The sequence below is a fragment of the Nonomuraea spiralis genome, assembly GCF_014648435.1.
GTDB classification, from domain to species: Bacteria; Actinomycetota; Actinomycetes; order Streptosporangiales; family Streptosporangiaceae; genus Nonomuraea; species Nonomuraea spiralis.
In genome coordinates this window covers 61059-172984 of sequence record NZ_BMRC01000020.1, presented here as the reverse complement: position 1 = coordinate 172984, position 111926 = coordinate 61059, and the positions used below count along the sequence as shown (strand labels likewise).

At 70.4% G+C, this 111926-nt stretch carries 106 protein-coding genes (2 of these 106 cut by a window edge); 63 read left to right on the top strand and 43 right to left on the bottom strand.

All coding sequences use genetic code 11. From position 1 onward, the window contains the following. A protein-coding gene (locus IEZ27_RS37545; RefSeq protein ID WP_189651615.1) for a cytochrome c oxidase assembly protein crosses the window boundary here: on the bottom strand, nucleotides 1-1437 show its 5' portion. It extends 534 nt beyond the left edge of the window; 1437 of the gene's 1971 nt are visible here — the first part of the coding sequence; the start codon lies at nucleotides 1435-1437; its stop codon lies beyond the left edge, outside the window. Nucleotides 1438-1631: 194 nt separating this feature from the next. Beyond that, nucleotides 1632-2510: a coiled-coil domain-containing protein gene (locus IEZ27_RS37540; protein WP_189651614.1), complete on the bottom strand. Its 879-nt coding sequence runs from the start codon at nucleotides 2508-2510 to the stop codon at nucleotides 1632-1634. A 265-nt stretch (nucleotides 2511-2775) separates the two neighbouring features. Between IEZ27_RS37540 and IEZ27_RS37535 the strand changes: the two genes are divergently transcribed. Next, a complete protein-coding gene (locus IEZ27_RS37535) occupies nucleotides 2776-4356 on the top strand; it encodes an AMP-binding protein (protein ID WP_189651613.1) in 1581 nt (526 codons plus the stop codon). Nucleotides 4357-4388: 32 nt separating this feature from the next. Next, nucleotides 4389-5579 carry an ABC transporter substrate-binding protein gene (locus tag IEZ27_RS37530; protein WP_229824705.1) on the top strand — a complete coding sequence of 397 codons (1191 nt, stop codon included), beginning with the start codon at nucleotides 4389-4391 and terminating at the stop codon, nucleotides 5577-5579. Here the strand turns inward: IEZ27_RS37530 and IEZ27_RS37525 are convergent. The 3 genes from IEZ27_RS37525 to IEZ27_RS37515 all read right to left on the bottom strand — a co-directional run bounded on the left by IEZ27_RS37525 (nucleotide 5576) and on the right by IEZ27_RS37515 (nucleotide 9915). Then, nucleotides 5576-7312 carry a CocE/NonD family hydrolase gene (locus IEZ27_RS37525; protein WP_189651612.1) on the bottom strand — a complete coding sequence of 579 codons (1737 nt, stop codon included), beginning with the start codon at nucleotides 7310-7312 and terminating at the stop codon, nucleotides 5576-5578. The two genes, IEZ27_RS37530 and IEZ27_RS37525, sit on opposite strands and share 4 nt — an antisense overlap. A 202-nt stretch (nucleotides 7313-7514) precedes the next feature. Further along, on the bottom strand, nucleotides 7515-8945 hold the full coding sequence (locus tag IEZ27_RS37520; protein WP_189651611.1) for a DUF7507 domain-containing protein: 1431 nt from the start codon (nucleotides 8943-8945) through the stop codon (nucleotides 7515-7517). A gap of 385 nt (nucleotides 8946-9330) precedes the next feature. After that, on the bottom strand, nucleotides 9331-9915 hold the full coding sequence (locus tag IEZ27_RS37515) for a hypothetical protein (RefSeq protein WP_189651610.1): 585 nt from the start codon (nucleotides 9913-9915) through the stop codon (nucleotides 9331-9333). 290 nt (nucleotides 9916-10205) lie between these two features. On the opposite strand from IEZ27_RS37515, the gene IEZ27_RS37510 reads away from it, so the two are divergent. Both IEZ27_RS37510 and IEZ27_RS37505 read left to right on the top strand, forming a co-directional pair. Beyond that, nucleotides 10206-10856 (top strand): hypothetical protein, encoded by a 651-nt coding sequence (locus tag IEZ27_RS37510; protein ID WP_229824704.1) that lies wholly within the window; start codon nucleotides 10206-10208, stop codon nucleotides 10854-10856. Nucleotides 10857-10971: 115 nt separating this feature from the next. Next, the gene (locus IEZ27_RS37505; RefSeq protein WP_189651608.1) at nucleotides 10972-11418 is read left to right on the top strand and encodes a hypothetical protein; all 447 of its coding nucleotides are present in this window, start codon (nucleotides 10972-10974) and stop codon (nucleotides 11416-11418) included. Between the two features lie 54 nt (nucleotides 11419-11472). Here IEZ27_RS37505 and IEZ27_RS37500 read toward each other — a convergent pair whose 3' ends face one another. From IEZ27_RS37500 to IEZ27_RS37470, 7 genes are all read right to left on the bottom strand, one after another. After that, nucleotides 11473-13065, bottom strand: a complete 1593-nt coding sequence (locus tag IEZ27_RS37500; protein WP_189651607.1) for a tetratricopeptide repeat protein — start codon at nucleotides 13063-13065, stop codon at nucleotides 11473-11475. Between the two features lie 68 nt (nucleotides 13066-13133). Continuing rightward, nucleotides 13134-13994, bottom strand: coding sequence for a polysaccharide deacetylase family protein (locus IEZ27_RS37495; protein WP_189651606.1), 861 nt, complete (start codon nucleotides 13992-13994; stop codon nucleotides 13134-13136). An 80-nt stretch (nucleotides 13995-14074) separates the two neighbouring features. Next, nucleotides 14075-15439 carry an MFS transporter gene (locus tag IEZ27_RS37490; RefSeq protein ID WP_229824703.1) on the bottom strand — a complete coding sequence of 455 codons (1365 nt, stop codon included), beginning with the start codon at nucleotides 15437-15439 and terminating at the stop codon, nucleotides 14075-14077. Between the two features lie 49 nt (nucleotides 15440-15488). Beyond that, nucleotides 15489-16505: a helix-turn-helix domain-containing protein gene (locus IEZ27_RS37485; protein WP_189651605.1), complete on the bottom strand. Its 1017-nt coding sequence runs from the start codon at nucleotides 16503-16505 to the stop codon at nucleotides 15489-15491. A 647-nt stretch (nucleotides 16506-17152) separates the two neighbouring features. After that, nucleotides 17153-17290 carry a hypothetical protein gene (locus IEZ27_RS37480; RefSeq protein WP_189651604.1) on the bottom strand — a complete coding sequence of 46 codons (138 nt, stop codon included), beginning with the start codon at nucleotides 17288-17290 and terminating at the stop codon, nucleotides 17153-17155. Between the two features lie 88 nt (nucleotides 17291-17378). Continuing rightward, nucleotides 17379-17735, bottom strand: coding sequence for a DUF4440 domain-containing protein (locus tag IEZ27_RS37475; RefSeq protein WP_189651603.1), 357 nt, complete (start codon nucleotides 17733-17735; stop codon nucleotides 17379-17381). Further along, the gene (locus IEZ27_RS37470) at nucleotides 17732-18577 is read right to left on the bottom strand and encodes an SDR family oxidoreductase (RefSeq protein WP_189651602.1); all 846 of its coding nucleotides are present in this window, start codon (nucleotides 18575-18577) and stop codon (nucleotides 17732-17734) included. The genes IEZ27_RS37475 and IEZ27_RS37470 overlap by 4 nt, the downstream gene beginning before the upstream one ends. A gap of 71 nt (nucleotides 18578-18648) precedes the next feature. Here IEZ27_RS37470 and IEZ27_RS37465 point away from each other — a divergent pair, with 71 nt between their 5' ends. Together IEZ27_RS37465 and IEZ27_RS37460 are read left to right on the top strand one after the other, a co-directional pair. Then, a complete protein-coding gene (locus IEZ27_RS37465) occupies nucleotides 18649-19638 on the top strand; it encodes an AraC family transcriptional regulator (RefSeq protein ID WP_189651601.1) in 990 nt (329 codons plus the stop codon). A 197-nt stretch (nucleotides 19639-19835) separates the two neighbouring features. After that, complete coding sequence (locus IEZ27_RS37460) at nucleotides 19836-20861, top strand: hypothetical protein (RefSeq protein WP_189651600.1); 1026 nt, start codon at nucleotides 19836-19838, stop codon at nucleotides 20859-20861. Here IEZ27_RS37460 and IEZ27_RS37455 read toward each other — a convergent pair. Continuing rightward, nucleotides 20828-21388 carry a hypothetical protein gene (locus IEZ27_RS37455; protein WP_189651599.1) on the bottom strand — a complete coding sequence of 187 codons (561 nt, stop codon included), beginning with the start codon at nucleotides 21386-21388 and terminating at the stop codon, nucleotides 20828-20830. The two genes, IEZ27_RS37460 and IEZ27_RS37455, sit on opposite strands and share 34 nt — an antisense overlap. 418 nt (nucleotides 21389-21806) lie before the next feature. On the opposite strand from IEZ27_RS37455, the gene IEZ27_RS37450 reads away from it, so the two are divergent. The 7 genes from IEZ27_RS37450 (at nucleotide 21807) to IEZ27_RS37420 (ending at nucleotide 28151) form a co-directional block, all read left to right on the top strand. Next, nucleotides 21807-22148: an ArsR/SmtB family transcription factor gene (locus tag IEZ27_RS37450; RefSeq protein WP_229824702.1), complete on the top strand. Its 342-nt coding sequence runs from the start codon at nucleotides 21807-21809 to the stop codon at nucleotides 22146-22148. Between the two features lie 11 nt (nucleotides 22149-22159). Next, entirely contained in the window at nucleotides 22160-23236 is a 1077-nt protein-coding gene (gene arsB, locus IEZ27_RS37445) for an ACR3 family arsenite efflux transporter (protein WP_189651598.1), read from the top strand. Continuing rightward, nucleotides 23229-23645, top strand: a complete 417-nt coding sequence (locus IEZ27_RS37440; protein ID WP_189651597.1) for an arsenate reductase ArsC — start codon at nucleotides 23229-23231, stop codon at nucleotides 23643-23645. Before arsB ends, IEZ27_RS37440 begins: the two co-directional genes overlap by 8 nt. Before the next feature lie 335 nt (nucleotides 23646-23980). Beyond that, entirely contained in the window at nucleotides 23981-24391 is a 411-nt protein-coding gene (locus tag IEZ27_RS37435) for a sulfocyanin-like copper-binding protein (RefSeq protein WP_229824701.1), read from the top strand. Between the two features lie 194 nt (nucleotides 24392-24585). Beyond that, nucleotides 24586-24957, top strand: coding sequence for a hypothetical protein (locus IEZ27_RS37430; protein WP_189651595.1), 372 nt, complete (start codon nucleotides 24586-24588; stop codon nucleotides 24955-24957). A gap of 89 nt (nucleotides 24958-25046) precedes the next feature. Continuing rightward, nucleotides 25047-26606: a multicopper oxidase family protein gene (locus tag IEZ27_RS37425; RefSeq protein WP_189651594.1), complete on the top strand. Its 1560-nt coding sequence runs from the start codon at nucleotides 25047-25049 to the stop codon at nucleotides 26604-26606. A gap of 243 nt (nucleotides 26607-26849) precedes the next feature. Further along, nucleotides 26850-28151: an MFS transporter gene (locus IEZ27_RS37420; protein ID WP_189651593.1), complete on the top strand. Its 1302-nt coding sequence runs from the start codon at nucleotides 26850-26852 to the stop codon at nucleotides 28149-28151. A gap of 358 nt (nucleotides 28152-28509) precedes the next feature. Here the strand turns inward: IEZ27_RS37420 and IEZ27_RS37415 are convergent, their stop codons facing one another. Next, complete coding sequence (locus IEZ27_RS37415) at nucleotides 28510-29979, bottom strand: SDR family oxidoreductase (RefSeq protein ID WP_189651592.1); 1470 nt, start codon at nucleotides 29977-29979, stop codon at nucleotides 28510-28512. A 217-nt stretch (nucleotides 29980-30196) separates the two neighbouring features. Between IEZ27_RS37415 and IEZ27_RS37410 the strand changes: the two genes are divergently transcribed. Beyond that, nucleotides 30197-30541: a YbgA family protein gene (locus IEZ27_RS37410; protein WP_189651591.1), complete on the top strand. Its 345-nt coding sequence runs from the start codon at nucleotides 30197-30199 to the stop codon at nucleotides 30539-30541. An 11-nt stretch (nucleotides 30542-30552) separates the two neighbouring features. Then, nucleotides 30553-31803, top strand: a complete 1251-nt coding sequence (locus tag IEZ27_RS37405; RefSeq protein ID WP_189651590.1) for a cryptochrome/photolyase family protein — start codon at nucleotides 30553-30555, stop codon at nucleotides 31801-31803. A 5-nt stretch (nucleotides 31804-31808) separates the two neighbouring features. Here the strand turns inward: IEZ27_RS37405 and IEZ27_RS37400 are convergent, their stop codons facing one another. Next, nucleotides 31809-32075: a DUF3303 domain-containing protein gene (locus IEZ27_RS37400; protein ID WP_189651589.1), complete on the bottom strand. Its 267-nt coding sequence runs from the start codon at nucleotides 32073-32075 to the stop codon at nucleotides 31809-31811. Between the two features lie 364 nt (nucleotides 32076-32439). On the opposite strand from IEZ27_RS37400, the gene IEZ27_RS37395 reads away from it, so the two are divergent. The 3 genes from IEZ27_RS37395 (at nucleotide 32440) to IEZ27_RS37385 (ending at nucleotide 35688) form a co-directional block, all read left to right on the top strand. Further along, nucleotides 32440-32700: a hypothetical protein gene (locus IEZ27_RS37395; RefSeq protein ID WP_189651588.1), complete on the top strand. Its 261-nt coding sequence runs from the start codon at nucleotides 32440-32442 to the stop codon at nucleotides 32698-32700. A gap of 74 nt (nucleotides 32701-32774) precedes the next feature. Continuing rightward, nucleotides 32775-34064, top strand: a complete 1290-nt coding sequence (locus IEZ27_RS37390) for a DUF11 domain-containing protein (protein ID WP_189651587.1) — start codon at nucleotides 32775-32777, stop codon at nucleotides 34062-34064. 202 nt (nucleotides 34065-34266) lie between these two features. Next, nucleotides 34267-35688: a valine--pyruvate transaminase gene (locus IEZ27_RS37385; protein ID WP_308427333.1), complete on the top strand. Its 1422-nt coding sequence runs from the start codon at nucleotides 34267-34269 to the stop codon at nucleotides 35686-35688. A 167-nt stretch (nucleotides 35689-35855) separates the two neighbouring features. On the opposite strand, the gene IEZ27_RS37380 is transcribed toward IEZ27_RS37385, so the two are convergent. Beyond that, the gene (locus IEZ27_RS37380; protein ID WP_189651585.1) at nucleotides 35856-36203 is read right to left on the bottom strand and encodes a winged helix-turn-helix transcriptional regulator; all 348 of its coding nucleotides are present in this window, start codon (nucleotides 36201-36203) and stop codon (nucleotides 35856-35858) included. A gap of 91 nt (nucleotides 36204-36294) precedes the next feature. On the opposite strand from IEZ27_RS37380, the gene IEZ27_RS37375 reads away from it, so the two are divergent. Then, on the top strand, nucleotides 36295-37803 hold the full coding sequence (locus IEZ27_RS37375; RefSeq protein WP_189651584.1) for an MFS transporter: 1509 nt from the start codon (nucleotides 36295-36297) through the stop codon (nucleotides 37801-37803). Between the two features lie 34 nt (nucleotides 37804-37837). On the opposite strand, the gene IEZ27_RS37370 is transcribed toward IEZ27_RS37375, so the two are convergent. Then, entirely contained in the window at nucleotides 37838-38773 is a 936-nt protein-coding gene (locus tag IEZ27_RS37370) for an MBL fold metallo-hydrolase (protein ID WP_229824699.1), read from the bottom strand. A gap of 53 nt (nucleotides 38774-38826) precedes the next feature. Between IEZ27_RS37370 and IEZ27_RS37365 the strand changes: the two genes are divergently transcribed. After that, nucleotides 38827-39252 carry a MarR family winged helix-turn-helix transcriptional regulator gene (locus IEZ27_RS37365; protein ID WP_189651583.1) on the top strand — a complete coding sequence of 142 codons (426 nt, stop codon included), beginning with the start codon at nucleotides 38827-38829 and terminating at the stop codon, nucleotides 39250-39252. A gap of 262 nt (nucleotides 39253-39514) precedes the next feature. Here IEZ27_RS37365 and IEZ27_RS37360 read toward each other — a convergent pair whose 3' ends face one another. After that, a complete protein-coding gene (locus tag IEZ27_RS37360) occupies nucleotides 39515-39844 on the bottom strand; it encodes a hypothetical protein (protein WP_189651582.1) in 330 nt (109 codons plus the stop codon). 488 nt (nucleotides 39845-40332) lie between these two features. After that, nucleotides 40333-41076 carry an SDR family NAD(P)-dependent oxidoreductase gene (locus IEZ27_RS37355; RefSeq protein WP_189651581.1) on the bottom strand — a complete coding sequence of 248 codons (744 nt, stop codon included), beginning with the start codon at nucleotides 41074-41076 and terminating at the stop codon, nucleotides 40333-40335. Between IEZ27_RS37355 and IEZ27_RS37350 the strand changes: the two genes are divergently transcribed. Next, nucleotides 41020-41436: a MarR family winged helix-turn-helix transcriptional regulator gene (locus IEZ27_RS37350; protein WP_189651580.1), complete on the top strand. Its 417-nt coding sequence runs from the start codon at nucleotides 41020-41022 to the stop codon at nucleotides 41434-41436. The genes IEZ27_RS37355 and IEZ27_RS37350 overlap by 57 nt on opposite strands. Before the next feature lie 93 nt (nucleotides 41437-41529). Here IEZ27_RS37350 and IEZ27_RS37345 read toward each other — a convergent pair whose 3' ends face one another. From IEZ27_RS37345 to IEZ27_RS37335, 3 genes are all read right to left on the bottom strand, one after another. Continuing rightward, nucleotides 41530-42159, bottom strand: a complete 630-nt coding sequence (locus IEZ27_RS37345; RefSeq protein WP_189651579.1) for a hypothetical protein — start codon at nucleotides 42157-42159, stop codon at nucleotides 41530-41532. A 345-nt stretch (nucleotides 42160-42504) separates the two neighbouring features. Then, nucleotides 42505-42819: a hypothetical protein gene (locus tag IEZ27_RS37340; RefSeq protein ID WP_189651578.1), complete on the bottom strand. Its 315-nt coding sequence runs from the start codon at nucleotides 42817-42819 to the stop codon at nucleotides 42505-42507. Beyond that, nucleotides 42816-43250, bottom strand: coding sequence for a hypothetical protein (locus IEZ27_RS37335; RefSeq protein WP_189651577.1), 435 nt, complete (start codon nucleotides 43248-43250; stop codon nucleotides 42816-42818). The genes IEZ27_RS37340 and IEZ27_RS37335 overlap by 4 nt, the downstream gene beginning before the upstream one ends. 158 nt (nucleotides 43251-43408) lie before the next feature. On the opposite strand from IEZ27_RS37335, the gene IEZ27_RS37330 reads away from it, so the two are divergent. The 3 genes from IEZ27_RS37330 to IEZ27_RS37320 are packed head-to-tail and all read left to right on the top strand — an operon-like array spanning nucleotide 43409 to nucleotide 45762. Continuing rightward, a complete protein-coding gene (locus IEZ27_RS37330; protein ID WP_189651576.1) occupies nucleotides 43409-44047 on the top strand; it encodes a DUF998 domain-containing protein in 639 nt (212 codons plus the stop codon). Between the two features lie 42 nt (nucleotides 44048-44089). Further along, nucleotides 44090-44461 (top strand): YciI family protein, encoded by a 372-nt coding sequence (locus IEZ27_RS37325; protein ID WP_189651575.1) that lies wholly within the window; start codon nucleotides 44090-44092, stop codon nucleotides 44459-44461. Then, nucleotides 44461-45762, top strand: coding sequence for an RNA polymerase sigma factor (locus IEZ27_RS37320; protein ID WP_229824709.1), 1302 nt, complete (start codon nucleotides 44461-44463; stop codon nucleotides 45760-45762). Before IEZ27_RS37325 ends, IEZ27_RS37320 begins: the two co-directional genes overlap by 1 nt. A gap of 475 nt (nucleotides 45763-46237) precedes the next feature. On the opposite strand, the gene IEZ27_RS37315 is transcribed toward IEZ27_RS37320, so the two are convergent. Further along, a complete protein-coding gene (locus tag IEZ27_RS37315) occupies nucleotides 46238-47245 on the bottom strand; it encodes a nitrilase family protein (RefSeq protein ID WP_229824698.1) in 1008 nt (335 codons plus the stop codon). Between the two features lie 96 nt (nucleotides 47246-47341). Between IEZ27_RS37315 and IEZ27_RS37310 the strand changes: the two genes are divergently transcribed. After that, nucleotides 47342-48313 carry a LysR family transcriptional regulator gene (locus tag IEZ27_RS37310; protein WP_189651574.1) on the top strand — a complete coding sequence of 324 codons (972 nt, stop codon included), beginning with the start codon at nucleotides 47342-47344 and terminating at the stop codon, nucleotides 48311-48313. Here the strand turns inward: IEZ27_RS37310 and IEZ27_RS37305 are convergent. Beyond that, nucleotides 48276-49496 (bottom strand): MFS transporter, encoded by a 1221-nt coding sequence (locus IEZ27_RS37305; RefSeq protein ID WP_229824697.1) that lies wholly within the window; start codon nucleotides 49494-49496, stop codon nucleotides 48276-48278. The genes IEZ27_RS37310 and IEZ27_RS37305 overlap by 38 nt on opposite strands. A 66-nt stretch (nucleotides 49497-49562) precedes the next feature. Further along, nucleotides 49563-50369 (bottom strand): alpha/beta fold hydrolase, encoded by an 807-nt coding sequence (locus IEZ27_RS37300; protein ID WP_189651572.1) that lies wholly within the window; start codon nucleotides 50367-50369, stop codon nucleotides 49563-49565. A gap of 155 nt (nucleotides 50370-50524) precedes the next feature. Between IEZ27_RS37300 and IEZ27_RS37295 the strand changes: the two genes are divergently transcribed. The 4 genes from IEZ27_RS37295 to IEZ27_RS37280 all read left to right on the top strand — a co-directional run bounded on the left by IEZ27_RS37295 (nucleotide 50525) and on the right by IEZ27_RS37280 (nucleotide 53099). After that, nucleotides 50525-50731 (top strand): 2TM domain-containing protein, encoded by a 207-nt coding sequence (locus IEZ27_RS37295; protein ID WP_189651571.1) that lies wholly within the window; start codon nucleotides 50525-50527, stop codon nucleotides 50729-50731. 3 nt (nucleotides 50732-50734) lie between these two features. Next, nucleotides 50735-51334, top strand: coding sequence for a class I SAM-dependent methyltransferase (locus tag IEZ27_RS37290; protein WP_229824696.1), 600 nt, complete (start codon nucleotides 50735-50737; stop codon nucleotides 51332-51334). Between the two features lie 55 nt (nucleotides 51335-51389). Continuing rightward, nucleotides 51390-52103 (top strand): alpha/beta fold hydrolase, encoded by a 714-nt coding sequence (locus IEZ27_RS37285; RefSeq protein WP_189651570.1) that lies wholly within the window; start codon nucleotides 51390-51392, stop codon nucleotides 52101-52103. An 81-nt stretch (nucleotides 52104-52184) separates the two neighbouring features. Next, nucleotides 52185-53099 (top strand): bile acid:sodium symporter family protein, encoded by a 915-nt coding sequence (locus IEZ27_RS37280; protein ID WP_189651569.1) that lies wholly within the window; start codon nucleotides 52185-52187, stop codon nucleotides 53097-53099. On the opposite strand, the gene IEZ27_RS37275 is transcribed toward IEZ27_RS37280, so the two are convergent. From IEZ27_RS37275 to IEZ27_RS55145, 4 genes are all read right to left on the bottom strand, one after another. Beyond that, nucleotides 53100-56216: a BTAD domain-containing putative transcriptional regulator gene (locus IEZ27_RS37275; protein WP_229824695.1), complete on the bottom strand. Its 3117-nt coding sequence runs from the start codon at nucleotides 56214-56216 to the stop codon at nucleotides 53100-53102. Between the two features lie 225 nt (nucleotides 56217-56441). Next, complete coding sequence (locus IEZ27_RS37270; RefSeq protein WP_189651567.1) at nucleotides 56442-56948, bottom strand: monooxygenase family protein; 507 nt, start codon at nucleotides 56946-56948, stop codon at nucleotides 56442-56444. A 308-nt stretch (nucleotides 56949-57256) separates the two neighbouring features. Then, the gene (locus IEZ27_RS37265) at nucleotides 57257-58441 is read right to left on the bottom strand and encodes an alpha/beta hydrolase family protein (protein WP_189651624.1); all 1185 of its coding nucleotides are present in this window, start codon (nucleotides 58439-58441) and stop codon (nucleotides 57257-57259) included. Nucleotides 58442-58821: 380 nt separating this feature from the next. Further along, nucleotides 58822-59547, bottom strand: a complete 726-nt coding sequence (locus IEZ27_RS55145; protein ID WP_189651566.1) for a GbsR/MarR family transcriptional regulator — start codon at nucleotides 59545-59547, stop codon at nucleotides 58822-58824. 202 nt (nucleotides 59548-59749) lie between these two features. On the opposite strand from IEZ27_RS55145, the gene IEZ27_RS37255 reads away from it, so the two are divergent. The 5 genes from IEZ27_RS37255 (at nucleotide 59750) to IEZ27_RS37235 (ending at nucleotide 65479) form a co-directional block, all read left to right on the top strand. Continuing rightward, nucleotides 59750-60571, top strand: a complete 822-nt coding sequence (locus IEZ27_RS37255; RefSeq protein WP_189651565.1) for a class I SAM-dependent methyltransferase — start codon at nucleotides 59750-59752, stop codon at nucleotides 60569-60571. 163 nt (nucleotides 60572-60734) lie between these two features. Beyond that, a complete protein-coding gene (locus tag IEZ27_RS37250) occupies nucleotides 60735-62195 on the top strand; it encodes a flavin-containing monooxygenase (RefSeq protein WP_189651564.1) in 1461 nt (486 codons plus the stop codon). Then, on the top strand, nucleotides 62188-63372 hold the full coding sequence (locus tag IEZ27_RS37245) for a saccharopine dehydrogenase family protein (RefSeq protein ID WP_189651563.1): 1185 nt from the start codon (nucleotides 62188-62190) through the stop codon (nucleotides 63370-63372). Before IEZ27_RS37250 ends, IEZ27_RS37245 begins: the two co-directional genes overlap by 8 nt. Beyond that, complete coding sequence (locus IEZ27_RS37240) at nucleotides 63369-64580, top strand: serine hydrolase domain-containing protein (protein WP_189651562.1); 1212 nt, start codon at nucleotides 63369-63371, stop codon at nucleotides 64578-64580. Before IEZ27_RS37245 ends, IEZ27_RS37240 begins: the two co-directional genes overlap by 4 nt. Nucleotides 64581-64606: 26 nt before the next feature. Next, on the top strand, nucleotides 64607-65479 hold the full coding sequence (locus IEZ27_RS37235) for a PaaX family transcriptional regulator C-terminal domain-containing protein (RefSeq protein ID WP_189651561.1): 873 nt from the start codon (nucleotides 64607-64609) through the stop codon (nucleotides 65477-65479). A 7-nt stretch (nucleotides 65480-65486) separates the two neighbouring features. Here the strand turns inward: IEZ27_RS37235 and IEZ27_RS37230 are convergent, their stop codons facing one another. Continuing rightward, the gene (locus tag IEZ27_RS37230) at nucleotides 65487-66665 is read right to left on the bottom strand and encodes a saccharopine dehydrogenase family protein (RefSeq protein WP_189651560.1); all 1179 of its coding nucleotides are present in this window, start codon (nucleotides 66663-66665) and stop codon (nucleotides 65487-65489) included. 53 nt (nucleotides 66666-66718) lie between these two features. Here IEZ27_RS37230 and IEZ27_RS37225 point away from each other — a divergent pair, with 53 nt between their 5' ends. Continuing rightward, complete coding sequence (locus IEZ27_RS37225) at nucleotides 66719-67156, top strand: hypothetical protein (protein WP_189651559.1); 438 nt, start codon at nucleotides 66719-66721, stop codon at nucleotides 67154-67156. Between the two features lie 81 nt (nucleotides 67157-67237). Here IEZ27_RS37225 and IEZ27_RS37220 read toward each other — a convergent pair whose 3' ends face one another. Then, complete coding sequence (locus IEZ27_RS37220) at nucleotides 67238-68212, bottom strand: DUF5937 family protein (protein WP_189651558.1); 975 nt, start codon at nucleotides 68210-68212, stop codon at nucleotides 67238-67240. Nucleotides 68213-68280: 68 nt separating this feature from the next. On the opposite strand from IEZ27_RS37220, the gene IEZ27_RS37215 reads away from it, so the two are divergent. Together IEZ27_RS37215 and IEZ27_RS37210 are read left to right on the top strand one after the other, a co-directional pair. Further along, nucleotides 68281-69195, top strand: a complete 915-nt coding sequence (locus IEZ27_RS37215; RefSeq protein ID WP_189651557.1) for an alpha/beta fold hydrolase — start codon at nucleotides 68281-68283, stop codon at nucleotides 69193-69195. Nucleotides 69196-69242: 47 nt separating this feature from the next. Further along, entirely contained in the window at nucleotides 69243-69434 is a 192-nt protein-coding gene (locus tag IEZ27_RS37210) for a DUF1918 domain-containing protein (RefSeq protein WP_189651556.1), read from the top strand. Between the two features lie 59 nt (nucleotides 69435-69493). On the opposite strand, the gene IEZ27_RS37205 is transcribed toward IEZ27_RS37210, so the two are convergent. Beyond that, nucleotides 69494-70477, bottom strand: coding sequence for a CapA family protein (locus tag IEZ27_RS37205; RefSeq protein WP_189651555.1), 984 nt, complete (start codon nucleotides 70475-70477; stop codon nucleotides 69494-69496). Nucleotides 70478-70739: 262 nt separating this feature from the next. Between IEZ27_RS37205 and IEZ27_RS37200 the strand changes: the two genes are divergently transcribed. Then, entirely contained in the window at nucleotides 70740-71642 is a 903-nt protein-coding gene (locus tag IEZ27_RS37200) for a hypothetical protein (protein ID WP_189651554.1), read from the top strand. A gap of 218 nt (nucleotides 71643-71860) precedes the next feature. On the opposite strand, the gene IEZ27_RS37195 is transcribed toward IEZ27_RS37200, so the two are convergent. After that, nucleotides 71861-73765: a hypothetical protein gene (locus IEZ27_RS37195; protein WP_189651553.1), complete on the bottom strand. Its 1905-nt coding sequence runs from the start codon at nucleotides 73763-73765 to the stop codon at nucleotides 71861-71863. Then, nucleotides 73762-74658, bottom strand: coding sequence for a leucine-rich repeat domain-containing protein (locus IEZ27_RS37190; protein WP_189651552.1), 897 nt, complete (start codon nucleotides 74656-74658; stop codon nucleotides 73762-73764). Before IEZ27_RS37190 ends, IEZ27_RS37195 begins: the two co-directional genes overlap by 4 nt. A 137-nt stretch (nucleotides 74659-74795) precedes the next feature. Between IEZ27_RS37190 and IEZ27_RS37185 the strand changes: the two genes are divergently transcribed. Both IEZ27_RS37185 and IEZ27_RS37180 read left to right on the top strand, forming a co-directional pair. Further along, the gene (locus tag IEZ27_RS37185) at nucleotides 74796-75884 is read left to right on the top strand and encodes a DUF6745 domain-containing protein (RefSeq protein ID WP_189651551.1); all 1089 of its coding nucleotides are present in this window, start codon (nucleotides 74796-74798) and stop codon (nucleotides 75882-75884) included. Between the two features lie 21 nt (nucleotides 75885-75905). Further along, nucleotides 75906-76310, top strand: coding sequence for a hypothetical protein (locus IEZ27_RS37180; RefSeq protein ID WP_189651550.1), 405 nt, complete (start codon nucleotides 75906-75908; stop codon nucleotides 76308-76310). 93 nt (nucleotides 76311-76403) lie between these two features. Here the strand turns inward: IEZ27_RS37180 and IEZ27_RS37175 are convergent, their stop codons facing one another. Together IEZ27_RS37175 and IEZ27_RS37170 are read right to left on the bottom strand one after the other, a co-directional pair. Then, complete coding sequence (locus tag IEZ27_RS37175; RefSeq protein WP_189651549.1) at nucleotides 76404-77300, bottom strand: CPBP family intramembrane glutamic endopeptidase; 897 nt, start codon at nucleotides 77298-77300, stop codon at nucleotides 76404-76406. 256 nt (nucleotides 77301-77556) lie between these two features. Beyond that, on the bottom strand, nucleotides 77557-78009 hold the full coding sequence (locus tag IEZ27_RS37170; protein WP_229824694.1) for an ester cyclase: 453 nt from the start codon (nucleotides 78007-78009) through the stop codon (nucleotides 77557-77559). Nucleotides 78010-78127: 118 nt separating this feature from the next. Between IEZ27_RS37170 and IEZ27_RS37165 the strand changes: the two genes are divergently transcribed. Beyond that, complete coding sequence (locus IEZ27_RS37165) at nucleotides 78128-79108, top strand: LysR family transcriptional regulator (protein ID WP_189651547.1); 981 nt, start codon at nucleotides 78128-78130, stop codon at nucleotides 79106-79108. On the opposite strand, the gene IEZ27_RS54360 is transcribed toward IEZ27_RS37165, so the two are convergent. Then, the gene (locus tag IEZ27_RS54360) at nucleotides 78990-79238 is read right to left on the bottom strand and encodes a winged helix-turn-helix transcriptional regulator (RefSeq protein ID WP_229824693.1); all 249 of its coding nucleotides are present in this window, start codon (nucleotides 79236-79238) and stop codon (nucleotides 78990-78992) included. The two genes, IEZ27_RS37165 and IEZ27_RS54360, sit on opposite strands and share 119 nt — an antisense overlap. 202 nt (nucleotides 79239-79440) lie before the next feature. Here IEZ27_RS54360 and IEZ27_RS37155 point away from each other — a divergent pair, with 202 nt between their 5' ends. Next, on the top strand, nucleotides 79441-79782 hold the full coding sequence (locus IEZ27_RS37155; RefSeq protein ID WP_229824692.1) for a PadR family transcriptional regulator: 342 nt from the start codon (nucleotides 79441-79443) through the stop codon (nucleotides 79780-79782). Next, entirely contained in the window at nucleotides 79779-80747 is a 969-nt protein-coding gene (locus IEZ27_RS37150; protein WP_189651545.1) for a hypothetical protein, read from the top strand. The genes IEZ27_RS37155 and IEZ27_RS37150 overlap by 4 nt, the downstream gene beginning before the upstream one ends. 531 nt (nucleotides 80748-81278) lie before the next feature. Here the strand turns inward: IEZ27_RS37150 and IEZ27_RS37145 are convergent. Further along, the gene (locus IEZ27_RS37145; protein WP_189651544.1) at nucleotides 81279-81920 is read right to left on the bottom strand and encodes a TetR/AcrR family transcriptional regulator; all 642 of its coding nucleotides are present in this window, start codon (nucleotides 81918-81920) and stop codon (nucleotides 81279-81281) included. 120 nt (nucleotides 81921-82040) lie between these two features. On the opposite strand from IEZ27_RS37145, the gene IEZ27_RS37140 reads away from it, so the two are divergent. Both IEZ27_RS37140 and IEZ27_RS37135 read left to right on the top strand, forming a co-directional pair. Then, on the top strand, nucleotides 82041-83390 hold the full coding sequence (locus tag IEZ27_RS37140; protein ID WP_229824691.1) for a DHA2 family efflux MFS transporter permease subunit: 1350 nt from the start codon (nucleotides 82041-82043) through the stop codon (nucleotides 83388-83390). After that, the gene (locus tag IEZ27_RS37135) at nucleotides 83387-84100 is read left to right on the top strand and encodes an SDR family NAD(P)-dependent oxidoreductase (protein ID WP_189651542.1); all 714 of its coding nucleotides are present in this window, start codon (nucleotides 83387-83389) and stop codon (nucleotides 84098-84100) included. The genes IEZ27_RS37140 and IEZ27_RS37135 overlap by 4 nt, the downstream gene beginning before the upstream one ends. Here IEZ27_RS37135 and IEZ27_RS37130 read toward each other — a convergent pair. After that, nucleotides 84083-85243: a PucR family transcriptional regulator gene (locus tag IEZ27_RS37130; protein ID WP_189651541.1), complete on the bottom strand. Its 1161-nt coding sequence runs from the start codon at nucleotides 85241-85243 to the stop codon at nucleotides 84083-84085. The genes IEZ27_RS37135 and IEZ27_RS37130 overlap by 18 nt on opposite strands. A 237-nt stretch (nucleotides 85244-85480) precedes the next feature. Between IEZ27_RS37130 and IEZ27_RS37125 the strand changes: the two genes are divergently transcribed. The 6 genes from IEZ27_RS37125 to IEZ27_RS37100 are packed head-to-tail and all read left to right on the top strand — an operon-like array spanning nucleotide 85481 to nucleotide 94267. Beyond that, complete coding sequence (locus IEZ27_RS37125; RefSeq protein WP_229824690.1) at nucleotides 85481-86314, top strand: alpha/beta fold hydrolase; 834 nt, start codon at nucleotides 85481-85483, stop codon at nucleotides 86312-86314. Between the two features lie 26 nt (nucleotides 86315-86340). Beyond that, nucleotides 86341-87201: a VOC family protein gene (locus IEZ27_RS37120; RefSeq protein WP_189651539.1), complete on the top strand. Its 861-nt coding sequence runs from the start codon at nucleotides 86341-86343 to the stop codon at nucleotides 87199-87201. 25 nt (nucleotides 87202-87226) lie between these two features. Further along, the gene (locus tag IEZ27_RS37115; protein ID WP_189651538.1) at nucleotides 87227-88996 is read left to right on the top strand and encodes an FAD-dependent oxidoreductase; all 1770 of its coding nucleotides are present in this window, start codon (nucleotides 87227-87229) and stop codon (nucleotides 88994-88996) included. Between the two features lie 6 nt (nucleotides 88997-89002). Then, nucleotides 89003-90559: an FAD-dependent monooxygenase gene (locus IEZ27_RS37110; protein WP_189651537.1), complete on the top strand. Its 1557-nt coding sequence runs from the start codon at nucleotides 89003-89005 to the stop codon at nucleotides 90557-90559. Further along, entirely contained in the window at nucleotides 90556-92595 is a 2040-nt protein-coding gene (locus IEZ27_RS37105) for an acetate--CoA ligase family protein (protein ID WP_189651536.1), read from the top strand. The genes IEZ27_RS37110 and IEZ27_RS37105 overlap by 4 nt, the downstream gene beginning before the upstream one ends. Next, complete coding sequence (locus tag IEZ27_RS37100; protein ID WP_189651535.1) at nucleotides 92576-94267, top strand: (2,3-dihydroxybenzoyl)adenylate synthase; 1692 nt, start codon at nucleotides 92576-92578, stop codon at nucleotides 94265-94267. The genes IEZ27_RS37105 and IEZ27_RS37100 overlap by 20 nt, the downstream gene beginning before the upstream one ends. 291 nt (nucleotides 94268-94558) lie before the next feature. Here IEZ27_RS37100 and IEZ27_RS37095 read toward each other — a convergent pair whose 3' ends face one another. Further along, nucleotides 94559-95575, bottom strand: a complete 1017-nt coding sequence (locus IEZ27_RS37095; RefSeq protein ID WP_189651534.1) for a helix-turn-helix transcriptional regulator — start codon at nucleotides 95573-95575, stop codon at nucleotides 94559-94561. A 64-nt stretch (nucleotides 95576-95639) separates the two neighbouring features. On the opposite strand from IEZ27_RS37095, the gene IEZ27_RS37090 reads away from it, so the two are divergent. Together IEZ27_RS37090 and IEZ27_RS37085 are read left to right on the top strand one after the other, a co-directional pair. Then, the gene (locus tag IEZ27_RS37090; protein WP_189651533.1) at nucleotides 95640-96017 is read left to right on the top strand and encodes a hypothetical protein; all 378 of its coding nucleotides are present in this window, start codon (nucleotides 95640-95642) and stop codon (nucleotides 96015-96017) included. Nucleotides 96018-96243: 226 nt separating this feature from the next. Then, nucleotides 96244-97287, top strand: coding sequence for a bile acid:sodium symporter family protein (locus IEZ27_RS37085; protein WP_189651532.1), 1044 nt, complete (start codon nucleotides 96244-96246; stop codon nucleotides 97285-97287). Between the two features lie 103 nt (nucleotides 97288-97390). Here IEZ27_RS37085 and IEZ27_RS37080 read toward each other — a convergent pair whose 3' ends face one another. Next, nucleotides 97391-98110, bottom strand: a complete 720-nt coding sequence (locus IEZ27_RS37080) for a TetR/AcrR family transcriptional regulator (RefSeq protein WP_189651531.1) — start codon at nucleotides 98108-98110, stop codon at nucleotides 97391-97393. Nucleotides 98111-98155: 45 nt separating this feature from the next. Beyond that, nucleotides 98156-99379 carry an FAD-dependent monooxygenase gene (locus IEZ27_RS37075; RefSeq protein ID WP_189651530.1) on the bottom strand — a complete coding sequence of 408 codons (1224 nt, stop codon included), beginning with the start codon at nucleotides 99377-99379 and terminating at the stop codon, nucleotides 98156-98158. Between the two features lie 206 nt (nucleotides 99380-99585). Here IEZ27_RS37075 and IEZ27_RS37070 point away from each other — a divergent pair, with 206 nt between their 5' ends. The 3 genes from IEZ27_RS37070 to IEZ27_RS37060 all read left to right on the top strand — a co-directional run bounded on the left by IEZ27_RS37070 (nucleotide 99586) and on the right by IEZ27_RS37060 (nucleotide 104430). Beyond that, nucleotides 99586-101118 carry an alpha/beta hydrolase gene (locus IEZ27_RS37070; protein ID WP_189651529.1) on the top strand — a complete coding sequence of 511 codons (1533 nt, stop codon included), beginning with the start codon at nucleotides 99586-99588 and terminating at the stop codon, nucleotides 101116-101118. A gap of 670 nt (nucleotides 101119-101788) precedes the next feature. After that, entirely contained in the window at nucleotides 101789-103267 is a 1479-nt protein-coding gene (locus IEZ27_RS37065) for a purine-cytosine permease family protein (protein ID WP_189651528.1), read from the top strand. Beyond that, the gene (locus IEZ27_RS37060; protein ID WP_189651527.1) at nucleotides 103264-104430 is read left to right on the top strand and encodes an agmatine deiminase family protein; all 1167 of its coding nucleotides are present in this window, start codon (nucleotides 103264-103266) and stop codon (nucleotides 104428-104430) included. The genes IEZ27_RS37065 and IEZ27_RS37060 overlap by 4 nt, the downstream gene beginning before the upstream one ends. A 10-nt stretch (nucleotides 104431-104440) precedes the next feature. Here IEZ27_RS37060 and IEZ27_RS37055 read toward each other — a convergent pair whose 3' ends face one another. Next, entirely contained in the window at nucleotides 104441-105016 is a 576-nt protein-coding gene (locus IEZ27_RS37055; RefSeq protein WP_189651526.1) for a TetR/AcrR family transcriptional regulator, read from the bottom strand. Between the two features lie 96 nt (nucleotides 105017-105112). Between IEZ27_RS37055 and IEZ27_RS37050 the strand changes: the two genes are divergently transcribed. The 7 genes in view from IEZ27_RS37050 to IEZ27_RS37020 are tightly spaced (at most 14 nt apart) and all read left to right on the top strand, a layout consistent with a single transcriptional unit that may run on beyond the window. Next, nucleotides 105113-106123: an agmatine deiminase family protein gene (locus tag IEZ27_RS37050; RefSeq protein ID WP_229824707.1), complete on the top strand. Its 1011-nt coding sequence runs from the start codon at nucleotides 105113-105115 to the stop codon at nucleotides 106121-106123. Further along, nucleotides 106120-107055 carry a nitrilase-related carbon-nitrogen hydrolase gene (locus tag IEZ27_RS37045; protein ID WP_189651525.1) on the top strand — a complete coding sequence of 312 codons (936 nt, stop codon included), beginning with the start codon at nucleotides 106120-106122 and terminating at the stop codon, nucleotides 107053-107055. The genes IEZ27_RS37050 and IEZ27_RS37045 overlap by 4 nt, the downstream gene beginning before the upstream one ends. A gap of 14 nt (nucleotides 107056-107069) precedes the next feature. Then, on the top strand, nucleotides 107070-108638 hold the full coding sequence (locus tag IEZ27_RS37040) for an ABC transporter substrate-binding protein (protein ID WP_189651524.1): 1569 nt from the start codon (nucleotides 107070-107072) through the stop codon (nucleotides 108636-108638). Further along, the gene (locus IEZ27_RS37035) at nucleotides 108635-109591 is read left to right on the top strand and encodes an ABC transporter permease (protein WP_229824689.1); all 957 of its coding nucleotides are present in this window, start codon (nucleotides 108635-108637) and stop codon (nucleotides 109589-109591) included. Before IEZ27_RS37040 ends, IEZ27_RS37035 begins: the two co-directional genes overlap by 4 nt. Next, nucleotides 109588-110448 (top strand): ABC transporter permease, encoded by an 861-nt coding sequence (locus tag IEZ27_RS37030; RefSeq protein ID WP_189651523.1) that lies wholly within the window; start codon nucleotides 109588-109590, stop codon nucleotides 110446-110448. Before IEZ27_RS37035 ends, IEZ27_RS37030 begins: the two co-directional genes overlap by 4 nt. Further along, nucleotides 110445-111392: an ABC transporter ATP-binding protein gene (locus IEZ27_RS37025; RefSeq protein ID WP_189651522.1), complete on the top strand. Its 948-nt coding sequence runs from the start codon at nucleotides 110445-110447 to the stop codon at nucleotides 111390-111392. The genes IEZ27_RS37030 and IEZ27_RS37025 overlap by 4 nt, the downstream gene beginning before the upstream one ends. Continuing rightward, nucleotides 111385-111926 carry the 5' portion of an ABC transporter ATP-binding protein gene (locus IEZ27_RS37020; protein ID WP_189651521.1) on the top strand. Its footprint extends 208 nt past the window's final position, so 542 of the gene's 750 nt are visible here — the first part of the coding sequence; the start codon lies at nucleotides 111385-111387; its stop codon lies beyond the right edge, outside the window. Before IEZ27_RS37025 ends, IEZ27_RS37020 begins: the two co-directional genes overlap by 8 nt.

Below are 111926 nucleotides of genomic sequence, written 5' to 3'. Positions count from 1 at the left end.
GACGATCCGGGTGAAACGGCTGTGCAGTACGGCGACGAGCCATTCGCGCGGCCCGCGGTCCCCACGCCGCGCGGCCGGCTTCAGCGCCCGCAGCGCCAAGGTCACCGGGGCGCCGAGCACCAGGAAGATCGGAGCCAGCATGGCCAGCCCCATGTGCTGGATCATGTGCGCGCTGAACAACACGGGCGCGTACGTGGCGAGCCCGCTCTGAGTGAAGATCACGACAAGCGCGACCCCCACGGCCCAGGCGATCGTCCGGCCCAGCGGCCAGCCGTCGCCCCGGCGGCGCAGCCGGACGACACCGGCCGCGTACAGGCCCGCGGCGACGAGCGCCAGGAGGGCGAAGAAGAGGTCCAGCCGCCACAACGTGGCCAGCCGGGCGGCGGTGAGCTCGGGCGGCATCGCGTAACCCAGCAGATCACGTACGGGATCGATGGGCAGCACGACCAGCGGAGGGGCGGTACGTGACAGCGCCACGGCCAGGCCGATCACGGCCCCCATGACCATCAGCTCACCCGTGGCCAGCCGCGCGAACGCGCCCGGCCGCCCCGCGCGCAGGGCCACCAGCGTCCTGCGCCGATGCAGCCGGCCGAAGCCACCCAGCAACACCAGCGCCGCGGTCTTGGCCAGGATGAGCCACCCGTACGAGGATGACACCAGTTGCCCGACGTCGGTCAGCCGGGCCGCGGCGCTGGCCACCCCGCTGACCGCCACCCCCACCAGGCACCACAGCGCCAGCCGGGAGAACCGCTCGGCGGCGAGCGTCAGATCGGCCCGGCCGCGCATCGCGTGCACGGTGACCGCGGCCAGGCCGCCGACCCACAGGGCCAGAGCCACCAGATGCAGGCCGAGCCCGGTGATCGCCATCGCGTGGTTCGGCGAGCTGGCCGAGTGCCCGATCAGCACCGGCGGCAGCAGCGCCACGAGGGCCAGGGCGAGCAGCGCGGCGGCGCCGTACACGGCCACCAGCTCCCCGGAGAACCCGGCGATGCAGCAGGCCAGAACCAGCACGAGCAACAACATCGTGCCCTGCGGGATGGTCGTGACGAAGCTGATCAGCGCCGCGCCGGTCAACTGCGTGACGGGGACCGCCATGATGTCCGACAGCGTGAACAACAAGGTCAGCAGGGTCGCCGCGGCCCAGGACACCGCCGCCCAGGTCGCCAGGCGGGTGTAGCGTCCTGCCTCCCGCGACAACACGCCCTTGTCGGAAGGCAGCAGCGTGGCCGCCATCAGCAGCGCGCCGACCGTCATGACGGCCGACAGGTCCGCGGCGAGCTTGGCGACCGGCAGCCCCCAGCGGGTCACGGCTCCGGCGTCGGCCAGACCCGCGATCGTGACGGTCAGGGCCGCGCCTCCGGCCAGCAGGCCGATCACCAGGGCGGCCACGGCGGCGCCGCCTGTGGCCAGGAGTAGTCGCATCAGGCGTGTGGTCATCCCGGGGCTCCCTGTTCAGCCGGTGGGGGCGAGGTTTCGGCGGCACCGCGACCGGGCTCGCCGCCGCGGCGAGCCGAGCTCCTTCGCCGCGCCGCGCGGCTCGTCCATCCGGCCACCTCTCCCATCAACTTCTACGACAGGTAGAACTTCTACAGTATGTCGAATATGAGCGCCATAAGAGGTGGCGGGCGAGATCAGTGCATGGAGATGTGCACGTGGTCCTGATGGTTGGCGGTGATGCCTCCCCGGTCCGACATGGACTTCCAGGCCGCGCCCTGCCAGATGCGCTGGTTGAAGATCACGTACTTGATGCCCAGGCGGGAGGCGTTCTTGATGGCCCATGCGGCCAGCGCGCCGCCCTGAGCCTTCTGCGCGGGAGAGGGCCACGTGCCCCCCGTAGTGATCATGAAGTCGCAGGCGCGACCCTGCGGATGTTCCCCGCCATCCTGGAGCGTTCGGTAGCAGCCGATGCCGGACAGCGTGAACCGCCGCTTGACCTGGTCGCGTACCATCCGCGTGCGCGGGGTGATGTTGTCGGCGCCCGACGGCAGCTCCGGCGCCCAGCTGCCGTCGGACCTGCGCACGCCCGGCGCGACGAGAAGGCGGTCGATCCGGTCGGTGATCGTGGCGATGAGCTTCTCGGCCTTGCGCCGGTCGGCGCGGGTGTCGCGCTCGCGCAGATCGCGCGCCTTCGCCGCGGCGTCGTCCTGGGCTCGGCCACGAGCATCGCGGGTGGTGGCGTACCGGCCGATGATCGCCTGCTGGTTCCGCGCCTGCAGCTGCAGGATCGCGGCCGCCCGCAGCCGGGCGCCGGGCTCTCCCGCGCCCATCGCAAGCCCGAAAGGCGGCCGGGGGCTCCGGTAGACCAGGGCCGCCAGATCGGAGATCTGCCGCCGGGCGTCGTCGTACTCGCGCCGAGCAACCTTCAGGCGGGCCACGGCCGAGCGTTCCGCCCGTTCCGCCGCCGCGAGCGCCACCCGGTTGGCGTTGTAGCCGGCGACGATGGTGTCGAAGTCCTTCTGCAGCCGGCCCAGTTGCCGGCGGAGCTGCCCGGCCGTCGAGCCGCCACCCATGCCCCTCTCCATCATCTTCTACGACACGTAGAAACTAGAGGGAGTGTACGGGGTCGACTCGCGCCCGTGCGGCGTCGTCGCCTCCACGAATGACAACAGGGCCATCTCGGGCATGCGCCTGCTGATGCCGCAGAACACACAACGATGGTTACGTTCCGTAGCGGACGTGGGTATGGCGGCAAGAGTGGACCGTGGGTCCTCCGGCCAGGGCTCTGGACGGGAGACCACGTCACCGCGCACATGGAGGGGGCCCACTATGAGCGGCATGACCACAGTCTCACCACCGCTGCCTGCAAAGACCGCCGCCTATTACGCCGAAGGCTGGTGGCGCCGGGAGACCTTCCTGGACGATCTGCACCGCCAGGCACGCGTCCGGCCCGGCGAGCCCGCGTACATCACAGTCCGTGACGGCGATCACTGTGTCACCGTCACCTATGCTCAGCTGGCCGAACAGGTGGAACTGCTGGCCGCGGCGCTGTGGGAGACGGGCGTACGACCGGGCGATCTTGTCGCTTTCCACCTGCCCGAGATCTGGGAGACCGCGGCACTGTGGCTGGCCTGCGGGCGTGTCGGTGCGATCACGCTGGTCCTCGATCACTGCATCGGCGGCCGCGAGAGGGATCTCGTCCTGAAGGGCACACCTGCCGATCTGCTGATCACCGCCGCCGATGACGACAGCGCCGGTGTCGCGGCCACGGTCGGGATCAGTGACCTGCTGGCGCGGGCGGCCACTCTCGCACCCCTTGAGCAGGGCGAACGTCCACAGATCAGCGCGGACGACCTGTGCCAGATGTTGCTCACCTCAGGCACCGGCGGCCGGGTCAAGGGCGTCCTGCACACCTTCAACAGCCGGTACGCCACGGTACGGCTGATCGCCGGCCTGCTCGGGCGTTCGGAGATCTCGGGCACCAGCAGTGCGATCGGCCACAGCCTCGGCCTCAGCATCAACGTCCTCGCCCCGCTTCTGACCGGCCGCCCGTCGGTGTTCTCCACCTCCAAGGATCCTGGCCACTGGCTGGATCTGATCGAACGGCACCGTATCGCCTGCTGCGTGAAACCGCCCCTGTTCTGGGGGCAGCTGGTCGCGGCGCAACGGCGTCGTCCCCGAGACCTGTCCTCGCTGAGCCGGGTCGTCAGCCTGGCGGCCGCCCTGCCCGCCTCCACCGCCGCGGACATCCGCGACGTGCTCTCCCCGCACCTGATCAACGCCTACGGGATGAGCGAATGCGGCCTCATCTCCCTCAGTTCGCCTGGCGACCCGGCAGAAGACAGCATCGGCCGGTCGGTGGACGGCGTCGAGGTCGAGCTCCGGCAGGACGAGGGGGCACTGCACGTACGATCACCCGGACTGTGCCACGCGATGGTCGACATGCGCACCGGCCGATGCACATGGACGCCCGACACCGATGAGGGCTGGTACGACACCGGCGACCTGATGCGCATGGGCCAGGACGGCCGGCTCCACTATCAGTCACGCGCCGTGGACCGGATCGGCTGCACGCTGCTCATCCCCGTCGCCGAGGTCGAGAGCGAACTGCACGGCCATCCGGCGGTCGCCGAGGTCGCCATCGTCGGCATCCCCGACGCCGACGGGCACGAGGAGACGTGCGCCGTCGTCGTCCCCACGGGCACGCCGCCGTCGCTGGAGGATCTGCGCGTCTTCCTGCGCGGGCGCCGGATGACCGAGCAGTACCTGCCCGCCCGCCTGGTCATCTCCGACTCGCTGCCCCGTACCTCACTGGGCAAGGTCCGCAAGACCGAGGTCCGTGACCTGATCGCCTCCGGCGCTCTCACCGGGCACGGCTCCCCCCTTCGGCACACACAACCGCAAGGGGGAATCGCGTGATGGTTCGGCAGACAGAAGCGAGAGTCGGCGTGGTGGTCCCGCGGACGGGCCGGCTGGCCGAGTTGGGCATGCCTCTCGCGTTCGCGGGAGAACTGCTGGAGCCCACGCTCGCCGACCCCGGCCGGGGCAGCGGGCGACGTCCCATCCGCCTGCTGTGGCGGGACAGCAGATCAGATCCCGACCATGCCCGGCTCGTCACCACCGAGCTCGTCCGCGAGCAGGGTGTCCACCTGATCCTCACGATGGCCGGGTCCCATGTCCTCCCGGCGGTGGCCGCCACCTGCGAGGAGCTGGAGACGCCCTGCCTGTCGACGACGTTCCCCTGGCAGGCGTACTACGCCGCGAGAGGGGTCCCGCCCGGTCACACGTTCCGCTGGACGTACCACTTCGGGTGGGGGCTGGACGACATCGCCGACGTGTTCGCGGACATGTGGGAACGACTGGGAACCGGGATGACCGTCGGATGCCTGTGGAACACCCACTTCCAGGGGACGACGCTGCGCAACGGGGTGTTCGAGGCGGTGGCGGCGCGGCGGGGGCACAGACTGATCGATCCCGGCGGGTACACCGAGGCGAACGGGGACTTCGAAGCATGTGCCGCGCACTTCCTGCGCAACGGAGTGGAGATCGTCACCAGCGCCGCCACCACGGACGACCTGGCCGCGTTCCGGCGGCACGCCGATCGGCAGGGGCTGCGGCCTCGGTTGATCACCTCTTCCCGGTGGCTGACCTACCCGTTCACCCCGCCGGAGCCGCCGGGCCCCGACGGAATCGCCACCATCGTCTATTGGTCTCCCCGGCATCCCTGTCGTTCGTCGCTGGGCGACATGACGGCGGCAGATCTCGCGGCCCTGTACGAGCGACGTACGGGCAGGCAGTGGCTGCAGCCACTGGGTGTCGCCCATGCCCTGTTCGAGGTGGCCGCCCACGTACTGTCCTCGGCCGAGGATCGCGGCGACATCGCCGCCACCCTCGCCACCACCAGGGTGGACACCGTCGCGGGCCCGCTGGACTGGGCCAAGGGGCCCGCTCCGAACATCGCCGCCATCCCTCTCATCGGCGGTCAGTGGCGCGCAGGCACCCGTCATCCCCATGAACTCGCCCTGGTCACGAACACCCGGCTGCCTGAACTCGTCCTCAGCGAGGATCTTCGCAGCGGTGCTCCTGCGGGCGTTCCACCACTGGCTCCGCGCGGTGCGCGCGCGGCAGCGGTCCGAGGCTAGTTCGCCAACGGAAGCACCACGTTGCTCAAGCCGAGGTCGACGGTCACGGACCTGGCGGCGGGGTCGACGATGACGTAGTCCTTGTCGTTTCCGACGATCACGACCGCGATGCGATGGCCCGCCGGGAAGACATAGTCCGTGGCGTGCAGGCGCCAACTGACCGTGTACGCCTGGCCGGGACGTACAGGGCTTGGACGAGTGACCGAGTCCCGGTTCCTGACGTCGACGGAACCGCGGGTGACGATCGGCGTCTTGGCCGGCTTGCCTCTCGGGGCAGAGGCGAACAAGTCAGCGTTTTCCGGCTGAGGTGTCGTCGTACCCGGAGCCGCCGGCCCGTAGTCGACCAGGAGGGCCGTCAGCGGAGTGCTGGTCGACGTGCTCGTCATCCGTACGCTCACCTCCGGCGTACCGGACAGACGCGTGGGCCGGGTCAGAGGCGGAGTGAGGTAGGCGAGCCTGTAAGGTGCGCCGGCCGACGGGTTGGCGATCATTTCCGCTTCGTTCCGCGCGGGGTCGTCGGTGAAGGTCTGGGTCGCGCCGGCGGCGGGCGTGTCTCCGAGGGTGCCCACGGCTGACGAGTCGGCCGGACCGAACCACATGCGAACCGGCCGGGAGTCGGGATGCGGCCAGTTGGCGGAGGTCTGCCAGGAGTTGTCCGCCTGCTGGACGGTCACCCGCGGCTCTCGCATGATCCCGTTGTCGAGGTCGTAGAGCCAGTAGTCCATCCAGCGGTGCAGGGTCTCCTGCCAGGCGCCGGCGCCGGTGACAAGCGGGTCCTCGTGTCCGCCGTTGTGCAGCCAGAGCTTGCGCGGCACGTCGGCGTCCTCCAGCCCCTGCCACCATTCGGCGAACTGGCGACCGCGAACCTTCGTGTCGTTCAGACCTTGTGCCAGCAGGACGGAGGCCCGTACCCGGGAGACCTGCCGCCGGTAGTTCCGTTCGGCCCAGAAGGGGGTGTAGTCGGCGCTGTCATCGGCCGCGCGGTCCCCCAGCTTCGTCAGGACGTCCCCGCACTTGGCCAGGGCGTTCTCGCTGATGACCCGGCTTGCCTGGTACTCCGGATAGCGGTTGCCCAGCGAACCGGCATAGGCGATCCCTTGATCGCGCGCGTAGTCGTACCAGCTGGAGATCGCCCCTTCCGGAACAATGGTCTTCAGCCCCTCCACCCTTTGAGCGGCGGCCGCTTCCGCGAGCGTGCCGTCGTAGGAGAGACCGATCATACCGACGGCGCCGGTGCTCCAGTCGGCGACCGCCGCGCTCCCGTCCGCATGGGTGGCACGGGCCCGGCCGTTGAGCCAGTCGATGGCCGCGGTCGCGCTGCGAACGTCCTCACGGCCACCGGTCGTCGGGCATCCTTCCGAGGCGCCCGTCCCCTGCACCTCGACCTCCACCGCGGCGTAACCCCGGGGCACGAAGTACTCGTCGTACCAGTCGGAGAACACCCCCGGGTCGGGCACCGTCGATTGCGTCACCCGGCCCGTATAGGGCGTCGCCTTCATGATCGTGGCGACCCTCATCCCGTTCCGGGTTTCCGCGGGCCGCATCACGGCCACGGCGATCCGGTCACGACGGCCGTCATGATCGCTGTCCATCGGCGTCTCGACGTACACAGTCTCACGCACCGCCTCTTCGTACGAAAAGGCGGGCTCAGTCCGTCCGTCGCGCACAAGGAGGGCCGGCGCGGCCGACGCCGTCGCCGCGGGCAGAACGAAGCCTAAGCCGAGCACGGCCATGCCAATAATTGCAAGTCTCTTTCTGATCACGAAATGATCTTCGCACATGCGGCGAGACCGATGATCTCGACACAGGCGCCCAGCCACGGCGTCCCGGGACAGGGGCGCTCACGCCTACGAGCGCCAGGCTCGCGCCCTGACAGGGCGCGAGCCTGGCCTTGCTCAAGATCCGGGCCGGGAATCCGGCCCGGCGTTCAACGGCTCAGCAGCCGCCGCAGCCTCCCCCGCGACCGCACCCGCCGCCCTGAGGCGGGCAGGGGGCCTGCGGGTGGGCGCAGACGACGACTTCGTCGGTGACCGGGCCGTCGGCTTCGCCGGCGGTGGCGGTGGCGGTGGCGGTGTTGGTCAGCGGGCCGGGCTTGGTGACCTTGGCCAGCAGGGTGAGGGTGCGGGTGGTGCCGACAGCCATCGCGCCGACGTCCCACAGGCCGGTGGCCGGGTCGTAGGTGCCGGCGGTGGCGGTGGCGGAGATGAAGGTCAGCCCTTCGGGCAGCCGGTCGGTGACCGTGACGCCCGCGGAGTCGTTGGGCCCCTTGTTGGTGACGGCCACGTGGAAGGTGACCGCCTCGCCGACGGCGGCCTTAATACGGTCGGCGGCCTTGACGACGGCGAGCTCGACGAGGCGCTTGACGGGCGTGCTGGTGGCGTTGGAGGTGGAGGTGAGGTGCTCGGGCGCCTTGCCGAGGGTGTTGTCGTAGGTGGCGCGGGCCTGGTTCTCGATCTCGCGGCCGGCGCCGGCGCGTTCGACGCGGACACGGAACTCCACCGTGGTTCCGTTGGGCGCGTCCGCGGTCGAGGCCAGACGGCCGCCCTGCTGGGCGGTGGCGCCCTGGCCCAGGCGGAAGACGACGTGGCCGGCGTCGGCGTACGCCTGGTCGTCGCCGGCCGCGTCGCTCTTGCCGCCGCTGTTGGGGCCGTCGATGACACGCAGGGAGCCGGGGACGTAACTGGTGCCGGCCGGGATGTCGTCGGTCAGGACGAGGTTGTCGGCCGGGGAGCCGCCCTCGTTCTTGGCGTTCACCCGGTAGGTGATGACGTCGCCGACCTTGACCTCGCCCTCGGGGATGGCGGCCTTGGTGAGTACGACGCAGGGAGCGGTACCGAAGACGATGCCGTCCAGGAAGTTGCCGATCGCCGGGTTGCCGCCGGCGGCGGAGATGGACTTGAAGGCGAACCGGGTGGTGGTCTGGCCGGCTGGGACGACGTATTCGCCGGTGTAGTGGCCCCAGGCGGTGTTGCCGTCGGTCATCTGTGCCTGTTCCACCGGCGCGTTCGGGGGGCCGATCTGCAGTGCCATGGTGTCGGCGCCCTGGCGGCCGCGGTGCGAGAGCCGCCAGTACAGCTTGGTGCCGGGTGTGGTGGGCAGGTCCTGGTACAGGGTGGAGACCATGTTGGCGTTGAGCTCGGCGAACTGCTGGCCGTCGTCGGAGGGCACGTTCTGGAAGCCGGTGTGCCAGAGTTCGATCTGGCCGTCGGAGGCGGTGGTGCGCCAGCCGGGCACCGCGCGGGGGTCGTTGTGGGAGGCGTCGGGCCGTATCTCGAAGTTGGTGACGACGGGTGCTTCGAAGCTGCCGTTGACCAGGGCGATGCGTTGTCCGCAACCGCCGGGTGAGGGGTTCTGGGGTACGGCCACGAGGTGTCCCTTCGTCGAGCTGGTGGGGAACTGTCTGCGCGCATGATCGAATGGCCTCGCGTGGTGCGCGGGCGGAGTCGAAGACGGGAACGGCGCAGCTGAGGGTGTGGTTGTCGGGTCGTGAGCGTGGTGGCGGCGGCGTCCCGCAGATCTGCGGTTGGCGGCTGCGGCTGCGGTTGCAGTGCTGGTCACGGCAGAGGTGAGGCGGTGGACGCCTTGGAGGGCGGTCGTTGCCCTCCAAGACCAAATGCCTTGTGTAGTCGACTACCCACTTAAAGTAGTTGAACCTGCTCAGGGCGATGCACTAGCCGCAGAGTAAGAGCCGCATGGCCGAAGGGGGGTGCCGATGAGCGTTCACATCACGTTCAGGCTCGACGGATGCGGGTCACCGTGTGCTGCCGAAGCGGCGTAGGACGTAGTTGCCGCTGCCCCAGAGCGTATGCGGCCGGCGGTCGAGCGGGCAGACGTTGTTGGTGTACAGAGTGTTGTTGACGGCGTCCCACAGCCCGTTGCACTTGATGCAGAAGCGGAAGCCGGAGGCGCCGCCGGGCCGGTCTCTGTTGGTGATGTCCTCCAGGATGTAGACCGTCGAGGGCCCTCCTGACGGTCCGGCCGGCCAGTGGCCGTTCGGGTGGGACGGGCATGCCCCCGAGGTGCCGTTGCCCGTGAACCAGAGCGCCTGACAGTAGCCACACCACTGCCAGCCGGATTGCCCGGCTCCGCCGTCGTCGACGGTCTTGAGCATCCAGTCGATCCCGAGGAAGTGGTGTCCGCCGTCGAGGATGTCGCCCGCCGGGCAGCCGCCTCTGGTGCCGTTCCCGGTGAACCAGAGGATGCGGCACCGCGTACAGGTCCCCCACAGATGTTGCAGAGCCTGCGCGGGTTGCGCGGTCACGGCGAGCCCGCCGACGGCGGCAAGCGATGCCCCTGCGACGAGCCGCAGGGCGGTACGGCGTCCGATGTTCGGCATTCGGATTCCCCTCTACACTCCTCCGCGTTGTAACAGTCGGACGTCCTCCCCTCACGGAAAGTTGGCATCGCTCGCTGTCCGGATGCGGACACGACACGAGCAGCGTGCCTGCTGGACCTGTCACCTCGACGGCGAACGACACCGCAGACGTCCGGTGCCCGATCTAGGGTGCGGGCATGTCCTACGTGCTCCACGGTGTTGTCGGTGATTTCGACCGTCTCCGCTCCCTGTCGGACGATGTGCCACGGGCCGTGGTGGCACCCCTCCGGCAACGCCTGGGGCTGCTCCCGGTGACTGACGAGATCTTCACCGAGCTGGCCGACGGGCGGCGGGAGAGCGGGCCGTTCATGCTCATGTCCCCGGGGTTCGCCGAGAGACTGAAGGACTGGTCACGCGGCGGCCATATCGCCTACGTGGAAGCGGACTTCTGGGGTGGTGACGGCACCCAGGCCGCCGCCCTGTGGGAGAACGGCCGTCAGAGCTGGGGCCCCGAGTACGCATCGATCCAGGTCGGACCGCCACGCGAGGACTGGCCGATCAACGCCGCGCTCGCGCGCCTCGGAGTGGTCAGAGCTGGCGCGTCGGACCTCTTCGACACGGTCGGCCTCGGGCAGGAACGCGACATGGAGGGATGGCGCCGGGCGGGCCGGCATGCCCTGGACGCCGCCACCTACGACGTGTGGGAGGCCGCGTGCCGTGCCGAGAGCGAGGCCGAGGCCCGCGCCGCCGCCGAACGTGACCGGTACGCCAGGCGTGACGATGTCCCCGTCGTACTCGACAGCGGAACGGTGATGCGGATGCTCGACATTCCGCCCTCCCCGATGGTGGGGGCCGCGATCCGGCATCTCCAGGAGGTTCACCTGGAACGCGGCTCCCTCACCCGCGACGAGGCCGCCACCGAACTACGCCGTTGGGCCCAGAACTTCCGAAGCACTCGATGAGCCGCGATCCGCCGGGACGATTCCAATATGCAACTCCCGGTCGGTCCGCTGAAAGCATGCTGCAGGCGGCCTGCCGGTCAATGGTGCTCAAGTCCCCATACGAGAGGAGCTCCCGATGAACCGCAGCTTGCGCACCCTGTTCGGCCTGACCGCCACCGCCGCGGCCATCGCCCTGGCCGTCCCGGCCATGAGCAGCGCCGCGAACGCGTCACCGGCCTCGCCTTCCGACCTCAGCGACACCAGCCACGCCCGCGACCTCGCGCAGGCGCGCTCCTTCCTATTCACCTACACCTTCAACGGCCATCTCAAGGTCGCCGGCGGCAATTTCACCGTCGACCGCCGCGTCTTCCTGACCGTCAAGTTCAACAACGGCGTCACGAAGTTCTCCAGGTGGGCGATCGCCCGTACCCACCCCGTCACGCCCGGCGGCGCCATCTACGTGGAGACGACCATCGCCGCCCCCTGCAACGGAAGCAAGAACGGCTACGCGCAGGCCTACGACGAGGCCACCCGTACCTGGTCGCCGCGTCTGCCGGTGACGATCTGCCAGCGCATCGACTGACGGCACGCCTGAAACCCCGCGTCGCCGGGGCAGGGTGGCCGTCAGTGATCGGCTTCAGGCGGGAGGGGGTTTCGGTGGGTTTTCCAGCATGTCCGACAGTATCCATGCGCCGTCGGGAAGCGCCGTCCGCACCAGGTCGGCGCCACCGGTCATGGCCAGCACGCAGATCACCTCGATGATGGGCGGCAGCCCGAGTCCCGTCAGCCGGTCCGCCCCGCCTGGACCGCCGGGGTCCATCGTGCGTCGCAGTGTTGTGGCCCATTCGGCGGCAGGGTCGGCACGTACGATCGCGTCGAGGTCGGCCAGGGCGGTGTCGCGGCGGCCCGCGGACCGGTCCAGCACCGCCCGTAACGCCAGTGCGAAGGCGTCGCCCGGGTCGCGGGCCAGGCGTGTCTCCACGACGGCGGCGTCGTCGGTGTCCCCCACGCGCAGGAACGCCTCCATCTCGGCGAATTCGGCCGCGTTCACCGTCTGTGCCTCCGCGTCGGCCACGAGATCTCGCGCGGCGACGGTGAGCGTCTCGGCCGCGGTCGTCTTGAGGCTCTCCTCCATCGCGTGGCCCAGGTCTGAATCGTCCTCCCTGACCTCGGCGGCCCAGCCGAGGAGGACGTCAGGCGCCACGACACTGACTCGTTTCAGATCCCGGGCCGCCTCGGGATACCGGCCGAGTTTCTCGTTGGCGGCCCCGCGCAACAGCAGCGCGTCGACATGATCCGGTTCGCGTTCCAGCGCCGCCTCGGCGTCGGCCAGCGCGTCCTCCAGCATGTGGCGATCCAGGGCCGCCTGTCCACGGCTGACCCAGGTGCCGGCGTCGTCCAACCCGAGCTCGATGGCCCTGCTGAAGTCGGCGTACGCGGCGTCGGGCCGCCGGAGCACCATGAGGGCCCCGCCGCGCACCATGATGGCCAGCAGCGCTCCGGGGTTGAGTTCGATCGCCCGGTCCAGGTCGGCCACCGCCTCGACGGTCCGGCCCGCGAGCCGATGCAGGGTGCCACGCAGTTCGAGGCCGTCGCTGTCGTCGGGGCGCGCGGCCAGGGCCACGTTCACATCGGCCAGCGCCTCCTCGCTCTGCTCGAGCTCATGCCTCACCCACGCGCGCTCGAGGTAGAAGTCGCTGCTGTCCGGGTCGAGGTCGATCGCCAGGGTCAGGTCCGCCAGCGCCTCCTCGTACCTCTTCAGCCTTCGCTTGACCTCGCCGCGCTCCCCGAAGACGTACGGCAGGTGACTCTCCAGTTCGGCGGCGCTGTCCAGGTCGGCGAGCGCATCCTCCAGGCGGCCTGCGAACCGGTGAAGGAGGGCTCGATCGAGGAAGGCCGGGGCGTGGCCGGGCTCCAGCTCGACCGCCTGGTCGTAGTCGGCCAGCGCCTCCTGGTCGCGGCCGACCTTGGTCAGGAGACGCCCTCGTTCGAGGTGGACCCAGCCGAGGCGGGGATCCAGCTCGATGGCCCGATCGAAGTCGGCGAGCGCGGCGTCGAGGTCGCCCATGGCCCAGAGCGCCTGGCCGCGCGAGCCGAGGGCGAAGGGGTAGCCGGGGACGATGGTGATGGCCCTGGTGAACGCCTTGACGGCCGCTTCGTTGCGCCCCGCCAGCCGATGCGCCTCTCCTCGCTCGGCTGCCTTCTCCGCCCTTGTGTTGGCGTCTTCCATCATTTCCTCCAAACGACAGAATTGAGCAGTCTAGCCAGTGATCAGTTAAGCGGGGCCGCTCATGCCGCTCAGGTCATCGTGTTCGCGTAGTGGGCGGCGATGTCGTCGCTGGTGGTCAGCCACACGCCGGGGTGCCCGGCGATGTAGGCCAGGGCCTGGTCGAGGTACTTGGCGCGGAAGGCCTGGCCGATCACGAACGGGTGCAGGGCCAGAGCCATGACCCGCCCGCTCGTGGCCGAGTCCGCATAAAGCTGGTCGAACTGATCCTTCACCAGCTGCAGGAAGTCCGGCCCCGCCATGCCGTACGTCGTGAACAGGCCGAGGTCGTTGACCTCCACCGTGTACGGAACGCTCAGCATCCCGGGCACGTTCAGCCGGAACGGCTGGTCGTCACAGGTCCAGTCGAGCACGTAGCTCAGGCCGAGCTCGGCCAGCAGAGCCGGGGTCCGCGGGGTCTCGTTGAGCGCCGGGCCCATCCAGCCCTGCGGCCGGCGGCCGGTCGCCTTTTCGATCGTGGCGACCATCGCGGCCAGTTCGGCGCGTTCCTCGTCCTCGGACATGCCGGACGGCAGGACCGAGTTGGTCCGCCCGTGTGCCACCCAGGCCCAGTCGCGTGCCGTACCGGCCTGGATGATCTGCGGATAGTGGTCGCAGACGGACGAGTTCAGCAGGACGCTGGCCCGGACGCCGTGGCGGTCCAGGCACTCCATCACCCGCCAGAAACCCACCCGGGTGCCGTAGTCGCGCCAGCCGTGGTTCAGCGGGTCGGGCACCAGGGCCGAGGTGGCCCCGTTCAGGCTCGTCGACGGCCGGCCGAACAGGAAGTGCTCGACGTTCAGCCCGACGTAGAAGGCCACCCGGGCGTCCCCGGGCCAGTGGATGGGCTTCCGGTCGATGATCGGGTCGTAGGTGTACAGGGCGTTTTCCATGGTTCCTCCTTGTTCAGACCGCGGTGAGGCGGACGGGGTTTTTGCGGTGTCGGCGCGATGTCGCGGGGTTTGAGGGCTGGTCATGAGGCGGCCAGGTCGGGCTCTCTCGCCTGGTCCGGGGGGCCGTCGCGCGCACGTGCCGCAGCGTGACCAGTACGACCGCGATCACCAGTACGGCCAGGGCCGCGCTCACGGCGGCGGCCGCGGCGAAGCCGGACAGGAAGGCGTCGGGCCGCGTCGGGCGCCCTGGGAGGGAGGGTGGCCGCGATCTCGTCGCGGTGGACGGCGACCGCGAGGCTGCCGGTGATGGCGATGCCCATGGCCAGGCCCAGGTCGTAGGCGGTCTGCCCGGCGGCTGCGGCGGAGCCGGCCTTCTCCGGCGGCGCCGCGCGGACCGCCAGGTCGGTGCCCAGCACGCTGATCGGCCCGACCCCGAGCATGATCACGGTGGCGGCGACCGCGGCGGCCAGTGGGCCGGTCGCCGCCAGGGCCGGCAGGTAGCCGGCCAGCGAGACCAGAGTGCCCAGGGTGACGACATACGCCGGGCGCAGCCGCCGTACCAGCACCGGCGTGAGCTGCGAGCCGAGCAGGAAGGCCGCGGCCGAGGGCAGCAACCACAGGCCGGCCGCCACCGGGTCGAGCCCGCCGAACAGCTGCAGGAACTGCGGGATCAGGTACTCCACGCTGTTGAGCGCCATCATGGCCAGGAACAACATGCTCAGCGCTCCGGTGAAGGAACGGTCGGCGAACAGCCGCAGGTCGAGCAGCGGGGACCGGAGCCGGTTCTGGCGCCGGACGAACAGGGCGACGAACACCACCCCGGCCAGGCCGGCCAGCACGACCGGAAGGCGCCAGCCGTACTCGGCGACGCGCTTGACCGCATAGACGAGCGGCAGGATGCTGAGCAGGAACATGGCCACGCTGCTCAGGTCCATCCGGCCGGCTGCCCGGTCGCGGTACTCGGGCAGCAGCACCGGTCCGCAGGCCACGACCAGCAGCATGACGGGGGCGCCGAGCAGGAACACCAGCCCCCACCACAGATTGGCCGGCAGCAACCCGCCGAACACCGGGCCGAGTCCGACCCCCAGCGCCAGTGCCGTCGCCCAGAGGGAGATGGCTCGCGTCCGCCGGCGTGGATGGGTGAACATCGTGCTGATCAGCGACAGGGTGGACGGCAGGATCGCGGCCCCGGCGAGCAGCAGCCGGCGGCGGCCGATCCGATCGCCCAGGGTGCCCATCACCACCAGGAAACCGGCGGTCATGAAGCCGTAGATGTCGATGATCCAGAGGAACTCGGCGCTCGACGGCCGCAGATCGGCGGTCACGTAGGGGGTGGCCGGCCACAGAACGCCCAGGTCCGCGGTGAGCAGCATGGTCGGCGGCAACAGGACGGCCAGCCCGAGCCACTGCCGGCGCCCGGCGTCCTGTTCGGCGTGAACCTTCATGCCGGTGACCGTACGGATCAAGCCGGGCCCACCAGGAGGACCGAAAGCGTCAGGAAGGGGACATATCCCGCCTAAGTGCTGCGGGGCCGTAGCCGTACCAGCGATGGATCGCCCGGCGCAGCGCCCGCTGGTCGGCGTAGCCGGTGCGGGCGGCGATCGACTCCACCGTCATGCGGGTGTCCTGCAGCAGGTGCTCAACCCATTGGCGCCTCGCCCGCTCGATCTCCTCGCGCCAGCTCGTGCCCTCCTCGCGCAGACGGCGCTGCAAGGTACGCGGCGCCATGCGCAGCCGATGGGCGACGGCGAGGAGATCTCCGTCGGGCAGGCTCAGCTCGACCTCGACGCGGAACCGGTCCAGCCAACCCAGCACCGGCCGGGCGCTCGCCAGCGTGGTACGCGCGTGGTCGCGCAGGATCGCGGCGAGGGCCGGGTCCGCCCGCGGGAGCGGAGTCCGCGCGTCGGTCGCGGAGAAGGTGACCGAAGGCAGCTCGGCGCCGAATTCCAGGTGCGCTGTGCCGTACGCCTCGATCAGATGGTCGTGGCGGCGCGGCGGCGCGCCGGGCAGGGTCACGCGTACTGGGGTCAACGGCCGTCCGGCGGCCGAGCGCGCCGATGTCAGGATCAGCCCGGTGGCGAATTCGGAAATGATCGGAAACACTGGGTGACCGGCGAAGACGCCGCGGAAACCGACCGTCAGCCGCCCGGCTCCGTCGACGGTGACGACGAACGACTCCGCCGGGTCGGTGATCGCGGCGGCGTGCCGGTCGCCCACGCCGAACGCGTCGACGAGGGTGTCGGCGGTGGAGAAGAGGTAGTCCCACACTCCCAGCGTGCCGGGCCGCCACAACTTCCACGGCAGCGTGCCTCCGCCGCACTCGCGCAGCGCCGTCTCCCATTCCTGCCAGACCCGTACGAGCGAGGCGGACGGCAGGCGGATGTCGTCCTCACCCACCACGGCCAGCCCGGGGACGCGCGCCAGCCGGCTCCGGTCGAGCCCGGCGGCCTCGCCCGCGAGCAGGAGCAGCCTCGTGATCTGCGGGGGGCAGGTGTGCTCCATCCCCGTCATGCGTCCTCCTGATGATCCGCGAACGATCACGGTATCTCTCAGACATGGACAACTAGCCCGTCAGGGGCCATTCGGGGCGGTGCGTTGCGACATGACCGGCGATCCTCTACACAGGTCTGCTCGCCTGGAGCAACGACCTCATGTAGCTGTTGCTCATCGGCGCCGGTGTGGCTCTGGTGGCCGGTGGCGGGCTGCTGCGCCTACCGGATCATTGAGCGGGTGCCGCGCGCGGTTCCCATCCCTCCGGTAGACGGGTGCACAGGCGTTCGTACGGCGGTCCGTGCACAGGTCAGCGCGGCACGAGCGGACTTCGTGGACAGGACGCTGTCCGCGCCGCCAGGGGCCGACCTGGTGTCGCTGCCTCACTGAAGAGGGCCGGCGCAACGTCAGCCGGCCACGGCGAAAGCGTGAACCCTCAGCCCGACGCCTTTACAACGTAGATCACATCCGGTATCGACTGCGGGGCCGGATCCGTCGGGAAAGCCGGAAAGCTGGGCACAGAGAAGCCCCGGCCCGCTTCGCGGTTCAAGGAAGGCCGGGGTCTCTCGGCGGTGCTGGTGGGGCTGGATGCCAGGCGCCCGTGCCGCGTCAGCAGCCGGCCGCGCGGTGTTCGCCGTCGGCGCGCCCGATGGCGATGGTGCGTGAATTCAGCTGGTCAGGGGAATGCACAGCGCGTAGACGTGCAGCGTTCCCGCGTTGAAGCTGCTGTTACGCGCCACCGCCGACCAGCCGTTCCCGCCAGGAATACTGGTGACGATCTCGGCTCCCGGCGGGAAGGGGTCCAAAGACGCACCCCCGCCAGTGACCTCTGCGCGTCGCCCGGACAGCGCTCCGAGAAGTGGCGGCTCGCCGGGCTCTAGGCGTTCGGGGCCGTCACGGGAGCCAGGTTTCGTGCAGGTGCAACCACTTGGTGTCCTGGAGGACCGCCGTGGACTGCCGGGTCCGATCCGGCTGGACCTCCTGGTAGGTGGCCACGAGGAGGTCGCCGCCGGAGGCGACGATCCGCACGTGGCGGATCTCGACGGTCAGCCCCGGCGCTCTGCCGTAGAGTGCCTCGACCTCGGTGAGGACCTGGTCGCGGGAGAGCGTCCGGCCGTCGGGGGTGACGAGCGTGAAGCCGGGCGCGTGGGCGTCGGCGAAGTGGGCGAACTCCTCCCGCGCGGCGACGCCGGTCAGCCAGCGTTCGATGACCTCGTGGTGGCGGACGATCGCCGCCTCGACGCCGTTCACCGGGTCGCCCAGGGCTGGGCGGCGATCCAGGTGCGTAGCGGCGTCAGCCGCAGGCCCAGCAGATCGGCCACCGCGGGGTCGGCCGCGAACAGGTCGCGGTCGGCGGCGACCCAGCGGTAGGTGTCCGCCACCGCGGCGGCCGTCGGCGCGCCCAGCGCCTTCGCCAGGCCCGACTCGAACTCGGCCGGATCCTGCGCGGCGTAGCGGGCGCCGAAGGCGGCCGCCAGGTCGTCGCCGGTCACCACGTCGGGCCCGCCGAGCTTCAGCACGGCGTCCTCCAGACCGTCACGCACGAGCGCGGCGTACGTGGCGGCGCCCAGGTCGTCGTGCGAGAGCCAGGGCACCGGCAGGTCGGCGGGCAGCGGGTAGCGCAGCATGCCCTCGGCCGCCAGCGGACCCGCCACCCACGGCGCGGCCAGGTTGTCCAGGTAGACCGGTGGGCACAGCACCACGAGCGGCAGACCGGCCGACTGCAGCGTCCGCACCGCCCACCGGCGCGTCTCGAAGGCCGCCACCTGCGTGGTGGCCTCGGGCAGCCGGTTGGCGGTGTTGAACACCAGCCGCCGCACCCCGGCCGCCAGCGCGGCGTCGCGCACATGGTGGACGTGAGCGGCCACCGTGTCCGGCTCGTAGACCATGGGCAGCGTCACCGAGGCGTGCGTCACCCCGGCGAAGGCCGCCTTCACCGCCTCGGCGTCGCCGAGGTCGCCGGCGACCGGCTCCACTCCGTGCGGCACTCGGCCGCTCCTGGTCAGGCCGCGTACCGTGTGGCCCTCGGCGACGAGCCGCCGCGCGACCGCGCCGCCCTGGGCGCCTGCCGCGCCGATCACAAGAAAGGTCATGCCGGACAGTCTCCGCCAAGTCCGCGATACGCTCGATAAAGGGAAATATCGGGTTATTTAAGGATCGTCCCGTGGATGGTGACCTGCTGAGCGCTCTGCTGGCCCCGCTGCGGCTGGAGGGCGTGTTCCACAGCCGCTGGCAGGCCGGGTCGCCCTGGGGCATCGCGGGCGAAGCCGAGGACTGCGCGCTGCTGCACTACGTGCACGAGGGCACCTGTGCCGTCGAGCTGCCCGGCGCCGAGCCTGTCCTGCTGCGCGCCGGGGACCTGGCCGTCTTCCCGCACGGCAGCGCCCACCGGCTGGGCGACCGGCCGGGACGCCCCGCCGTACCGCTCGCCGCCGTGCTGCCCGAGCGGCCGCCGGGCGGCGTGAGCACCCTCGAGCTCGGCGGACCCGGCGAACGGACCGTCCTGCTCTGCGGCGGGCTCCACTACGACCGGGCCGCCATCTCGCCGATCTACCGGGCGCTGCCGCCCGTCCTGGTGCTCGACAAGGCCACGCTGGAAGGTCACGGGCTGCTCGGCGGCACTCTCGGGCGGCTGGCGGGCGAGTGGGACCTCGCCGAACCCGGCGCGACGCTGGTCGCCCTGCGCGCGTTCGAGCTGGTCTTCGTACTGGCGCTGCGGGCCGCGGTGAGCGAGCTGGCCGAGGGCTCGCCGGTCCTGCGGGCGTTGCGTCACCCGGCGATCGGGACGGCGCTGCACGCCGTACAGACGAGATTCGCCGAGCCCTGGACGGTGGAGTCACTGGCGGCCCAGGCCGGGATGTCGCGCTCGGCGTTCGCGGCGACCTTCCGCGAGCTGGTCGGCGAGGCACCGATCCGGCACCTGACCGCCCGCCGCATGCAGGAGGCCGCACGCCTGCTGAGCGAGACCACGCTCGCCCACGGCCGGATCAGCGAGCGCGTCGGCTACCACTCGACGGTCGGCTTCCACCTGGCCTTCCGCCAATGGTACGGGACCACGCCCGGCGACTACCGCCGCCGCTGGGCCCAGAACGCCGCACTCCCCGCTACGACCCCCGGCAGGGCCTTCACGAACCGGCGCCACCTCACCCGGTGAATACAGCGGAGCGAATCGTGACGTGACAGCGCATCGGTAACCGTAGTCACTCATTGTTCTGACTGGAGTTAATCGTTACCTTGACGACGTCTCGGCAGACAGTCACCGTCAAGGTCGTGAACGCCACGCCAGGAAGAGTCCGTACTGCGAACACGATACTTACAGATCGCCTCCTGCTTCAGATCCCGGCTGCCCAGATGTCCGACGTGCTGGACATCATCCCGTCATCCGCCGGCGGCATCGTGCTCACAGGCGAGAAGGCCACCACCCTTCACCCTTCCTTGCGAGAGCGCCTCTGCGGACCCCTGCTCATCGACCGGCGCTGCTACGCGGGCGGCAAATCCCGCCGGAAGGCCGGCGCGGAGCCGATCAGCCGCGCCTGGCTCGACGCCCAGCGCGCGCTGGGCGTCGCAAGCGTCCTGACCGACTCCGGATACGTGGGCAAGGAGGACATGGCCGCACTACGGAAAGTGCTCAGCCAGGCCAAGGGGGCAGGCGCCGACGTCACCGCCGTACTGCCCCTGCACAGCAGCTGGCTGCTGGCACCTTGGACGGACCATCTCGTCGACGAGATCTGCTTGTACGAGACGCCGGTGGCTCTCGTACTGGAGCACCGGAGCGACCCCCTGGGCCACATCCGAGCGGTCGCGGGCCTCAAATGCCTGCTGGAACGTGCCACTGTCCCGGTGAGCCTGCTGAGCACGGACATCTCCGGGCTGGGAGCGATCGCCCACGGCGCCCTCTGGGCGGCCGTGGGCGCCACTTCTTCGCTGCGCCATCTCTATCCGGCCGACGCCTCGCCGCCCCCTCCCCCGGACAACGGGACGCGCCGACGGCACACGCTCGTCCTGCCGCTCCTGGCACTGATGACCGTGGAGAAGATCCTCGAAGGCGTGCAGGCCACCCTCGAAGATCCGAACCTGATGCACGATGTATGGACCTGCGACTGCCGCGTGTGCGGCAACCGCACCATGGAGTGGCTGGCCACCGCCTCGCCCACCGAGCTCGCCGCGCACACGTTCGAGCCGTTGCTGCACCTCCATGAGGGCATCACCACTCTGTTCCCGCAGCAGCGGCCGGACTCCTGGCTGGCCAAGTGCAAGAACGCCATTCACCGGCACCACGAGTTGAACGCCCAGCGCCGGCTGTCGTGGGGGGTGCCCGGGTACCTCCAGGCGTGGGTGAAGTCCTACCCGACCCTCAGCGCGACGGGAAGAGGCTGACCGGTCTGACGAAGCACGGCGTCATAGACCACTTCCTCAACCAGTCGCTTCATCCACGTACGTTCCGTGGCGGCAACGGGCTCAGGTGGATGAACCAACCGATCGGGCTCCTCCAGCGCCACCACGCCGAAACCGTAGTAGACGGCGTCCACCGCGACGGGCAGACCTCGCGCCACCGCGGCCGGCACAAGGGCCACCCGCGCACCGAACGACACGAACCCACCGAGGTTGTTCCTCGCGGCCGCCCAGGTCCTACGCGGCGCGATCGCACCTTCGATACGCACCGGTGCCGGGCGCGAAAGGAAGTCCGGGTAGCGATGAGCGACGCAACGCAGCAAGATGGCGTCAGCCGCCGGCGGCAGCCCCTCACGCAACCGGGTCTCGTGCTCGGCCTCGTCCAGTTCACAGGCGACCCATCGCCAGTTGCTCAAAGCCCTGGCCTGGACCACGCGCCGGCCCTGCCAGCCCAGAACCTCCAGCACCTGCGGCAGCACAGCCACCGCATCGGCGGGCATCCGCATCGTCATGCCGCACAACCCTGGCCGTGATCGGCTCGCGACACGCCGTACACCGAGCAGCCGGCCCTCGCTTCGGCGCATCTCCGATGATCGAGCGCCGCAGCCCTCGACCGGAACCTGGGTCGCCGCTCGGGACGGCGGCCGGGAACACGGGTGGCCCCCCGATGGTTATGTCCGTCGTGGCCGGTGTGCCCAGTGTCCCCGGGCCTCACCTATCGCCTTCGCGGACTACCGTTCGGCTGGAGCCGCGTTGTGCCCTTCGCCGAGAGGCGACACGCACACCGGTACGCACACGTGGCTGAAGGCCCTCGCCGAGTCGGCGGGGGCCTTCGCTGTCACAGGGTCTCCCACCGTCGGCTCCTCCCGAGTTTGATGTGTGTCAATATAGGGAGACGTCGATTTCGATGACTGTCTATACGGAGAAGATGTGGAACCTCTGGAGCTCTTGGAGTGCAGCCCGCCGCTGATGCGCGAGCCGCTGGACGCCGAGCAGGCGGCCGGGGTGGCGCGGGTGTTCAAGGCGCTGGGCGACCCGGTACGGCTGCGCATCCTGTCCATCGTGGCCAGCCGCGCCGGCGGCGAGGTGTGCGTGTGCGACATCACCGGCGCGTTCGAGCTGTCCCAGCCGACCATCAGCCACCACCTGAAGGTGCTCAAGGAGGTCGGGCTGCTGACCTCGGAGCGGCGCGCCTCCTGGGTGTACTACCGGCTGGTGCCCGAGACGCTGGGTGAGCTGTCGGCCCTGCTCGACGTGCCCGCGACCGTCTGAGAAGCACCGTGATGTCCTCTTCCACCGCGCCTGCGCGGGGCGTCGTCGCCGGCCTGTCCACGCTCGACCGGTTCCTGCCGGTGTGGATCATCGCGGCGATGGCCGCCGGGCTGCTGCTCGGACGGCTCGTTCCGACTCTGAACACCGGGCTGGAAGCGGTGAAGGTCGGCGAGATCTCGCTGCCGATCGCGCTCGGACTGTTGCTGATGATGTATCCGGTGCTGGCCAAGGTCCGATACGACCGCCTGGGCGCCGTCACCGGTGACCGCCGCCTGCTGTTCTCCTCGCTGGTGCTCAATTGGGTGCTCGGCCCGGCCGTCATGTTCGCGCTGGCCTGGATCTTCCTGCCCGACCTGCCCGAGTACCGCACCGGCCTGATCATCGTCGGGCTCGCCCGGTGCATCGCCATGGTCCTCATCTGGAACGACCTGGCCTGTGGTGACCGCGAGGCCGCCGCCGTCCTGGTGGCGCTCAACTCGGTCTTCCAAGTGGTCGCGTTCGGCGCGCTGGGCTGGCTCTATCTGTACGTGCTGCCCGGATGGCTCGGGCTCGCGCAGGCCGCACTGGAGGTCTCGGCCTGGGACATCGCCCAGTACGTGCTCATCTTCCTCGGCATCCCGCTGGCCGCCGGCTACCTGTCCCGCCGGCTCGGCGAACGCGCCCGCGGCCGAGACTGGTACGAAAGCCGTTTCCTGCCCAAGACCGGCCCGCTGGCCCTGTACGGGCTACTGTTCACCATCGTCATCCTGTTCGCCCTGCAAGGCGGCACGATCACCTCCCGGCCCGGCGACGTCGCCCGCATCGCGCTGCCGCTGCTGGCCTACTTCGCGCTCATGTGGGGCGGGTCGTTCCTGTCCGGCAAGCTCATCGGCCTGGGTTACGAGCGCTCCACCACGCTGGCCTTCACCGCCGCCGGCAACAACTTCGAGCTGGCCATCGCCGTGGCGGTCGGCGTCTTCGGCGTCACCTCCGGCCAGGCCCTGGCCGGAGTGGTCGGCCCGCTCATCGAGGTTCCCGTCCTGGTCGCCCTGGTCTACGTCAGCCTGGCCGGCCGCCGCCTGTTCGCCAAGGAGCCCGTACATGCCTGACCGTGCCCCCGACAAGCCCAGCGTCCTGTTCGTCTGCGTGCACAACGCCGGACGTTCCCAGATGGCCGCCGGCTGGCTCACCCACCTGGCAGGCGACCGCGTCGAGGTCCGCTCGGCCGGTTCCGCACCGGCCGAGCAGGTCAATCCGGTCGCCGTCGAGGCCATGGCCGAGGTCGGCATCGACATCACCGCCGCCCGGCCCAAGGTCCTGTCCGTCGACGCGGTCGAGGCCAGCGACGTGGTCATCACGATGGGCTGCGGCGACGCCTGCCCGATCTTCCCCGGCAAGCGGTACGAGGACTGGCAGCTCGACGACCCGGCCGGGCAGGACATCGATGCCGTCCGCCTCATCCGTGACGACATTCGTTCCCGAGTGGAGAAGCTGCTCGGCGAGTCGCTGCCCGGCTGACCCGCCCGCACCGTTCGGGTGCCGGGCTGATTCAGGTCCGAGACCACCGTGTGGCAGACAGCCGCGCCACAGGGTGGGTGTGGCCGTGGGCATGTCGTAACTCCGTTCGGGCAGGTGACCTGGGAGAGGTGTCCTCACCCACGGCCTCAGGACGGCCGGCCTCGAGCGGAGGCGGAGCGACGGAGGTGCCGAGCATGTGGCTGCACAAGATGAGTTACACAGCGATGAGCGCCGTCATGTACGCGGGCCTCGGCCTGGGAGGAGTGGCGACGGGTGCGACGATCACGCCACGCCGGCAGCCTGCGTGCACAGCGCCACCGCTTCAAGGGCGTGTGGTGGACGTGTCCCTCTCGGAGATGGGGTCGGGCATGATGAGCCCTGGCCCCAATCCCGGCTCCCACGGCACGCGGATGAGACTGACGGTCACGCCTTCAAGCGTTCCAGCCGGCAAGGTTTCGCTGCGTGCGTACAACGCGGGGGTCCTCGCCCACGAAGTCGTCGTGCTGCCGCTCCCGGCGGGGCAGACGCCGGGGCGGCGGGTGACCGGCTCGGACGGGCGCGTCAGCGAGACGGGCAGCCTCGGCGAGGCGTCTCGTACGTGCGGGGCGGGCGCCGGGAACGGCATAGCTCCCGGGTCCACGAGCTGGACCACGTTGACACTGCGACCAGGCCGGTACGAGCTGCTGTGCAACTTCCCGGGCCACTACGCGGCCGGCATGTACGCCGAACTCGACGTCACCGGCTAGGCCACGGGCCTGATCAGACCGAGGTCCGGTCGGCCATCAGTCTAACGGCGGCGCCCAGCGGGCAGCCGTACGCCGGGATCGTCGCCGACGCCGTCGCCCTGGAGGGTTCCGCATGCCCGCCGCACCGTCCTACGACGACTCATACTAGGGAGGGGTATTCTGCAGGCGTGACTTCGAGGCGGAAGGGTCGGCCGGTGGGCTTGCTGCCACCGTTGCTGCTGGCCGTGCTCGTCGCCTTGGGCCTGGCCGCCATGCACACCCTTGGCCACGTCGGCGGCCAGAACCAGCCCTTGCCCGTCTCCGCCGGTGTCGTCCATGCCCACGACGGCCAGTCTTCGATGCCCGGCCACGGCGGAGCGCCGGACGGCGGTCACGACACCGCCCCCGTCTGTCTGGCCGTCGCGGCCGGCCTCATCGCCCTCGCCCTGCCGCTGCTGGTCCATGTGGCGGGCCTGTTCACCTCGTCGTCCAGCGCTCTTGCGCGCATGGGGTGGCGCGTCGCCAGATGGCTTCGCGGGCCGCCTGACGCTCTCGTACTGAGACGAACCGTCGTCCTGCGGACCTGAGTCGCGGATGCGGATCGCCGTGGCGTTCGCGCCCCGGCCGGATCCGGCTGCGTCCATCCGTGAGCACGACTTCTCAGCGAGGCATCAACATGCAGATCGATCGACGTACCATGCTGCGGGCCACCGGGCTCGGCATTCTGGGCAGCGCTCTCACCGCGTGCGCCGGTGAGCCCACCACGACCGGGCCGGCGTTCCTCACGCCGACCAGCGAGCAGGTCCGGCGGGCGGAGCGGGCGCGCCGCACGGGCCCGGTCCGCGACTTCCGCCTGACGGCCGCCGAGAGCCAGGTGGACCTCGGCGGCGTCACCGTACGCACCTGGGCGTACGACGGGAAGGTCCCGGGGGCGCCCATCCGGGTCAAGGCCGGCGAGGTGGTCCGCGCCCGCCTGGCGAACCGGCTCCCCCATGACACCAGCATCCACTGGCACGGCCTGGCGCTGACCAACGAGGCCGACGGCGTGCCCGGCGTCACCCAGCAGCCCGTCGCCGCCGGAGCCGAGCACGTCTACGAGTTCGCCGCTCCCGACCCCGGCACCTACTGGTTCCACCCGCACTCCGGAACCCAGCTGGACCGAGGGCTGTACTCCTCGCTGATCGTGGAGGACCCCGACGAGCCGCTCGGCTACGACGCCGAATGGGTCGTGGTCCTCGACGACTGGCTGGACGGCGTCACCGGCACGCCCGAGGAGGTCCTGGCCGAGTTGTCCCGAGGCATGAGCATGGGCATGAACCACGGCGCCGCCACCCCCACCGGCGGCATGGGCGACATGCCGGGGATGGACCACGGCGCCACCCCCGCCCCCTCGTCGGGCCCGGCCAAGCACATGCTCATGGGCGCGACGAGCCCGCTGCTCGGCGGGGACGCCGGCGACGTACGCTACCCGTACTTCCTGCTCAACGGCCGCGTCCCCGGTGCCGCCGAGACCTTCCGCGCCAAGCCGGGAGCACGGCTGCGCATCCGCGTCATCAACGCCGGAGGCGACACCGCCTTCCGGGTGGCACTGGCCGGACACCGGCTGACCGTCACCCACACCGACGGCTTCCCCGTCCAGCACACCGAGACCGACGCGCTGCTGATCGGCATGGGCGAGCGCTACGACGTGCTGGTCACCCTCAAGGACGGCGTCTTCCCGCTGGTCGCCCTGGCCGAAGGCAAGAACGCCGTGGCCCGCGGCCTGATCCGGACCAGCCCCGGCGCCTCCGCCCCCAGGCCCGGCCTACGCCCCCGCGAACTGGACGGCGACGTCGTGCGCTATGCCGAGCTCCGGCCGGCCGAAGGGGTGCGGCTGGCGGCCAAGAACCCCGACCGCACCGTCAAGCTGGAGCTGACCGGCACCATGATGGCCTACGACTGGGCGATCAACGGCAAGAAGTACGACCCGAAGATCATCTCGCCGGTACGGCCGGGCGAACGCGTGCGGCTGTCGTTCGTGAACCGGACCACCATGTGGCACCCCATGCACCTGCACGGCCACACCTTCGCCCTGGCGGACGGCGGCGTTCGCAAGGACACCGTGATCGTCCTGCCCGGCAGCACACTGAACGTCGACTTCGACGCCGACAACCCGGGGCTCTGGATGATCCACTGCCACAACATCTACCACGCCGAGTCAGGCATGATGACCCTCCTCGGCTACCAGCAGACCTGATCGCCGCGGTCACGGACTGACCGCCGCCTCCACCGGACCGAACGGCCCGAGGGAGGCGGCGGCCTCGTACTGACGACCGTTCGGCGAACCTGGCGCCGCCGGGCGCACGCTCTACTTCGCCACTTCGCCGCAGAATCTTCCACCGTTCAGGAATACCCCCGGTGGGTATATCGCTTACAGCGGCGCAAGGCCCGCCGAGGGCACGAACCCCCGGCAGGCGGCCCTCCACGCAGGGAGCGCGCTATGAGAAAGCTGCCATTGGCGATCTGGGCGATGGTCGTCGGAGCGTTCGCGATGGGCGCCGACGAGTTCATCGTCGCCGGTGTCGTCCGTGAGATCGCCCAGTCATTGAACGTCACGATCGGCGCCGTCGGCGCGCTGGAGAGTGTCTACGCGCTCGGGGTCGCGATCGGCGCGCCGGTGTTCACGGCTTTGGGCACCAGGTTCGGCCGGCGGTCGATGCTCCTGACCACCACGGGAGTGTTCCTCCTGGGCAACCTGGTCTCCGCCCTCGGCCCCGCCTACGCCACCATCATGGCCGGGCGGATCATCTCCGCCATGGCCCACGGCGCCTTCCTGGGCATCGCCGCCGTGTACGCCGCCGAACTGGTCGACCCGTCGCGCAAGGGACGGGCGGTGGCCATCGTCTTCTCCGGTCTGACGGCCTCCACAGTGCTCGGCGCGCCGATCGGGGCGGCGATCGGGCAGGCGTTCGGCTGGCGGTTCACGTTCTGGACCCTGGTGGTCTTCGGCGGGATCGCGCTGCTCGGCCTGATCGGCTCGCTGAGCCGCCGCGGCACGGCGGACGTCCAGCACGAACACCACCACGACTCCCGGCCCGGCGCCGAGTTCGAAGGGCTCGACGCGCACGCGCTGGCTCACCTGGGCGGCGCCGGCCAGGGGCCGACCATGCGCGAGCAACTCGCGGCCCTGCGCCGTCCGGCCGTGTGGGGCGCGCTGCTCACCACGATGCTCGGCTATGGAGGCGTCTTCACCAGCTACGTCTACCTCGCGCCACAGATCACCGAGGTGACCGGGTTCGCGGCCGGCTGGGTGACGCCGCTGCTCCTGCTGTTCGGGATCGGGCTCTTCCTCGGCAACCACCTCGGCGGCAAGCTCGCGGACAGGGCGGTCATGCCCACGGTGATCGCGACCCTCGGCGCACTGGCCGTCGCGTTGTTCGCGATGACGTTCGCCATCGAGAGCAGGCCGGCGACGGTCGTGATGATGCTGGTCTTCGGGACCGCGGCCTTCGCCGTGGTCGCCCCCCTGCAGTTGCGGGTCATGATGGCCGCGGGCCAGGCGCCCGACGTGGCGTCCGCCGCCAACATCTCCGCCTTCACGCTGGGCAGCGCCATCGGCATCTACCTGGGCGGGGCGGCCATCGACGGCGGCCTCGGCCTGAGCTCGGTCAACTGGGTCGGCGGCCTGCTCACCACCGCCGGACTGCTGACCGCCCTGGCCACCTGGAGGCTGGTGGACCAGCGGCCGGCCGTACCGGCGGACCACCATCACCACGCGCCGCCCGCCCCCCACCACCACTGAGGCAGCACCCCGAAGACCTCCCCCGCTCGGCGAGCACGGGGAGGTCTTCCTGTTCAGAGTCTCGGGCACCCACATGGCCTGCCGGCCGTCACGGATTTGACGGCGAGGGCGGTGGCGCTCGCCGGGGTGCCCGTCAACCGGCGCCGCAAGAGCACCGCCAACACCCAGCACCCCGACGCCCTCGCCGGTGCGGCGTGAGCCTTCGGCTCGTCTGGCCGGTACGGATCACTGACCCCTGTTCGGCGTCCAGCGAAGCGTCATGTCGGTGCAGGAAACCCCGCGTCCACCAGGTGTCCCTGCTGATGGAATAACCCATTTGCGGTCGCTGGACTTTCAGGGCGTTACGAGGTGCGGCGCCTCAGGACGACATTCGCTCTCTGCGCCGGGCGGCGGCGGCCACGTTGACCGGCATCCGGCCGAAGATCAGACCGTGGAAGGGCGAGATCGCCCACCAGTACAGGTGGCCGAGCAGTCCGTGCGGATGGAAGATCGCACGCTGCGTGTAGATCGTCCGACCGTCGGAGCGGGTGACGCCGAGCTCCAGCCAGGCCAGTCCGGGCAGCCGCATCTCGGCGCGCAGCCGCAGCAGCCGTCCGGGAAGCACTTCCTCCACCCGCCAGAAGTCGATCGAGTCGCCCACCCGCAGCCGGGCCGGATCGCGCCGGCCGCGCCGCAGCCCCACCCCGCCCACCAGCCGGTCGGCCAGGCCCCGCAGTTGCCACGCCATCGGCAGCGAGTACCAGCCGTTACGGCCGCCGATGCTCTCGATCACCTGCCACAACGCCTCCGGGCTCGCCTGTACGGCCAGGCTGCGATCGTCCACGAACAGGCTGCCGCCCGCCCAGTCGGGATCGGTGGGCAGCGGATCGCTCGGCGCGCCCGGCGTGGACGCCGAGGACCAGCGTGTGGCGACATCGGCCTCCTTGATCTTCATCAGCGCCAGGGACACCGCCTGCCGGAAGCCGATCAGCCCGCCCACGGGGTCAGGTACGTACCGGACGATGTCGTGCTCGCCGCACACGGCCTCGTTGCGCAGCGACTCCACCAGCGGGCGGGCGATGCTCACGGGGACCGGCGTGACCAGCCCCACCCACAGGCTCGACAACCGGGGGGTGAGCAGCGGCACCGGAATGATCAACCTCGGCGGCAGCCCGGCCACCGCGGCATAACCATGCATCATGTCGGCATACGTGAGGACATCAGGCCCGCCGATGTCGAACCCCCGGTTGACCGTCCCCGGCACCTCCGCCCACGCGACCAGATAGCGCAGCACGTCCCGCACCGCGATCGGCTGCGTACGGCTGCGCACCCAGCGCGGCGTCGTCATCACCGGCAGCCGCTCGGTCAGGTACCGAAGCATCTCGAACGAGGCCGACCCCGACCCGATGATCACCGCGGCACGCAGCACCACCGCCGGCACCGCGCCGAGCAGGAAGATCTCCCCCACCTCGGCCCGCGACGCCAGGTGCGGCGAAAGCCGCCCATCCGCTGTCAACCCGCCCAGATAGACGATCCGCCGCACGCCCGCCCCGGCCGCCGCGGCCGCGAACGTACGCGCCGCCAGCCGGTCCCGCTCAGCGAACCGGCCACTCGTCCCCATCGCGTGGATCAGGTAGTACGCGACCTCCACCCCGTCCAGCGCCCGGCGCGTCCGCTCGGCGTCGGTGGCGTCGGCCTCGACGACCTCCACCCGTTCCGTCCACGGCAGATCACGCAGGCGTCCGGCCGAGCGCACCATGCATCGCACGTCATGACCGGAGGCCAGCAACTCAGGCGCCAGCCGCCCGCCGATGTACCCCGTTGCCCCGGTGACCAGGCACAATGCCATGCCCACGAACCTTCCCCGTCCCCCACACCTCATGCTCCGGACCGCGCGCGGCCACGCTCTCGCGGGGTGATCGGTCTTTGGAGGGCGCGGCGGTCCGGCCGCGGGCCCGCGATCAGCGGGTGTCGCGACGGAGCCGCCTGAGGACGAACCCGAGGCGTTGTCAGTGCCGATCACGCTCCGCAGGCGTGCGGGCGCGGCCCGTGGGCATCTGTGAGACATGGTTGAGGTGCACGGTTGTGGCAGGCCGCCGGTGGCGGTGTCGAGCCGCCTGCTCGACGAGCCGGTACGGCCCAACGGCACCCACAGCCGCACCCGCGGCCTGTTCGCCGACGCCGTGGATGAGGGCCATCCGCCGCTGCCCGTCGAGGACGAAGGGCGGCTCAATGACGCGGTCCTGCCGTTCGCCGGGCGGATCTTCGCCCAGGCGCGGCCGCGCGAGTTGCTGTGCCCCGCTCCGCCACCTACATACGAGAACAATCCATTTGCCCCCACATCCGGACGAGCTCGGCCTGTGCAACCACGTCAGGTGACACGACCAGCGACGCAGCCCGTCTCGTCGTGAAGGAGCCGTCGATGGATACGGTGATCGTCCTGCTCAACCGGGACCTGCGGGTGCACGACCACCCGGCCCTGACGGCCGCCTGCGAGGGCGCCCGCGCCGTGATCCCCCTGTTCGTGCTGGACGAGGCCGTCCCCGCCGGCCACCGCCGCGGCTTCCTGCTGGAGTGCCTGGCCGACCTGCGGGCGTCCTTCCAGGCACGCGGCGGGGACCTGATCGTACGGCACGGCGACGTCGTGACCGAGACCATGAAGCTCGTACGCGGAACCGGAGCCGAGGCGGTCTTCGCCAGTGCCGACGTCAGCCTGCTGGCCAGGAACAGGCAGGACCGGCTGGCCCGCGAACGCATCTCGTACCAGCTCTTCCCCGGGGTCACGGTGGTGCCGCCCGGCACGCTCAAGCCGTCCGGGGGCGGGGATCACTACCGGGTCTTCACGCCGTACTGGCGCTCCTGGAGCCGGCACCGGCATCGTCCCGTGCTCGCGGCGCCTCACCGCGTGCCGACGCCCCAAGACCTCGACGCCGGGCGGCTGCCGGGCCCGGCCCGGCAGCAACCCGTGCCCGGCGGCGAGACCGCCGCCCGCGACCGCGCCCGGCGGTGGATCCGTCGCGACCTGCCGGGATACGCCGACGGCCACGACGATCTGGCCGGTGACCGCACCTCCCACCTGAGCCCGTACCTGAGGTTCGGCTGCCTGTCCCCGCTGGAACTGGCCCACCTGGCCGCGGGCGGCGAGGCGTTCCTCCGCCAGCTGTGCTGGCGCGACTTCCACCACCAGGTCACCTACGCCTTCCCGCGAATCAACCGGGAAGACTACCGACCCCGCGGCCACCGCTGGCGCGACGACGAGGACGCGCTGCAGGCCTGGCGGGAGGGCATGACCGGACTCCCCATCGTGGACGCCGGCATGCGCCAGCTCCTCACCGAGGGCTGGATGCACAACCGGGCCCGCCTCATCGTGGCCTCCTACCTGGTCAAGGTTCTCGGGATCGACTGGCGCGCCGGCGCCCGGCACTTCTTCGAGCACCTCCTCGACGGCGACGTGGCCAACAACTCGGGCAACTGGCAGTGGGTCGCCGGCACCGGCAACGACACGCGTCCCAACCGCGGCTTCAACCCGCTGCGCCAGGCACAGCGATTCGACCCGGCGGGTGAGTACGTACGCCGCTACGTCCCCGAGCTCACCGACGTGCCCGCCGCCCACATGCATCAGCCGTGGCGGCTGAGCACTCCCCCGAGCGGCTACCCCCGCCCGATGCTCTGACCGAATCAGCCATCGAGCACGGCAGCAGTCGCGGCTCCGGACACCACCGGGACGATTTCGAACTCGGCGAGGTCCGACCACTCGGCAACCCAGCGTTGCAGGAGTGCGATGTCGTCACATTCCATGAGCTGGAAGCAACGGCCCAGATCGGCCGTCACCCAACTGGAGACGAACACAAGGCCCTCGTCGGTCATGCGTCCCTTCTCGCGGAATCGCCGATAGACGGCCTTCGCGTCCTGACGACGGAATCGTTCGATCACCATGAACAACATGTGCCCTCCGGTGGGTGACGGTTTTGTCGTTCGCCACCGTACGACCGATCGGCGTCGGTGACTGACTGGCTGATCTCTCTCGGCTTCCCGCCGCCCAGCGGCAAGGCGTTATGAGGACGCTTCTGGCATACCGCCGCCACACCGCCGATTTCTAGGCTGATGCTCGTGTTTCATCCCAGCGATGGCCGGCTGGGCGGCGTACGTGTTCCCGCGGGTACATCCGGCCGGGCAACACCTGGACCGGTACGCCGACCGGCTCGGTGGGGAACGCCACACCGCGTGCATGAGCGGCACCACTCGACGCCGTTGTCCCCTCTGCCGACCACGCCCATGCGGTGGTGTCGATCGGTGCGGCCCGGCTGCCATGCTCTTCGAGATCGACCACCTCGAATCAGGTCCCGCCGTGTTGCAGTGGCTGAGCTCCGAGGCAGAGGGCGATCTCATCTTGACGATCGAAGCGTCCTTCCCCTGGCGGCAGGATGCGATCGGCGTCGAGGTGGCCGGCGAAGAGACCTTCGCATCCGCGTTGTCACAGGTCGCCGAGGCGCCAAAGGATCTGCAACGTCAGGGCACGTTACGGGGACGACCTTGGGCAGTCCATTGGCTTGGGCCGAATAGATCGTGACCGACCTCAGCTTACGGTTACTAATCGTGATATTCTCTAACCCTAAGTGGCTTCCCCGTGCGGTAGGAGCCACCATGACCGCAGCGCTGGCACTCGTGCCGACCGTCGCGCAGGCGGCGCAAGGCGGCCAGACATTCGGCTACACCGGAGTTCCGCAGACATTCACAGTCCCAGGAGGAGTGTGCGAGCTGATCGTGGACGCCTTCGGCGCCGCGGGCGGCACCGCCGTCTACGGATCTCCCGGCGGGCGAGGCGGTGAGGTCAGCGGCACCGTACGGGTCAATCCGGGAGACGAGCTGACGATCAACGTCGGCGGCGCGGGCACAGGCGGGAACCTCGACACCGGCGAACCCGCGGCAGCAGGCTACGGCGGAGGCGGCCGGCCCGGCGGGTTCCAGGAGGACCTCACACCCGGCAACGGCACCAACGGCGGTGGCGGAGGCGGCGCGACGACGATCACCCTCGGCACGCAGCCGCTCATCATCGCCGGCGGCGGTGGCGGCGGCGCCGGCAGCTTCGCCGGTGGAACGGACGGCCAAGGCGGCGACGGCGGCCAGAACGGCACCAACGGCGACACTCCGAACCAGCCCGGCGCCGGCGTCGGCGGCTCCTCGGGCGGCAACGGCGGCGCCGGCGGCCCAGGCGGGCAGCCCGTGGCCGACTTCGATCTTCCCGGCCTTCCCGGCGGGAACGCTCAAGGACGCACCGGCGGGAACGGCGCCGTCAACCTCGCCGACCCGCACATGGGATCGGGCGGCGGCGGTGGCGGTGGCGCACAAGGCGGCGGCGCCGGCGGCTCCTCCTCCGCCAGCACCATGTACGGCGGCGGCGGTGGCGGAGGGTCGAGCCTCGGTCCCGCCGGAGTCACGTACAACACCGGCGTCCGCGAGGGCAACGGCGAGGTCACCCTCTCCTATGACACCGAGTCGTGCGGCGTCCCGCCCACGCCGGAGCCGTGTCCCAAGGAGAAACTGAAGGTGGACAAGACCGCCGACCGGACCAAGGTCTCCGTCGGCGACCAGGTGCACTATCGCATCCGTGTCACCAACACCTGCGACAGGACCTTCCTCAACGCCACCGTCACCGACGACCTGACCGACGTGCTCGACAACGGCTCACTCACGGGACCGATCCAGGCCACGACGGGAACCGTCCAGCGCTCCGGCGACACCCTGGTCTGGACCGGCGATCTGAGCCCAGGGCAGACGGCCACGATCACCTACACGGTGATCGCCCGCACGCCCGGCTTCCTGCGCAACATGGTCTCCTGGCACTGCAAATCGTCCGAGGCCCTCATGAACTGCACCGACAGCACCATCGTGAAGGTCTTCCACAAATCACGGCACAAACCACGACCCTGGTAACCGAGCCATGCCCCAAGGGGCCTCAGGCGTGACCTGAGGCCCCTTGCCGTGTTCCACCGTGAAGGGCACAGAAGTCGAGTGAATCGCCCCGGGTTCAGAGCTACTGAGCCTCGTACCTGCGCTGTCGCCATGCGGACACTCCACCATCCTTCGAACGACCCTTTCCGGGACGCCCCTCAGGCACAGCTCAGGCGGGGGTTCCATGAATCCGACGGCCCGGTACAAGGGCCACGAACCCGCCGGCGCACGTCGCCACCGCCCCTTGTGCGGCGATGGCGGATGCGATGGACTCACCTGGCCACCAGAATCCGGGGCCATACGCCGGTTTCTGGCCGGATCCGAGAAGGGACACGCAGGAATGAAGTTATCGAAGAGCGGCGAGAAGATGTCTGATATGTCAGGCTTGCGCAGCATCATGGAGGACGTCGCGACCTCCACCGCCGCAGGCGCCGCCGATTGGCTGAACCTGAGCATCGGCAACCCCGCCCAGATCAAGGAGGTCGTGGACACCTGGCGGGACCTGACCGCAACGGTCGTGGCGGAGGATTTCTCCTTGACGAGCAGCCGGTACGGGCCTTCGCGCGGCATGCCCGCCCTGGTCGACGAGATCGTCGCCTACTTCAACACCCGCTACGGCTGGGGCATCACGGCGGACAACGTCGCCGTGGGACCGGGCAGCCAGATGCTCTTCTTCATCGCCACCGCGCTGTTCGCCGGCGAGGTCACCGACGGCTCGTTCCAGCGTGTGGTCCTGCCCATGACACCGGACTATCCCGGCTACCTGGGGTTGTCCATGGACCCCGACGGCGTGACCGGCATCGCCCCCAAGATCGAGCTGACCGGCGACAGGTCCTTTCAGTACGCCTTCGACTTCGAGGCGCTGGAACGATGCCCCGAGATCGGCATGCTTCTCCTGTCCAGCCCGAGCAATCCGACCGGCCGTAGCATCGACGGCGACGAGCTCGCCCGGCTGATCGACGTGGCACGGCGCCGTGACGTACCGCTGATCGTCGACCACGCCTATGGCACCCCGTTCCCCCGCGTCGCCGCCTCCAGAGTGGCGCCGCAGTGGGACGAGAACCTGATCAACTGCTTCACCTTGTCCAAGGCGGGCCTGCCTGCCGAACGCATCGGATTCGCGATCGGGCCGTCCCGGTACATCCGTGCGATGGTGTCGTTCATGGCCAACTCCGTCCTGCATGCTCCGCAGCTCATGCAACTGGTGGCGGCCAGGGCGCTGTCCTCAGGGCTGCTGGACCGGCTCGCCTCCTCGGTGATCAGCCCGTTCTACCGGGCCCGCCGCCTCTACGCGGAACGCCTGTTGGCCGATCTCCTGCCGGACTCCATCGACTGGCGGCTGCACGCGGGAGAGGGCGGGATGTTCTGCTGGCTGTGGATCGACCACGACTGGTTCGATGACATGGCCCTGTACCGGCTGATGAAAACCAAGAAGGTCTTCGTCGTACCCGGTCGCCACTTCTTCGGGAAGCCGATGTCGACGACCTCAGAGGCGCCCCACGCCAAGCGGTGTTTCCGGATCAGCCTCACCGCGGACGAACACGTGATCGCCGAAGGTGTGGCGAGGATCGCAGAAGGCCTCCTGGAACTGCGCCACTCCGCCTAAAGGTCCTTGAACCCGCGGTACGCCTGATTTCATTCGACTACCTGATCCGCCGACGGGCCAGATCAAGCGCCGCCAAGTCCCGGTCGGGCCGACCGACGGGACGCCGAAAGTTCAGCGCCTCGCGGCAACGAGGGTGGCGGTTTCGTGGCGTCGCCGGCGGTGGTGGCCTACTCCTTACGCGGGTTCGTGGCGCGATCGAGGTACCGCCTGCCCCACACGTCCAGCAGGTACACGATCTCCTCCAGGCTTTTGCCCGTCTCCGTGAGCGAGTACTCGACCCGCGGCGGCACCTCCCGGTACACCATCCGCTCGACGATCGCGTCCTCCTCCAGTTCGCGGAGCTGCCGCGTGAGCATACGCGGGGTGATGCCGTGCATCTCCCGTCTGAGTTCGCCGAACCGATGCGTGCCCTGGAGCAGTTTGTAGACGATCGCCAGCTTCCAGCGACCCCCGAGGATCTCCATGGCAACCTCGACCATGCAGTTGTCCGGCTTATCCGTCAGATCCGTTCGCATCTCCGCCACCTCTATTGGTATACAAATCGGCACTATGTCACAAGAAAGACAGTACTTGTCGATTCCGTAGTACCTTCCCCAGGCTGGGATCATGCGTTCGAACGACACACCTCGCCGGTGGGCGGTTCTCGCGGTGATGTGCGCGAGTCTGTTCCTGGTCGGCATCGACCTGACCGTGCTGAACGTCGCCCTGCCGAGCCTGACCGAAGAGCTGATGCCCGGCGCGACCGAGGTGTTGTGGATCGTCGACGTCTACTCGCTCACGGTGGCAGCGCTCCTGGTGACATGCGGAACACTGGGCGACCGGCTCGGCAGGAAACGGATGGTACTGGCTGGGTTCGCCGTGTTCGGCGTCGCCTCCGCCGCCGCGGCGGCCTCCGGCACGACCGCGCAGCTCATCGGCGCGCGGGTGCTGCTGGGCGTCGGCGCCGCGATGATCATGGCCTCCACGGTGGCGATCATCAGGACGACCTTCTCCGACGGCCGCGAGCGGGCGATCGCTCTCGGGGTGTGGACCGCGGCGCACAGCGCGGGCGCCACCGTCGGGCCGGTCCTCGGCGGCGCGCTGGTGGAGCGCTGGTGGTGGGGAGCGGTCTTCCTGGTCAACGTACCCCTCGTGGCCCTCGCGCTGATCGCCGGCGCCTGGCTGATCCCCGAGTCCAAGGACCCCGCGCCGCGCCGGTGGAATCCGGCGGACGCGGCACTCTCCATTGCCGGCCTCGGGCTGACGGTCTACGCGGGGAAGCAGGTGAGCGACCACCCGTCCGCCGCGACGGCCCTGACCGGGGCCGCGGGCGTGGCGCTGCTCGTGATCTTCGTGGTACGGCAGCGGCGTGCCGCTCATCCGCTGCTGGATCTCTCGCTGTTCGCCGACCGCCGGTTCACCGCCGCCACCATCTGCGTCCTGTCCTGCTTCGGGTGTTATACGTCGCTGCTGTTCTTCCTCACCCAGCGATTCCAACTCGTGGACGGCTTCACTCCCCTCCAAGCGGGCCTGGCGCTTGCTCCGCTGGCCGCGGCGAACGCCGTGGGTGCGGCCGGGGCGCCGTGGCTGGCAGGGCGTTGGGGGCGGCGGTCCGCCGTGGCGGCGTCGCTCGTCATCTTCGGCGGCGCGCTGGCCGTGCTCGCGGCGGCGCCGGGTGGGCCCGCCGTCTTCGCCGCGTTGGTCGTCGCGGGCGCGGCGGCCGGGGTGGTGATGACGCTCGGCGCGGATCTGGTGATGTCGGCGGCCCGCCAGGAGCGTGCGGGAGAGGCCGCCGCCATCCAGGAGACCTCGTTCGAGCTGGGCGCGGGGCTCGGGGTCGCCGTACTGGGGACGGTTCTCACCGTGGTGTACCGCGCGGCGCTGCCCGCCGCGCCCGCCGGGGCGCGGGAATCACTCGGGGCCGCGGCCGAGGTGGCGGCCACCCTCGCCCCCACCCAGGCGTACGAGCTGCTCCAGGCGGCGCACGAGGCATTTCGCTCCGGGCTCAGCGCGACGCTGGCCGGCGCCGCGGCGTTGGTCTGGCTGACCGCCATCGTCTCGGTGGTCCTGTTGCGCGACCCGCGCGAACCCTCCGGGGCGGTGGCGGCAAGAAGCGGCTCGACGTCGGCGAAATGAGTTCACCGAACTCGGCCATGTCCGCACGAGGCGGTCAGGCGACGGGGGTCCAGGTGAACCGGCCGTCGGGGCGGGGTTTGGCGCGTCCGAAGGTCACGTCTGCGAAGTGGCCGCCATAGCCGATCGTGTCAGGACGGCTCAGTTCTTCGACCAGGCGGCGGCGGTGCTCGGCGGATTCGGCGGGGTCGTGGTCGATTCCGCAGGACCATTCGGGGTGGGTGACCTGTACCGGCGCGTGCAGGGCATCGCCGAACACGATGAGCCGCTGGTCGCCGCCCGTGATGGTGTAGGTGGTGTGCCCGATGGTGTGCCCGGGCGCGAACGAGGCGTGGACGCCGGGGAAGATGCTTTCGCCGTCCTCGATCGTACGGACGCGGGGTTCCATGACGGCGAGTCGCGGCTCGTCGGCGAGGTCGCGCCGCTCCCACTCAGGCGCCGCGACGAGATGCGCGGCGTGGGCGAAGGGTGGTGCGTCCTCGCCGGGCGCCGTGCTCCAGGTCCAGCCGAGGTGGTCGGAATGCAGGTGGGTGATGGCGACGGCCTCGATCCGCTCCGGCGTACGGCCCAGCTGCCGCAGGTTGTCCAGCAGTTGGCCGCCGTACAACTTCCCCAGCAGCGGGTTGGCCGGGTCGTCGGGGTGGGACTCGGGGCCGAACCCGGTGTCGATGAGCAGCGCGCGGTCGCCCCGCTCGACCAGCAGGCCGCCGATCCCGGCCACCAGGTAGCCGTCGTCGTCGAGGTGGTCGCGGTAGGCGGCCCAGTCGGCGGCGGTGGCGGCGGGCAGCCAGCCGCGCGGCTTGAGCCGTACGACTCCGTCCGGGACGTAGGTGATCGTGAGGTCGCCCAGCTGGAGAGAGCGGACGCGGGGCGCACGACTCAGGCGCGTGCGGTCGAAGGCGGTCGTCGTGGCCATGATGCCTGCCCAGTGCTCGAAGGAGGCGCCGCCGGGGCGGCGGCGCCTCTCGAACATTACAACTCGAACCATTCCAATTGCAATCATTCGAGTTGTACTAGACTTGAGCCGTGACCGACCAGCACGAAACCCAGGCCCAGGCCGACCGCGAGCTCTGTGGGCTGATCAACGGCCTGGCCAAACAGATCGAGGCGCACGTCCGCACCCGCGCGGCCACCCTCGGCCTGACCGCCTCCCAAGGCGTCGCGATGCGCGAGCTGACCGGCCCCATGACCTTGCGCGAGCTCGCCGAACGGATGAGCTGCGAGCCCTCCAACGCCACCTTCGTCGCCGACCGCCTTGAGGAACAGGGCTACCTCGAACGCCATCCACACCCCGGCAACCGCCGTGCCAAGCATCTCGTCCTGACGCCCGCGGGCACCGAACTGCGCGAGCGCCTCCTGGAGCTGCTCTCCACCGATTCCCCGCTGGCCCCGCTCACCTCCGAGGAGCAGGACGCCCTGCAGCGCCTCCTCGTCCGTGCCGTCGTCCGCTGACCCGCGGCCCGGAGGCTCAGTACGTCGCGCGCCATGCGACCGGCCCGGTGGCTGCGCGAGTTGAGCCCGGCCGGCACCGCCCGGCTGTCCACGACGCCGGCTGGATCCGCGAGCGCCGCCTGCGCCAGTGCCGGCGCGATCCGGCCGACCCTCGGATGGACACCTGCCCGATCAGTGCGATCGCGATCTCGCCGACGCCAGGGGTCGTTCCGTTGTCGCCCCGGCATCCTCCGCCGAGGATCACAGCGGTCAGGTCGTTCCGCTACCCTGTCACGACGCAGTACGGGACGCCGAAGTCCGCATGGACGGTGCACTTCGCCGCCTGCCAACTGTTGATCTTCGTCCAGACGCCCTTGGTCCTCCAGGACTGTGTGCCCTTGAAGTTCAGCATGTAGTCGTCGTTGTTGAACGTGAAGGCGTCCGCGTCCTTGCTGTAGTCGCTCGTGCTGTGCGCCGGGAGTGACACCTGCTTGCACGGGGCGTAGACCCAGTCAGGCGTGGTTCCTCCGCTGTAGTTCCAGACGTCGCAGCGGTCAGCGCCCTGCCCGAGGCTGTAGGTGATGTGCATGCCCCAGGAGGAGCTGTTGATCACTTGGCCAACGAGCATTGCATTGGCCGATGCGGGGCTGCTCGCAGCCATGAGCAGCCCCGTCAGGCCTAGCGCCATGATGCTGATCCTGCCTGCTCGGATCCGATGCCGCATGGTTACATCCTTTCGTCGCCGGGATCTCCCCGTTGTGTCAGAGCCAGTTCATCGCGCCGGGCCCAGGCTCGTCCCCCAGTTCCGGCCTGAGCAGGAACACGAAGCTCAGCGCCCCTGCCTGTCGTCCACTTGTTCTCGGCTGCTTCTTCATCCACGCAATGGAGGCGCCACGTCCGATCTTGTGCAGATATGGCACGCCGAACCGGCCGACACCCACCCCACCCTGACCGACTCCGGCGCCGACACGGCTCCGCGCATGGACGGAGCCGAGCCGATCTGGCGGTCCACCAGGTCCAGCCCTTCGCCGAGCTTGTCCGATCAGTCGCTGTGTCGCCGGCGTGGCGAGGCGCGCCCCTGCGGACCCGTTCTTCTGGCCTTCAGCGGGTGAGGTGGCGTCCGCCTGCGACGGAGAGGACCTCTCCGTTGACGTGCCCGTTCGCCGCCGAGCCGAGATAGGCGACGGCGGAGGCGACGTCCTGGGGGGTGCAGATGCGGCGGGTCGGGGTCATGGCCGCTTCGGCGTCAACGACCTCCTGCCCGAATCCTGGATAGGTCAGTGCCCGTTCGGTCAGGGTGAAGCCCGACCTGACCACGTTGGTGAGGATGCCGTACTTGGCCTCCCGGGAAGCCAGGACCCTCGCGGCCGTCTCCAGCGCGCCCTTCGCGGCAGGGTAGGCCGCGCCTGCGGGCATGGGCTGGCTGACCACGTCCGATGAGATCATGACCACGCGTCCCCATCCTGCTGCCCTCATACCGGGCAGAGCGGCGTCGATCACGGACAGTGTCCCGGTCACGTTCGCGGCGAAGTCGTCGGTCAGGGTCTCCCATGTCTCGGGTGTCCGGGTCGGCCATGACACGGCGTTGGCGATCAGGATCGCGATGTCGCCGAGTTCGCGCTCCACCTGGTGGACGGCCGTCCGGATCGACTCCTGGTCACGCTGGTCGATCCGGACCGCGGTCGCCCTTCCGCCCGTACGCGTGATCGAGTCGACGAGGCTGCGGGCTCGCCCTTCGCTACGGTGCCAGGCGGCGGCGACCAGGGCTCCCTCTTGTACCTGAACAAGATGAGCAAGCTCTACCGCGCCGCCAAGGCACGCAAACTCGCGGCGCTCGGACTGCATCCCTGCCAGGACGTACTGCTGTGGGTGTTGGCGCAGGAACGCGACGGCATGACGGTTTCCCAGCTGGCCGCCCGGCTCGGTATCGAGCAGCCGACCGCCACCCGCAGCCTCGCCCGCCTGGAGAGCGGCGGCTGGTTCCGGCGCGAGCCGGTCGCCACCGACCGCCGTCAGGTGCGCGTCGTGGTCACCGACGCCGGTCACAAGCTGGTGCCGGAAATCGAACGGGCATGGGCGGAGCTCGCCGAGGAGGCGCTGGGCGAGGTGAGCATGGAGCAGCGTGAGATCGTGCTGAACGCCCTGGAACAGGCCAACGACACGCTACGCGCATCGGTCGGGGAAGCCGTCCTGGCCGAGGAATAGCCCTTTTCCGATCGATTCCATGGTGCCCCTGCCAGGGCTCAGCGTCGTGGTCGCGGCATGGTTGCGATACCGGCCCCGCTCAGCCTCGCGCGCCTATTCGTCCGCCTTCGGATAGTTCGACTTGCGCGCCAGCCACCACCAGCCGTCACCCAGCCGGCTGCACCACCAGTAATCGTCGAACGTGGTCGCGGTGAGATCACAGGGACTTACCCGCGCGGCGTCAGGCCGGTCATAGATGTAGAGGAACATGTTCTCCGACACTTCCTCGTTCGACAGGCCCATCATGAGAACACGTCCGGGGTGAAGCTCGATCGGCACATCCTGCGTACTGAGATGATCAAAGTGCAGGACATCGAACTCATCAGGCAGATGCACCCAGCCACCCGAAGGCATGTCCGCCGACAGCTTCCTGTCCTTGGCCAGCTGGGCCAGCGCGGTGAACTTGCCGTGATGGACCGCGAACCACGTACGTCCGAAGATCCCGTTCCAGGGCAGCACCACAACGGCGGCGCACAGGACGACCGCCGCACCGGCCGCGACGTAACTGCGGATGTCACCACGGCGGCGTACGAGTCTCTGCGCCCACCACGACGTGGAAAGCAGGGCCACGACGAACGCGATCCCAAGGATCAGCTGCTCGATGATCCGATCGTAGTACTCCAGCCACAGCAGATACCGTCCGGTCACGACCACGAGCCAGCTCGCCGCCATGGTCGCGGTCAACGCATACGATCGTTTGAAGACAGCCTCCCGCCAACCTGTGAATTCAACCCGCGCCCTCCACGACGTAGCGGACCTCGAACGCGCTGTCGGTGAGGTGCAACGGACATCAAGCCCCAGCAGTCACTCAACCTTCGGTGAGACACCGTAGTGGTCATCAACGTTCGATGACAATGCTCAGTTTTCGCTGCGACAGGACAGGAAACACGGAATCCTGCCCCATCACGATGACCGTCCGTCCTCGACTCTCGCGGCCGGCGGTGGAGTCATCCGGCCAGAGGGCGAAGGACTCCCCCTGCGATTGATCCCGAACCGGGACGGGCTGGACCGGCGACGGTCAGCGGCCGCTCAGCCGCCGCCGTAGTCGCCGCCCGCGCCGGACGCCCCCGGAGAGTCGTCGAGGAGGGCCCCGCCGATGCTCGCACGCAACCCCGACCATGCCGGCCACCCGGACATCAGGCGCTGCGGCACCCGGACCGGCACGGTCGGCGGCGTGGTCGACGGGACGGCCACGGAGTCCGGGCCGGGGGGCGGCGTGGTCGACGAGGCTTCGTCACAGTGGAAGCCGCTGTACGGCGGCAGCGCCGCGGTGACGTCGGGGCCGTTCCATGGGGTTGCGCCCGTTCCGTGGGTGAGCCTCGTCGATGCGAGCCCCGATGTCACATCCGGGTCATGGTGGATTCGTATCCGCCTCCGCCGGGGTAGACCCATGCGCCGGTGACGGTGGTGCCGTCAGCACTGAACGTGCCTTCGTAGTAGGCAGGGCCGCCCTTCACGCCGCCCCAGATAGTCAGTTTGTCGCCGGACAGCTCGTACACGTAGTCGAGCGTGTTGCCGGTCGAGTCGTAGAAGCGGGACACCACGTCCGCCCCGGCCGGCTCGCCGAACGGGCGCAGATTGCCGATCACTTCCAGGCCGGTGACGGGCCGGCCGAACTGGGTGAGGTCGACGTGCTGGAGCAGGAAGAAGCCGCCGGGCATCCACTCGTACCGGACGGTTCCCTCGGCGCCGCCGGTGATCGTCCAGCTGCCGACCAGGCGGTCCAGGGCCTTCAGGGCAGCGCTCGGCTCGTGGGTCTCCGACTTCTCGGACATCTCATCCTCCTTGGGGTTTGGTCAGTGCTCGCCGGTACCTCGGAGGCCGCCCGCGATCCTCGACACATCTCGGATGTGATTCAGATCACATCGCTGTCGGTGTCGAGAAACCGGATCCCGCCACGAGGTAGCGGCAAGACCCCATCGAGGAGGAAGTCATGGCCGCCACAGCCACCACCCACGTTCCCACCCGCCCGTCGGGCCGCCTGCTGCTCGCCGGCGCCCTGGCAGGGCCGGTCTTCTTCACCTCGGCCGTCGTCCAGATGCTCACCCGCGAAGGCTTCGACATCACCCGCCATCCGATCAGCCAGCTTGCCACCGGCAGCCTCGGCTGGATCCAGATCATCACGTTCGTGCTTGCCGGCGTGGGCGGCCTGGCGCTGGCCGCCGGTGTCGGGCGTACCCTCACCGAGGGGATCGGCCGCCGGGCGCTGCCCGTCCTGGTCGGGATCTTCGGGGTCGGGATGATCGCGGCCGGCGCGTTCACCATGGACCCGGAGAACGGCTTCCCCGCCGGAACCCCCGACCGGCCGGTGGCGCAGATGTCCTGGCACAGCGTGGCGCACTCGGCCGCGGCCGCCCTCTCCTTCACGGCGCTGGCCATCGCCGCCATCGTGCTGGCCGTCCGATGTGCCCGCCGCCGCGCGGTGCCGGCTGCGGTCGGCAACGGCGCCGCCGCGCTCGTCCTGCTGCTGCCCATGTCGCCGGAGCACATGAGCGTCCAGATCGCCGTCAACGGCCTGGTCGCCTTCACCTGGACGACCGTCCTGGCCCTGTCCCTGCGCCGCTCCGCCTGACCTCGCATAGCCTGTTACCGACGTACGACCAGAGGATCAACCATGAAGTACCTGCTGCTCGGCTACACCCCCGCGGCCGCCTGGGACGACGCCACCGCCGACACCCCGTCCGAGGAGGCGCTGGCGGCGTTCGCCGCCTACCAGAGGTTCGAGCAGGAACTGATCGCCACCGGCGAGTTCGTCGGCAGCGAGGGGCTCGGCCATCCGGCGGTCAGCACCACGGTCCGCAGGTCCGGCGACGGCGTGGTGGCGACCGACGGGCCGTTCGCCGAGCTGAAGGAGGTCCTGGCCAGCTTCGCCGTGATCGACGTGGCGAGCCAGGAGCGAGCCGTGGAGATCGCCTCCCGGATCGTCGAGGTGCTGGGTGAGCCGATCGAGATCCGGCCGATCATGGGCGAGGACTTCACCGGGTGATCGACCAAGCCGGGCGGCACCCGGCGCGAGCGGACTGCCGGCAGGACAACGGGAACAGCCTGAACCCCGAGATCGAGCACCTCCTGCGCGTCGAGGCGCCCCAGGTGCTCGGCGCGCTGGTACGCCGCTTCGGCCGCTTCGACGTCGCCGAGGACGCGGTGCAGGAGGCGCTCCTGGCCGCGAGCCGCGCCTGGCCGGCCGAGGGCGTACCGGACAACCCGCGCAGCTGGCTGATCCGCATCGGCTACCGGCGGATGGTCGACGTGCTCCGCGCCGACCAGGCCAGGCGCCGGCGCGAGCAGGAGGCCGGCATCGCCGAACTGGCCCTCCAGGAACCGGCCCGCCGGCCCGGCCCCGCGCGGGAGACCGACGACAGCCTCGCCCTGCTGCTGCTGTGCTGCCACCCCGCGCTGAGCGCCACCTCCCAGGTCGCGCTCACGCTGCGGGCCGTCGGCGGCCTGACGACCGCCGAGATCGCGCACGCGTACGGGACCGCCGAGAACACCATGGGCACCCGGATCAGCCGCGCCAAGCAGCAGCTGGCCCGCGCCGGCGCCCGCTTCACCCCGCCGGCCGACCTCGGCCGCGACGGCCGGATGGCCGCCGTCATGCAGGTGCTCTACCTGATCTTCAACGAGGGCTACACCGCCTCCGCCGGCGACCGGCTCGCCCGCGTCGACCTGACCGGCGAGGCCATCCGGCTGACCCGCATGCTCCACGCCTCCGTGCCCGCCGACGCCGAGGTCACCGGCCTGCTCGCGCTGATGCTGCTCACCGAGGCCCGCCGTCCCGCCCGCACCGGTGGCCACGACGAGCTGGTACCTCTGGACGAGCAGGACCGTACGCGATGGGACGCCGACCTCATCGGCGAGGGCACCGAGCTGATCGACGGCGTCTGGACCCGCCGCGAGGTGGGCCCCTACCAGCTTCAGGCGGCGATCGCGGCCGTCCACGCCGCGGCCGCGTCGCCGGAGCGGACGGACTGGCCGCAGATCGCGGCGCTCTACCTGTGGCTCGAACGGCTCAACCCCACCGCGCCGGTACGGCTGAGCCGGGTGGTAGCCGTGACCAAGGCGTACGGGCCGGCCCGGGGACTGGCCCTGCTCGACGACCTCAACCGCCGCTTCCGGCTCGACCAGGACCCGCTGGTCCGGCGACGCGAACATGCCGTACGCGCCCACCTGCTCTCGATGACCGGCGACGCGCCCGGCGCGGCACGGCTGTACCGCGAGGCGGCCTCCCTGACCGGCAACCGGATCGAGCAGCGATACCTTCTCGACCAGGCCGACCACCAGGGCTGAGGGCCCGGCCTTCCCACGTTCGGGCGGACACGTTGAGCAAGCCCCAGCCGTAGTCGGTCATGAACGTGACGTCACCAGGCTGGCGGGGGCTGGCCGCCGAGGGTTGAGCGTGGCCGGGTGACGGGTAGCGCTCGAGCCAAGAGCCGAGGAATCGGGGTGCGCAGCTGGTCGTGCCACAAATGAGCTGGTCCTCGCCGGACGCGACGCGGGGCCTCGCCACCCGCTGCTCGCCCGCCTGGAGAAGGACGCCTTCACCAGGACGCCGCTCACCGAGCAGGCCAGAAGGCCGGGCGTCAGCCTGCCGACGTTGCGCACGATCGTGCGCGGGGCGACCGGCGTCTCCCCGCAGGACTACATCCCGGGAGTACGCCTGAGCGGGGCGTCACATCGGGTAGAGGCGACTCGTGGTGAGCGGCTGGGACTCCTACGTGCCGTCATCCCGGGCTGTCTGGGCGATGGCAGGCCGGTCCGTGCCTCAGGCGGTCGGTTCGTGGGGGCCGCGGTGAAGCGGCACCGAATCGGTGGCGAATCGGGCGGCGCGAGGTTCGCGTTCGTCTCCGAAGCGGCGGGTGAGGATGTCGTAGAGCTCCGGGCGTCGTCCCTGGATCCATCGCCGGCCCGTCGACAGCGGCAGCAGGGAGAGGTCGAGGTCGGCGATCACCATGTCGTCACCCGCCTTCCAAGTCTCGGCGAGGATGCGGCCGTAGGGGTCGATGATCATCGCGTTGCCTGTGCGGATCTCGTCGTCGTCCTGGCCGACGCCGTTGCTGAACAGGAGGAACAGGCCGTTGTCATGGGCGCGGGCGGGCAGCCAGCGCATCAGCCACTCGCGTCCGCTGGGCCCGCGCAGCGCGGTTTCGATCGCCTCCGGGGCGCGGTGGCGATCGTGCCAGAGCTGCGCGGGGATCGGCCGCATCCCGTGGGGGCTGCGTGAGTCGGTGCCGCCGGTCTGGTGGGGGGCCAGCAGTATCGAAGCGCCCAGCAGTGCACTTGCCCGGACGTTCTCGACCAGGTTGTTGTCCCAGCAGATGAGTACGCCCGCGCGTACGCCCCAAGGCGTGTCGAAGACGGTGTAGGAGTCGCCGCTGCTGATCGCCTCGTGTTCGAAGGCGTGCAGTTTGCGGTGGCAGTGCACGTGCCCGTCCGGCATGCACACGGCGTAACTGTTGAACAGCCGACCCTGCTCGTCGATCTCCAGGAAGCCTGCCCCGATGGCCATGCCGTGATCGGCCGCCAGTTGCCGGATGGCCGAGATCGATGGCCCGGCCAGCGGCTCAGCCAGCGCGCGGAGGCGGTCGGCGGGGTGCCGGCGCAGGTGCCAGTACCCCAGCAGGCACATCTCAGGGAAGGCGAGGATCTGCACGTGTGCGGCGGCTGCCTCGCGTACGTAGTGCTCGATCCTGGCCAGGTTGTAGCTCTTGTCGTCGGGCCGGGGCTCGAACTGAACGGTCGCGCCCCGCACCGCCACGTCACCTTGTTCCACTGTTGACTCCTTCACGTCGCCGGTTCGACAGCAGGTGACCACACACGCCTTCCATGCGTCCAATGAATTCCATTTGGGTTTCTATAGACTCAAGGAATGGAACTGATGTTGCTCCGCGCCTTTCTGACGGTGGCCGAGCTGGGCACGTACGGTTCGGCCGCGCAGAAGCTGCTGGTGACCCAGCCGACGCTGACCAAGCAGATCCAGTCCCTGGAGGCACGGGTGGGAGGCCGGCTGTTCCACCGCGGGCGGCACGGTGCCACGCTCACCGACCTGGGGGCGATCCTGCTGCCCGAGGCGCAGGAACTGGTACGGCGCGCCGATGCCCTGGCCTTGCGCATGACCAGGGCGGCCGCGGGGGAGATCGGGCGCCTGTCGGTCGGCTTCGGGTTGTCGAGCATCGATCTGGCCCCGCGCGCCGTGGCCGCCTTCCGCCGGTGCCATCCCGACGCGCACGTCACCCTGGACGACATGTCCTCCCAGGAGCAGTTCGACCGGCTCGCGACCGGCGAACTCGACGTGGGCTTCGTCCGGCTGCCCGAGGGGGACGACTGGGCGCACATGGTGCTGGACACCGATCGCCTCGCCCTCGCCTCGACCGGCGAGCACACCTCGCCGCCGCAGGACACGTCAGACCTGCCAGGTTGGGTCGCTCGTCACAGATTCGTGCAATTGCGGAAGGAGAGAGGGCCGGGTCTGGTCGGGCAGATCGAACGGCTGTGCGGGGCCCTGTCGGTTCGTCCCGACGTCATCCAGGAGGCGGACGACCTGCAAACCGTACTGGCGCTCGTGGCGGCCGGGGTGGGGGCGGCGTTCGTCCCGGCCCGTGCCGGCCGCATCGCGCCCCCGCCGGTCACCGTCACGCCGCTCCGTCATCCGGTGGCGGAGTGGCGGATCGCCGTGGTGTGGAACCGTGATCGCATTCAGCCCATGACGGCCAACTTCCTCGCTGTTCTGGAACGCGGTGCGACCTCACCACCGGACGACCTCGACCGCGGCGGCCTCCAGCCCGCGCCCGCCCTGTCCGAGGTCAGAGCGCGTCCCCGGCTGGAGTTCCGCTCCAGCTGAGCTGCTCGGCGGAACGGGGAACGGGCTTCACCCGGGCGACGGTCACGATGTACAGGAGCAGGCCGGCGCTGGTGAGGGCGAACCCGGCCCAGACGGTGGACAAGGTCCCCCAACCGGCGTCGAGGGTGATCGCGCCGCCGATCGCGCCCAGCGAGTTGGCCAGGTTGAGCGCGGCCAGGTTGAGCGCGCCCATCAGAGTCGGGGCGTCCGGCGCGAAGCCGGTCAGCCGCACCTGGATGGTGGGGATCGCGTACATCATGGTCGCGCCGACGCCGAACAGGCAGGGCAGCAGGACGAACAGATTGCCGCCGGCCATGCCGATCAACGCCAGCAGCGCCAGGACGGCGCTGTAGCCCCGGATCAGGCCGCGGTTCTCGTACCGGTCGGCGACGCGTCCGCCGAGGTGGTTGCCGGCCGCCATGCCGAGGCCGAAGACGGCGAGCGCGATCGGGATGAGCGAGGCGTCCCGCCGCGCCGCGTCGGTGATGAACGGGCCGATGAAGGTGTAGACGGCGAAGATGCTGGAGATGCCGAGTGCCGCGACAATGACCATCAGCCAGACGTTGATCCGGCGTACGGCCTGCAGCTCGCCGGTGATGGAGCCGCCGTGCAGGTCATGGGTACGGGGCAGCCAGGTCACCAGGGCGATGCCGGCGAGCAGGCCGATGGCGACCACGACCCAGTACGTGGTGCGCCAGCCGGCGTTCTGACCGACGAAGGTGCCGAGCGGCGATCCGACGACGGTGGCGATGGTGAGTCCGCCCATGACGGTGGCGAATGCCTTGCCGCCCTTGCCGGGGCCGTACACGTACGCCGCGACGACGGCTCCGGCGCCGAAGAACGCGCCCTGCACGCTACCGGCGACGAACCGGAAGACGACGAGCAGCACGATGTCCGGCGCCAGCGCGGACAGCCCGTTGCCGATCAGGAACAGGGCGATCAGGCCGAGCAGCAGCGTGCGCCGGTTGACCCGGGCGGCGAGCAGGGTGATCGCCGGCGAGCCGATCACCACCCCCATGGCGTAGGCGGTGATCGCGTGGGTCGCGACCGGGATCGACACGTTCAGATCGGACGCGAACAGCTGAATGATGCCGTTGCTGCCGAACTCGCCGGTACCGATCGCGAAGGTGCCCAGCGCCAGCGCGAACAGCGTCAGCTTCGGACCGCGGCTGGGCGACTTCACGGAGGTGCGCCGGCTCTCCTCTGCGGCGCACTGGCCTTCGTAGGCGCGCTGATGCAAGGTTTCCGCCTAGAGGGAAGAGTGCGCGGCGCGCTTGATGAGGTCGGCCGTCACGACAGGCTGCGAGATCATCGCGACGTGTGAGGCATTGACCTCCGTGACACGTGCGCCGGCCCGCTGCGCCATGAACCGCTGCGCCGCGGCCGGAAGCACCTTGTCGTCCCGGGCCACCAGGTACCAGGACGGGATCTCCTTCCACGCCGGCGCACCGGACGGCTCCTGCAACGCGCGTACGTCGCTCGGCCGCTGACCCGCCCACATCAGCTCGGTGGTCGCCCTCGGCAGGTCACCGGCGAACACCTCGCGGAAGACCGCGTGCTTGACGTACCCGTCGACCAGGCCCTCACCGTAGGGACGGAAGTCCAGCGCCGTCTCCCCCAGCTTGCTCCCGGGATACTTCGTCTGCAGGCCCAGCAACGTCTCCCCCTTGTCGGGGGCGAACGCGGCGACGTAGACCAGCGCCTTCACGTCGGCGTTGCCGATCGCCGCGTTCGTGATGACCATCCCGCCGTAGGAGTGCGCGACGAGCACCAGCGGGCCGCTGAGCGTCGCGAGGATGCTGGACAGGTAGGCGGCGTCGGCGGCCACGCCGCGCAACGGATTCGCCGGAGCGAGGACCGGATAGCCGTCACGAACGAGCCGGCCGGCGACGCCGTTCCAGCCGGAGGCGTCGGCGAACGCGCCGTGCACCAGCACGACGGTCGGCTTGGACCGGCCCTCCGGCCGGGTGTGCGCCTGCGCCGCGGGCGCGCCGAGCAGGGCGGCAGCGGTGGCCGCGGCCGATCCGGCAAGCAGGGTACGGCGGGTTGTCGTCATGGATGCGGAACCTTTCACCAGAGGTTGATCGCCGGTCAGCGTAGGGACGGAGACTTGACGATCTCTGCATGGCCGGGTCACGGACGGTTCCCTGGTCGTCAAGTGCGCCGATCTAGCCTGGCGCCGTCGTACAGGCCGTCGAAGAACGGGTCGAGATGAGATCGAGAGCAAGCGAGCGTCAGCTGAGGGTGGGCCTGTGGGTTCACGTCATCTGTTACGTCGTGGCGCAGGTGGTGCAGGTCGTGGTGTGGTGGCTCTTCACCCCGCAGCGCTTCTTCTGGCCGCTGTATTCGCTGGTCGCGTGGGGTGTCGGGCTGGCGTTCCACTTCCGGGCGGTCTCCTCGCCCTCCCGGCGGGACTGAGCGGTGTCGTTCCTTCTGGAGTTCGTACGCGATCCCATGACGGTCGGCGCGGTCGCACCCAGCGGCCCGGCCTTGGCCAGGGTGGCGACCGCGGCCGTCCCCAGCACCGGCTCGCCGATCGTCGTGGAGCTCGGACCGGGTACCGGCTCGTTCACCGAGCCCATCCAGCGGCGGCTGGCCGGACGCGGCCGGCACATAGCCGTCGAGGTCAATGCGGGGTTCGCGCGGAAGCTGGCCGCCCTCCACCCGGAGGTCGACGTCGTTCACGCGGACGCGGCCGATCTCGCCACGCTCCTGGCGCAGCGTGGCCTGCGCCAGGCAGACGTCGTGGTCAGCGGCCTTCCATGGGCGGCCTTCACCGAGAACCAGCAGCACGACGTGCTGTCCTCGGTCGTGGCGACCCTGTCACCGCACGGCGTGTTCACCACCTTCGCCTACGTACACGCCCGATGGGCCCCACCGGCCCGGCGCCTGCTGCGCTCCATGCGGTCACGGTTCGACGAGGTGGTCATCAGCCGGACAGTGTGGGCGAATCTCCCACCCGCTCTCGTCTACTACTGCCGCCGCCCGACGAAGACCGACGTGGACGTCACCACGCGCTGACGATCGACACCTGGGCACCCCGTCCATCCACCATCACGTCATGAAAGGCAAGCAAATGGCATACAGGAAACCGACGATCGTCCTCGTTCACGGAGCCTTCGCGGACGGCAGCGGATTCACCGCGATCGTCCAGCGACTCGTCGCCGACGGCTATCCGGTCGTCGTCGCGCCGAACCCGCTCCGGGGGCTCTCCTCCGACGCCGGACAACTCAAGGCGTTGTTGAACAACATCGAGGGGCCGATCGTGCTGGTCGGCCACTCCTACGGCGGCGCCGTCATCTCCAGCGCCGCCACCGGGAACCCCGAGGTGAAAGCACTGGTCTACCTGGCGGCATTCGTACCGGAGACCGGCGAGAGCGTCCAGGAGCTGGTCGAGAAGTTCCCGGGCAGCACCGTGGGCGAGTCGCTCAAACCCGTGCCGCTGCCCGGCGGGCAGGTCGATCTCTACATCGACCCGCGCGTGTTCCATCCCCATTTCGCAGGGGATCTGCCCGCCGAGGAGGCCGCGCTCTTCGCGATCACACAGCGCCCGGCCACCGGCGCCGCCCTCGGCGAGCCCGCCGCCGGCCCGCAGGCCTGGCACACGATCCCGAACTACAACCTGATCAGCGGCGCCGACCGGATCATCCCCCCGGCGGCACAGGAGTTCATGGCCCAGCGCTCCGGCGCGAAGATCCAGGTGGTCGAGGGCGCCTCGCACCTGGTGTTCGTCTCACATCCGGCCCCGACCGCGGCCCTCATCGAAAAGGCGGCGCGTGAAACCGCGTAGGAAGCGACGGCGCGGCCGTGCTGCTCAGCCTGGAACAGGCTTGTCCCCTGAAGGTGACCTGAACACCCGAGGATGATCACCATGGGTTCCTCTCTGATCTTGGGCAGTCTGCCCTACGCCATCGGCATCGTCATGCTCGGCCTGGGGCTCAGCCTGACGCTGGACGACTTCCGGCGGCTGGGCCGGTATCCCAAGGCGGCCCTGGTGGCGCTGCTGTGCCAGCTCGTGCTGCTGCCGGGCATCTGCTTCGGCGTGGTGCTCGCCTTCCGGCTTCCGCCGGAGCCGGCGGTCGGGCTGCTGCTGGTCGCGGCGTCACCCGGTGGGCCCACGGCCAACCTGTACAGCCACCTGTTCGGCGGGAACGTCGCGCTCAATGTCACGCTCACCGCGACCAACTCGGTGCTGGCCGTGCTCACCCTGCCGATCGTGGTGAACCTCTCGGCCGGGTACTTCCTGCCCGGTGGGGCCGCCCTCGGGCTGCAGTTCGGCAAGATGGTGCAGGTCTTCACGATGGTGGTCGTGCCCGTCGCCATCGGGATGCTCGTACGCGCGTGGTCGCCCGAGGTGGCGCGGCGGCTCAACCTCCCCGTCCGGGTGCTGTCGGTCGTGGTCCTGGCCGGAGCCATCTTCGCCGTGCTGTACGCGGAGCGGAACAACCTCGTCGGCTATTTCGTCTTGGTCGGGCTCGCCGTGCTGGCCTTCAACCTCGTGAGCCTGCTGATCGGGTACGGCGTGCCACGCCTGGCCGGGGTCGATCACCGCGCGGCGGTCGCGGCCGGGTTCGAGATCGGCATCCACAACACCGGTCTCGCCATCACGGTCGCACTCAGCCCAGCGCTGCTGAACAGCGCCCAGATGGCCATCCCCGGCGCGGTGTACGGCATTGTCATGTTCTTCACCGCGGCCGGGTTCGGCTATCTGATCACCCGCCGGGCTCGATCGGACCAGTCCACGGTGACCGGGCATCGTGACGCCCCCAGGAGTCGAGCAGCGTGATCAGAGTCCGGCCAGGAACGTCTCGGCGCGGCGGGCGAACAGGTGAGACCCGCGTTCCTCGGACTGGTCGCGGGCTCGCTCGGCAGCGGCTCGTACGACGTCGGCGGGTTCGCCGCGGGCCTGGAGCAGGCGCGCCCGCAGCAGCAGGACGAGCCCTTCGGCGTAGCGTTGGCCATGGGCCTCCACGGCCTGGTCCGCCCGGTCGAGGGCGATGCCCGCCTCGTCCGGCCTCCCGGCGGCCAGCCACATCTCGGCGATCAGTCCGTAGTGGTACGCCACGCCCCACCGCGGCGGGTCGACCAGCGTCCCAGCCATGAGCTGTTCGGCCTCCGCCGCGACACCGGCCGGGTCCTCGCCGACAAGGGCACGGGCCCAGTACCAGTTCAGCCGGGTGTAGTGCTCCTGCTGAACGGCGGCGCGGCCGGTGCCCGCGACCGTCCACCGCTCGATCGTGCGCATCACCCAGCCCGCGTCTCCGGCCATCGAGGCGATGATGGTGGTGTAGTAGGCCCAGGTCGCGACCGCGTACGAGTCGTCGGGGCCGTTCCACTTGTCGATCACGGCCTTCGCCGTCTCGGCATCACCGTGCAGTGCCGTCACGACGGCCAGCCAGCCGGGCCACTCACCCGACACGTCACGCCGGATCGGCGTCTCACTGTGCGGGGAGACGACCCCGTCGAGAAGAGCCGGGTCGTTCCCACTGAAGCACCGGTACGCCTCGCCGATGTTGCCGATGTCCCACTGGTGCAGGCCCCATGCCTGCCGGCCGTACACCTGGACGATCGGATCGAAGGACGCCTCCCCCTGCTCGTACAGGCGGCGGACCAGACGCAGGCGGTCCCACTCCAGGAAGGTGTAGGCCCCGAACAGGCGGGCGAAGAGGAGCCCGGCGGCCTCCACCTCCCGGCCGAGCCGGCGGGCCAGGAGCTCCGCACGCTCCAGCAGATCGAACGTCGTACCGCCGAACCCGGCCTGCCGACGCGGGGCGATGGCGAGTAACGAGAGGGCGGACAGTTCGAGTTCCGGGAGCCCGGCGGTCCGCGCGATCTGGGCGGCCGACTCCAGGTGCCGATCGGCGGCGGCGAAGGCGAGCTTGGTCGCCGCGCGACGACCGGCACGCTTCAGCGCCTCCACGGTACGGACCGGATCGGCGAGGGGACCGGCGGCAGACAGGTGGAAGGCGAGGCGTTCGGTGATGGACTCGTCGTCCGCCTGGCTTTCTTCGAGCGCGTCCGCGATCCGCAGGTGCAGCCGGATGGCCTCCAGCCGCGCTGTGGTCTCCATGACCGACTCGCGAACCAGGTCGTGCGTGAACCGCCACGAGAACGGGTTGTCCGGCCCCGTTTCGAGCAGGCCGAGCGCGCGCAGCGGTTCGAGGCGTTCGAGGCAGTCCGCGACGTCGACACCGGCGGCGCGGGCGAGCAGCCGGAGGTCGATCTCGCGCCCGATCAGCGCGGCGAGCCGCAGCAGGTCGCGGGCGCTGTCGTCGAGGCCCGCCATCCGATCGCGGACGACGTCCCGCACGGTGGACGGCACCCCGGCGCGGGCCGACGCGGCGTCGTCGCTGAGCACGCCCCGGTCGCTGAGGAGCCGCGACAGTTCGCAGACGAAGAAAGGGTTGCCGGCGGTGCGAACGTGGATGTTGCGGGCGGTGTCCGCACCGGGTTCGTGACCGGTCTCGCGGCGGATGAGCTCGGCCACGTCGGTCAGGCTGAGCGGGCCGAGTTGGATCCTGCGGTGGTTGGGCAGCCGGCTGGCGGCGGCCAGGACCCGCGAAAGGTCGGGGCCGGGGGTGGGCGCGCGGTCGCGCAGGGCGCCGATGATCGCCGTACCGGTGGGCAGCCGTGCCGTCAGGTGGCCGAGCAACTGGAGCGAGGTGGCATCGATCCATTGAAGGTCGTCGATGACGAGCAGCATCGGCCGTTCCGCCGACGCCTGGCCGATGAAGGTGACGACCTGCTCGAACAGGCGGAACTGGGAGCGGCCGCCGGAGACCGGCGGCCCGGTGTCGTCGTCGCGAGGTTCGAGGAGGCGGCCGAGTTCGCTGGTCAGCCACTTCTCCCGCGCCGACGCGGGCAGGCTGTCGAGGACGACGGTGAGCGCCTGCTCCCACGGCCACATCGACGGTGTTCCGTCGCCTTCCAGACAGGAAGCCCAGACGACGAGCGCGCCACGCCGGTCCGCGGCGGCGGCGGCCGCCTCCAGCAGGCACGTCTTGCCCGAGCCCGGCTCGCCTTCGACGATGCCGAGCCCGGTGCGGCCGGTGAGCGCCGCGTCGACGGCCTGCCGCAGCACGCCGAGCTCCTCGCCCCGGCCGACCAGGCCGGTCTCCTGCCTCGCCGACGCGTGGTCGCCCGCACGTCGCGTGACCGTCACCACCGGCGCCGGCGGGGTCTGCGTCAGCACCCGCAAGTGCGCGTCGCGCAGCACCGGGCCGGGGTCGATGCCGAGCTCCTCGGCGAGGAGGTCACGGATCGCGTGGAACACCGACAGCGCCTCCGCCTGCCGGCCGGCGGCGCCGAGTGCGGCGATGAGGCCGGCGTGCACGGGTTCGTGGAACGGTGCCATCGACGCGGCCAGTCGCAACGGCGGGATCACCTGCTCCGGGCGGCGTAACGACACGGCCAGGCCGGACGCCTCGACGCAGGCGGCATGGAACTCGTCGTCGAGGGCGCTCAGGATCGACATCGCGGCCGATCCGAGGGACAGTCCGTCCCCCGCGGGGCCCTTCCAGAGGCCGAGCGCCTCGACGTAATGGTCGAGCGCCGCTTCGCGGGCCTGCTGGGCGAGGGCGGCCTGGGCGGCTTCGAGGAGTTCCCGGAAGGTGACGAGGTCCAGCGTGCCGGAGCCGGCGCTGAACACGTACGCGTTGCCCCGCAGACGCAGGTGAGTACCGGCCGCCCGGGCGGGGACCGCGGGTTCGAGCACCCGCCGCAATGCCCCGACGTACTTCTGGATGACGTTGAGCGCGCTGGCGGGGGCGTTGTCGGCCCAGATCAGGTCGATCAGTTCCCTCGTACTGACCGGATGGCCGACCCGCGCCATGAGCAGGGCCAGCAGCTGCGCCTGCTGTCGAGGGCCGGCGTCCAGTTCGACGCGACCGCGCCACAGCCGCAACGGACCCAGGACCTGCAGGCGCAGAGGATCGGCGCCGGCCGGCGGATCTTCACCGCCGAGCCGAACGGGATGAGCTGACCCAGTCACATCTGTCGGCTCCCGGCTGGACATTACAGATTGTCCGCTTGCGACCCGTTTTGGATCACGGCAGGAAGCGATTCTACTGGTCCAGAAATGGTGGTGGAAGATCGGCCCCGCGCGGTTTTCCGGCCGGGCGTCCGCCGGTCAGGACTCGTAGAGGTCCGTCTCGCTGAGGACCGCGCTGCCGTCGTCCGAACGTCCCAGCCTGGCCGCGGAACCGAACATGGGACCGCGAGCGCGCCGGATCCCGGCGAACCGTCCGAAGCCGAGCGGCTTGGGCACGTCGTCGTAGACGGCCTCCATGCCGCCCTTGATCGAGTACGTCTCGTGCCAGAAGCCGGTGCCGCCGGAGTCCCGCAGGAAGTCGAGCCACCATTGCCGATGCGGCTCCGACCGGGCGAACGCGAGCAGCGAGGGCAGGTCCCGCCAGTACTGGCGCATTCCCATGTTCATCGGGAAGAACGAGTAGTAGACGGGTTCGTGCAGCAGCAGTCCGTCCGGTTCGCCGGCGACCGACTCACTGATCTTCCGGCCGAAGCTGAAGAAGGTCCGGATTCCGTACAGCCGGTTCACCCGCATTCCGAGATACAGGACGAGGAGGTCGGGATAGGCGGAGAGATCGACGGTCTGCCGGTTGACTCGGGTTGGCATCTAAGGTTCCTCCGGGCTCGGATCACGCGTGGTAGAGGAAGGTCGTGCGATGCCCCAGAAGACCATCGATCACATGGGCCGGAACCGCCACTCCACGTCCTGAGCCGGATTGGCCGGGGCGTGAAAGGCCAGGTGAATCCGGAGGCCCGATTCTTCGGGCGCTTTCGCTTTTCACTGCTCTCATGCCCGGCAGGCTACGCGGGCCTACTGGACAACGACTTATTCCGGCGTTCAGTGCGCGTGAACACCCGGTTCTACATTGACCTGCGAACAATGCGCGCAGAACGCGCCGGATGGTCGTGTGAGCCCTAACGGGCGATCATCTGCACCTCGGGATACCGTGAGGAATGCCTGTCGAGCAGGTCGCCCTTGCGCCGTAGATGCAGATCGAAGAAGGCCGCGGTGTAGGCGCGGGTGACTGCCACGGAACGCGCCGCCGACAGTGTCCCGTTCACCGCCTGCAACTGCTCCTTCGACAGACCGAGCACCGGCGCCGCCTGCTCGTACACCAGCGGCAGGTCGGTATAGGAATTGTGCTTGGCGCCCTTGGTCTTCACGTGCAGCCGCCAGCCCTTGAGCCGGGACCAGAAGGCCTTCTGCCCGCGGATGGGCTTGTCGAAGATCTCGGCCTCCATGAGCATGTACGGCTTGGCCAATCCCTTGGCGGCCACCTTGCCGAGGGCGGGTCCGTCCAGGTTCAGAACCGCCTTGACCCGCCGATCCTCCAGCATCGTCGCGGCGGCCGTCGCACCTCCCGCGGAATGGCCGAACATGCCGACCCTGTCCAGGTCGAACGCGCCGCGCAGCCCCTTCGGCAGCTTCCGGCCTTCAGCGTCGGGGTTCTGCCCCTTGTTCAGCTTTTTGAGCTGGTTCAGTACGAAGCGCGTGTCGGCCACCCGTACCTTGATCTCTTCGGCCTTCTCGCCCAGCCGGCTCACCGGGACCGGCTTCAGGACGCGGCCGGTGACCGTGCCGTCAGGGAACTCCACCTCGCCGGCATCGCCTGGATGATCGATCGTGACCACCATGTAGCCCCGGCTGGCCAGTTCTTCGACCGTGGCGGTGTTCATGGAACGGTCGGCGCCGTTGCCGGGTGAGAACAGTACGACGGGCAGCTCTCGACCCGCCACGGGGGCCCCTTCTCGGCCATGGGTCATGGGCAGGCTGACAGCCGCGGGCGAGAGGCCGTTGTTGCGATAGAAGGCCTCGGCGGCGCGCGGCGGCAGCCAAGGCGCGGCGGGGTGGCCGTCCGGACGACGGGTGGGGTACCACAGGCTGACCATCAGCTCACGCCGGTCGTGTGCCTTGATCCATGGGTCGCCCCTGGAGCTGTCACGCAGGTGCAGCGCGACCGTGCCGATCTCGCGTGAACCTGTCGGCTGGGGCAGGGCCACAGTGACGGGCTTCGACTTGGCCTGTACGGCGGGCCCGGTGAGCAGAAGTCCGACCGCCACCGCAGCGGCCACGCCCCGTCTGAGCAATGCGTGATTCATGATCACCACGCTAGGGGCGCTCGTTGTCCAGGAACTCCCCACCGGAGATGAGTTCGACCTTCCTACGAACGACGGAAGCACCCGTCCACCCGGAGGGGAGGTCAAGGCCCGCCGGAGGTTGACACTGACGGCACTCCCCGCTAGATCGACGTCGCGCGCCACCCACCGGCGGCGCTCGTGCGGATGCCGGCGCCGCTCGACGACACACGGACGGCCGAGCAGATCGTACGGCTGTGCGGCCGCCTCCCGCCGGCCCTGTGCGTGGCCGCCGCCACGCGGCAGGCGATGGTTGCAATCAGTCGCCCGGCTGGCCTCCAGGTCCTTCGAGCCCTGGGTGGTGTTGCCCGGCGGCGGGAGCCCACTCGCCCCACCGGTGGTTCTCACGTTCGAAGGCCGGGCCGGGGGTCGTCCTGAGCGCGTGAGAGCAGGTTCCCCGAGGTGCGCCGAGCCGTGAAGACCTGGCGCCAGCGTTCGGCCGCCTCGTTCATGTCGGCGCCGACGCATTCGAAGTAGCGGCCCACCTCGTCCAGGCGGCGCCCGGCCGGAGTGCCGCCGAACAGCGCGGCCCCGCGCCGAGCCGAGCCTGCCCAGACCTCGCAGACCTGCGTCACTCCGACGCACGCCTCGAACCAGACGTCGTCGTCGGTGCTGTAGAGCTCGCGCCGCCCCGACTTCTCGCGCCTGAGCAGCCGGATGCCTTCCAGATAGGTGACCGCCTTGGACACCGACGCCGGGCTGACCTGGAGGCGGTGGACCAGCTCGGCGGCGGTCAGCGCGCCGTGCTCGCTGCTGAGCAGGCCGGCCAGCACCCTGGCGGGCATCCGTGGCAGGCCGGTGCGTACCATCATCGCGGCGAACTCCTCCTCGAAGGCGCGGACGGCGGCGGGTTCGGGCTCGGTCTTCCTGACCCGGCGGGCGCGTTCGCCGGTCGCCTTCTGCGCGGGGTCCGCGCGATAGCCGTCGGGACCGCCGTTGCGGCCGACCTCGCGGCTGATCGTCGAGGTCGGCCGCGCCAGCCGCCTGGCGATCTCCGCGTAACCGAGCCCCTCGGCCAGCCCGTCGGCGATCCGCCGCCGCTCCTCATGAGTCAGCCGGGCCCCTGGCATGCGCGCTCCTCTCGCTCCTCATTGCAACATCGGTCGTCTTCCACGTACCCGTGACAGCCTACAGCCATTGCAACGAATTAGCTGTATCACCAGCACAAATAGGCATCGCAGCACCACCTCCGCTTGACCTAGGATGAAACACAACATGTGTTTCACACGGCCGAAACCATCGGCCGACGCGCGGACGACGAAGGGTCACACCATGGCAACCGTTCTCCCGGCCTTGACACCAGTGGAAGAGACCCTCTATGTGACACTGGCCGGCAGGGCGCTCGACAGCCGCTCCCGCTTCTCCGTCCTCGGCGACACCCTGTCCGACGAGGTCGCCATGAAGATCGGCTACAACCCGGACGACATCGTCGTGCCGCGCGCCAAGGCGGTGGACGTGGCGATGCGGTCCAAGATGCTGGACGACGTGGTGCGCGGGTTCATCTCCCGGCATCCGGACGCGGTGGTGCTGGACCTGGGCGTCGGGCTGGACACGAGGGTCGTCCGCGTCGCCCCTCCGGAGACCGTGGACTGGTACGACGTCGACCTGCCCGGGGTCGTGAAGGTGCGCGAACAGGTCCTGCCGCACCGCGCGAACGTGCACGCCGTCGCCACCGACGTGACGGATCCGCGATGGCTCGACGCGCTCCCCGGCGACCGGGCCGCCGTCGTCGTCTGCGACGGACTGCTCCCCTTCCTCACCGAGGCCGAGTTCACGGCCCTGCTCAACCGGTTGACCGGCCACTTCCCCCACGGGGAGGTGGCGTTCAACAACTACCCGCGCTACGCCGTACGGATCCTCAAGCGGATGCGCAGCACCCGGGCCCTCGGCGCCCTGGTACGCCACGGCGGCTTCGATGACCCGCACGAGCCCGAGCGCTGGGACCCCGATCTGGAACTGGTCGAAGAGATGCTGGCCGCCCGGCTCCCCGCACCGCCGGGGATGCCGGCGGTCTACCGCCTGGCCAACCGGCTCATCGGTCTCAGCCCGAAGCTGGCCAGGAAGTTCACCGCGATCGACCGTTACCGGTTCTGACAACTCCTGACGGAGATCAGCCGGCGCCGGCAGATGGGGCCGCGGGCGGGCGCGCCGGGTGTCGCACGTGCCGCTGGTCCGTCATGCCGTGATTGCAACGCATCAAAATTGCTACGCTCGTTCTGAATACGATAGTTTTGAACGCGAAAGAGAGGTGGCGTTCATGACGAGCGAAGCTGACGCGGCCGATTCCCCACGTCATGTCGACGTACTGATCATCGGCGCCGGCCTGTCCGGCATCGGCGCCGCGTGGCATCTCCAGCGGCAACCCGGAAGGACCTACGCGGTGCTGGAGGCCAGAGACCGTCCCGGCGGCACCTGGGACCTGTTCCGCTATCCAGGCGTCCGCTCGGACTCCGACATCTTCACCCTCAGTTACGCCTTCCAGCCCTGGCGCGGCCGGAAATCCCTGGCCGACGGCGACGACATCCGCCGCTACATCGAGGACACCGCCCGGGACCACGGCATCGACCGGCACATCCATCACCAGGCCAAGGTCCTGGCCGCCGACTGGTCCTGGGAGCGGTGCCGGTGGACGGTGGACACCACCCGCGGGACGTGGACGTGCTCGTTCCTGTACGTCTGCGCCGGCTACTACGACTACGACCACGGCCACCAGCCGGAGTTCGAGGGTGTCGAGGACTTCGGCGGCCGGTTCGTGCACCCGCAGTTCTGGCCGGACGACCTCGACGTGGCCGGCAGGAAGACCGTGGTGATCGGCAGCGGAGCCACCGCGGTCACCCTGGTGCCCGCACTGGCCAAGCGGGCGGGGCGGGCGGGGCACGTCACCATGCTGCAGCGCTCCCCGACCTACCTGAGCTCCCTGCCCGACGTGGACCCGGCGGCCGACACGCTGCGCCGCCTGCTTCCCGCACGTACGGTCCACCGGCTCGTCCGCGCCAAGAACGTCCTGAGCAGCCAGCTCACCTACTGGCTGAGCAGGCGCTTCCCGGAGCAGACCAAACGGCACCTGCGCAAGGGCATCCTGCGGTACCTGCCCGACCCCGCTTTCCTCGACCGGCACTTCACCCCCCGGTACCAGCCGTGGGACCAGCGGCTGTGCGTCGTCCCCAACGGCGACCTCTTCCGCGAGGTGGCCGCCGGGCGCGTCTCGGTGGTCACCGACCGGATCACCCGTCTCATCGAGGACGGGATCGAGCTGGAGTCCGGGCGGAGGCTGGCGGCGGAGGTGATCGTCTCCGCGACGGGCCTGTCGCTGATCCCCCTCGGCGGGATCGCCGTGTCGGTGCACGGTCGCCCGGTCGACCTGGCCGGGACCACCGCCTACCGCGGACTGATGCTGAGCGGCGTGCCCAACCTGGCCTTCTGCGTCGGGTACACCAACGCGTCCTGGACGCTGCGGGCGGAGCTGTCCTCCCGCTACGTCGTCCGGCTGCTGGACCACATGAGGCGGCACGGCCTGACCACCGCGATGCCCGTGCTTCCGCGCGGCCTGGCCCGCCGTCCGCTGCTCGACCTGACCTCCGCCTATGTCCAGCGCGCGGCACACCTGTTCCCGCAGCAGGGTGACCGCGCGCCGTGGACGGTCGGCCAGAACTACCTGACCGACCGGCTGAGGTCGGCGTTCCTCGACGTCCGAAAGGGGATGGTCTTCGATGGGTGAGCAGTACCGGGTGGTCGCTCTGGGTGGCGCCGGAGCGATGGGCAGGCCCGTCGTCGAGGCGCTGGCCGGGCGGGCGGACATCGCCGAGCTGGTGATCGCCGACCGCGACACCGCCGCCGCCGCGCGGCTGGCCGTCAAGTACGCGAACGCCTCGGCCGCGACAGTGGACGCCTCCGATCCGGTACGGCTGCGCGAGCTCTTCCGCGACGCCGACCTGGTCGTCAACACCACCGGCCCGTTCTTCCGGCTCGGCGTGCCGATCCTGCGGGCGGCGATCGAGAGCCGCACCCATTACGCCGACATCTGCGACGATTGGGAGCCGACGCTGGACATGCTCGCCATGGACGCCCAGGCGCGGGACGCGGGCGTGATCGCCGTGATCGGAGCCGGCGCGAGCCCGGGCACCAGCAACATGCTGGCCGCGCTGGCGACCCGTGAGCTGGACACCGTCGAGGACGTCCACACCGCCTGGCCGGTGGACGTCCCGTTCGTCGGCGACGATCCCGCTGACGGCGCGGCGGGCGGGGAGTCGGCCGCCGTCGTCCACTGGATGCAGCAGTTGTCCGGCACGATCCGCATTTGGGCCGGCGGCGCGCCCGCCGAACGGCCGCCGCTCGAACCGGTCAGGCTCGACTACCCGGGGCTGGGCGCCGGCACCGCCTACACCGTCGGCCATCCCGAACCGCTGACCCTCCCGATGACCTGCTCGATCATCCGTGACTCCGCCTGCGTCATGGTGGTCAAGCCGGAGACGGCCGCGTACCTGATGACCTTGCGCGAGGAGATCGACCGGGGAAGCCTGTCCCTGGAACAGGCCGCGGCCGCGATCGAGAGCCCGACCGCCGGCCGCTTCGCCCGCTCCGCCCTGCGCCGGCTCTCGCTGCGCGGCCCCGGCGCGCTGCCGCCCTTCTTCGCGCTGGCCACCGGCGTCCGGGACGGGCGGCCGTGCCGGATCGGGGCGCGGCTGATCGGCTCACCGCGCGGGATGGCCAGGGCGACCGGGATCCCGTTGTCGCTGGCGGCCGCGCAGATCCTCGACGGCTCGGTGCGCGCTCCCGGCGTCCACCCCCCGGACGCCGTGCTCGACCCGGAGAGGTACTTCGAGGAACTGTCCGCCCACTGCGACCCGCCGCGCACCGGCCGCGACGAGGTGGTCAGAGTGGACCGGACCCCATGAGCGCGGCCGATCGCACGGTCCCCGTGGTTCGCGGCGACGTCGGCCCCGGGTGGGAGCCGGTCCGGCGGGCGTTCGCCGCGATCATGAGCAGGCCGGGCGAGCACGGCGCGGGGCTGCACGTCATCCACCGCGGCAAGGCCGTCGTCGATCTGTATGCCGGGAACGACGCGTCCGGCCCTTACGGTCCGGAGACCCGGCAGGTGGTCTTCTCCGCCTCCAAGGGCATCGCGGCCGCCTGCCTGGCGGTGCTCGCCGACCGCGGTGACCTCGACTTCGACGCGCCCGTGGCCAGGTACTGGCCCGAGTTCGCCCGTCACGGCAAGTCCGGGATCACGGTCGCCCACATGCTGAGCCATCAGGCCGGGCTCATCGCTCCCGCGCGCGCCGTCACCCTCGCGGAGGTGCTGGACGGGCGTCCGCTGGCCGACGTCCTCGCCGGCGAGCCGCCGCGCTGGCCACCGGGCCGGCCCGGTTACCACGCGGTCACGTGGGGAACGCTCGCCGACGAACTCGTCCGCCGCGTCACCGGCGGACGGCTCGGCGAGGTGCTCGACGAGCTGGTGTGCCGGCCACGCGGCCTGGCGATCGGCATCGGCGGCGCGCACGCGGGCCCGCCGCCCGCGCCCGTGCACGCCGCCACGCGCGTCCCGTTCCTGGTCCGGATGACCACCGCCGTCGTCGCCCGCCCCGGGACGCCGTTGTGGGCGGCGATGACCGTGGGCGGAGCGCTCACCGAGCCGCCCGACCGGTGGGTGGCCCGTCCGGAGACCCTCGCCGCCCACCTGCCTGCCGCCAACGCCGTCGCCACGGCCCGCTCCCTGGCCCGCCTCTACGCCCTGCTCCTGCCTCGCGTCGAATCGCCCGATGCCAAATCCTCGCCCGGCGCCGGATCCCCGTCCGGCTCCGAGCCTCCGCTCGTCGGCGAGCGGACCTGGCGCGCGGCCGTCCGGCCGCGCGCCGCCGGACGGGACCGGGTGCTCGGCGTCCCCTCGGCCTTCGGGTGCGGGTTCGCGCTGCCCAGCCGCGCGTGGTGTCTCGGGTCCCCCACGGCCTTCGGCCATCCGGGCATCGGCGGCGCCCTGGGTCTGGGCGATCCGCGCCGGGGTCTGGCTCTGGCCTTCCTGCCGCGTACGATGCCCGCCGACGCCCTGGCCGACGCCCGTCACCGCACCCTGCTCGACGCGGTGACCCAGGTCATCGGCCGCTAACGATCGGATTGGATACGATAGTCCGCATGGATGTCCATGTCCCCACCCGAATGCTCGTCGAGGCGCTCGTCCGCACCGATCTCACGGTCGACGCCGGCGAGCTCTACGCGACCGCCGGACTTCTGGACATGAACGATCAGCAGGTGCGCCTGTGCATCAAACGGCTGGTCGCCGAGGGACGGTTCGTCCAGGAAGGGCGTGGGCGCAAGGCGATCCTGCGCGCCACCGGCGACACCGGACGTGCGATGGGGCTCGACGTCGAGTTCGTCACCCACGCCTTCCGCCAGGACGCCGGGCTCGCCCCCTGGGACGGCACGTGGCATCTCGTCGCCTTCACCGTCCCGGAGAGCGCCCGGCCCGCGCGCGACGCGCTGCGCGCCGCGCTCACCCTCCTGGGCGGCGCCGCCGTCCACGGGGGCCTCTACGTCAGCGCCAATCCGTGGGAGCCCTACGTCGAGGAGCACGCCCGCCGCCTGGACGTCCTGGGCCACGTCACCTTCCTGACCACCCGGGACCTCCGCCGCGGCGAGGAGAACGATCCCGTCGCGCTCGCCCGGACCATGTGGCCGCTGGACGAGATCGCCGGACGTTACGACCGGCTCGCCGCAGTGGCGGAGCCCCGGCTCCGGCTCCTCCAGGATCACACCGAGCCCCCCGAACCGTCCGCGGCGCGGCGGCTGACCATCGCGGTGGAACTGGCCGCGGAGTTCACCCGCGCGATGGAGGCCGACCCGCTGCTCCCTCCCGAACTGCTCCCTCGGCCCTGGCCCGGCGCCCGGGCCCGTACGCTGACCGCGCGCTGCTGGTCGCTGCTGGAGGAACAGGCCGGCAAGGACGACGGCGCCGTCCGCCTGTTCGGTCTCTACGGCGGCCTGAGCCGCGCGGCGGCGGGCGTCTGACGGGCCGTCACACCACCTCCACCACGACCTTCACCGAGCCGGTCCGTCCGACCAGGTCGGCGAAGAACCGGCCGGGATCGATCCCCGCTTCCGGCGGATGGACGCCGGGTCGCCTCCCGGCCTCGTCGATCAGCTGCGCGAGGCCCAGCGCGGCCGGCACCCCCGTGGCCTCGGCCACGCCCCGGAGCAGCGGCGACGCATCCGTCAAATGGGCCAGAACGGTCGCCGGCCGCCCGTCCGCCACACCCCTGGCGGCGGCGAAGAACGCGGGCAGCGAGCCGGGCCCCCTGAAGCCGAAGGCCCGTACGGCGGCGCGCAGGGCCCGCCACATGGTGGGCTCGGTCACCTCGGCGGCGGCCGTCCCGATCGTGAGCCTCCCCCGGTCGATGTCGCGGCGCAGCACGTCCAGATAGGCCGCGGTCCCGGGGGTGACGACCATGAGACCGGCCGACTCCCCCGCCACCCGGTAGCCGCGCGCCAGCGTCACGGCCCCGGGATGACCCACGGTGTACGCGGTGCCCACGCGGCCGCCCGGAAGTTCGAGCACGACCGGCCGCAGGGGTGGCCGCCGTACCAGCCGGCCGCCGCCGACCTCGGCGATCGTGCCGCTGATGTGCCGCATCCAGTGCACCAGCGCGGCGATCGGGCGGCCGTCGGGCCCGCTCAGGCCGGTCCGGCCGGCGCCGGAGCCCGGCACGTCGACGGGCCAGGCGGTGTAGAGGTCGATCACGATGTCCAGGCATGCCGCCGCTCTGACCGCGAGCAGGTTGCCGACCCCCGGACCGGCGCCCATGCCGATCACCGCGCACACGCCCGCCGCGCGGGCCTCGGCGTCGAGGCCGAGCATCTCCAGAGTGGGCTCCCAGTCGTCGCAGACGTCCAGGTAGTGGGTACGGGCGGCGATCGCGGCCCGCAGCACCAGCGGCCCGAACCGGTGGCACGGCCCGACCGTGTTGAGCACGACGTCGGCCTCGGCCAGCGCGGCGGACAGGGAATTCCCGTCGGCGACGTCGACGTCGCGGGCGCTGAGCCGTGCCGGGGCGCCTTTCAGCTCTTCGGCCAGCGCCCGGGCCGCGTCGAGGTCGCGGTCGGCGACGACGATCTCCCCGATCCCGCTCAGACCGGCCGCCACGCGCACCGCGACCCGCCCCGTCGCTCCGGCTCCGCCAAGGGCGAGCACTCTCATCGACTTCCCAAAGGATCGTGACCGAATCTATCGAATAATCTACGATAGTTAGCATGATGAACATAACAGCTTCACCGCTGTTCCGCGAGAGGCCGGCGAGCCGGGTGATCGCAGTCGAGGCGCTCAGCACGGTGCCGTTCATCTCGACCGCCCTGCTCTACAGATCACCGGCCGACCCTGACGCGCTCGAATGGGCGCAGCTGGCAGGGCTCGCGATGGCCGTCACGCTTTATGTCACCGCGCTGCGCGCCTGGCGCCTGGCGATCGTCACCGGCCTGCGCCCGGCGGCGGCGCCCGGCCATCGGCTCAAGGACGAGCGACGGCTGCGCCTGCTGGTGCTCGGCCTTCCGATCCTGGTCACGGCGCTCCTGCCGATCCCGGCCGCCTGGAGCTCCTTCTGGTTCTGGTTCACCCTGATCAGCGCCGCCGCAGGCGCCGTCTCGGCCGTCCGGCTGCTCGTCATGCTGCTCGGACGGCCAGAACCACGTTGATCACGACGACCTCGGCGCCACCGCGGCGGAGCTGAGGAGTCGATGCCAACCCTGCGCGCGCGGGCCCCGGCCGCCGCTGCGTCAACGACCGTTCGGGGCCGGGCCGCCCAGAAGCTGGGTCGCGCGTTCCGTGCGCAGGTGGAGTGCCGTACGGCCCCTGCGTTGCGTTGCCACCAGACCCGCCCCGCGCAGCGCGCCCAGGTGTTGTGAGACCGCGCTCGGGGTGATGCTCAGGCGAGCGGCCAGGGCCGCGGTCGTCAGGGGCTCGGCCAGGGCGGCGAGGATCTGCGTTCGCGCGCGGCCGAGCACAGGGGTCAGGCCCGTCAGCGTCGGTCGGGGTGGCTCCCAGAGCAGGCCGACGCCCATCGCCGGATAGCGGATCGACGCGGCAGTGACCGGGGCCTTGTCGACACCCACGTCCGGCCAGTTGAAGACGCTGGGCAGCAGGACCAGGCCGTGCCCGCCGGCGTCCACCGTGTACACGGAATGCGGGGTGCGCCGGCCGTGCACCACCAACTGGCCGCCGTCCCAGGCGATGTCCCGGTGCAACTCGGCGAACAGCGCCTGCACCCCGCCCTCCACCAGGGTCAGCGCGCGCCGGCCGAGGTCGGCCTCCAGCACGGCGCGCATCCGGCCCCAATGTGGAGCGATCAGCAGCTCGTGGCAGCGATGCAGAGCCTCGACCAGCCGTGGCAGCACCGTCGCGGGCTCGGGGGCATCCTCGGCCGGCATGCCCAGGACCGCGCCGTACTCATGCCGGAAGAAGTCCTCCTGCGTGGCCCGCACCAGGTCCAGTTCCGTCGCCATCGAAGGCAGGCGCTGCCTCGGCGCCGGGAACAGGAACGACGGCAGCGGTCCGGCGATCAGCGTTCGCAGCAGCGGCAGCTCGCGTTCGTGCGTCAGCAGCGGGCGCGCCTGGCGCACCCAGGGCCGGTGGACGGCATGACCGCCCGTACCGAACAGGATCCGCAGCGCCAGCACGGTCTCGCCCAGCGGTGAGACGGCGAATCGCACCTTCGCGACCGACGCCGCGGTGAACCTGATCTCGACCGCCATCCGCCCTCATCATGTAGCTGTGGCTAAACGATAGCCGAGGTGCATTGTCTCCCCGCAGGCTGGCGGGCATGGACTTCTTCGCCTCCTACGACGGCATCAAGCTCGCCTACCACGTGTGCGGCGACGGCACCCCGGTGGTCTGCCTGCCCGGCGGGCCGATGCAGGCTTCCGCCTGTCTCGGCGACCTTGGCGGCCTCTCGGCGCACCGGCAGCTGATCATGGCGGATCTGCGGGGCACCGGGCGGTCCGCCAGGCCGGCGGACACCGCCTCGTACCGCTGCGACCGCCTTGTCGATGACGTCGAGGCTCTGCGCGAGCACCTTGAGCTCGACCGGATGGACCTGCTCGCCCATTCCGGGGGCACGAATCTGGCCGTGCTCTACGCGACTCGCCATCCGGAACGGGTCGGGAAGCTCGCTCTGATCGCCCCGAGCGTCGCCGCCGTCGGCATCACGATCACCGAAGAGGCCCGGCGGAAGAGCGCTCGGCTGCGCGAGGGCGAGCCCTGGTTCCCGGCGGCGTTCGCGGCCCTGGAGCAGGTCATGGCCGGCCAGGCCACCGGTGACGCCTTCCAGGCCATCGCGCCGTTCTGGTACGGCCGCTGGGACGAGACGGCCCAGGCGCACAAGGCCGCCGAGGACGAGCAGAGGAACAGCGAGGCGGCAGCCGTCTTCGGCTCCGAAGGTGCTTTCGCCCCCGAAGCCACCCGTGCCGCGCTCACCAGCCTCACCTCGCCGGTGCTGCTGCTCGCGGGCGAGGTGGACCTGAACTCCCCTCCCGCCGCGGTGACCGAACTCGCCCAGCTGTTTCCGCAGGCCGAGCTCGTCGTTCAAGCCGGGGCCGGACACTTTCCGTGGCTCGACGACGCCGGCCGGTTCGTGGCCACCACCTCGACGTTCCTGTCCGCAGGTCATGGCACCGATGACCCTTCCGTTCCAGAGACCTTCGCCGCCGCCAGGGGAGAGGTGCGTCCGGCAGGGTAGTAGCAGCCGGAGGTCACTTCCATGGAACAGCACGTGAGGGGGGCGACATGAAGGCAGCAGCGGGTGATCGGCTGATCGTCGAGGGCACGCGCGACGGCGAGCATCGCCGCGTGGGGCTCATCGTGGAGGTGGGACACGCTGACGGCTCGCCGCCGTACCTGGTTCGGTGGCTGGACGACGAACACGAGACCCTCGTTTTTCCGGGGCCGGATGCGCGAGTCGTCCATACCGTCCGATGAACGAGCAACGCCCCTGACCGCGTGCCCGGTTGCCGGAGGAACAGGGACTCCGCAGCCTGTCATGGTGTGCCTCCAGGGCGGTCACGGAGCTCGACGAGCAGGTCACGGCCGGTCACGCGGACGGAGGTGCCGAAGCGGGCGCAGGCGGTGGTGAAGCGGTCGCGGATCCAGCGCCAGTCGTCGCCGGTGGCCATGCGGGTGTGGGTGTAGTCCAGCTTGAGGGGCAGGGCACGCAGCCGCACCGGGCCGTGCTCGTCCAGGGTGACCAGCCACAGGAGTCCGAGGTCGTTGCGTTCCAGCGGGTCGGTGGCGTAGTCGTCGACGAAGTCGCCGAGGTCGTACAGGATGTGCGGGGCGACGCCGTGGAAGACGTGTGCCGAGTGGCCCGCCACAAGCGTGGCCCCGGACTCCAGCAGCGTGTGCGCGGTCGTGCGGATGTACGGCAGCGGCTCGGCGACCATGTTCGGGCCCCAGTGCGGAGTGAGGAGAACCAGGTCGGAGCGGTCGCGCAGGCTTGTGATCGTCTCTTTGACCCATGAGGGCGTCCCGGCGGCCAGATCGGCGTAGGCGATGCCGGCCCGGGAGGCGCCGGCGGCGAAGTCGGCGGGGTGGTCGGCGAAGGCGACGATCGCGAGCCGCAGGCCGCCGGCCTCGATCTGGAGCGGCCTGCGGGCCTCGGCGAGATGCTCTCCCGCACCCACATGGCGGATCCCGGCTTGCGCGAGGTGCCGGCAGGTGTCGCGCAGCGCGTCGTGACCGTAGTCGAGGGCGTGGTTGTTGGCCAGCGTGACGCAGTCGACGCCGAGCTCGGCCAGCAGGGCGGCGGCCTGCGGCGGCGCCCGGAAGTGAAAGCGCTTGCCCGGCCATGGCGTCCCCCGATCGGAGAGACAACATTCGAGGTTGAGCAGGACGAGATCCGCCTCGGCGAGGCGATCGCGTACCTCCGAGGAGAAGAAGGCGTCCGGCTCGGCGGTGCGCTCCAGCTTGTCGGCCACGCCGCGCCCCAGCATCGTGTCGCCCGCGAGGGCCAGTGTCAGCGACATGATCAGATCACCCCCGTTCTGGGCCGTCCCTACCTTCTGTGTACTTCCCGCCGCGGCAGGAACCCATCATGGAGAGGCCGGCCCGCCGCTGAGAGGGGCAGCCCGACCGGACTTCCGCCACAGGCCCGCGCACACCGCCCGCCTGAAGTCCGCGTTCTGACGGACGTACGCGCCCGCTCGCTTCTTACGTTCTACGTCGTTGAAACTTCATGCATCCGATGCTCCCGTACACCTTGGTGCTCCAGGTTTAGGTCGTTCACATATGAAGCACGAGATCGGGGCAATCACACATGCCACATGTCAACTTCACCGTTCGCCGAGGATCGGCTTCCTTGCGCCACCTCGCAGCAGTCTCGGTTGGCGTCGGTCTGGGGCTCCTCCCGTTGGCACAAGGCGCCTCGGCCGCCCCGAACGGGACGCCGCCGGCCCTGAGGGCCTGTCGAAGTTCCCGCGCGCGGTCTACTTCTCGGGCCATTCGCATCTGAACCTGAACGACCCGCGTTCGATCCACCAGAAGAACTTCACCGCGGTCAACGACTCCAGTTCGTCGTACATCGAGATCGACCACGGGTACCAGATGCTCGACGCGGAAGGCCGACTGGCCGATCGCTTCGAGACTCCCACCGCCCAGGGCCTGGCCGTCGAGGTCTATCCGGGCCGTACGGTCATCAACCGGATCAACCTCAACGCCGACCTCCACGACATCTACACCGGCGGGAAGTGGTCGGCGAACTGGAAGCCGCCGTTCCAGAGTGACGGGACGCTGGCCGGCAAGCCCTGGGAGATCAAGACGGCCGGCAGCGATGCCCAGGTCGTGGAGAACTTCACCTACACCGACGCCAACCGCAACCGTACTGCTCCGCGCTGGGTGTCATCGCACCCGCTCTCGGCACAGACCGGCAAGGACGGCCGGCTGGCGCTGCGCATCGAACAGGCCAAGGACGACGAGCTGGTGTACCACTACAAGGTGCGCGTCACCCGGGCCGACAACGGCACCGAGGTGCTCAGCACCAAGGTCGCCAACCGCTTCGACGTGGTGCCCGCCGCCGACTCCGTGGACATTCCGGTCCCGGTCACGCGCGACGGCGCGAAGTACCGTGCGGAGGTCGTCGCGGTCGACGCTCAGGGCAACCAGTCCCCTGTCGCCGTGGACGTGCTGAAGTAGCAGTCGCCTTCGACATTCCGTTACCGATCAGAACGGTCGGTAACGGCACTCTCTTCAGTCCGGCCCTCGCGAGCCTACGACCAGCGGGTCCGCCGTGCCGGCGGCCTTCACCCACCCGCTCGTCCGACCAGTCTCGCCTGGAACGGGGCCTGCCGGACCTGTCGCCATCATCCGCATGCCGACCTGCGCATCACGCCCGGCGGCGACGCGAGGGCCATTCAGGAGTGCTCCTCGTCCTCGTCGTCCTCGTCCCAGTCGTCGTCCTCGTCGTCCTCGTCGTCCCACAGGTCGCTGGGCTCCAGCGGGGTGTCGGCGTCGATGAGGGATTCATCGACCTCGCGCCGCCAGGCATGGCTGGTCTCCGGATCGGCCCAGGCCAGTTCGATGATCCTGGGGATGGGGATGGTGGCCTGCCGGTGTCCGACCATCCAGGAGTTGCGGAAGAAGTCGAACCTGAGGTGACGGCAGCCGTCCGACTCGTTGTAGATGATCGGCGGTACGAGGAACTGCTCCACGCCGACCTTGGCCGCGACGGTCAGGTAGTCCTCGGGGATGGACTCGTCGTTCCAGCAGGCGGCGAAGTTGACCGGCGTGAGGGCCTTCCTGCCGAGCACGTGGATGAGGTTGTCGCGGATGACGAACCGGTCCGGGTCGAGGGCCACGTCCTCACCGAGCATGAGGATCGGCGCGGGCAGGATGTGCGCCTTGGCGAAGGACTGCGCGTCCGTGTAGAGGTCGATGACCTCATCGAAGCGCGTGGGATCGAAACCGCCCGCCGTGTGGAACGGGCAGCACATCGAACCGGCCCGCTCCGGCTCGGGGAAGAACGCGGACTTGTCCACCCGTGTCATGACCGACCGGCTGTGCTTGTCCCGCAGGAACGCCGGGATCCAACCGGCGTCGTCCGCCTCGATCACCTCTGTCCGGCACAGTGCGCGGAACCCGGTGCCGCCGAGCTTGCAGTTGAAGTAGTCGAGCAGGGTGATGGCCGCGCACTCCGCCGCGGACAGCGCGTCGGACTTGGGAAACCAGAAGTCGTAGCCGTTGGCCACGAAGTGCACCCCGCGGAACTCCTTGTGCACGAAGGTCTCGCGAGCGGGTCCCGAGCCCGAGCCGCCCCAGTGGGCGGCGGCCACCTGGTTGTAGTACGCGTCGGCGTGCCGGGCCAGTTCCGGTGCGAACACGCTCTCACCGGTCAGGTAGCAGGCCTTGCTGAACAGCGCGCCGATCTCCGGTTCCTCGCTGATCTCGCCGGCGGCGAAGATGAGCTCGGTCCGCAGGAACACTTTGCGGCCGTCGAGGTAGGGGGCGCCCTCGTGCTCGTACCGCTGATCGAAGATCACGCACGTGAAGGCGTCGATCTCGCCGAACGCGGCGCCGCCGGCCAGGTCCAGCGCCGGTGAACCGGTGCCGCCGGTCAGGTACAGCAGCATGGTGTACCTGGAGACGTGCCCCCGGGCCGCGTCGTAGTACGGCGTGTCCCTGTGCAGGTGGAAGTTGGCGTCACCGGGCTCGAACCCGTTGCACCGGAACACCGGGTTCACATGCGAGAACCCCTCCGCGACCGACGGCGGCAACGCGTCGGCCGCCGCCGCGGTCAGCGCCTCGGCCAGCAGCGCGGAGTGGAAGATGAACCGTTCGCCGCCCCGCGAGGCGGCGTTCAGCGGCGGCAGGTACAGGTTCAGGCCGTCCAGCCGCGTCAGCAGGTCCCGGGCCTGCTCCGACGGGCGCAGCGAGAAGGCGAGCACCCCTTCCGCGCGCTCCGCCCGCTCGACCAGCTCCATCTCCAGCGGCACGGCCTCGAAGAGGCGGTCCAGCGGGACGATGTTCTCGAACGTGCGGAAGGACAACTCGTGCGGATCGGCGAAGACCGCCGCCAGGTACGGCGCGTCCGCGCTGGGCCGGGCGAACAGCTCCCGCACCCGCTCGTCGAGGTGCTCGGCGTCGATGAACCGTACGGCCTTGAACCGCGCCGACGGATGCCAGCAGACGTCCAGCCCGTTCACCGTCGCGGCCGGGGCGGCGTCGGTCGCGTCCACCTCCGCCCGGTAGCGGGCGGCCTCCTCGGCCGAGGCGGGCCCGGCCGACAGGGCGAAGAACCGGTCCCGAAGTTCGACGCTCACACGCACCTCCACAAACTCCGCAGCTCAGACGGAAGATTCTCGGCCTGTGCCAGTTTCCGTACGCCGTCCTGGCCCACATCGGCGTCGTACAACCACAGCCGGGTGAGTGACGTCGCGAACGGGGCGGCGAGCAGGGCCTCCGCGCCCGCCTCGCCGAGGTCGTTGTAGCGCAGGTCCAGCTCGGCCAGCCCGGTGAACCGGTGCAGGTGCCGCACGCCCTCGGCGCTCACCTTGTTGCGCTGCAGGTGCAGGCGGCGCAGCCCGCCCAGGGACGGGGAGGCCGCGAGCGCCGCCAGGCCTGTGTCGGCGACGCGGCAGTACCGCAGGTCAAGCGCTCGCAACCGGTCCGAGGTGAACAGCGTGGCGAGGAGTTCGGCGCCGTTGAAGCCGATGCTCAGATAGGCGAGGTCCAGCTCCGTGAGCCGCCCGAGATCCAGTCCGGCCAGGGCCCGCACGTCCAGGCTGCCCGGCCGCGGCTCGCCGGGGTCCACGGCCAGGTAGTCCTCGTCGTCCCCCTCCCATTCCTCGTCCTCCGGGGCGGGGCCCGGCGTGATTCTCAGCGTGGTGACGAACGGAGTCCGCAGCACCTGCGCCACCACCTCGCGGACGTCGTCCGACCACTCGACGGCCACCTCCGCGGCGAAGCCGTGCCGCCGGGCCAGCACCCGCGCCTGGTCCGGCAGCCCGTCGTCCCATCGGGACTCGTGCTCCGCGACGAGGTCGGCGATCTCGCGCCGCACGGCCGGCCGATCGGCGGGGCGGGTGCGCGGCAGGCCCTGTTCGAGGCGGATCAGCGTGCCTCTGGCGTCGCCCTGCTCCAGCAGCCGGTCGCTGTACGCGTGCCACGCGGCGAAGTCATCAGGTTGAGCCCGTAACGCGTCTTCAATGACCATGGCTTCCATTCGAACAAATGTACGGATCAAGCTTGACATGTCAAGACAAAGCCTCGATAAGCTACCGCTGACATGACCTTGCGCGCAGGCGTTCCGTCGTCACGAGCGCATGATCGCCGGCAGGAAGGGTCCCCACTGTGAACGCACCGGCTCCGGCCCGCGCGACGGCCGGTCCCGCCGAGGGAAGAGCGGCGTTCGAGCTCGCCGCCCGTGCCTGCTACCAGCGGATCGGGGTCCCGTTCCCGGAACGGGTCGGATGGGTGTCCTCACCGCTCGTCGGCGCGTTCGCCGCGCCCATCGCCGCCTGCCTGGCCACCGGCCACCGCAACAGCCGCGTCCTGGACTCGGTCTACCGCGCGGTGGACGACACGGCCGGCGAGACGATCGGGCGGGCCGTGCGCGACGCCGTCCAGGTCGCGGCGGACGGCGTGGTGCGCGATCCGGTGCACGGGGCCGCGGCGACCACCCTGCACGCCGAGATCGCCGCGACGGGACACCCCGCGTCGCGCGGCACGCCCACCGATGTGTGGGCCGCGATCGCCGAGGCCACGGACCGGGGCGTACGGGAGGCGGTGGACGCGGCGGTGGGCGACGTGCGCCAGGACACGATCCGCGGCGCCGTCCGCAGGTTACGGGAGGCCCGCCTGGCGAGCCACCGATCCGCCGCGGGCGCCTGGTGGTGGTGGGCGTTCCGTGACTTCGTCCTGTTCTGCCCGCCCCCGCCGCACGAGCCGCACCGGGAACAGCCCGGCGAGGGGACCGCCACGAGGAGCCGGCTGCACCGCGCCGACGGCCCCGCGGTCGCCTGGGCCGACGGGTTCGGGCTGCACTTCTGGCACGGCACCCCTGTCCCCCGGGCCGTCATCGACGACACCCTCACCGCCGACGAGATCGTCCGCGAGCCCAACGCCGAGATCCGCCGCTGCGCCATCGAACGCCGGGGCTGGGACCGCTTCGTCGTCGAGGCCCGCCTGGCCAGGGTCGGGCCCGCCGTACCCGATCCCGGCAACCCCGGCCAGACACTCACCCTGCACGATGTCCCCCCGGACGTCTATCCCGAGCGCGTGCGCGTCCTGCTGTGCACCAACGGCACCGTCGAACGGGACGGCACCCGCCGCCGCTTCGGCCTCACCGTCCCAGCCGACTGCGCCGACCCCGTCGAGGCCGCCGCCTGGACCTATGGTCTGACCTCCGCCCAGTACGCCCAGGCACAACGCCGATCCTGACCTCCGAGGAGCCCGAAGAAGATGCTCACCATCGAACAGGCCATCGCCGCCTTCGGCGTCGACGTCGACGAGCACCTCGACCGGCAGGCCGAGATTCCCGTCCTGTCCGGCCTGCAGTTCCAGGGCGACGTCGCCGTCGTGCCGGTCACCAGGCAGCCGGTCCGTACGCCCATCCCCGTCTCCGGCGTCCCGGTCGTCCGCGGCCAGGCCCAGGCCAACACCCACCTCCTGGTCGCGGACGGCAAGGCGTTCTTCACCCCTGACCGGTCCAGCGGCACACTCGTGCTCGGCGTACTGACCGTCGAGGAGGGCGCGACCGCCTACCTCGCGCACCCGGAACACGCCTTCACCGGCATCGCACCCGGCACCTACGAGCTGCGTCGCCAGCGCGAGCAGGCGGACCAGGTCCGGCTCGTCGCCGACTGAGGCCCAGGATCGCGGTGCTCATGCCGCCGACGAGGTGTTCGAGCGTGGCGTGGGCGAGCCCGGCGTCCGGAGGAACAGCAGATCATCCCCTCCTCAGGGTTCCCCGGCGGGCCGGTAACCCAGCCGGCCGCGCGTCGCGATGAGCACCAGGACCGCCGCCGTGGTGCCCGCCAGCAGCGTGACCCGGGACGCCAGCGCCGGCGTGGCGATGGACGGGAACATGTCCGCGTAGACGATCGACATGAAGTTGTTGATGCTGACGTGCAGCAGCATGACCAGCGGCAGGCTCTGCCCGGTCCGGTTGAAGACCCAGGTGACGACCACGCTGAACGCGCAGCAGAAGGCGATGAACTCGCCGACCCGCATCCAGGTGACGTCCGGCCAGCCGCCCCACTCGGTCAGGAACAGCGGCAGGTGCCAGACGCCCCACAATGGGCCGAGGAGCGCGGTGGCGCGCAGCGGGCCGAACCTGCGTTGCATGCGGTCCAGGGCGAAATCCCGCCATCCCGGCTCCTCCGCGAGCCCGGTGGTGACCATTTGGAGGATCAGGCCCGGTAGGTAGGCCACCAGCACGGCGACGGGCGGCATGGTGAGCTTCTCGCCGGCCATGGAGGCCGCGGTGACGATGATGGCGGCCGGGACGCCGAGCGCGGTCACCAGGTACCAGATCCCATTGACCCGCCATTTGGTCATCCGCCCGATCCAGCGGCGGACGCCTTCCCTTCCTTCCGTGACTCTGGTGACGATGTAGGCGGCGAAGACGGGCCCGAGATACGCGCCGGGGAGCACGCCCAGGAACTGCGTGGTGCCCAGCAGCGTGGGGAAGGTGAAGTCCAGGATCCCGAGCCCGTTCGCCGACAGGACGTAGGGCGTCCAGGCGGCCCAGCTCATCGCGTTGGCCAGGACGAAGAAAGCGAGTAACGGGCGGCGGCGGATGAAACCCTTGGGGGGCGTGTCGCGCTCGGCGACCGATCGGCTGTTGACTGCCATTCGGTGTTCCCTTGGGAGCGTGTGATGGACGCTCATCAGCACATCAGCCGCGGGCGTTCTGATCATTCCCCCCTACGCCCCGAAGAGAGGTACAGCCAGGGGTACCGCCGTCCCAGGGGCCGGGACGCCGGTCAGGAACGCCAGATGAAGGTCACGGCTCTGGAGCTTCGTGCAGCAAGGAGGGCGTCGTCGGGTGTCCAAGAGCGAGGCGTACTCTCGGTCGGTCGCCCGCACGCTTGTGACCAGGGATGACGTTCTACACCGAGGCGGCCTTGCCCTGGTGGCCGTTCAGCGGGCTTTCCTCTCCGCCCAACTGGCGCAACAGACTGCGATTGTCCGTGCGTACCCACTCCTCGACGAGACGACCCTGGTCATCGAAGCGGAAGATGTTGATGAGGTCGAACACGACACGTTCGCCGTTGGGCGGCAGCGGGCCGGCCGGTGACTGGGTGAACTCGCGGACGAAGGTGCCTTCGATCCAGGTCTGGCAGGCCAGGTGGTCGCCTTCGGCCACGATGATGCCGCGCTGGATCGAGCGGTCGTCAAACGCCTCGCGTACCGCCGCGAAGTAGGCTTCGAGCCCGGCGAAGCCGGACTCGAAGCCGTCCGGCCCATGAAAGCGGAACTTGTCGGTGTCGAAGTACGTCGCCGCCTCGGCCGGGTCCTCGCCCGACACCTCCAGCTCACCGGCGCGGATCAGGCGTGCCACAAGTTCTTCCCGAGTGAATTGCTTTGTCATGGCAACCAGCCTGCCCATTTCCTTTCATGTAGTCCAACGATGGTTACGCATTGATTCCATGAGTAATGCGCATGGTAGGTTCTGCGCCATGGCCGAGTTCACGCTTACCGGTCTCCGAGTCGTGCACCAGGTCGCCACCGCAGGATCGTTCACTCGGGCCGCCGAGATGCTCGGCTACACCCAGTCGGCCGTCTCCCGCCAGGTCGCCGCCATGGAGACGGCGGCTGGAGGGCCGCTCTTCGACCGCAGCCGACGTGGGGTGGCGCTCACCCCGGCCGGTCAGGTGCTCATCCGGCGCGCGACGGAGATCCTCGCCGACCTGGCGGCGACCGAGCACGAACTCGCAGGCCTGCGCGACCGGCTCGCCGGCCGCCTGACGATCGGCGCCTATCCCACCGCCGCCATGGCGCTGGTTCCGCGAGCGATGGCTCAGGTGACGGCCGGTCATCCGGGCCTCGCCGTGGTTCTGGAAGAGGCCTCGACGCCCGCCCTGCTCCGGCGGCTACGAACCGGCCGGCTGGACGTGGCGGTCATCGGGGTCGGCCACGGCTTGCCGGACTACGACCTGAACGAACTCCGGCAGACCACGCTGCTCCAAGGAAACCTCCTGGTGGCCGTCCCGGACACGCACCGGTTCGCCGACCACGCCCGCATCACCGTGCAGGACCTGGCCCAGGAGCACTGGATCGCCGGAGAGGGAGGGCCAGGCGAGCCGCAGTTCGGCGCCTGGCCGACCCTGTCCGCCCCCCACATCGCCCACACCTCACGCAGTTGGTCGACACGCCTCGGCCTGGTCGCGGCAGGTCTGGGCATCACGGTCATCCCCGACCTGGCCCTACCGGCCCTGCCTGCCGGCGTACGAGCCGTGGCCGTCACCGACAGCCACTGGACCGGCCGCGCGACCGTCGCCGTGACCAGGCCGCGCCCGCTCGCCCAGGCACAGGCGATGGTCACCGCCCTGCGGAACCAAGCCACCAGCCTCCGCAGCAGCGTTTCTCCTCATCGCTCGTCCACCGGGACAGGTCCGGTTCGCTCCGGAGCGCGTCATGCCGGTGCTGAGCGGCGATGACGTCGAGGGAGGTGGCGAGCCCTTCGCCGAGAGGCGTCAGGGAACAGGAGACCTTGGGAGGCGCGGAGGGTTCGACCTCGCGATGCACCAGGCCGTCGCGGACGAGGTCGCGCAGGTTCTGGGGCAACATCTTCTCGCTGATCCCTCCGACGCGATCGCGCAGGAGGTAGAAGCGCCGAGAGCCGGCTGGGCTACCGGCTGCAGCCGACGCACACCGCCGCGATCGTCCGGGCCCGCGATCTGGCACAGCCAGCGCACCACAGACCGGTTCAAAGCCGTTCCCGCGACTTCTCGATCTTCCAATATGCCGACTATCGGTATATAAAGATGCTGTGTCTAAGTTGCGCTCCTTACAGGAGCCTTCGTTCCTCATCCTGACCGCGCTGGCCGCCGCGCCCCAGCATGGCTACGGCATCATCACCGACGTCGAGCGCATTTCCGAGGGTGAGCTCCGGCTGCGGGCCGGCACCCTGTACGCCGCCCTGGACCGGCTGCAGGCCGAGGGGTTGATCGCCGAAGACCGGGAGGAGATCGTCGACGGGCGGCTTCGCCGCTACTACAGGCTCACCGAGGACGGCGGCCGCCGCCTGACCGCGGAGGCGGCGCGCCTTCAACGCAACGCACGAACGGCGGTCACCCGACTGCGTGCCCACCACATCGGAGGGACCGCGTGAGCGACCTGGAACGCCACTACCGCCGGCTTCTCCGCCTCTACCCCCGCGATCACCGAGCCAGACACGAGGAGGAGATGCTCGGCGTGCTCATGGCGGCGGCGGAGCCTGGCCGTCGCCGTCCGCATCCGCAGGACGTCGCCGACCTGATCGGTGGAGCGGCCGCCATTCGCTTACGCCGGCCCATCAGTCCGCAGTCTCTGATGTGGTGGCGCGACGCGGCCCGCGTCGCAGCCGTCCTCGGACCGCTGGTACTGCTGATCCAGCAGTTCCCCGCGACTGTCCGAGACATTGGGATGTATGTCCAGCGAGGACCGGAGCCAGGGGTGCTTTCGACGGGGGACGTCGTCGAGCAGACACTCGGGCTACTGGTCTACGTCGCCGTCACGGTGTCCGCCTGGCGTGATCACAGGTGGACCGCGGCCGGCCTGGCTTGGGCGTGGACCATCTGGTTCGGCACGGACATGATCATTCCGATGTACGGCTGGGGCTGGGGTCAGCTTCTCCCTCTCGGACTGGTCCTGCTCCCGTACGTGGCCGTGGCCGTGCTGCTGACGGGAACCGCCCATCCACTCCGCGGAGTGCAACTGGTCGGCCGACGCAGAATCCTGATCTGGTTCGCCGTCTTTCTCGGAGCCACAACAGTCATACGGCTGTTGGAGGCCAAGATGGTCCTGTGGTGGGAGTTGGTTCCGCTCGGCCTGACAGCACTCGTTTGCGGAATGGCCGCAGGATCCCCGCTGGGGCGCAGGAGCATCGTGCTTCTCGCCTCCGTCTTCCTCCCCGTCACGCTGAGGCCCGTTCTCGCTACAGCGATGTGGTCGTGGTGGGGGGAATCGTCCCTTACCGGCCTCACGCAGGCAATCGGCATGGTGTGTGCAGCCCTGGTCATCTTTGGGATCACCATCTACCTCGCCGGCAGACGCCAGGCCGCCGGCGCACCACCACGCGAAGCGGCTCGGCCTTGACGAAGTCGTGTTCTCGGGCGAACGGGATGGATGCGATGGCCGGGGAGATCGCGTGAGTCGCGCGCCTGTGGGATGGCTCGCCGGCCTCTCGCCGCCGGCGGGAATCGTCGCGGCGATCTGAGGGCCGGCGTCTGCGATCGAAGGCGCCAGACAGGCACACGGAGTGGTGGCCGTGCATTGCACGGACCTGACTGCCGGCAGCGAACTCCATTGTCGCCGAGCAGGTCGCCGCGCACGGCGATGACCTTCTGATGAGTGTCTGCGCGTTCGCGGCGGGCGTCCTGCTTTGTCTCGGGCGCAACCCGGCACGACTCACCTGGCTTGCGGCGCTCTGCTGGTTCGCAATCGTCCGGAGTTGATGGAGGCCTGCCGCCGCGCCCTGAACGACCCTCCTCGAAACCGTCCGGATCGAGGTGTCGCGCCTCAACGGCTCCTGAGGCTCCACACATTCCCTCGTCATGTCAGGGAGTACGCCGACAGCAGGGTGGAGCGCTGCTCGGGGCCGGGCAAGGAGTTCGCCGCCCCGCGACTCTAGGAAACGATTGTCTGCTGCTCGGAGGGGGCGTGAGCCTGGAGGAAGGTGCCGACGGCGACTCGGGCCAACTCCCGCAGTTCATCGTCGCCGAGGACCCGGGTGCCCATACGGCTGCGCGCCTCCAAGGGGCCCACGAGCAGGGCGAGCAGCTGCTCGGCCGCGAGCTCGGGGTCGATGGCACGCAGGCGCCCGGCCAGGATCAGGCGGGCCAGCCGATCGGCCAGCGCCTGGGTGAGCCGGTGCGGACCGAACTCGGTGACGACGTCGAGGATGTCGGGGAAACGGTTGAGCTCCGAGTAGAGCAGCCGTCGCAGCGCGCAGGAGTGCTCGTCGCAGTGCCGGCGCAGCAGCTCGTGGCCGACGCCTTCGAGGGTGGCGCGCAGGTCGTCGCCCGGTTCGACGAGCGGCTCCAGCGCTGCCAGGCGCCGCTGCAGGATGGCCTGCGCCGCGTGCTGGACGGCGTGCTTGAACAGGGTGGCCTTGTCGGTGAGGTGGTTGTAGACCGTCGGCTTGGCCACGCCCGCCTCGTCGGCGATGTCCTGGACGCCGGCCTGCGCGTAACCCAGCCGGGCGAACACGGCGAACGCGCCCCGCAGGATCGCCTGCCGCTTGTCGATCCGTCCGCGCGATGTGGTCATGGGCAAACTATACCAGTGGGTTCATCGAGATGAACGAACTAGTTGCATGCATACGCATCGGATAACTATGTTGAACCCGTGAGTTCAATAGACGATCGTTTGGCCCCCCGGCTCCTGGCGATGATCGCCGTGATCCTGCTCGGCGGACTGCTGGGCATTCTCAACAGCACGATGGCGGCCGTGGCCACCGGCACCCTGGCCACCGCCTTCGGCACCTCGCTCAGCACCGTCGGCTGGGCCTCGACAGGATTCCTGCTCGCCGTCACCGCCACCATCCCGTTCACCACATGGGCGGTCGACAGGTTCGGCGGCAAACGGCTCTGGCTGGCGGGCCTGGTGGTGTTCGCGGCGGGCTCGCTGACGGCGGGGCTGGCCTGGAACGTCGGCAGCCTGATCGCCTTCCGGGCCCTCCAGGGCGTCGGCGCCGGGATCCTGGACCCACTGGTGCTGATCCTGCTGGCCCGTGCCGCGGGACCGCGACACGCCGGACGGGTGATGGGGTTGATGGGAGTCGTGCTGTCGCTGGGGCCCGTCCTCGGGCCGGTCGCGGGCGGCGCCGTACTGAATGCCCTGAGCTGGCGCTGGATGTTCCTGCTCAGCGTGCCCGTCGGCATGCTCGCCTACCTGCTCGCGCGGCGCGTGGTGCCCGACGAGAGGCCGGCGGACCACGTACGGACCCGGCTGGACGTCCTGGGCCTGGCCCTGCTCGCGCCCGGTTTCGCGGCTCTGGTGCTGGCCCTGTCGCAGTCGGCCGAACAAGGCGGGCAGGTCGCCCTCCCGCTGCTCGTGGGCGCGGCGCTGATCGCCGGCTACGCCGCGCACGCATTGCGGAAGCGCGGCGCGCCGCCCCTGATCGAGCCCAGGCTGTTCGCCAACCGAGGCTTCGTCGCCGGCGTCGCCATCATGGGGCTCGGCGGCCTGGCCAACTTCGCCACCCTGTTCACCCTGCCGCTGTACTACCAGCAGGCACACGGGCACGGCGTACTGACCGCCGGGCTGCTGATGGCTCCCGTGGGACTGGGCGGGGCGATCGCCATGCCGCTGGCCGGACGGCTGTCGGACCGGTTCGGCGCGCGCGGCCTGGCCACGGCGGGCGCGATCCTGGCCGGGCTCAGCGCGCTGGCCTTCACCCGCATCGGCGCCGACACCGCCGAGATCTGGCCCGTGCTCGCCGCGCTGGCGATCGGGCTCGGCATGGGCTGCTTCAGCGCTCCGACCATGGGGTCGCTCTACCGCAGCCTGCCCGGCCCGCTGGTGGCTCAGGGCAGCTCCGTCCTCTACATGCTCAACCAGCTCGGCGCCGCGCTGGGCGTCGTCCTGGTCACTCTCGTCCTGCAGATCGCCGGTGACCCGATCACCGGCTTCCACGGCATCTTCTGGCTCACCCTCGCCATGATCGTGATCATTCTCGCCGTCGTCCCGCTCCTGCCCGCGCGTGAACCCGCTCTGACCGGAAAGGCATCCCTGTGAAGACCCTCGTGATCACCGGTGGCACCGACGGGATGGGCAGGGAGCTCGCCCGCACCTACCTGCGCCGCGGCGACACTGTCGTCATCGTCGGACGCGACAAGGGCAAAGCCCTGCCCGGCGCCCATTTCATCGCAGCTGACCTGAGCCTGGTCAGCGAGAACCGGCGCGTCGTCGACGAGCTCAACGCCGCCTATCCGGCCGTCGACGCACTTGTGCTGTGCGCCCGCTACTTCCGTTCCGCCCGGTTCGTCACCACCGAGGGCTTCGAGGCCACCTTCGCCCTGGAGTACCTGAGCCGCCACCTGCTCAGCCACGGTCTGACCGGTCCCGGGGTCGTCGTCAACGTGTCGGGGCCTGGCGTCCCGATCGGCCGCATCCACTGGGACGACCCGATGCTCGAACGCGGCTACGACGGCGTGGCGGCCCAGATGCAGGCCGGGCGCGCCAACGACCTGCTCGGCGTCGCCTTCACCGCCGAACGGGCGGCCAGCCGTACCCGATATGTCCTGATCAACCCAGGGCCGGTGTCCACCGCGTTCCGCGGCGAGTACGACGCCGCCACACGTGGCCACCGCCCCGAGCAGCGCAGGCGGTGGCCGTGTGTGTCGCCGGGGGCAGCACGTCGTCGCGTTCGAGGTCGCCCCGCCTGGCTCTCCGGTCGATGTCACAGCTTGAGCGTGGGCGCCGGGGACTCACTTGTGTGGCCATAGGCCGGCCAGGCGGGCGATGCGAAGACCGGCGTGCAGTTCCAGGCGGACCGCCCCGTCCGTGATGTCGCAGTCGATGACCTCGCGGATGCGGTCAAGCCGGTAGTAGAGCGTGCTGCGGTGGATGCGCAGGCGTCGTGCCGTGCCCTGGATCTCGCCGCCGCTGTCGAGGTAGCCCTCCAGGGTCATCGCGAGTTCGACGCCGTGGGGCGCGTTCAGCAGGCGTCGTACTCCGGCGGGGAGCTGGCCCGGCGTCAGGCGGTCGAGCGGCAGTTGCAGGAACAGGCGGTCGATGCCGAGATCCTGCCAGAAGACCCGCTTGCCGTAACGGTGCCGATCCAGCCGGGAGGCGCGGGAGGCGAGCTGGGCCTCGTGGTAGGAGTCCACCGCCTCCGTCAACGACGGTTTCACGCTGCCCACGCCCGCCACGACCTCTTCCAGGTCGGGCCCGGCGAGTGCGCGTTCAAGCCTGTCGTGGTTGACCGGACGCGGAAAGAGCACGATTCCCTCGGCCCCGAGAACGGCACCGACGATCTTCACGGTCGTCGATCTCGTGGTGAATTCAAGAGTTGCCTCGACGGCAAGTCGCGTCACCGACTTCGGCGACGATTCCGGGGCCTGGAGAACGAGAACCGAGTAATTCTCGACATCATCGATGAGGCCGTCCCGCACGAGGGTTTCGGCCGCCTTCGAGCGGGCCTCCGGCGATCCTCCGAGCAATGCCGCGAGCAGGTGCCTCGAATTCTCCTTGCCGTGCCTGCGTTCGGAGATCCGCAACGAGAGCAGCGCGCCCATTTCCGGCGCGGCGGATTCCAGGACTTCGAGGTCGTCGACGCACGGCGTTTCCCGATCCTCGACGTAGTAGACGTAGCCGAGCAGTTGCTGCTCGTGACGCAACGGCAGGACGACCAGCTCGCCGTCGTCCTGAGGCACCCGCACACCATGCTTGGCGTGGTGCAGCCGATGCTCCTTGACCAGCGACTTCGTCACCGGCGCCGTCGAGCCCGCGAGCAACCGCGCGAGCCGGGCGAGCCGGGCGTCGGTGTCATGGACGCTGAACGCCGCGATCTTCAGGTCGTGGTCGAGCACCACCAGCGCCACACCGAGGCGATCAGCCAGATCTTGGACGGCGTCATCAAGGCTCACCGGGGTTGCTCCTCTCCTGCGACACAACGTCGGATCGGCACCAACAAATAGCGACAGATCGTACGAAGCGCTTCAACAGGGTGTCTGTCTACGGTGGTGCGACAGCGCACAAGTTAGCAATGCGAGGGGTGAAAAGGCCAAGTCCCGCCGTCGCCTGGCGGGCCCGATCCCGGCCGTTCACCCGATCACTGCACATCCTGAGCAATGCCCGTACCTGACGGGAAGGAGCCCATTCTAGTGACCGAGCGCACCGTCGAAACCCATGGCTATTCCACTTTCTTCCTGGAAAGCGGCGACGAGGCCCACGAGACCGTAATTCTGCTGCACGGCGGCGGCCCCGGCGCCAACGCGGTGTCGAACTGGAGCGGCTTCATTCCCGCCCTGAGCGACGACTATCACGTGCTGGCTCCCGACCTCGTCGGCTACGGCCGCACCGACCATCCCGAGGACATGCCGGACAGCCTGACAGGTTGGATGCGCATGCGGGTCGAGCAGGTGCTCGCTCTGATGGACGTCCGCGGGATCGAGCGGGCGCACCTGGTCGGCAACTCGATGGGCGGCGCGCTCGCCATGCACCTGGTGATGACGGCGCCGGAGCGCTTCGCCCGGATCTCCCTGATGGGCAGCGCGGGCGGGCACTCGCAGCCGACGCCCGAGGTCATGCGGATGGTGTCCTTCTACAAGGATCCGACGATCAGCGCGCTGGAGAACCTCACCAAGTGGTTCGTCTTCGACGAGGACGCGCTGGGCACGTCGATCTCGGAGATCACCGAGACGCGCTACAAGGAGGTCATGCGGCCCGAGGTGCGGCGTTCGTTCGAGCGCTTCTTCTCCTCCTCCCCCGCCGAGATGGCCGTACCGCCGTCGGCGCTGCGCCGGATGCCCCACCCGTTCCTCATCGTGCACGGCCGTGAGGACCGTTTCGTCACCCCCGACTCCAGCGTCTTCCTGCAGCAGCACCTGCCCAACGCGCAACTGCACATCTTCCCCCACTGCGGCCACTGGGTGCAGATCGAGCGCGCCGCCCAGTACGCGGCGCTGCTGCGCGGCTTCCTCACCGACGCGTTCTGACCTCGTACGACCAGGAGACATCAGGCATGGACATCAAGCAGCTCGGCTACCTCGGCCTGTCCGCGCGCGAGCCGGACGCCTTCACCACGTACGCCACGGACATCCTCGGCATGCAGCGAGTCGCGGGAGAGGACGGCGCCACCCACTTCCGCATCGACGACGTGCACCACCGCGTCACCGTCGAGGCGGGAGAGCAGGACGGCGGCGCGTACTACGGCTGGGAGATCGCCGACGCCGACTCGCTGAGCGCCGCGCTCGACGAGCTGAGCGACCACGGCGTCGTGGCCCACCAGGCGACGCAGCGCGAGCTGGAGATCCGCCGCGTGGCCGGCATGGCGCACTTCCTCGACCCCGCGGGCAACCGGGTCGAGCTGTTCCACGGGGCCTCGCAGGGTGAGGGGCAGTTCACCTCGGCGCGGGACATCGAGCGGTTCGTCACGGGCGACCTCGGCCTCGGCCATGTCGTGCTCGCCAGCCCGGACGTGGCGGCCCAGCAACGTTTCTACACCGACGTCCTCGGCTTCAAGATCAGCGACACGATGCGCGTGCCGTTCCAGGCCACGTTCCTGCACACGAACCCGCGCCACCACAGCATCGCCTTCGTGGACGGCCCGTTCTTCGGCATCCACCAGCCGTTCCTGCACCACTTCATGCTGGAGGTCCCCGACATGGACCAGGTCGGCCGGACCTACGACCTCGTGCTCGACCGCGACGTCCCGGTCACCATGACGCTCGGCCGGCACAGCAACGACCAGATGTTCTCCTTCTACGCGGAGTCCCCCGTCGGGGTGCATACCGAGTTCGGCAGCGGCGGCGTCCTCATCGACGACGCGACCTGGCAGGTCACCGAGATCCCCGGCCCCGATCTCTGGGGCCACCGGCACTGACGTCACCCTTCTAGGAGCCATTGACATGGAAACCCTCACCCCCGTCGTGGAGACGGACGTGCTGATCGTCGGTGCCGGCCCGGCGGGCGCGACCGCCGCGGCGCTGCTGTCGACGTACGGCATCGCCAACGTGGTGCTCAACAAGTACGCCGGGGTCTCGAACACGCCTCGCGCGCACATCACCAACCAGCGCGGCGTCGAGGTGCTGCGCGACCTCGGGCTGGAAGGCGAGGTGACCAGGAACGCGACCCCGCAACACCTGATGGGCGAGCACGTGTACGCCACCAGCCTCGCCGGGCAGGAGCTCGGCCGCCTGCGCACCTGGTACACCCATCCGCACTTCAAGGCCGAGCACGACCTCGCCAGCCCGACCTCCGTGTGCGACCTGCCGCAGCACGTGCTGGAGCCCATCCTGGTCAACGCCGCCGCCTCGCGCGGGTCGTCCGTCCGCTTCAACACCGAGCTGCTGACGTTCACGCAGGACGACGACGGCGTGACCGCCCTGGTCAAGGACAGGCTGACCGGCCAGGAGTACGGCATCCGCAGCAAGTACCTGATCGGCGCGGACGGCGGCAACTCGACCGTCGCCGCGCAGGCGGGCCTGCCGCTGGTCGGCAAGATGGGCCTGGGCGGCTCGATCAACGTGGTGTTCGAGGCGGACCTCACCCGCTTCGTCGAACACCGTCCGGGCGACATGTACTGGTTCGTTCAGCCGGGCGTCGGTCACGACGGCAACGGCATCGGCGTGCTGCGCATGGTGCGCCCGTGGACCAAATGGGTCGGTGTGTGGGGGTACGACGTCAACGCCGGGCGTCCCTCACTCACCGAGGAGGACGGCGTGCGCATCGCGCACCAGCTGATCGGGGACGACCAGGTGCCGGTGAAGGTCGAGTCGATCTCCACCTGGGCGGTCAACGACGTCTACGCCACCGACAACATGGCCGGCCGGGTCATCTGCGTCGGCGACGCCGTGCACCGGCACTCGCCCATGAACGGCCTCGGGTCGAACACCTCCATCCAGGACAGCTACAACCTGTGCTGGAAGCTCGCGATGGTGTTGCGCGGCGAAGCCGCGCCGGCGCTGCTCGACAGTTACCGGGACGAGCGGCTGCCGGTCGCCAAGCAGATCGTCCAGCGTGCCAAGCGCAGCGACGGGCTGATGCCGCCGATCTTCATGGCATTGCGCCTGCCGCCCGCCTCGGGCGCGCCGGAACTGCGGGACGCCCTCGACGCCCTGCTGCGGCCGACGGCCGAGGGCGCCGAGCGGCGGCAGGATTTCGACGCCGCGCTGCGGGCCACGATCATGTGCTTCAACACGCACGGCGTCGAGACCAACCAGCACTACACCTCCGGCGCGATCGTCCCCGACGGCACACCCGAGCAGCCCGCGCCGCGTGACGAGGAGATCTACCACTTCGCCTCCACCCGTCCGGGACGCCACCTGCCGCACGTGTGGCTGACCAAGGACCAGCAACGCGTCTCCACCTTCGACCTGTGCGGCCGGGGCCGGTTCACCCTGCTCACCGGCGTCGACGGCGCGGCCTGGCGGGAGGCGGCCGAACGTGTCGCCGAGCGCCTCGGTGTGCCCGTCCGCGTCCGTTCGATCGGCCGTGGTTGCGAATTCGAGGACAGCTACGGCGACTACCGCGCCCTTTCCGAGGTCGCGGAGGACGGGGCTCTCCTGGTCCGTCCCGACCACATGGTCGCCTGGCGGTCCGCCACCGCGGCGGACGATCCGGAGGCGGCGCTGAGCGCCGCGCTCGGCCAGATCCTCGGCCTGACGACCAAGGAGTAGGTGGCCATGCGCATCGCGGTGGTCGGCGGCGGGCCCGGCGGGTTGTTCTTCGCCGCGCTGATCCGGCAGGCGGACCCGTCGTCCGCGGTAACCGTCTTCGAGCGCAACCGCGCCGACGACACCTTCGGCTTCGGGGTCGTCTTCTCCGACCGGACCCTGGAGGCGATCCACGAGGCGGACCCCGTGCTGCGCGCCGCCCTGACCGAGCACGGCAGGCACTGGGACGACATCGAAGTGCGGCTGAAGGGCGAGCGGATCAGGTGCGGCGGCAACGGCATGGCCGCGGTCGTCCGGCGCACGCTGCTCCTGCTGCTGCAGGAACGGGCCCGCTCGGTCGGGGCGGACCTGCGGTTCTCCACCGAGGTGACGCTCGACGACCTGGCGGGCTACGACCTCGTGGTGGCCGCCGACGGGTCCTCCTCGCGGATCCGCGAGGCGCTCGGCCCCGGCCTCGGCTCGCAGGTGGAGACCGCCACGGCCAAGTTCATCTGGTTCGGCACCGACCACCTCTTCGACGGGCTCACCTTCGTCCACGAACGCGGCCCCGACGGCGTCTTCGCGGTGCACGGATATCCGATCTCCGACACCATGTCGACGTTCATCGTGGAGACCGACGAGGCGTCCTGGCGGCGTGCCGGTCTCGACGCGTTCGACGAGAGCCTGCCGCCCGGGGCGAGCGACCTGCGCTCCAAGGCGTACCTGGAGAGGTTGTTCGCCGAGCAGATCGAGGGCGGACGGCTGCTCACCAACAACTCCCGCTGGGCCGGCTTCCGCACGCGCCGCACCCGCCACTGGCACACCCTGACCCCGCGGCCCGTCGTGCTGCTCGGCGACGCCGCGCACACCGCGCACTTCTCCGTGGGCTCGGGCACCAAGATGGCCATGGAGGACGCCGTCGCGCTCTCGCGGGCGCTGGCCGGGCACCCCGGCGACCTCGGGACGGCCCTCGCGAGCTACGAGCGGGCGGCCCAGCCGCCGGTCCGGCACATCCAGGACTCGGCGCGACCCAGCCTCGCCTGGTGGGAGAGCTTCGGCAGCTACTACGACGCCCTCGAACCGTGGCAGTTCGCCTACCACTTCATGTCCCGCAGCATCTCCGACGCGCGGCTGGCCAGACGCGCGCCGCGGTTCACCGACTGGGCCCACCGCCGGTGGCGGGACCTGCACGGCGCCGCCCCCCTGGAGACGCGCTTCGAATCCGCGGGCTGGTCGGCGCCCGGCCGCCTGCTCGATGTCGTGGCCGCCGCGGACGGCGCCCCGGCCGCCGTCCGGGGGACGACCGATCTGCCGCTTTCCGCGACTCCGCTGCCCGGCGTGTGGGGCGCTCTGCTGAAGGCGCCGGACACCGAGGCCGGCCTGCCCGGTCTGTGCGATTCCGTCGCCACCGGCCCGGCGCTGGTCGCCGTGCACGGCGGCACGGCCCTGACCCGTACCCGGTTGTGCGAGGAGGCACGGATGCGCGCGGGACTTCCCGTACTGCTGATCGAAGGCGAACCTGACCGGGACCGGGCGCTGACCACGGTGCTGTCCGGCCGCGCGGACCTGGTCGGAGTACTCGCGTGACCGGCCTCGGCCCGCTGTTCGCCCCGCGCGGCGTCGCGGTCGTCGGCGCCTCCCGCGACCCGGGCAAACTCGGCGCCGCCATGGCCCGTTCGCTGTCCGGCTTCGGCGGGTTCCTGGCATTGGTGAACACCCGCGACACCACCATGTACCCGTCCGTCGGCGCCGCGGCCGACGCGGGTCCCGTCGACCTCGCGCTGCTCTGCGTCCCGGCCGCGGCCTGCGCCGACGTGCTCACCGAGGCGGCCGCCGCGGGCGTACGGGCCGCCGTCGTGTGCGGCGGCGGGTTCGCCGAGGCGGGCGGCGCCGGGATCGAGCACCAGCGGCGGCTCGGCGCCGCCGCCCGGGACTCGGGCCTTCGGCTGCTCGGTCCGAACACCAGCGGCTTCCTCGCCCCCCACGCGCGGCTGACCGCCAGCTTCGTCCCCGGCGCCCACCTGGTGGCGCCCGGCGCCGTCGCCGTCGTGGCCGCCAGCGGCGGCGTCAACCACGCCCTGGCGTTCGCGCTGACCGAGGCGGGGCACGGCGTCAGCCTCGCCGTCGGCCTCGGGAACGCGGCCGACGTCACGGCCCCCGACGTCCTCGACCACCTCGCCGATGATCCCCGTACCACCGCCGTCGCCCTGCACGTGGAGTCGGTGGCGGACGGGCCCCGGCTGGTCGCGAGCGTTCGCCGCCTCACCGCGACCCGGCCGGTCGTCGCCCTGGTCGTCGGCCGCCACGATGTCGGAGCCTTCGCCGCGTCGCACACGGGGGCGCTCGCGACCTCCTGGCGCACCACGCGCGCCGCACTGGCCCAGGCGGGGGCGGTCCTCGTCGATGACGAACGCGAACTCGTCGACGCCGTCGGCGCGCTCGCGGTGACGCGGGCCCGTCCCTGCGCCGACCCGGGGGTCGGTGTCGTCACCGCCCAGGCGGGTCCGGGGCTGCTGCTCCTCGACGACCTGCGAGGACGCGGGATCCGGGTGCCCGAGCTCACTCCCGGCACCCGCCGGAGCCTGGCCGGGCTGCTGCCGCCGCTGACCTTCCAGCGCAACCCGGTCGACACCGGCCGCCCCGGGCCCGAGCTGGGAGCGGTGCTCGCCGCCACCGGCGCCGACCCCGGCGTCGACGTCATCGCCGGGTACGTCCTGCACGAACCGGACGCGGTCGACGTCGTCGCCGCCGTCACAGAAGGCGGGACCGCAGGCGTCCCCGTCGTCCTCGGGCTGGCGGGAACGGGCGACGACGTCACCCGCGACCGCAGGGCCCTGCGCGAGTCGGGCGTGCCCGTGGCCCACGACGCCCGCGGCGTCGCCGCCGCCACCGCCGCGCTGCTGGCCGACGCCCGCGCGCGTACGCCCCGCCCGGCCGTCCCGGCCCCGTGGAACGCGCCGACCGTCCTGGCCACCCGGTACGACGAACACGAGGGCAAGGAGCTGCTCGAACGGCTGGGCGTGGCGACCATGCCACGCCACGCCTGCGCGGACCGGGCGGCGGCCCACGCCGCGTTCGACTCCGTCGGGGCGCCGGTGGCCGTGAAGCTGCTGGACGCCGAGGTCCTGCACAAGACGGAGATCGGCGGCGTGCACCTGGGCGTGTCCACCCACACCGACCTGGACGCCGCACTCGACGCGCTGGACGCGGCCGGCGCGCGCCGCTACCTGGTCGAGGCCATGGCGCCAGCCGGGATCGACCTGGTGGTCGGCGCGCGGCGCGACGTCGTCTTCGGACCCCTGGTGCTCGTGGGGCTGGGCGGCACGGTGGCCGAAGCCCTGGCCGACGTCGCCGTCAGGCTCGCCCCGCTGTCCCCCGGCGAGGCGGCCGGAATGCCGTCCGAGCTGGCCGGGCGGGCCCTGCTCGCCGGATGGCGCGGCGGCCCCGTCCTCGACCCCGACGACCTCGGCACGATCGTCTCCAGGCTCGGCGACCTGCTCGCCGCCAATCCGCTCCTGGACGAGATCGAGGTCAATCCGCTACGGCTCACGCCACAAGGTCTGATCGCGCTTGACGCCGTCATCCTCATCAGGAAGGCCGACGATGCCCACACCGATCACTGAGCACACCGTGCCCTGGCCGGACGCCGACGTCGCCCGTTTCACCGAGCAGGGCTACTGGGCCGGGGCCGCGCTCGGCACCCTGTTGCGAGAGGTCGCCGACCGCGATCCGGGCGCCACGGCGCTGGCCGACTGGACAGGGCTCCGCCTCACGTACGGCGAGCTGGCCGACCGCGCCGACGCCGCCGCCGGACGCCTGCGTGACCTCGGCATCGCCCCGGGCGAGCGCATCATCATGCAGCTGGGCAACTCGTGGGAGTTCGTCGTCCTCCTCCTGGCGTGCCTGCGCGCGGGCATCGTGCCCGTGATGGCGCTGCCCGCCCATCGCCGGGCCGAGCTCACCTATCTGGCCGTGCACGCCGAGGCGGTGGCGATCGCCGTCCCCGACCGGAGCAGGGACTTCGACCACCAACGACTGGCCTGCGACCTGGCGGCCGACGTACGCGCCGCCACCGGGGCCGGATGGCGGGTGCTGGTCGCCGGGGACGACGTCGAACCCGGAAGCGTCGACCTGCGCGCCCTGTGCGGGCCGCCCGCCGGCCGAGCCGGGTTCGACGCGCCCCCTCCCTCCTCCCGGGACGTGGCCGTCTTCCTGCTGTCCGGGGGTACGACGGGCATGCCCAAGCTCATCGCCCGCACCCACGACGACTACGCCTACAACGCCCGCGCCAGCGCCGAGGTCGCCGGGATCACGTCGGAGTCGGTCTACCTGGTCAGCCTGCCCGCCGGGCACAACTTCCCGCTCGCCTGCCCGGGGATCCTGGGCGTGCTGCTCGCCGGTGGGCGGGTGGTCATGCTGCCCTCACCCGAGCCGGTACGGGCCTTCGCCACGATCGCGGCGGAAGGCGTCACGCACACCGCGGTGGTGCCCGCGGTCGCCGGTCGCTGGCTGGAGCGGGCCGCCGAGCACGGCGCCGGGCAACTCGCCAGCCTTCAGGTCGTCCAGGTGGGCGGCGCCCGCCTCGCGGACGAGCTGGCGTACAAGGTGAAGCCGGTGCTCGGGGCGAGGCTGCAGCAGGTGTTCGGCATGGCGGAGGGCCTGCTGAACTTCACCCGCCTGGACGACCCCTCGGAGACGGTGTGCACCACGCAGGGCCGTCCCCTGTGCCCGGCCGACGAGATCAGGATCGTGGACGAGCAGGACCGGGACGTACCGGACGGCCAGGCCGGACTCCTGCTCACGCGGGGGCCGTACACCCCTCGCGGGTACTACCGGGCGGCGGAGCACAACGCCCGCTCCTTCACGGGCGACGGCTGGTTCCGTACGGGCGACATCTGCCTGCGTACCCCCGAGGGCAACCTCGTGGTGGCCGGCCGCGACAAGGACATGATCAACCGGGGCGGAGAGAAGATCTCCGCCGAGGAGATCGAGAACCTCGTGTACCAGCTTCCCTCCGTCAGCCAGGTAGCCGCCGTGGCCATGCCGGACGCCCTGCTCGGGGAACGTGTGTGCGTGTACGTCGTGCCCCGGGACGGAGCGACGGTCACGCTGGAGGAGATCCGCGCGCAGATGGAGAGCGCGGAGGTCGCCCGCTTCAAGTTTCCCGAACGGCTCGTCGTCGTCGGGGAACTCGCCTGGACCAAGGTCGGCAAGATCGACAAGAAGGCCCTCCGGACCGACATCGCCGGCCGCCTCGAGGCGGAGCTTGCCGGTGACGCCGCTGAGCGGAACTGAAGCCGGAGCGGCGCGGCACGGGCCCTCGCGAAGCGGCACAGGGCGAGGACGGTGGTCGTCGCCCTGCCGGTTCACCTCCGAGGCGGGGAGGCGGTGGATGATCACCATGCCGGCGGCCAGGAGCACGATCGCGGCGACGAAGCCGCTTGCCGCGTTCCCGGTCAGGTCCTTCATCCAGGCGAGCGCGTAGGTTGCGCCCGGTCCGAACGGCACCACGAGCCCGGTGGCGGCTGTTCGAGCTGGGGTCTTCCCCGCGCCCGACTCGGCTGGCGCAACCCCCGATCAACCCTCCTACGCGGGGTTTTGACGCCCTACAGGTTCCGGCGATGCGCGAGCCATGCCGTAGATACGCGTCAGCGCGGTGAGCGTCTGGGTGAGGCGGTCGCGCAGGCTTGCGGGCGCGAGCACCTCCACGTCGGCGCCGAGCCGGAGAAATTCGGAAACGGCCTGATCGATGGATTCGATCGGAACGGTCACCTGGGTCCAGCCATCGGAGTCGGCAGCCGTCACGGTGTCGTGCACGGCCTGGACCACGGCCCGGTCCATGAGGGTGGGCAGGTTCTTCAGAGCGTCCGGGGAGAGCCGGACGGTCGCCGTGTCCTGGTGGCGGCGCGAGTCGAAGGACTCCAGGTAGGTCTGCCAGTAATCGGCCAGGGCGAATCGATGGGGCCGTTCGAACCGTTCCTCCAGGACGTGCAGGTCGAGGATGCGCGAGATGCGGTAGGTGCGGATCCGTTCATCCGACCGGGCCACCAGGTACCAGTGGCCCGCCTTGAGAACCAGTCCCAACGGCTCCACGACCCGAGTGACCTCATGCGGCTCGGCCCAGCGGAAGTACCGCATCCGCACGACGCGCCCGACCCACACGGCGTCCGCGACCGCCGTCAGGTGAGGCGTCCGGTCCACCTCGCCGTACCAGGACGGGGTGTCCAGATGGAAGCGTTCCGCGATCCGTCCCGCACGCTCGCGAAGTTCGGCAGGCAGGGCGGACATCAACTTGAGCTGCGTGGCGGTCACGATGGCACCCAGTCCCAGGTCGGCGGCGGCGCCGGGCAGCCCGGTCAGGAACAGCGACTCGGCCTCTCCCTCGGTCAGCCCGTTCAACCGGGTGCGGAACCCGCCGAGCAGCCGATACCCGCCGTCGTGACCCGGCTCGCCGTAGAGCGGCACGCCTGCCGCGCTGAGCGCGTCCATGTCCCGATAGACGGTACGGATCGACACCTCGAAGACGTCCGCGAGCTCCTGCGCCGTCACCCGTCCCCGGGTCTGCAGCATCAACAGGATCGACACCAGCCGGCTCGCTCGCATGTCGTGAAGTCTGCCAAAGTCTGCTGTCATCGGATGTCAGGGAACCCGTCTTAGCGTCCGCGGCATGGATTTCGACATCGAAGATCTCGTCGGCCGTTACGTGGCCGTATGGAACGAGGCCGACCCCGTACTGCGCCGCAACGCCATCGCCGACCTCTGGGCGCAGGACGGCATGGAGCTCGTGGAGTCCACCCGGTTCCGGGGACATGCGGAGCTCGAGACCAGGGTCACCCATGCGTACAAGGAGTTCGTCGAGGATCGGAAGTTCGCCGTCACGTCCGCGAACGACGTGTTCGGCCACCACGACGGCATCACGTTCACCCTTCAGCTGACCACCGCGGACGGCGAGGTCGTCTGGGCCGCCCGGGTCGTCCTCATCGTCGGCGAGGACGAACTGATCCGGTACGACTACCACTTCACCGTGCAGCCCCTCGCCGCCTGACCTCGATCGCACGAGGCCGGTCGGGTCGCACGGTGATCCGACCGGCCTCTGATCTTTGAGAAGACCGGCGTGGCGGCGGCGCTGATCGGACCGGACGCGCCGCCATGTTGAGAATCGTGCACGCCATCACCCTCACCAGAGTTGGAGGGCAGGCCCGTGATGAGCGTCACGATCAGGGTCCGCCCTTCGTCAGGCCGTCACGGAGGGTGACGGATAGGTTGTTCAGATGATGCAGGTGGTTGAAGCGGTCCAGCGGCGTCTGCTCGCCTTGATGATCGTCTGTTACGTGCTGGCCGCCGTCGTACCGCGACCTGGCCAGTTCCTGCGCACGGTCGCCCTCGGACCGGGCAGTCCCATCACGCTGCCCATGGTCCTGCTGGCCGTGATGGTGGCGACCGCGGGTCTCGGGGTGCGGCTGCGGGACCTGCGTGCCGTGGCGGGCAAGCCCTTGCGGCTGGTCTCGGGTGTGGCGGCGAACGCGCTCCTGCCGGTGGCGTTCCTGCCCGTCGCCGCGCTGCTCCTGCGGGCCTGGCCGGACGCCGGCGAGGTGGAGTGCCTCGCCGTCGGACTGCTGCTGGTCCTCGCGATGCCGATCGCCGGAGGAGCCGCGTCGTGGGGGCAGCACGCCGGCGGCAACGTGTCCCTGGTCGTCGCCATGGTCGTGGGCTCGACGCTGCTCAGTCCCGTCACGGTTCCGTGGGGGCTGACCGTGTCCGCCGCCCTGGTCGGCCCCGCGGGCGCGGGCAGCCTCGACGACACGGCGCGGCTCGACGGCCTGGCCGGGTCGGCGGGCGCGGGCGTCTTCGCGATGGCGTTGATCATGACGCCGTGCCTGGCCGGGATCATCGCGCGGGCCGTGCTCGGCGAACGGCGCGTGGCGCGCGCCGCGCCGGTCGTCAAGCTGGTCAACCTCGTGAACATCCTGCTGCTGTGCTACCTCAACGCCGCCGGCGCGCTCGGGCAGGCGCTGTCCCGGCCCGACCCGGACTTCCTGGTCCTGGCCGTCGGTGCCGCCGGGGCCCTCTGCTGCGTGTCCTTCCTCGCCGGCCGGTGGATCTCTCGCTGGACCCGATGCGACACGCGCGACGGCATCTCGCTCACCTTCGCCACCGGCATGAACAACACCAGCGCGGCCGCGGTCCTGGCGGCGAGCTGGTTCGCCCACCGCCCGCAGGTCCTCCTGCCGATCCTGGCCTACAGCCTGCTGCAGAAGCTCGCCGCCGGCCTCTTCGGTCGTCCCGCCACGCCCTCGGCCAAGGGGTTCACGTAAGCGGCCGCGGTCGGCACCGCCGCCCACCACGCCTTCCGGCCGCCGGCGATACGCCGCCCCGCGGTAGCGAACTTCTTCCGCACTCAGCCGGCAGCCTGCCGGTTCATTGCTGGGGGGTCTGGCTGCGGTCGATGATGTCCAGGACGGCGTTCCTGGTCTCGCGGAAGGCGGCTGCGGTGTCGTCGGCGGCGGCGGTGACGGCTCGGTCGGCGGGCGCGATCTCGGGTTCCAGGAGCAGGGCGACGGTGTCGGCGAGGACGTCGGCGGGGTCGCCGGCGCTGGGCGGGGCGGAGTCCGGGATGGACATGGAGGTGCCGAAGCCGGTGAGCAGGGCGTGCATGGCATAGGACTGGTCGGCCAGCGGGCGGTCCTGGCGGAGCAGCCCGTGGCGGCGCAGGACCGGCATGACCGCCTGGCACATCGCGCTGGGCCGGGTGCGGTCGAACAGGTCGCGGTCACCGGCCTGCTCGGTGAGCAGCCGCATCAGGTCGGCGTCCTTGGTGGCGAGGCGGCGGGCGAGCGGGGAGCTCAGCCCGGTGCGGATCAGCAGCGGAGCCAGGTGGCGCGGCAGTACGGCGGCGGGGTCGGCGGTGACACGGGCGATGACCGTCTCCAGGAAGGCCAGCAGTTCGCGGGCGAACATGCCGAGGATGAGGTCCTCCTTGGTGGGCCAGTAGAGGTAGACGGTGCCCTTTCCGACCCCGGCCGCCGCGGCGATCTCGCTGACGGTGACCTTGCGTACGCCGTGATCGGTCACCAGTTCGCGCGCGCTGTCCAGAATGCGGGCGGCTTTGTGCGAGTGGTGTTCGATCAGCCGGCTCACTGCGCTGTCCTCCGTTGTCGTGCTGTCGAGATGTTCTGTCCGGGATCAGGGGGCTGCGACGTCGAGGTTCTTGGCCCGCATGTCCTTGTTGTTGAACATTCTCCTGCCCATGACCCTGCCGACGCCCGGCATCCGCATCAGCCGCATCATCCCAGCTCTCAGGAGCTGCTCCTTACGATCATGCGGGGTGAAGATGCGCCGTCCGGGCAGGGCGCTCTCCTGCTGCAGGTGGATGAACGGCCTCATCCGCGCCTCCCAGGCCCGCAGCGCCCCGGGGAGGTCACCGGGATGGCGTTGCACCATGGTGCCCAGCAGCTCGCCGCCGGCCATGCCGCTGGAGGCGCCCATGCCCGCGTACAGGGTGACGCACCAGGCGGAGTCGCCGATCAGGACTACCCGGCCGCGGTGCCAGCGCGGCATCCTGACCTGCTGCACCGAGTCGAACAGCGCGTCGGGTGCCTGCTCGTAGCGCTTCAGCAGCCCCTCCAGCAGGGGGCCGGTGGGTTCGGGGCCGAAGGCGGCGCGGACGGACTCGATCGGCGGGCGGCGGAACTCGGCGTCGATGTCGCCGGTGCGGTAGGAGAACAGCAGGCTCGGGGCATGGTCGGCGAACGGGAAGGCCCACACCGAGCGGCCCGGCTCGGCCAGGACCAGCCCCTCGTGCAGGCCGAAGCCGTCGACCGGGCCGTCCAGCACGGTGGCGCCGACCATGTAGTTCAGCGGGTGCAGGTACTCCTCGTCCGGGCCGAAGACGAGCCTGCGGACCGTCGAGCGCATGCCGTCCGTGCCGACCACCAGGTCGAACCGCTCGGTCACGGTCGTGTCGGAGGCGGTGTCGTGCAATGTCACCTCCGCCGCGGCGTCGTCCTGGGTGATGCGGGTCGGGACGGTGGAGTAGCGGATCTCCACGTCGTCCGGCAGCGCCGTGAACAGGCCACGCTCCACGTCACCGCGCAGCAGCGGGCGGGGGCCTCCGGGGATGAGGGAGGGGTTCATGCCGGGACGTCGATGCCCCGCGCGGTCCACCTCGTAGCTGGTGACTTGCGGGCCGCTGCGGTCGCCGATGGCCTCCAGCACGCCCAGCCGCCGGGCCGAGGCGATGCCGGCGCCGAACAGCATGATGAAGTACCCGCCGGAGCGGCGGGCGGGCGCCCGTTCCACCACCACCGGCTCCCAGCCGATCTGACGCAACCGCAACGCGGTGGCGATGCCGGCGATCCCCAGCCCGGCCACCAGCGCGCGGCCGGCCGTCCTGCCGACGTCGGTCATGGCGAACTCCTTTCATCGGCTTCCGGGGACATGCTAGCGAACGAACTGACCAAAATGGTCTCGGCGGTCAGTTCGGCCCGCGCCGACGCCGCACCGGCGGCTGATCGGCCGGCCAGTCGCAGGAGGAGTGGCGGCCGGTTGGCGGAGAAGCGGGCTCCCTCCTCAGCAGGAGGCAGGCCATGTGAGCGTTGTTCATAGTTGACGGCATGACGCGAAGATCTTCACCTCGCTCCCTGCCCCGCGTGCTCACCGGAGCGGCCCTCACCATGGCCCTGGTCACGAGCTCCGGCTTCACCCCCGCCAACGCCATCGCTGTCGCCGGGGCCCCGCCGCTCGACGAATCGCGCGCGATCTCCTGGGGGCCGTGCACCGGACTGCCGGTGCCCACCGCGGGCCTGGACTGCGGCAGGTTGACCGTGCCGCTCGACTACGGCAACCCGGGAGCCGGGAGCATCGACGTCGCGGTGATCAGGGCGAAGGCCACCGGCACCCGGATCGGCTCGCTGGTGATGAACTTCGGCGGCGGCGGCAACGGCGTCATCAACCTGGCGGCGAGCCACCAGAAGTACGCGGCCCTGCGCGAACGCTACGACCTGGTGAGCTTCGACCCGCGCGGCTCGGGCGGCACTTCCCCGCCGGCCTGCGGCTCGGGCGCCGTGGCCGACCGGCTGTTCGCCGTCAACCCGGGCGTCGGGAACCCGGCCGACCGCAAGGCGTTCCTGCAAGCGACGGTCGACTTCGTCCGTGCCTGCGAGAAGGGGAGCGGCGGGATGTTGCCGCACGCGGGCATGGGCGACACGGCCAGGGACATGGACCGGTTGCGCGCGGCGCTGGGCGAGAACAAGCTCAACTACTACGGCATGTCCCTCGGCAGCGTCCTCGGCGGCGTCTACGCCACGTTGCATCCCCAGCGGGTCGGCCGGATGGTTCTGGACGCCGGGCTGAACCCCCGGCAGTCGGTGGTCGAGGTGGCGCGGCAGCTCACCCGCGCTTCCCAGCTGTTCTACGAGAGGTTCCTGTCCTGGTGCGTCGAGAAGGGCTGTGACCTCGGCAAGGACACCAAGGCGGTCAACGGCGCCATAGAGGGACTGGTCGAGCGGCTCAAGAGCCGGCCGCTCAAGGGTGGCGACCGTCCTCTCGGCGCCAGCCTGGCGATCACCGCGCTGCTGGCCGTGAGCGGCGGAGAGCCGTACTGGCAGGAGCTGGAGGCCAGGCTCGCCCAGGCGATCAAGGGTGATGGCGACCCCCTGCTGAAGCTGGCCGACGCGATCGCCGGACGCCAGAACGGCACCTACCCGTCCCTCGGGGTCTTCGGCTCGGCCCCGTACAACAGCGCGGTCTACTGCCGTGACCGCGAACGGCCCGCCGTACGGGACCTGCCCCGGATCGAGGCCGAGCTGACCCGCATCTCCCCGATCTTCGGTCAGCTCAGCCCGACGACCGGCTTCCTGATCCCCACCTGCGCGCAGTGGCCGGTGCCCGTCGACCCCGAAGGCCGCACGGTCAGGCACACCGGCCCGGCCCCGATCGTGGTGATCAGCTCGGAGCAGGACACGGCCGCGCCGACCAAAGAGGCGGCGAGCCTGACCAGGCAGCTCACCAACGGCGTGCTGGTCACCTACGGAGGCGATCTGCACGCCGCCTACCCGGCCGGCGGCCCCTGCATCGCCGCCGTCGTCGAGGACTACGTGGTGACCGGCAAGGTCCCCGCCAAGGGAACCTCCTGCCCCGCCGCCTGACCTCCGGGCGGATCTCGGCGCCGTCCTCCTCCGGGGCGGGACGGGTCCTCCGTCAGGCCGCAGGATCGCCCTTCGGGAGAAGTCCGGATCGTTGTCACCGACGATCGGCAGTGCGGCCTCGGAGATCATCGGGGCATCTGGTGGCCGTCACGGACGCATCCCCGGCGAACCGCCCTGCGGCCGCTTCCCGGGCACAGAAGGGCGCCGCCTTCTGGGGCCAGGATGAACGGCCTCCCCCGCTGCGTCGATGACGCTCTGCCCGCCCCCTCCCTTTTCCTCCAGGAAATAGACGAGGTGTGCTTCCCCACCGTACGACGCGGTAGCGGCGGGCGCCGGCACGACGTCGATGTCAGCGGGGTGCTGTGGCCGACCAGGCGGGCGAGATCCTCCGGCGGAACCCCGGAAGCGCCGACGACCGGCGTCTGACCGCGGCCCGCCCTTGCCGCCCGCGCACTCGCCCCCGCCCCCGGCCGCCGGCCGCCGCCGGTCGCCTTGTCGGCACCGCCACGACCAGTTCGACGTCGAGCCGGGCTGCCGAGCATCCAGCCGGAGACGAGTGACTGAATTTTTAGTCAGAATGCCATTGATATGGACTGAATTTTCAGTCAGGATTCGTGCGTGGTCGGGAAGACTCCCGCTACGTGCGGGCTCGTCGCAGGAAGGCCGTGTCATGACCGAGGCGGAGCAGGACACGCAGACATCGTCACCGACCGGCGAGAGGAGCCTGGGCGTCGAACGACACTCCATTGACTGGGTTCCGCTGGCGGAGCGGCACGGCAAGGTCTCCAGCCTGGGCGCCATCTGGTTCGTCGGCAGCCTCAACCTCACCGGGTTCGCGACGGGCGTGGTCACGCTGTCCATGGGCGCGACGCTGCTGTGGACGGTGGTGGCGACCGTGCTCGGCTCCCTGTTCGGCACGTTCTTCATGGCGTTCCACTCGGCGCAGGGCCCGCAGCTGGGGCTGCCGCAGCTGGTCCAGTCCCGTCCGCAGTTCGGATATGTCGGGGCGGCGGTGACGGTGTGGGTGTTCGCGCTGGTGAACTACGTCGGCTACAACACCTCCGACGCGTTGCTGTCGGGGGATGCGATGAACACCCTGTTCTCGGTTCCGAACGGCCTGGGATACGGACTGTCGGCCGCGATCGCCACCGTGCTCGCGCTGTACGGCTACCGCTGGATCCACGCCGTCAACCGGTGGCTGACATGGCCCTTCGTCGTCATCATGGCGCTCGTCAGCGGAGCGGCGCTGTTCGGTGGGGGGCTTCCCGCCGGAGTCTGGACGCCAGGGCCGTTCGACCTGACCACCTTCATGCTCGTGTTCGTCTTCGTCGCCGGCTTCCAGTTGGGCTGGGCGCCCTACGTGTCGGACTACTCGCGCTATCTGCGCCCCGACATCCCGGTCCGCAGCACGTTCTGGTGGACCTATCTGCCCAGCGCGTTCTCCGGGATCTGGGTCTTCGTCCTGGGCGCGGTGGTGTCGGCGGCGGCGCCGGCCGGTGCCACGCCGGTGGCCGCACTGAAGATCGCGGCCGACCGCCTGGTTCCGGGACTCGGGGCCGTCGCCATCGCCGCCCTGCTGGTCGGACTGCTGTCGATCATGGCGATCAACCAGTACGGCGGGAGCCTCACGATGATCTCCATCGTCGACTCCTTCCATCCGGTGCGGCCCACCCGGGCGATCCGGGCCGTGACCATCGCCGTCATGCTGGTCGCGGTGGGTTCGATCGCCAACGTCGTGGGCGTGGAGCAGTTCAACTGGTTCTACGCCAACGTCGTGGTCATCCTGACGTACCTGTTCATCCCGTGGACCGCGATCAACCTCGTGGACTACTTCTTCGTCCGCCGCGGCCAGTACGTCGTCAGGGAGATCTTCAACGCCCGCGGCATCTACGGCCGATGGGGGTGGCGCGGGAACCTGGCGTACCTGATCGGGCTGGCGGCGATGACGCCCTTCATGGTGATCACCGGCCTGTACGTCGGCCCGGTCGCCGCGGCCCTTGGCGGCGTCGACTGCTCGCTGCTGGTCGGACTGCCCGTGGCCGGCGGCCTCTATCTGATCTTCGCCCGAGGCCTGGACCTGGCGGCCGAGCGCCGCATGGCGCAGGAGGAGGGCCTTCTCACCCCCCACAGGAAGGAAGTACGACCATGAACCAGCAAGCCGACGGCCTGAGTCGCAGAGCGATGCTGGCCCGGACCGGGCTGGCGGCCGCCGCTCTGACCGCGGCGCGCGTGCTCGGGGACGCGGCGCCGGCCCAGGCGGCCGCCCAGGCCGCGTGGCGCGTGCCCGGCGAGGAGGCGGCGCACAAGCGGACCTGGATGTCCTGGCCGCACAGCAGCACGATCTGGGGCAACCTGCTCTCGAAGATCCAGGCCGACATCGCCAAGCTGGCCAAGGAGGTCGCCAGGTACGAGCCGGTGACCATGTGCGCCAACGGCTCCGCCAACGCCGCCAAGGCGCGCACGATGTGCGGATCCACCGTCACCGTCATCAGCTCGGTCCCGGTCTCCGACTGCTGGATACGCGACGCCGGTCCGCTGTTCCGGGTTGACGGCGCCGGCAACCGTGACGCGTTCGGGCTGAACTTCAACGCCTGGGGCGAGAACGCCACCAGGTTCTACGGCATCCCCGCCTCCGCCTACGACAACGACCGCACGCTCGCCAGGAATCTGGCCGCCTCCCTCGGCCTGCCGTTCGCCAGGGCGGCCGTGGTCGGCGAGGGCGGCGGCATCGAATACGACGGCGACGGCACGCTGATCGCCACCGAGAGCTGCTGGATCAACTCCAACCGCAACCCAGGCAAGACGCGCGCCCAGATCGAGGCCGAGCTGCTGTCCAGGTTCGGCGCGAGCAAACTGATCTGGGTGCCGGGCGTCACCGGACAGGACGTCACCGATGGCCACATCGACGGCACCGCCCGCTACATCGGGCCCGGGGTGGTGATGGTGCAGCTGGCCGGAGCCGTACGCCCGGACGTCTGGACCCGTAACGCACAGGCCATCCGCGACACCCTCGCCAACGCGACGGACGCGCGCGGGCGCCGGCTCCAGGTGCTGACCATCGAGGGCCCCGACACGCTGCCGCGCATCCCCTCCGGGCAGCGCGGGGACTTCCTCAGCTCCTACATGAACTGGACCGTGACCAACCAGGCCGTCATCACGGTGCAGTTCGGCGACACCGCCAAGGACGCGGCGGCCAAGACCGCGATCGCGAACGCCTTCGGCCGGCCGGTGGTGCAACTCAACCTCGACAACCTGTACGGCAACGGCGGCGGCGGCGCGCACTGCGTCACCATGCAGGAGCCGCAACCCTGACGACCGGGCCTCAAGGGCGGTCGAACTCGACCTCGATCGCCCCTGAGAGCAGCCGCTGCGCCCGCTCCAGCGTCATGGTGCCACTCAGCCACCGCTCGCTCAGCCCCTCGACCAGCGCGGTGAGCCGTTCGGCGGAATCCGTAGGCTCCACCTCGGCCGACACCAGACCGGCGGCGCGCGCTTCGGAGATCAGCGCGACCAGGTCGGCGACCCATTCACGGGTCGCCGCCTGCAGCGGCTCGCGCAGGTCGGGGTCGAAGGTGGCGCTGGCCCGCAGCTCGCCCCAGGCGGCGCTGTTCTGCCGCACCGCCGGAGTGTCCTGCAACTCCAGTGACAGCAGCAACTCGATCTGTTTGCGCGCGTCCTCGCCCTGCTCCAGCGCCTGGCTGGTGTAGCGGCCGGCGTGCTCGCTGACGAACTCCAGGGTGCGCCGCATCAGGCCGGCCCGGTTCTCGAAGTGGTAGTAGATCAGCGAGGTCGACACCTTGGCCTCGGCGGCGAGCTTCTCGACTCGTAGGCCGCGCACGCCGTCGCGGGCGATGACCCGCAGGGCCGCTTCGAGGATCAGTTGCTGACGATCCGACATGGCACTCCACGTTACCTTGATCACGACAACAGGTCTTGACTGAAATTTCAGTCAAGAGCACTATAGCGGGACCGTCGACAGGAGGATTTCGTGTCAATGCGTATGCCGGCCGAGTGGGCCGAGCACGACGGCTGCCTGATGGCCTGGCCGACCCGGGAGGAGCTGTGGCGCGGCGGGCTGGAGGCGGCGCGGGCCGAGTACGCGGCGGTGGCCCGCGCGATCGCGGAGTTCGAGCCGGTGACGATGGTCGCCGCACCCGGCCAGGGCGGCACCGCGGAGCGGTGCTGCGGCCTCGGGGTCACGGTCGTGGAGGCGCCGATCGACGACTCCTGGCTGCGCGACTCCGGCCCGATCTTCGTGCTGGGACCGGACGGTTCGCGGGCCGGAGTGGATTTCCGCTTCAACGCCTGGGGCGGCAAGCACACCCCGTGGGACAGCGACAGCGCGATCAGCGCGGTGCTGCTGGAACGCCTCGGCGTCCAGCGGATCGGGTCGCCGATGATTCTCGAGGGCGGCGCGGTGACGGTGGACGGCGAGGGCACCCTCATCACCACCGAGCAGTGCCTGCTCAACCCCAACCGCAACCCCGGCCTGTCCCGTGAGGAGATCGAACGGGAACTGATGGACCGGCTGGGCGTCACCAAGGTCATCTGGCTGCCCTGGGGCGGGGCCGAGGACCTGGAGACGGACGGCCACGTCGACGGTGTGGCCGTCTTCACCGCTCCGGGCACGGTGCTGCTGAGCCTGCCCGCCGATCCCGCCCACCCCGACCACGCCCGGATGCGGGAGAACAGGGCCGTGCTGGAGCGCTCAAGAGACGCGCGCGGCCGGACCCTGCGCGTGATCGAGCTGCCGCAGACAGCCTTCACCGAGGTCGCGGGAGAGCTGGTCGAGGTCTGCTACCTCAACTTCTACCTGGCCAATGGCGGCGTGGTCGTCCCGGTCGCCGGTCTTCCCGGCGACGAGGAGGCGCTGGCCGTCATCGCCGGCGCCTTCCCCGACCGCAAGGTCGTCGGCGTGCCCGCGGCGACGATCGCCGCCGGTGGCGGCGGCGTCCACTGCATCACCCAGCAGATCCCCGCCGTGGCGAACGGCGGTGCCGCATGAACCGGCACGGGTACGACCTGCTCACCAGCTTCGGCTCCCCCCTCGGCTCGCCGGCCAGGCCCGTGCCCGGACCGGGCCGGCTGCTGAGGGTGGGCCTGGTCCAGATGCGCTGGCTGGCCGACGCGCGCGCCCACGACGCCGCGCTGCGCTCGGGGGTACGGCTCGCCGCCGAGCAGGGCGCCGAGGTGGTGTGCCTGCCGGAGCTGACCCGCAGCCCCTACTTCGCGGCCGACAAGGACCTGGCCCGCGACTCCGAGCGCTTCATGGAGGACCTGCCGGGCGGCCCGACGACGGAGCTGGCCACGGAGCTGGCCGCCGAGCTGGGCATCGCCGTGCACGCCTCGCTGTACGAACGGCCGGCCGACGCCGGACTCGGCTACAACACGGCCATCTGCGTCAGCCCGGAGGGCGTCCTGCTGGCGCGCACACGCAAGCTGCACATCCCGCGCTTCCCCGGCTACCACGAGGACCTGTGCTTCCGGCCGGGCGACACCGGCTTTCCGGTGGTCGAGGTGGGCGGCGCCGGGTTCGGCTTCCCCACCTGCTGGGACGAGTGGTTTCCCGAGCTGGCCAGACTCTACGCGCTGGAGGGCGCGCAGGTGCTGGTCCACCCGACCGCGATCGGTTCGGAACCCGAGTTGCCCGCCTTCGACACCCGGCCGATGTGGGAGCACGCCATCTCCGCCAACGGCCTGGCCAACGCCCTGTTCATGGTGGTGCCCAACCGGGTCGGCGACGAGGGGCTCATCACCTTCTACGGCTCGTCGTTCATCTCCGACCCCTACGGGCGCGTGATGCTGCGCGCCCCCCGTGACCGGCCGGCCGTGCTCGTCGCCGATCTCGACCTGGACCAGCGGCGCGACTGGCTGGAATTCGGCCTGGTCCACACCCGGCGGCCAGAGCTGTACGGCGCGCTGACCCGCCCGGCCTGACAAGGAGCACACCCATGCGGATCGCAGCGCTCACGGCCGTCGTCTTCCTGACGGCGGCCTGCGGCGGGGCCGCCACCCCCCGCTCCACGGGCGAGGCCGGTTTCACGCTGTCGGCCTCGACACCGCCCGCCAAGGGCGACATCGACTCCTTCACCTGGTCCATCTACGCCGAGCCGCCGACGCTGGACTACATCTACGCCTTCGACTATCCGCAGAACATGATCCTGTCCAATGTCTGCGAGAGCCTGATGCGCTGGACCCCGCAGCTCGGTCTGGAGCCCGGGCTGGCTTCCCAGGTGAAGCAGCCGGATTCCAGGACGTTCGTCTACCGCATCCGGGCCGGTGTGAAGTACCACGGCGGCGGCGAGGTGACAGCCGACGACGTCGTCTACAGCCTGCGCCGCCACCTGGACCCGGCGCTGGGCTCGTACTGGGCCAAGTCCTTCGACCGCGTCGCCTCGATCACCGCGAGCGGGCCGATGGAGGTGACCGTCCGGCTGAGACGGCCCGACTCGCAGTTCAACCAGTGGATGGCCACGTCCGCGGGCACGGTCGTCAACCCTCGGGCGGTCAAGGCCGAAGGCCGTGACTACGGCAGCCCGGACGCCGGCGTGGACTGTACCGGCCCCTTCCGGCTGGGCACGTGGCGCAAGGGCGAGTCGATCGAACTCGACCGCTTCCCCGGCTACTGGAACAGGAGAGCCAAGGCCGGGAAGGTCACCTTCCGGTTCATCACCGACCCGGCGGCCCGGACCAACGCCATGCTCACCGGCGAGGTCGACGGCGGCTACCTCATCGCCCCCGAGAGCTACGCCCGTCTGAGGCAGGGCCTCTACTTCGGCAAGAGCCTGACCACCGTCAACCTCGCCTTCACCCACCTCACGGGCACACTGGCCGATGTCCGCGTACGGCGGGCGCTCTCGCTGGCCCTGGATCGCGACGGCTTCATCAAGACCGGACTCCAGGGCGTCGGCTCGATCGCCACGGACCCGGCGCCCCGCGACGCCTGGCCTCCGCGGTCGGCCGTGCCGCCGGCCGTCGGACGCGACGTCGCCGCGGCCAGGGAACTCATCAAGCAGGCGGGCGCCACCGGCAAGAAGATCACCGTCGCCACCAGCCCCATCGGCACCGACGTGTCCCTGCTGGCCACCGCCGTACAGGCCGCGGGCACCGAGATCGGGCTCCAGGTCGAGCTCAAGACCATCGCGCCCGACGCCTACACCGCCCTGTTCTCCGACCCGAAGGCGCGCGCCGAGGTCGACCTGTTCCCCTGCACCTACTACCTGTCGATCACCGACCCGCTGGCCGGCTACTCGATCTTCCGCAGCGGCGCCTTCGAGAACTACATGGCCTACTCCGACCCCGGCTACGACGCGCTCGCCGACCAGGCCGTCGCCGAGTACGACCCCGTCGAACGGGCGGCACTGACCACCCGGCTGCGCGACATCGAGGTCGGCCAGATGTTGTGGATCCCCGTCGCCGAATGGCCGACGTCCCTGTACCTCGGTGACCGCATCACCGGCGCGCCGACCTCGATCGCCTACATGTACTACCCCTGGGCGGCGGACGTGGGGGCGCGATGATGGCCCGCTTCCTCGTGCGCCGCCTGCTGGAGGCGGCGGCGACCCTGACGGCCGCCTCGTTCCTGGTGTTCGGCGCGATCTACCTCGCCCCCGGGAGACCGGAGACGTTCCTGCTCGGCGGCCGGGCGGCCAGCCCCCAAGCCCTGGCCGTCATCAGAGCCCAGTATCACCTGGACGACCCGTTCCTCCTGCGATACCTCAAGTGGGCCGGGCGCGTGCTCACCGGCGATCTGGGCCGGTCGATGCAGTACCGCAGCCCGGTGCTCGGCCTGATCGAGGCCCGGCTGCCCAGCACGCTGCTGCTGATCACGATGGCCGCCGTGCTCGTGACGATCCTCGGCGTCGGCCTGGGGCGGCTGGCGGCGGTGCGTGGCGGAGCCGCCGACTCGGCGGTGCTGGTCGGGACGTCGGTCGCACTCGGCACGCCCTCGTTCGTCGCCGCCATCGGCCTGCTGTGGGTCTTCTCCGTCCAGCTCGGCTGGTTCCCGACCATCGGCAGCGGCGACGGCCTGCCCGACATGATCTATCATCTGACGCTCCCGGCGCTGGCGCTGGCCCTGTACTGGACCGGCTGGCTCGCCCGGGTCACCCGTAGCGCCATGCGCGACCAACTCGTCCTCGACCATGTCACCGTCGCGCGCAGCCGCGGCCTGCCGGAACCCCTGGTGATCCGGCGCCACGTTCTGCGCAACGCCCTGGGCCCCGTGGTCACCGTCGGCGGCCTGACCATCTCCGGGCTGGTCATCAGCACCGTCCTGGTCGAGGCCGCCTTCGGCATCGGCGGGCTCGGCGCGCTGCTGGAGAGCTCGGTACAGGTCAGGGACTTTCCCGTCGTCCAGGCCATCACCATGCTGATGGTCGCGCTGTTCACACTGACCAACCTGATCGTGGACCTGTGCCACCCCTTGGTCGACCCCCGGGTCCGCCTGGGTGCCAGGAACGATGCCGGATGACCGGCGCCGACCCGATCCTCCACCGTCAGGTCATGCGCGTCCTGCGCACCCGCCGTGACTGGCTCTACCTGATCTGCCGCACCTTCGCCGCGCTGATGGCCCTGCTCGCGATCGCCGCGCCCGTGCTCACCCTCCACGATCCCAACGCCACCGACCTCGGCGCCGCACTCACCGGCCCGTCACCCGCTCATCTGCTCGGCGCCGACGCGGCCGGCCGCGACACCCTGTCCAGGCTCGTCGCGAGCGCCGGCACCTCACTCCTAGGCCCCATCGCCGTCGTGGTCTTCTCCACCGTCGCGGGCGTTCTGGTCGGCGTCACCGCCGGTTGGCTCGGCGGCTGGCCCGACACGCTGCTGTCCCGCGCCGCCGAGCTGCTGCTCGCGTTCCCGGCCCTGCTCGTGGCGATCATCTTCGTGGCTCTGTACGGCACGGGCGTGACCGCACCGGTCATCGCTCTCTCCCTGGCCTACCTGCCCTACGTCAGCCGCCTGGCCCGCAACCTCACCCTCTCCGAACGCCGGCGGCCCTACCTGGCCGCCTACCGGGTCCAGGGCTTCTCCGGCCTGACCATCTGCCTGCGCCATCTGATCCCCAACATCGCACCCGTGGTGCTCGCCCAGTCGTCGGTCAACTTCGGCTACGCCCTGCTCGACCTCTCCGCCCTGGCCTACCTGGGGCTGGGAGTGCCGCCCTTGACACCCACCTGGGGATCGATGATCAACGACGGCCAGTCCGCCCTGCTGCAGGGCCACCCGCTCTCGGCGCTGCTGCCCTGCGCGGCGATCGTGCTCACCGTGGTGGCCTTCAACGTCGTCGCCGAGCACTGGGCCGACCAGGTGTCGCGGAGGCCCGCATGAGCGTGCTGCGGATCACGGACCTGCGCATGTGGCTGCCCGGCGCGCCGCGCCCGGTCCTGGACGGCATCGATCTGAGCGTGGCCCCGGGCGAGACCGTGGCGCTGGTCGGCGAGTCCGGATCCGGCAAGAGCCTCACTTCACGGACCGTTCTCGGGCTGCTGCCACCCGGCGCGTCCGCCGCGGGAACCGTCGCCGTGCAGGGCGAGGACGTGCTCACCATGACCCCGGATCGGCTGCGCGCGTTGCGCAGCCGCACGGCCGCCATGATCTTCCAGGACCCGCACGCGGCCGTCAACCCGCTGCGCAGGCTCGGCGACTTCCTCCTCGAAGGGCGGCCCGGCGCCGGCGACCAGGCCCGCGAGCTCATCGAGGCGGTCGGCCTGGATCCGCGGGTCCTGCGGCAGTACCCGCACCAGCTGTCCGGCGGGATGCTGCAACGGGTCACGATCGCCGCGGCACTCATGGGCGGCCCGAAGCTGCTGCTGTGCGACGAGCCGACGACCGCCCTGGACGTCACCACCCAGGCCGAGGTCGTGACCCTGCTGGACTCCCTGCGGCGCAGATACGGCACCGGCCTGCTGTTCGTCACCCACGACCTGGATCTGGCCGCGGCCATCGCCGATCGTGTCTACGTCATGTACGCGGGGCGGATCGCCGAGAGCGGGCCCGCGTCCACCCTGTTCGCCCGCCCGCGCCACCCCTACACCGCGGCCCTGCTCGCGGCGACCCCCAGGGTGCTGAAGGACACGCGAACGCCCGGACGGAGGCTGGCCACCATACCCGGGCAGCCACCCGACCTGCGGGCCGAGCTGACCGGGTGCGCCTTCGCCGCCCGCTGCCCGCGGGCGACCCCACAGTGCCACGACGCCCCTCCCCCGGCGCTCGCCCTGGCCGACGGCATCGTCGCCTGCCACCACAGTCTCACCGGAGCCGAGCATGCTTGAAGTCGAGGGGCTGTCGAAGTCCTACGGCGACGTCCAGGCGGTCCGCGGGGTGTCCTTCACCCTGGCCGAAGGCGGCTCGCTCGGCATCGTCGGCGGATCGGGGTCGGGCAAGACCACCGCCGCCCGCATCATCGTGGGCCTGGAGCGCCCCGACGCCGGACACGTCACCGTACGCGGTCACGACCGCTCCAGCCGGCGACGGGGCCGGGCCGAGCGGCTACGGCGGGCGCGCGAGATACAGATCGTCTTCCAGGACCCGTTCCTGTCGCTGGATCCGCGGCTCAGCGCCACCGCGGTGCTGAGCGAGACCTTGAAGCTGCACTTCCCGGACATCGACCACACCCGGCGGACCACCCAGCTCCTCGATCAGGTCGGCCTCGGCGAACGCGAGGCCACCGCGCTGCCTCGCCAATTGTCGGGCGGCCAGCGCCAGCGCGTCGCCCTCGCCCGCGCGCTCGCGGTCGAGCCGTCCGTCCTGGTGCTGGACGAGGCCGTGGCCGCACTCGATGTCTGCGTGCAGGCTCAGATCCTCAA

Bases quoted from the DNA above. Each gene is read 5' to 3' on its own strand.
- IEZ27_RS37390 (WP_189651587.1), top strand. From the start codon at position 32,775: ATGACCGCAGCGCTGGCACTCGTGCCGACCGTCGCGCAGGCGGCGCAA.
- IEZ27_RS37220 (WP_189651558.1), bottom strand. From the start codon at position 68,212: ATGGCGGTCGAGATCAGGTTCACCGCGGCGTCGGTCGCGAAGGTGCGA.
- IEZ27_RS37115 (WP_189651538.1), top strand. From the start codon at position 87,227: ATGGAAACCCTCACCCCCGTCGTGGAGACGGACGTGCTGATCGTCGGT.
- IEZ27_RS37090 (WP_189651533.1), top strand. From the start codon at position 95,640: ATGGATTTCGACATCGAAGATCTCGTCGGCCGTTACGTGGCCGTATGG.
- IEZ27_RS37095 (WP_189651534.1), bottom strand. From the start codon at position 95,575: ATGCGAGCGAGCCGGCTGGTGTCGATCCTGTTGATGCTGCAGACCCGG.
- IEZ27_RS37400 (WP_189651589.1), bottom strand. From the start codon at position 32,075: ATGTTGTTCATGGTGATCGAACGATTCCGTCGTCAGGACGCGAAGGCC.
- IEZ27_RS37325 (WP_189651575.1), top strand. From the start codon at position 44,090: ATGAAGTACCTGCTGCTCGGCTACACCCCCGCGGCCGCCTGGGACGAC.
- IEZ27_RS37300 (WP_189651572.1), bottom strand. From the start codon at position 50,369: ATGACGACAACCCGCCGTACCCTGCTTGCCGGATCGGCCGCGGCCACC.
- IEZ27_RS37055 (WP_189651526.1), bottom strand. From the start codon at position 105,016: ATGTCGGATCGTCAGCAACTGATCCTCGAAGCGGCCCTGCGGGTCATC.
- IEZ27_RS37200 (WP_189651554.1), top strand. From the start codon at position 70,740: ATGAAGCACGAGATCGGGGCAATCACACATGCCACATGTCAACTTCAC.
- IEZ27_RS37395 (WP_189651588.1), top strand. From the start codon at position 32,440: ATGCTCTTCGAGATCGACCACCTCGAATCAGGTCCCGCCGTGTTGCAG.
- IEZ27_RS37505 (WP_189651608.1), top strand. From the start codon at position 10,972: ATGAACCGCAGCTTGCGCACCCTGTTCGGCCTGACCGCCACCGCCGCG.
- IEZ27_RS37045 (WP_189651525.1), top strand. From the start codon at position 106,120: ATGAACCGGCACGGGTACGACCTGCTCACCAGCTTCGGCTCCCCCCTC.
- IEZ27_RS37100 (WP_189651535.1), top strand. From the start codon at position 92,576: ATGCCCACACCGATCACTGAGCACACCGTGCCCTGGCCGGACGCCGAC.
- IEZ27_RS37540 (WP_189651614.1), bottom strand. From the start codon at position 2,510: ATGGGTGGCGGCTCGACGGCCGGGCAGCTCCGCCGGCAACTGGGCCGG.
- IEZ27_RS37335 (WP_189651577.1), bottom strand. From the start codon at position 43,250: ATGTCCGAGAAGTCGGAGACCCACGAGCCGAGCGCTGCCCTGAAGGCC.
- IEZ27_RS37110 (WP_189651537.1), top strand. From the start codon at position 89,003: ATGCGCATCGCGGTGGTCGGCGGCGGGCCCGGCGGGTTGTTCTTCGCC.
- IEZ27_RS37175 (WP_189651549.1), bottom strand. From the start codon at position 77,300: ATGGCAGTCAACAGCCGATCGGTCGCCGAGCGCGACACGCCCCCCAAG.
- IEZ27_RS37355 (WP_189651581.1), bottom strand. From the start codon at position 41,076: ATGCAGTCCGAGCGCCGCGAGTTTGCGTGCCTTGGCGGCGCGGTAGAG.
- IEZ27_RS37415 (WP_189651592.1), bottom strand. From the start codon at position 29,979: ATGGCATTGTGCCTGGTCACCGGGGCAACGGGGTACATCGGCGGGCGG.
- IEZ27_RS37025 (WP_189651522.1), top strand. From the start codon at position 110,445: ATGAGCGTGCTGCGGATCACGGACCTGCGCATGTGGCTGCCCGGCGCG.
- IEZ27_RS37350 (WP_189651580.1), top strand. From the start codon at position 41,020: ATGAGCAAGCTCTACCGCGCCGCCAAGGCACGCAAACTCGCGGCGCTC.
- IEZ27_RS37490 (WP_229824703.1), bottom strand. From the start codon at position 15,439: ATGAAGGTTCACGCCGAACAGGACGCCGGGCGCCGGCAGTGGCTCGGG.
- IEZ27_RS37060 (WP_189651527.1), top strand. From the start codon at position 103,264: ATGAACCAGCAAGCCGACGGCCTGAGTCGCAGAGCGATGCTGGCCCGG.
- IEZ27_RS37330 (WP_189651576.1), top strand. From the start codon at position 43,409: ATGGCCGCCACAGCCACCACCCACGTTCCCACCCGCCCGTCGGGCCGC.
- IEZ27_RS37050 (WP_229824707.1), top strand. From the start codon at position 105,113: ATGCGTATGCCGGCCGAGTGGGCCGAGCACGACGGCTGCCTGATGGCC.
- IEZ27_RS37460 (WP_189651600.1), top strand. From the start codon at position 19,836: ATGTCCGACGTGCTGGACATCATCCCGTCATCCGCCGGCGGCATCGTG.
- IEZ27_RS55145 (WP_189651566.1), bottom strand. From the start codon at position 59,547: ATGCCAGGGGCCCGGCTGACTCATGAGGAGCGGCGGCGGATCGCCGAC.
- IEZ27_RS37310 (WP_189651574.1), top strand. From the start codon at position 47,342: ATGGAACTGATGTTGCTCCGCGCCTTTCTGACGGTGGCCGAGCTGGGC.
- arsB (WP_189651598.1), top strand. From the start codon at position 22,160: ATGTCCTCTTCCACCGCGCCTGCGCGGGGCGTCGTCGCCGGCCTGTCC.
- IEZ27_RS37515 (WP_189651610.1), bottom strand. From the start codon at position 9,915: ATGCCGAACATCGGACGCCGTACCGCCCTGCGGCTCGTCGCAGGGGCA.
- IEZ27_RS37535 (WP_189651613.1), top strand. From the start codon at position 2,776: ATGACCACAGTCTCACCACCGCTGCCTGCAAAGACCGCCGCCTATTAC.
- IEZ27_RS37240 (WP_189651562.1), top strand. From the start codon at position 63,369: ATGAGCGCGGCCGATCGCACGGTCCCCGTGGTTCGCGGCGACGTCGGC.
- IEZ27_RS37525 (WP_189651612.1), bottom strand. From the start codon at position 7,312: ATGGCCGTGCTCGGCTTAGGCTTCGTTCTGCCCGCGGCGACGGCGTCG.
- IEZ27_RS37405 (WP_189651590.1), top strand. From the start codon at position 30,553: ATGGATACGGTGATCGTCCTGCTCAACCGGGACCTGCGGGTGCACGAC.
- IEZ27_RS37375 (WP_189651584.1), top strand. From the start codon at position 36,295: ATGCGTTCGAACGACACACCTCGCCGGTGGGCGGTTCTCGCGGTGATG.
- IEZ27_RS37235 (WP_189651561.1), top strand. From the start codon at position 64,607: ATGGATGTCCATGTCCCCACCCGAATGCTCGTCGAGGCGCTCGTCCGC.
- IEZ27_RS37285 (WP_189651570.1), top strand. From the start codon at position 51,390: ATGGCATACAGGAAACCGACGATCGTCCTCGTTCACGGAGCCTTCGCG.
- IEZ27_RS37225 (WP_189651559.1), top strand. From the start codon at position 66,719: ATGATGAACATAACAGCTTCACCGCTGTTCCGCGAGAGGCCGGCGAGC.
- IEZ27_RS37455 (WP_189651599.1), bottom strand. From the start codon at position 21,388: ATGACGATGCGGATGCCCGCCGATGCGGTGGCTGTGCTGCCGCAGGTG.
- IEZ27_RS37485 (WP_189651605.1), bottom strand. From the start codon at position 16,505: ATGACGGGGATGGAGCACACCTGCCCCCCGCAGATCACGAGGCTGCTC.
- IEZ27_RS37380 (WP_189651585.1), bottom strand. From the start codon at position 36,203: ATGCGAACGGATCTGACGGATAAGCCGGACAACTGCATGGTCGAGGTT.
- IEZ27_RS37255 (WP_189651565.1), top strand. From the start codon at position 59,750: ATGGCAACCGTTCTCCCGGCCTTGACACCAGTGGAAGAGACCCTCTAT.
- IEZ27_RS37295 (WP_189651571.1), top strand. From the start codon at position 50,525: ATGAGATCGAGAGCAAGCGAGCGTCAGCTGAGGGTGGGCCTGTGGGTT.
- IEZ27_RS37145 (WP_189651544.1), bottom strand. From the start codon at position 81,920: ATGACCACATCGCGCGGACGGATCGACAAGCGGCAGGCGATCCTGCGG.
- IEZ27_RS37120 (WP_189651539.1), top strand. From the start codon at position 86,341: ATGGACATCAAGCAGCTCGGCTACCTCGGCCTGTCCGCGCGCGAGCCG.
- IEZ27_RS37065 (WP_189651528.1), top strand. From the start codon at position 101,789: ATGACCGAGGCGGAGCAGGACACGCAGACATCGTCACCGACCGGCGAG.
- IEZ27_RS37280 (WP_189651569.1), top strand. From the start codon at position 52,185: ATGGGTTCCTCTCTGATCTTGGGCAGTCTGCCCTACGCCATCGGCATC.
- IEZ27_RS37500 (WP_189651607.1), bottom strand. From the start codon at position 13,065: ATGGAAGACGCCAACACAAGGGCGGAGAAGGCAGCCGAGCGAGGAGAG.
- IEZ27_RS37205 (WP_189651555.1), bottom strand. From the start codon at position 70,477: ATGTCGCTGACACTGGCCCTCGCGGGCGACACGATGCTGGGGCGCGGC.
- IEZ27_RS37420 (WP_189651593.1), top strand. From the start codon at position 26,850: ATGAGAAAGCTGCCATTGGCGATCTGGGCGATGGTCGTCGGAGCGTTC.
- IEZ27_RS37470 (WP_189651602.1), bottom strand. From the start codon at position 18,577: ATGACCTTTCTTGTGATCGGCGCGGCAGGCGCCCAGGGCGGCGCGGTC.
- IEZ27_RS37030 (WP_189651523.1), top strand. From the start codon at position 109,588: ATGACCGGCGCCGACCCGATCCTCCACCGTCAGGTCATGCGCGTCCTG.
- IEZ27_RS37040 (WP_189651524.1), top strand. From the start codon at position 107,070: ATGCGGATCGCAGCGCTCACGGCCGTCGTCTTCCTGACGGCGGCCTGC.
- IEZ27_RS37165 (WP_189651547.1), top strand. From the start codon at position 78,128: ATGGCCGAGTTCACGCTTACCGGTCTCCGAGTCGTGCACCAGGTCGCC.
- IEZ27_RS37180 (WP_189651550.1), top strand. From the start codon at position 75,906: ATGCTCACCATCGAACAGGCCATCGCCGCCTTCGGCGTCGACGTCGAC.
- IEZ27_RS37385 (WP_308427333.1), top strand. From the start codon at position 34,267: ATGAATCCGACGGCCCGGTACAAGGGCCACGAACCCGCCGGCGCACGT.
- IEZ27_RS37250 (WP_189651564.1), top strand. From the start codon at position 60,735: ATGACGAGCGAAGCTGACGCGGCCGATTCCCCACGTCATGTCGACGTA.
- IEZ27_RS37210 (WP_189651556.1), top strand. From the start codon at position 69,243: ATGAAGGCAGCAGCGGGTGATCGGCTGATCGTCGAGGGCACGCGCGAC.
- IEZ27_RS37245 (WP_189651563.1), top strand. From the start codon at position 62,188: ATGGGTGAGCAGTACCGGGTGGTCGCTCTGGGTGGCGCCGGAGCGATG.
- IEZ27_RS37075 (WP_189651530.1), bottom strand. From the start codon at position 99,379: ATGACCGACGTCGGCAGGACGGCCGGCCGCGCGCTGGTGGCCGGGCTG.
- IEZ27_RS37425 (WP_189651594.1), top strand. From the start codon at position 25,047: ATGCAGATCGATCGACGTACCATGCTGCGGGCCACCGGGCTCGGCATT.
- IEZ27_RS37495 (WP_189651606.1), bottom strand. From the start codon at position 13,994: ATGGAAAACGCCCTGTACACCTACGACCCGATCATCGACCGGAAGCCC.
- IEZ27_RS37190 (WP_189651552.1), bottom strand. From the start codon at position 74,658: ATGGTCATTGAAGACGCGTTACGGGCTCAACCTGATGACTTCGCCGCG.
- IEZ27_RS37265 (WP_189651624.1), bottom strand. From the start codon at position 58,441: ATGAATCACGCATTGCTCAGACGGGGCGTGGCCGCTGCGGTGGCGGTC.
- IEZ27_RS37440 (WP_189651597.1), top strand. From the start codon at position 23,229: ATGCCTGACCGTGCCCCCGACAAGCCCAGCGTCCTGTTCGTCTGCGTG.
- IEZ27_RS37070 (WP_189651529.1), top strand. From the start codon at position 99,586: ATGACGCGAAGATCTTCACCTCGCTCCCTGCCCCGCGTGCTCACCGGA.
- IEZ27_RS37085 (WP_189651532.1), top strand. From the start codon at position 96,244: ATGATGCAGGTGGTTGAAGCGGTCCAGCGGCGTCTGCTCGCCTTGATG.
- IEZ27_RS37370 (WP_229824699.1), bottom strand. From the start codon at position 38,773: ATGTTCGAGAGGCGCCGCCGCCCCGGCGGCGCCTCCTTCGAGCACTGG.
- IEZ27_RS37270 (WP_189651567.1), bottom strand. From the start codon at position 56,948: ATGCCAACCCGAGTCAACCGGCAGACCGTCGATCTCTCCGCCTATCCC.
- IEZ27_RS37140 (WP_229824691.1), top strand. From the start codon at position 82,041: ATGATCGCCGTGATCCTGCTCGGCGGACTGCTGGGCATTCTCAACAGC.
- IEZ27_RS37215 (WP_189651557.1), top strand. From the start codon at position 68,281: ATGGACTTCTTCGCCTCCTACGACGGCATCAAGCTCGCCTACCACGTG.
- IEZ27_RS54360 (WP_229824693.1), bottom strand. From the start codon at position 79,238: ATGTTGCCCCAGAACCTGCGCGACCTCGTCCGCGACGGCCTGGTGCAT.
- IEZ27_RS37410 (WP_189651591.1), top strand. From the start codon at position 30,197: ATGGTTGAGGTGCACGGTTGTGGCAGGCCGCCGGTGGCGGTGTCGAGC.
- IEZ27_RS37035 (WP_229824689.1), top strand. From the start codon at position 108,635: ATGATGGCCCGCTTCCTCGTGCGCCGCCTGCTGGAGGCGGCGGCGACC.
- IEZ27_RS37230 (WP_189651560.1), bottom strand. From the start codon at position 66,665: ATGAGAGTGCTCGCCCTTGGCGGAGCCGGAGCGACGGGGCGGGTCGCG.